Origin of the sequence: Methanoregula sp. UBA64 (assembly GCF_002502735.1) — an archaeon.
Taxonomy (GTDB): domain Archaea; phylum Halobacteriota; class Methanomicrobia; order Methanomicrobiales; family Methanospirillaceae; genus Methanoregula.
Window position 1 is genome coordinate 283,738 of record NZ_DAQC01000001.1, and the last position, 110,957, is coordinate 394,694.

The following is a 110,957-nucleotide window of genomic DNA, read 5'->3' on the forward strand; positions in this document are numbered from 1 at the left end:
GCTGCTTTCCAGTCCTTGATACAGGAACGCCACTTCACGTTGTTCTCGCAGAAGAATGTCCCGCCCCAGCGGTCGGCAACATCCTTAACACTCTCCGCAACGCCTTTGTCATCCGCAGCAAGGTACATTCCCGAAGCGCCGAGCGCCCGCCCGGTGAGCGCCACGTGCGTGGTCACCCGCTGGTCGCGCTCGGGCCGGTGACCGATCCGAAGTATTGCAATCTCTTTTTCTGTCATGGCTGTTTCCGTGCCCTGATAACGCCGTTTTCTATCGTGTAAGGAAGGGACGGGTCGTACTTTGTCTGGCAGGCGACAAGTGCTTCCCCAATCGAGAGGACCCGGACCGTTCCTTTCTGGCGTACGATAAGGAGGTAGCGTTCGAGCCGGGCAAGCGATGCATCGACAACTGCTGCGTCCAGCCCGCACTTTTTTTGGATCTCCTCAGGGGTGATCGGTTTGTCCTGCGGAAGAAGGTGGTAGATCAGCCAGTCGGCGTCCTCATCTTTCACCTGTACTCATTCCCGTTCGTCCCGATTATACTTTATTGCCGGTGACAAAAACAGCCAGTTAACCCATCTCCAAGCGGTTTTTGTAGTTGCCCGCCAAATACGTTCTATGGATAGCGAACCCTCCGGCCCTTCATTTTCCGAACTGGTCCGGATCGCCGACTGCCTGCTTGATGAGAGCGGCGAGGACGATGACGCGCTCATGCGCCGGCTCGAAGAACTTCCCGCCCCGGTGCGGGACGACCTCTTTACCTCCGATCTCCTGAACGCATGGCAGGTCTTCTATTACTTTTACCGGATCGAACCGGACGAACTCGTGCGGGAGCGCCTCGAACTCGAACCGGCCTCCTCGCTTCCCGCGGGAGTAATCATCGACGAGATCGATCTCCTGGAGCGCGTGTTCCGAATCGCAAAGAACCGTCCCGAGATCCTGGTGACCGACGGGAAAGAGACGCTGAAAACCTTTACCGGGGCAAGTGCTGTCACCGACAGCGAGGCGTATATCGAGTCTACCCTATAACCGGTCACCGGCAGTAATTTTTTGTTTGTCCACCCGTGCCGGGACAACCCGGGGGACTTCACCCCACGTAATGACATCGGGACCGAGGATTGCGTACACGCCCCGGACGGTTGCCGGGTCAAGGGAGGCAAGTACTTCCCGGTTATCGGTCCGCAGATCGTTGCAGATTCTCGTTGCCCATGCGTCTGCCCGGACCGGGTCGTTGGCAAAGATCGTGACCGCGTCGGCGACCCCGAACGAGACCGAGGGGCCGACCGTGGCAGACGAGGTGCAGACCCCGAAGATATGGTCTTTTTTCGGGACAACAAAGGCAATTTTGTCCGAGAGGGGCGCAGCCCCTGCGTGCACGCCCACCCGTACGGGCCGGTCGCTCACAAGCGCAATATCCCCCCCGTTGTCGATAACCCCGAACGCCGCACCGGCCCCGGCCATTGCTTCAATTCCGGCTGCGGCAACCGCGCCGGCAACCGCGGCCATGGGGCCCACCCCGGCTTCTGCCGAAGCCTCTGCCATGTGCAGGATCAGCGGCTCGTCGGTATCCGGTTCATAGGGGAAGAACGTGCTCGCAAAAAAAGGATCGCGGGCAATGTAGCCTTCGAGCACCTGCCGGGCCGCGATCATACCGGCCTTTGCTGCCTCGATGTGGGCAGGTTCGTCTGCGAGGATCGCCGCAAAGGTCTCGCGGAACCGGAACGGCTCGCGGATCATACGGGGAGCGTGAGCGCCTTGTGCGGGCAGGCAGGGATGCACTTGCCGCAGAGCACGCACTTGTCCTCGGCAACTACCAGCCGGTAGTCCGCATCGAACGAGAAGACCTCGCGGGGGCAGACCGAGATGCATGCCCCGCAGTCAACGCATTCGCTCTGGTCGACACTGATCCCGTGTTCGAGCTGGCGGACCGTTGCGCCGAGCCGGGTCATCGTGCTCCGGATCAGCTTGCACTGGTCGTCGGGGACTTCGATGAGCGCCTCGCCTTCGGAGGAGTCGATCACGGCCCGCTCGACATTGATCAGCACGCCCGTGTCTTTTACTGCCTGCGCGATGATGGGTGCGGTACCTTTCTTTTTCGAGAAGTTCACCAGGAGCCTCATTTCAGCCACCTCCCGCCAAAGAGTTTCCCGAGATTGATTGCGGTAAGCATCCCGATCACGTGCCGGTCTTTGTCAACCACCGGCAGCGCGCTGATGTTGTTCTGTTCGAGCTTGCGGACCGCGATATCGACTGCCTCTTCGGTCGTGGTAGTCACCACTTTCTTCTTCATGATGTCCTTTACGGTCACGGCCTTGCCCGGGTTTGCAACGGCTTTTGAGATATCGAACGTGGTCACGATCCCCGAGAGTTTCCCGTCATCCGCAATCACCGGCAGGTGGTTGGTCTCCCCTTTGAGGAGTTTCTGCGCCGCTGCCCGGATCTCCTCGGACTCGCCCACGGAAACGAACTGCCGGTCCATGATATCGAGGACTCTCGGCCCCTTCTTTCTCTCGTGCATGGGATGGACTTTTTTCGTGGGATCGATGGGCCGGGTGGGCAGGGCGAGCTGGAGTCTGCCCTTCTCGATCCAGCCCTTGAGTTCGGCTGCCACCTGACGAGCCTTGCGGAAGCTTGAGAGGGATGAAGTCCTGACCTGTTCGCCGTTTATCTCGATTGCGCCCGAGCGCAGCTCTGCGTAATTCACGCTCCGGATCACCGGCCTGCTGCGGCTCGGGACACCATAGTCCACCAGGTCCACCGAGATGTCCTCATCGCGGACTGCTGTTGCCCGTACCACGTCGAGGTCGACGACCGGCAGGGGCACGCCAAGGCCCACGTACATCGTGACACCGTAACCGGTCATGGTCGCAGCCCGGAGGTAGTCAGGCGACATCTCTTTTAGGTTACCTTTGACCATCAGCGTTGCAAAGCCGCCGCCCGGCGAGTGCTGTGTCCCTTCGCCGACTACCATACCTTCGGCACCGCACAAAAAGATCGGGACGCCGCTCCCGATGAACCGGAGTTTCGGGTCGTTGGTGACCGGGTTTAAGAGCCCTGCCCCCGAGTAGGTGACGTTTCCGGAGTCCGGCAGGAGCGTTCCCATATAGGTGTGCAGGAGCCGGTCCGTGGTGTTGATTGCCGCGTTGTAGCGCTGGTAGGCGTTGCGCGGATTGCACATGATCGCCTGGTTTAAGTCTTCAAGCAGGAGTTCGGTGGTGATCGTCCGCCGCGGGTAACAGTCCGTGCCGCGCGAAGTGGCGCGAAGTTCCACGGATTTTCCCGAGACAAGGTCTTCGAGCACGTGCGCCCCGCCGTACTGGTCTTCGAGCGTGTCGGACTGCTGCGTGGCCCCGATGTACGTGTCGACCGCGGCAAGTCCCCCGTAGGCCTCGACATCGTTGAGCCAGATCCGCTCCATCCGGATCGGCGGTTCTGAGTGCCCGAAGTTCAAAAATGCCCCCGAGGAACACATTGCGCCGAAGGTCCCGGTAGTAACGACATCGACCTCTTTGAGCGCCCCCTCCTCACCCAGTTCGCTCACGATCGCGGGCATCTCCTCTGCGGTGACGACGCGGGCACTGCCGTCACGGATCCGCTCGTTGATCGTTTCGATGGACTTGTGCATGACTGAAAATGTCGTTTTATGAATATTTATACCAATTGCTATTACCTCAGGTAATATGCCGGTATATATCCCGGCCCGGCCCAATCCCTTATTATATGCACGTGCGTGACTTTGCCGCAGAGATGGAGACACTCGCCCCCCCATCCCTTGCCGAGGAGTTCGATTGCGGGAGGATTGGCCTTATTGTCGAGGGAGCGCCGGAGATCCGTACGGTATGCTGTGCGCTCGATGCCACGCCCCGGGTGGTCCGGGCAGCACTTGCCGGAAAAGCCGAGATGCTCGTGGTCCATCACACCCCCATCTGGACGCCGCTTACCGCGCTTGTCGGCCCCACCGCCTCGCTCATGCGCGATATCCTTACCGGGCACCTCAACGTGTATGCAATGCACACGAACTTCGACCATGCCCCGTGCGGTGTCAACGATGCGCTCGCGGAACTGCTTGGTCTCTCCGGCTGCCGGCCCATGACCCTTGGCCTTGTCGGGGCATGCACCCTTTCCCGGGAAGAGATCGCGGCACGGCTGGGCGCCCCCCTCAGGATCTGGGGAGAGTGCGTCGCGCCTCAGGAACTCGCGGTAGTTGGCGGGAGCGGGTTTGACCCGGTACTGATGAAGGAGGCATGCGATCTCGGCGCCGATGCGTTTCTCTCGGCAGAGCTCAAGCATTCGGTTGCCCGTGCGGCACCGCTTCCCTGCCTCGAATCCACGCATTATGCGCTCGAAGCCCCGGCCATGAAACGCCTTGCTGCGCAGAAAGGCTGGCAGTATATCGACGACCCGCCAAAAGTCAGCATCATCCCATGAGCGATCCCTGGCAGCTGCTCTTACAGAGAAAGGCGCTGGACGAAGAGATCCGTGCCGCCCTGATCGCGGAGTACGGCACGCGGGGAAAAAAAGCCCTGGACGCAGTCGACCGCGGACAGGTGAGGAAGTACCTCGACTTTTTTGTGGTCACCGGAACAACCGGCGATCACGTGATTGACGAGGGCGTCTGCACCTGCCGGGACTTTGCGTTCCGGCAAAAACCCTGCTGGCACATTCTCGCGGTCAGGATTGCAGAAGCCACCGGGAAGTATGTTGCACATGACACCTGGTACCAGGAAAACTGGAAAGGATAAGTGCGAACAAAGACAATAACTATCCCGATATCTTAGAATAGTAACAGGCAAGTGTACGTGGTTTTCACAATGTTCGAAGAAGAATACCAGCTCGAATATTTCAAGGACCAGGGATTTACCCGGAAGATCTGTAAATCCTGCGGCTCCCCGTTCTGGACACGCGACCCATCCCGCGAGAGCTGCGGCGATGCGGCCTGCGAACCCTATACGTTTATCGGCAACCCTGTGTTTAAGGGGCATTCCGTTGACGAGATGCGCGAGGCTTACCTCTCCTTTTTTGAAAAGAACGGCCATACCCGCATCGAGCGCTACCCGGTGGCCGCACGCTGGCGGGACGATATCTATCTCACCATCGCCTCGATCGCCGACTTCCAGCCATTCGTCACGGCAGGGATCGTTCCCCCGCCGGCAAATCCCCTTACCATCTCCCAGCCCTGTATCCGGTTAAACGACCTCGATTCGGTCGGGAGATCGGGCCGGCACCTGACCACTTTTGAGATGCTCGCCCATCATGCGTTCAACACGCCGACCGAAGAGATCTACTGGAAAGACCACACCGTAGAACTCTGCGACCAGTTCCTTGCCTCAATCGGCGGCGATCTCACCAAGGTCACCTACAAGGAACACCCGTGGATCGGCGGCGGGAACGCGGGCCCGAGTGTAGAGGTCATGATTGGCGGCCTCGAAGTAGCAACCCTTGTATTCATGAGTCTCGGACGCCAGAAGACCAGCCACCCCGGCTACGACCTCGACGGAACCATGTATTACCCGATCAAGCTCCGGATCGTCGATACCGGGTACGGTCTCGAACGCCTGGTCTGGGCTTCGAAGGGCTCCCCTACCATCTACGATGCGGTCTTCCCCGAGATGGTAAGCCGTGTCATGAGCTCGGCCGGCATCTCCCACCTGCTCGACAACAAGGATTACACGAAGATCCTCGCCTTAAACGCGAAGTTTGCCGGGCTCATGGACATCTCCGGCCCCAACCTCTTCAACCTCCGAAAGAAGGTTGCGGCTGCTATCGATATCTCTCCTGAGAAACTCGACAAGATGATGACACCGATAGAAAAGGTGTACGCGATTGTGGACCACACCCGCTGCCTTGCGTATATGCTCGGAGACTGCATTGTCCCCTCGAATGTCCGCGAGGGCTACCTTGCACGACTTGTCATCCGCCGGACCCTGCGGATGATGAACGATTTCAAGATGGAGGACTCCCTTGCCGATCTCATCGAAGAACAGATGAAGATCATCGGGATGAAAAAATTCCAGCAGGATATCTCCATTGTCCGCGAGATCGTTGACCGCGAGGTCGTGAAATATGCCGATACCCTCGACCGGGGTACCCGGATCGTCCAGAAGGTTGCAAAGACCTACAAGGCAAAGAGCCAGCGCGTACCGCTCTCCGAGATCGTCACCCTGTACGATTCCCACGGCATCCCCCCCGAGATGATAAAGGACATTGCCCAGAAGGAAGGGGCAGTCATCGATCTCCCCGACAACTTCTACTCCCAGATTGCCGACATGCACTCCGAGTCAAAAAAAGAGGTTACCTCGGATACAACCACCCAGTACGCCGAGCGGGTACAGGGACTGCCGGCAACAAAAAAACTCTACTACGAGCAACCGGAGGATATTGAGTTCGAAGGCGTAGTTCTCGACTTCTTCGACGGCTATGCGGTACTTGATCAGACCCTCTTCTATCCCGAAGGCGGCGGCCAGCCGGCCGATACGGGAAGCCTTGTCGGCGCCGAGAGCATGGCCCGGGTCGACAATGTCATAAAACTCGGGGACGTGATCCTCCATCATATCAGCGGCGGACTTCTCCAGCGCGGCGAGCGGGTCAAAGGCATGGTCGATGAGGAGCGCCGGTTCTCGCTGATGCGCCACCATACGGCAACCCACATCCTCCTGCACGCTTCCCAGGAAGTGCTCGGCGTCCATATCCACCAGGCCGGGGCGCAGAAAGGAGCGGAGAGTTCGCGTATCGATATCCGGCATTTCAAGCATATCACGCCAGAAGAACTCCGTAAGATCGAACTTGCCGCCAACCGCATGGTCATGGCAAACCAGCCGGTCGAGATCTCGATCGAGAACCGGACAAAAGCCGAGCAGGAGTACGGTTTTACCCTGTACCAGGGAGGTGTCCCGCAGGGCAAGGACATCCGCATTGTCAAGGTCGCCGGCGATATCGAAGCCTGCGCCGGGACACACTGCCGGAGTACCGGGGAGATCGGCGTAATCAAGATCTTACGAGTCGAGCACATCCAGGACGGGATCGAGCGTATCGAGTTTGCGGCGGGTAATGCTGCGGTCTATTATATCCAGCATCTCGAACAGATCGCCTCTGCTTCCGCAGATACCCTTTCTGTCCAGCTCGAAAACCTTCCCCCGACCGTTACCCGGTTCTTTTCCGAATGGAAGGACCAGAAAAAAGATATCGAGCGCCTGAGCCAGAAACTCGTGGAACTGGAAGTGCAGACCATCCGGCCCGAGACAATCGGGGGCATTCCGGTCGTTGTTAAGCGTGTGGATCTTGCCCCCCGCGAGCTCTCAACGCTTGCAACCTCCCTTTCTGCAAACGGCGGCATTGCACTCCTCGCCGCATCCGGCGATACCGCCCGTGTGGTTCTCTCATCCGGTGACAAACGGGTAAATGCCGGCGAGATCATCGGGCAGGTGTGCAGTCTCCTTGGCGGGAAAGGCGGGGGAAAACAATCGATGGCACAGGGTGGCGGACCGGACCTGGAGAAACTCGATCTTGCCCTCAATGTCGGGCGCGAGCGCATCCTTGCGGCGCTCCAGTAGACTTTAAAAAATGACCGAGAATGTGGTAGTCCTGGAACCGGGCGACGAGCGGGCCCAGAAGATCGCAAAGGCAATGGGAAGCCAGACTGCAAGCGATATCCTTACCCTGCTTGCCACGGGAGCAAAGAGCCTCACCGATATCACCGAGCAGCTGAAGATCCCGCTGACTACTGCGAAATACCATGCCGAAAACCTGCTCGACGCCGGGCTCATCATCATTTCCGAGACAAAGTACAGCGTGAAGGGGCGGGAAGTGAAGATGTACGCGCTTACCGACCAGCTTTTGATCGTTGCGCCAAAACAGACCAATGTCCGCTCGCTCCTCCTGAAGTATACCTCGCTCTTTGGGATCGTGGTTGTGGGCACCCTTGCAGTTATCGGTCTTGAGCCGCTCCTTGCCGGACAGGGCATGTGGTCGGAAACAGCTCCTGCCGCGATGACGATCCGGGCACCCGCAACCGGGGGCGCGGAAAACCAGGTGTATGCTGCAAAAGCCATGGCCGACACAAACGTCCTGGCACCGGCCTTCTCGCCGGACCTTGCGCTGGCATTCTTCTGCGGCGGAGTACTTGTTATCTTTGTCCTGCTCTGCTACGAAGCATATCTCTGGAGAAAGCGCCGCTAAAAACGGTGCAGATTCCTCTTTTTTATACCCGGTGATGATGAAGCGGGGATACTACTCATCCCGCATCGTTTTTGAGCGTCAAGGGAGCGGATCTTGTTCCCCAACGAGTACGTCCACGATCCGGCAGCGTTCATGATTATGGTATGGGCAGGTCGGTGAAGCAGGAGCCTATCGGCTATTAGAAAAAAGCCGGTCCCGGAATATGTGCCGGAAAAAAGAGTATTGGTGGTTATGCCCGCCCGGATTTCATCCGGCAGATGAGCAGGGCTGCAAGCCCGAGCGCCCCAATCACAAGGAATGCGGGGAGCGGGGATTTTGTCGGTGTCGGGATCGGGGTCAGGGTCGCAGTCTTTGTTGCGGTGACCTTCTTTGTGGTTACCGTAACCATCGGTGCCGTAGTGGCTGTTGTCGGCGAAGTGACCTGGAAGGTGATAATGCCGATCTGGCCTTTGGCATCGGAGAAAGTGACCTTATAGTTATCCGGTTGTGTAACCGGTACCGTCTGCGAGAACGAGCCGTCGCCGCTCTGGATCAGGTTGTTGGTCTTGATGTACTGGGGGCCCCAGATGTGGCCGGCGGATTCGCCGTCAACCTGGAGCTGGATCCCGTCGTTCCCGCCTTTCTTTAACGTACCGGCAATCACGAGCGCACTGGAAAGGTCCTGCGTCATCGGGGACGTGATCGTAAGTTCGGGCGAACGGTCGACAACGGTGACCAGTTCGCTTGAGATGGAATCCGATCTCATGGAGGGGACCGGGCCATTGAACTGGGTCTCAATCTTGTACTGGCCACCTTTGAGGCCGGTGGTATCGAAGAGCTTGTACTGGGTCGCCTGGTTGGGCTGGATGGTTATTGATTCGCGATCGATCTCAGTGGATGTGTACTGGGACTGGTAGAAGACGAGATCGAAACTGGTCCCCGCGGGGAAATCCGAATCTACCGCACACTTGATCATCTGGCCAACGGGAACCGTGTCGGAACAGTTCAGGTACATGCCATATGCTGATGCCGATCCCACGAGCGCGAGGGAGAGCATGAGTAGGAGAGGGAGAAACTTTTTCATGACTACAAGGTCGATTGCAGGAAATTAAAAAGGTTCCCTATTTTAATGGCCGGTCACACACGGCCAAAAAAACCATCCGCGTCCGCAGGCCGGCCTAGACAAGACCTACAAAATTTTTAAGAATCCGCAGGCCCGCGGCCCCGCTCTTTTCCGGGTGGAACTGGGTGCCGTACACGTTCCCGGAAAAGACCGATGAAGCAAACGGAAGGATATAATCGGTTTCCGTAAGGGTATATGCCGGGGTTGTCGTTGCATAATAGGAATGGACGAAGTACATGTACTGCTCTCCGGAAAGTCCGTCAAAGAGGGGGTTTTTTGGCTGCGCGAGCCGTACGGTGTTCCAGCCCATGTGGGGGACCTTCATTCCCGGTTCCTGCGGGAACCGGCGCACGGACCCGGGGACGAGCCCGAGTCCCTGATACGTGCCGTGCTCTTCACTCGACTCCATGAGCATCTGCATGCCAAGGCAGATCCCAAGAAGGGGCACACTGTCCCTGACCGCTTCGCAGAGGGTATCCTTGACCGGGCCCAGCTGTTCCATCCCCTCGTGGAATGCGCCGACACCGGGCAGCACGATGCTGTCGGCCGCTGCGATCTCTTCCGGTACACCGGTTATGGTCGCATGGGCGCCGGCAGCTTCGAGCCCGCGCATCACGCTCCTGAGGTTCCCGAGGCCATAGTCAATGATGACGACGTTTTTGCTGTGCATGTACTCCCTCCCGTATCCTCCATGCCCCGGACTCGACCCAGTCCCCGGGAAGACCGTTCTCTTTCTGCCATGAATCGAGTTTTTCCTTCCAGGGTTCCCAGAGGTCGGGGAACTCAGCCTCGATCATATGGATCAATGCCATATCACTGGACGGGCACATGAAACATCCGATCCGATCCAGCCCGCGCCCGTAGAGGACATTGTAGGGGGCGTTCTCGCGGAAGATGTACAGCCAGACGTGGAGGGCCGTCCAGTCCTGGATCGGGGCAGCAGATACCTGGACTTTTACGGTGGGGTTCTTCCAGACCCGGTTGCTCTCTGCCCGTTTGAGGGACTCGTACCTGCGCTGGCCGATAAAAGAGAGACACTCGCCCCACGTGGAGCGGATGGTCTCTGCTACCGGCAGGAGCTTGCAGACACTGCAGCACCAGCGGGCATTGACCGCAGGCGGGCCTTCGCGTTCGAGCGTCCGGTAGAATGTTTCCGAGGTGTTTGTGCGAACGACTTCCGCATTGTATTTTTCCCGGACTGCCTCTATATTCGCACAGGTCTCGGGGAATTCAAAGCCGGTATCGGCAAAGAGCAGGGGCACGTTCCCGAGCGCCTTACGGACAACAAGCAGTGTGGCAAGGCTGTCCTTTCCCCCGGAGTACGAGATGGTTGGCTGGAGAGGATACGCGGCAGTAACGTCCTGTACAAACCGGATCGCCTCTGCTTCCGCCTGGTTGAGGATCTCCGCATTGGCCCTGACCGCGTCGTCCCAGGTTGCCGCACCCGGCACGATGGCCGAGGCAACATTCCTCCGGGTCCGCACAACCTGGCCCTTCTCCATGGCCCGCGCTTCTGCGGCATTCACCTTTACCCTGCCCACGCCAATACATTCGCCGCTTTCCGTGACAATGAAGACCTCGTCTCCTTCCCGGACCGCATCGTCAATGGAGATCATTCCCGGGCGCAAAAGGCTCATGCTCTTGTCGCGGATGAACGGGGCAACCCCGTCCTCAACGGTAACAACGCGCTTTGTGGGATGAAAGAGGGCATATGCCTCGGGACGGGGGATCGGTTCCCAGCAGCGTTCTTTTGGCAGGTACCGGATGGAGCCGGCATTTCCTCCGCCAATGATGATCTCTTCCATCCGGTCGTCGTCGGGAACTTTGTTTAAGAGGACCAGCTGGCCCGGGGCAATGAGCGGAGCGCCGAAGTGTTCCCCGTAGATCCGGTTGATGAGGGCAATATCGTGGGGGAACGCCGGCCGTGCATCGCCCGGGGGAGTGAGCGGGACTTCCCGGGTCGCAGTACCGCAGGCGCAGGTCTTTCCCAGGACCGGGACATGGCAGCGATCGCACCACCGCAGCAGGATCTTTCCCAGGTACGTCGGGTGCATTCCTTCATCTGTTCGCACCCGGAAAATAAAAGGATAAGCGCATTTTTTTATGCAGGGGTGCCTCAAGCCCGGGCCGGGCGTTTTGGATCCGGGTGACGAACCGCGCCTGCGGGAGGTATAATAAGATCCGGTTCTCTATTGTTATAACGAGAAGAATCACGGCATTGCACGAGGCTGCGTGGGGAGAATTCCCTGCAAACGGTCCCGGCGATCTGTTCTGTGGGAACTGTAATCCGATACGGATCTTCCCGGAACCTGTTCACGTGCCGTGAAGGTGAACCGAATGACTATCGATATCTGGTTTATTGCCGCGATCTGTCTTTTTGTCCTGGCGTGCTGCGCAGTGCTGCGGGCCCTCTTTGTCCATTCCCTGCCCGATCGCCTCCTTGCCGCAAATGTTGCAGCAACGCTCGGGTGTGCCGGGGCGCTCTCCCTGACGGTTTCTGTCGGGGACCTGATCGTTGCGGTGCTGGCCCTTATTGTTGCCTGTATTGTGTTTGCCACAACGATCCGGGTTGCGGAAGGAATGGCCGGTGATGCCCCATGATCGATCTCCTCATGGATATCCTCATTACCCTCCTGCTCCTTGCGGCCATAGGGTTTGCCGGGATCAGCCTGATCGGCCTGCTCATCTTCCCGGACATCCGGAGCCGGTCCTTTACCGGGATCCGTGCGGGGATTATTTCCCTTTCACTCGTGGCCGCTGCCGGGGTCTGTTACGGCCTGTACACCTGGGTTGTAACCGGGGGAATGCAGTATCTCCTCTTCGTGGTTGCCGCAGTCCTTGCGGTGCTCATTATCGTTGTTCTTACCAGGAAAGCGGCAGAAACGTCCGAAGGTAGTGCCGGTTGTCCGGGAAACGCCCCGCAAGAACAGAGTAAAAAAGAATAATATCCCTGTTTTTTTCTCCGGAACGGGTTGCCAGGGCTTCGTCGGGTATATGCCGGCAGTAGTTCAGGCAGTCTCTTCCGGCACTTCTTCACATACTTCCTCTTCCGGCTCCAGGAAGCAGAGGACAGCTGCGATAGCCAGGAAAAGGATTGCCGGCAGGTACCAGGACATGAGGTAAAGTGTGCCGGCAAGGGGAACGGACAGCGTTATCCAGACCGCTGAGGAGAGAAACATCCATCCGGCAAACCGGTTCTGGGAATTTACCAGTGCCGCGCCCATCAGGCCGAGACTCGAGAACAATGCAGCCTGTACCCCGGAGAGGGTGATCTCTGCCGATCCTGAAGTTGCTATCACAACGATCGCAGAGACAATCCCCAGCCCCCCTCCAATAACGCCAACAACAAACTGCCGCTTCATTACTATTCCTTTGGGACAATCCCTGCATAAAAAAGGTTCCCCGGTGTTTTCACACTCCCCGGAATCCCGGCCAATAATAACCAGGCCCGTTCAGGGTATCCGGGTGTTCCCGGATCTCCCCGGCGCACCAGAACCTGCATGATTAATCAGCCTTTTTCCCAATCCGGGCCTTCTACCACAAGATATATCCCATAGGCCGGGTACATTCACGAATAAGGACAGGAGGAGTCAGACCTTAAAAAGACCGTGAGTATTGTATAACGGCACAAATGTACCGCAGGAGAACATGGTAAGGAACAGGTGATAAAAGTTCATCCATCCGAACATGTACCTGCCCGCTGGATCGGTGTTGACCTCAACACGACCGGGCATGCGGCCGTGGCCGCCGACCCAGACAGCGGGAAAGTCCTGAAACTGGGGAAAAACGTACACTACGTCCGCAGCAACTCCATAAAAAACTGTACCAAACTCTATCGGGAAGGCAAACTCTGGAAACTTTCCCGGGACAAAAGCCGTGAACGCAAGGCGTTCAAGGCGGCAATCAACAAGATCTCCCGTCAGATCGTCACCTTTGCAGAGGCGCTCGGTTCGGGCATCAAGTTCGAGAAGCTCTTTTCCAGCCGGTACTCGCACTCCCGCGATCCTGCCGGGTTTGTGGAATTTTCCTTTGCAAACGGCTCTTTTCTCTCGCTCCAGCGTCTTGTCGAGAAACGTGCAGCAAAACAGGGCATCCCTGTCCTGTACGTCAACCCGGCGTATACCTCAAAAAGGTGCAGCCGGTGCGGCTGCATGGGACACCGGAGCAGGAAACATTTCGAGTGCCCGCACTGCGGCTTTGTTGCTCATGCAGATGTGAATGCTGCATTCAACATTGCGCTCGCATCCTGCCGCATACACCCGCTCCCGACCGGGGAGGAAGCGCTGGCCGGAGGGTTACGGCTCGCAAAAAAACAGGTGCGCCAGCGTGCACGGGAAGAACTTGCAGGTACCGGCCGGCATATCCATGAGATTGCAACACAGGTCCCGGCCGGCAACCTGCTTGCGATCCTCGAGCAGTAAGGGACGGGCGTCCCCTTTTTTTGGCATGGTTCGGGAATACCCGGGGCGTTGTATGGATGCGATCCTGTGCCGGGCGAGGTGGGCCAAAACGATCCCCGGCGGGAATTGTCACGGAGAGAAAGGATTTCTTTACGGCCTCTCAATGAGATCCCCATATGTCGGAAAAAAAAGATTGGATCTATACGCTGGCACTCTTCAAACAGAAGTACTCCCGGGGGGCTTCCTGGACGCAGATCCTCATCAATTTCGGGATTATCACGGCAAACGCCAAACTCTTCGAGGACTTTTTCTATTACCACCTGGGTCTGACCCTGCCGATGGTCATCGCTATTGCGATTCCCTGCTATATCGTCATCTGCTACCTGATCGGGCATTACGATGAGAAGGTCGGGTTCTGGCAGACGGAGAACAACCTCAGCTACCGGTTCACCCCGTACTCCGAAGAGATGCTCCAGAGTATCCGCGAGATCAAAAAGAAACTCGAATAATCCTTTTTTACCATCGGTCCCCCGCAAAAATGGATAAACCGGGGACGTCAAAAGTACCCGGCAGAAGCGTTCCGGAGAAGTGTGCATGCAGCTGAACGGGGAGTCCCTGCCAAAAGCCCTGGCGTTCCAGAAAAACGAGATCACCGAACACCATATCTATTCGCGTATCGCCAAACGGACATCCGATCCCCACAACCGCGAAGTCCTAGAGCGGATTGCAGAGGAAGAACTTCGGCACTATGCAATCTGGAAGCAGTACACCGGACAGGATATTGCCCCGGACAGGATCCGCATCTGGTTCTATTCGTTTATTGCCTGGCTTTTCGGGCTCACGTTTGCGGTCAAACTGATGGAGGGGGTGGAACAGGGGGCGCAGACAGCCGACCGGGCCAATATCCTGGGTATCCCCGAGATGCCGGCCATGCTTGAGAACGAGGCGCAGCACGAGCGGGAACTGATAGCGCTGATCGACGAGGAACGGCTGCGGTATATTGGCTCGGTGGTCCTCGGTCTCAACGATGCGCTGGTCGAGTTTACCGGCACGCTTGCCGGCCTTACCTTTGCTATCCAGAACTCCCGGATCATTGCGGTAGCCGGCCTGATCACCGGGGTTGCGGCATCGCTCTCGATGGCTGCATCGGAATACCTCTCCCAGCGCTCCGATACCACAGCCGGGACCAGCCCGAAAAAAGCTGCGATCTATACCGGTCTTACCTACATTGTTACGGTAACGCTGCTTATCCTGCCGTACCTCGTCCTCTCCAATCCCTATATCTCCCTTGTCTGCACGCTTGCCGGTGCGGTCATCGTGATCTTCTGTTTCACGTTCTATATCTCGGTTGCAAAGGACCTGCCGTTTTACAAGAGGTTTGCAGAGATGGCAGTGATCAGCCTCGGGATTGCAGCGGTCTCGTTCGTGATCGGCCTCCTTATCCGTGTCCTGCTCAACGTGAACGTATAACGTTCCCTTTTTTTCCTGCGACCCTGCCAAAACCACAAAATGCCGGGACTCTGCCGCAGGAGCGTGTCAGGATCCGGCCCGGCTTTTTCACGCGAAAAGAAAAAAACCGGATCGTTTTTTGCCGGAAAAAATGTTACCGGCCCGGGCGAACCGGATATTTTTCTTAAAAAATCCGGATCGCTCCAAAAGTTCACGCCGAAAGAAAATTTTGCCAGTCAGATGTACATCCGATTATCGGATAAGTATCCGATAATCGGCTTGCTATCTGACAACTTTTTTTCGCGCTGAAATATTTTTTTTAAATTTTTTCCGGCAGGATACGGTACCGGCAGGTTCGGGGCAGGGTTATCCCCCGCGGAAAGGTGGACTTTTATAGGGATCCCATCGTAAGAGAACATACGGGCTCTTTCGCCTTTCACGGAACGTGGACATGAATCCCCAGAAGCCTCACAAGATAGCACTCTCCATCCGGGCAAAGATCCTTATCTTGTTCCTGGCACTCTCCCTTGTCGCACTCGCAATCACCGGGTATTTCGCGCTTTCCGCTATCTCCGATGTGGGAACGTACGCGCAGGAGAGCAGTCGCGAGCTGGGGTCCGGCGTAGTAAACGACAGTTCCACGGCCCTGCTCTCTCTTGGCGAGGATTACCTGGTCAGCATGGTTGACAACCAGGCCGCAATCGCAGATGTTGTTTTTGTGGATACCAACAGCGAGATGGACATTCTTGCTGCGCAGGTGGCCCAGTTCCAGCAAAATCCTCCGGCAGCCTCGCTTGTCCCGACGTACCTGGCAAATACCCCACCGGCGGATCCCTCCCGCGGGGCGCTGCTCACCTTTGCCCCGACTGCAACGGCAACTCCCGATTCGCAGGAAGCAAAGACCCTTGCCGGCCTTTCCGGTGCACTTAAGGCAGTCTGCCAGTCCGATTCCGATATGACCAGCATCTATATCGCCACCGACTCCGGCATGATGCTGATGTACCCGGCAAACGCCACGCTCCCGAAAAATTACGATCCCCGGACCCGCTCGTGGTACGTGCAGGCTCTCGGACAGGAGACCCGGGTATGGTCCGACAAGCCGTACGTGGATGCCGGGCAGAACGGGCTTACCATGACCTGCTCGCAGGCAGTAGCAAGTCCTGCATACGGGCACTGGGTGATCGGCGCGGACATATCGACAGAGACCATCGACGAGGATATCATCGGCCAGTCGTTTGGCGGCAGCGGGTATGCCGTCCTCCTGAACCATAACGGGAGCGTTATCAGCCGTCCCGGGATGTCTGCCGGCAATGTGCGGTGGAACGAGCAGTTCTCGGGGGAGAACGCATTCGGCAGTACCGATCCCGGCCTTACCTCGGTTGCACAAAACATGACCGCCGGAAAGACCGGTATCGGTGAGGTGATATTCAACGGGACCCCGGTCTATGTTGCCTATGCCCCGGTCAGTTCTATGAACTGGAGCCTTGCCGTCTCGGTCCCGGTCAGCCAGATCACGCAGCCGGTGGAAAAGTTCACCGGTAAGATCGACACCGCCACGAAGGATACCGGGCAGCACATCACCACCCAGACCGACCGGCTCCTGATGGTGTTCTTACTCCTGTTTGTTGCCATTTTGCTGTTCGTCTTTATCGTTGCGCTCCTGCTCAGCCAGGTCATCACCAAACCGGTTGCCCGCCTCAAGGATGGGGCCGGTGCATTTGGCGAAGGCGATCTCTCGTACCGGATCCATATCGATTCCGGCGACGAGTTCGAGGATCTCGCCGGTTCGTTCAACACCATGGCAGAAGAACTCCGGCAGAATATCGAGAACCTCAAAAAGACCACTGCGGAAAAGGAGCGGTACGCCAAAGAGATGGAGATCGCCCGGGGGATCCAGACCAGCTTCCTGCCGGCCTCGATGCCCGATCTCCCGGGATACGATCTTGCCGCGGTCATGATCCCGGCCATGGAAGTGGGCGGGGACTTCTACGACATTATCCCGCTTGCGGGAGGGCGGTGGGCGTTTGTCATTGCCGATGTCTCCGGGAAAGGGATGAGTGCAGCGCTCTTTATGGCAATGTCGCGGACCCTGCTCCGTGCAAATCTTGAAGGGACAACAGACCCCCTTGCCGCACTGAAAACGACAAACCGGATGATCGAGGCAAACGCCCCGTCGTCCATGTTTGTCACGGTCTATCTGGCAGTTCTCGATCCGGTGCAGCGGACGTTTACGTGTATCAGTGCGGGCCACAACCCTCCGCTCCTGGTGAAAGGAAAGACCGGGGAAGCGGGGTACCTGCCTGCGCAGGGCGTTGCCATGGGAGTACTCCCCGAGATGGAGGGTGCCGCCGAACAGGTTGCAGCAGAGTCCGGCGACCTCCTGATCCTGTATACGGACGGCGTTACGGAAGCGTTCGATACCGGCTATGAAGCTTTCGGCGAGGAAAGGCTCGCTGCTGTTGCACAAAAAGCCCGGGACCTGCCGGCATCAGGGATCCGGGACCGGATCATCTCCGCGATCCGGGAATTCGCCGGCACTGCGCCGCAGTCCGACGATATCACCCTGGTCGTGATCCGGATTAAATAAACCACATCATTCTGCCGTACATCATTACCGGCAGTTTTCCTTACCCGGTGAGGGCCGGTAAACCGGGATGGGCCGGTGTGTCCCCTGAATGAATCCGGGTACCCGGTTCACCGGTAAAAAAAAAGGGATTACTCGTTGTGCGCGTCATCGTCGCCCGCGTCGTCCGTTGACGGGGTGACCCAGACTTTCCAGCAGAATCCGACAATGGATCCGACGACTAAGACGAAAAGGAGAACCGCACTGAGGATGTTCTCGGCAATATCCATCTTTACCGGGATGTTCATGCCCATCATGTTGTTGAACATGCCGATGAAAAGGGCCACAACCAGAAACAGGATAAAGCCGACAATGAACCCCAGGAATACTGCCGCTGCAAGGCGCAGGAGACTGGGGGTGGTCGTTTTTTCAGTCATACACCATGCATTCTCAATCTGCTGATATAAATCCTTGGAACCGGCATTTCAGGAGATTTCTGCATAAAAATTGCCTGTTTATCCGGCAAAGGCTTATGTTTATATCACGGTATAGGTAAAATTAGAGCAAAGGAATGCCATGAAGAAGAATATTTTTTACCTGCTTATCGGGTTTATTGCAGTACTGCTCCTGGCAGTATTCTGGTATTCTGTGGAGAATTTTACCCCGATCTTTTCCATGGTTGCATTTGTGCTCGGTGTGATTGTCATCTATATGGCATACCGGAAGGTCGATGATTATATCGAAGACGAGCGGAGTGCACGGATCACGGAAAAAGCAGCTCTTCGGACATTCCAGGTGTTCTGGGTCTCGTTCTGTGCGTTCTCGATCCTCGCTGTCATGAACCTCCTCTACATGCCCCGCTTTTCCCGGGAACATTTTTTTGAGCGGGCTCCCGGAACAATGCCTCCCGAGATTATGTCGCCGCGGATGATCGGGTACATCCAGCTGGGTCTTCTCTGCCTGATGATCTTTTTGTACGTGGGGTTCAGGTTCTATTACGCAAAGAAATACGGGGAATGGGAGACCGATGAAGAATAAGATCAAGGTGTACCGGGCAATGCACGATCTTACCCAGGAGGATCTCGCCCGTGCAATCGGTGTTACCCGCCAGACGATTCTTGCAATCGAGAAGGGGAAATATGTACCTTCGCTCGATCTTGCGTTCAGGATCTCCCGGTACTTCAGGGTAAATATCGAAGAAGTGTTCACGTACGACGAGGAGGCACAGGGCAGGGCAGGGGTATAACACCGGCGTTTGCCGGGTGCCCGGCCAGTGAATGCGGGATCACTCCCGTTGTATTCGGGATCGTCTGGGATCCGCTTTCATGAAACGAAACGGGCACCTGTTCCTGTATGCTGTTTTCGGGGCAGTTCTGCCGCACCGGGCACGTGACCGGGACCGGCTGAATGGAACAAATTCCCGTTTGACCGGGTACAAAATGCGGCCGGTACTGGCATCCCGTCCTGAAATCCAGAGCCCGTTCTCTTTTCCCGGTGAGGCAGATGGCGCAATTTCCTGAGAGTGCGGGTAAGGCGGATTGTCCCGAGACGCATGAGGATAGTTTTTCTGGGGATATGATCGTAACAACGGATCATCTCCGGTTCCGGTTGATGAACCTTCCCTGCCGCCAGATCACCGAGGTTCCCGAGTACCGGTTTTCGGACATCCGCCGGGACGATCGTGTCCTTGACACCGGTGCCAATGTCGGGGCATTCGCGTTACGGGCAGCACGCTTTTCCCCGTACGTAACTGCCGTGGAACCCCTCACAATAGATCCGCTGAAGGAAAATATCCGGCTGAATGCGGCAGATATCCGGGTAATCGAGGGTGCTCTTGGCGATGGTTCGGTATGCAGGATAACCTGGGACGATCTCGACCGATCCGTGCAGACCTATACGCTCGGCCAGCTCATTGATGCCGCAGGGGGATGCGATTTTTTAAAATGCGACTGCGAAGGTGCGGAATGGACGATCTGCCCGGAAGATCTTCTCGGGATCCGGAGGATCGAGATGGAGCTGCACATCCCCCCGATCTGCCCGAACATAAACCCGGCGCTGCTCGACTTCATCGGTCAGCACTTTACCTTTACCCTTGACCGCACCCCGGTTCATTCGGCCCTCGGGGTCATGGGTATCCTTCATGCGGTCAGAAAATAGCGGTCAGAATGCTCATCCGGTTCCCCCGTTACGAACCGTGGCCCGCCGGTAAGGCCGCTGGCTAAACAAAAACCCTTGAAAAATGGCGGAAGAAGAGCGTTACTCTTCAATCTGGATCGTGGTCAGCTTGACCGATTCGACACCTTTCTGGGACATCAGGCGCTCGGCAAGTTCCTTTAACTGGGAACCGTCCCCGTGGACGAGGATCACTTCGAGGCAGCGGTTATGGGTCACATGGGAGTGGAGCGAGGCCTTGATGATCTCGTGGTGGTCGTGCTGGATGTCGGTTATGGTCGTGAGAAGGCCGCGCTGGTCGTGATCGTATACCATCGTGATCACGCCTTCGCGTTCTCCCTTGACATCGGCCATCCACTTGTAGTACGTGATATAGGTACGGATGGCATCGCGGATACCCTCGGAACGTGAGGAATAGCCCCGGGCATTGATAATTTCATCGAACTTGTCGAGGAGGTTTTTGGGAAGCGAGATCCCAATGCGGGAGAGATCGTTGTCGAAGGTCATAACATCAGCTATGTGAATATCATTGCTGCTTGTTTTTTAAGGTTTTGAAAAACCGGGTGGTTACGTAATACTTGGTGTGAGGATTTCCTTTACGCTACCATGCGGCCGGAAGGCCGGGTTTTGGGCAGATTAACGGCTTGTTTGCAAAAACAGGGCTATTGCGGGAAGAGGGATCCCGTTGCAATAGTTTTACCGGTCCGGGAATCGATCACCATCCAGGTGAGCTCTTTGTTCTTCCAGAATATGACATTCCCAAACTGGATCCCGGTACCATCAGCGGTCTGTTTCCCGGCAATGAAAAACCGATCTCCGGCTCTTACGGTGGTTTCGTCACATGCCGGGCCCGTTTTACCAAGAAGGGTAAAATTATTATTCCCTATGCCCTGCCGGGTTAATTGTGTTTTATTCTCTGTTTCATCGGACCGGAGAACCACCTGGATAGAATTGAGCGAGAATGGATCTCCTCCCGTATGATCGAAATAGATGCGGTAATAATCTGTGCTACCGGTTACGTTTTTTTCAAAATGTGCAGGCACGCTGATGGAGCTCTGGGGAGATTTTTCCCCGGTATCGCTGAAACTTCCGGCAAATGCGCTCGCGATTGCCGCGATCATGATGGTGATTGCCAGCATGAGCATGACCCCGACAACCGGTGAAACTGCCCTGTCGTGGGTATGAAATACCATCAGCTGATCACCACATCCTTGTCGAAGATGATCTGGCCGCTCGGGGTGTGGATGATTTTTACGGAGACTACCCCGCCGGGGCTGAATTCGTCCTTTCCGAAATTAACATTCGGGAATAACTGATCCATCCCGGGGTTTTCTTTTAATTCGGGATTGCCGGTGTATGCATCCTCGCCATTGCAGGATTGTGCCGGTGTCACCAGAATATCGCCCGGCTTAAATGTTGCCGATGCATTCCCGAACCAGTTGGCCTGACTGTCCGGATCCGTGAACCGGCTGTCATCCTTAATGAAAAGTACCCCGGAGGGGACGGATGACCCTTTCATATCAACCGATCTTTCCCCCATCAGGGATCCCCGGCTGATGGTACTGGTTCCCGGAACCGTGTAATAGGTCACAATCTGGAGGTCTTTTGTCTGGAGGACGTTTCCCGAGACATGCCGGATGATCATGGCAGGGGTGGAAAAACCGTCATACTGCTTGTGCGCGTAAATGCTGACGTCGAGAATCGCGCTCGGGGCTTTTTTTTCCGTGTTGGAAAAGTTCCCGGCAGTTGCGCTCACGATCGCTGCGATCATGATGGTCACGGCCAGCATGAGCATGACCCCGACAACCGGTGAAACCCCTGACTCCCGCAACTCCATTTTCTGACTCCTTTTCCGGTAGGTAGGTTGGGGGAACTGTGTAATTAAGACTTTCTTAATTTATCGTAATATCCGGTATACGTTAAAAAAATCAGGGTAAATACAAAAAATCTATTATTTACTATTAACTTTTGTTAAAAATTCCAAGTAATGTATTAATTAAAGTCTTACAAAAAGAAAGTGATTTATTACGCAGCGCTTAAACTATAACCCGGTTTCAAAAATACTGCGTGATGTATCTCCCATGACTGCTCCCGGACCCAATTGTACAAGTAAGCCGCCGCTGAGAGGACCGCGGTGCAGCATATCCGCACATGCCCTGGCGCATGATGCCGGTGTATCGGAAGTAGTCGGCGAGATGCTGATGATCGGCCTTGTGATCATCCTTATCGGGGTATTTGCCGCAGCCCTGGGTAATTTTCTCCCGACTGCCCGGGATCCGAGCGTTACTATCCTGTTGACAAACGATACCCACAACATTTCCCTGTGGCACAAAGGAGGGGACTGGGTGAAAACGGAGGATTTGACGGTGGTTATCAGCAACGATACCACGTCGCGTAAATATTGCGCAAACAGTACTCAAAGAACGGAGTGCTCTTTGGATTTCGATATGGTTTCTGACAATTCACACACTGCCGTTTTTGACCTGGGGAGCCGCATCAATGTAACCGCAGGCCCCCTGGCCGGAGATGAAACCATCTCGCTTGTCACGCCCGGTTCACGGATTTTCATCGGGAGAGTGTCGGTATGACCCGGGACGATGCAGTTGCCCCGGTGATCGCAGCAATGCTCGTACTGGCAGTTATCGTCACCTTTTTTGCAGTCTGGAACGCCACGGCAATTCCCTCCATGAAAGCGCAGGCAGAGGTCTCGCACCTGCATGAAGTTGAAGAAGGGATGCTCCGGTTCTCATCGGATATTGAATCTGCCGCATCAATGCCCGCCAGTATGAAACTATCCGAACGAATTCCCCTTGGTGGCGGGGATATCCTGTACAGTTCCACCAAATCGGGGGGGATTCTTACGGTGCAGAGAGAAGACCCCTACCTGGGTATCCGCCTCTATAATGTGTCCGGCCGGATGGAAAGCAGCAGGTTTGTACTTTCCAATATTTCCTATCGTCCGGCAGGTAATTTCTGGCAGGACCAGGGATATGTCTGGTCCCGCGGTTATGTGAATGTCACAAAAGGATCGGTGTCGGTGCCACTGGAATATCCGACCATGCGGGAAGTAGCGTATAATATTACGGACGTACTTTTCAGTGCCCGGGTAATTTCCTATGGATCCGATCCGGGCACCTGTTCGGTTATTGAAATAAAATGCGTCAATATTACTCCGGGAGAAACGCAAAATTCCCTTAGTGGCAACGGGATTGGCACGCTTTCTCTGGGCAGCACGGTTGCGCCTCCTGAACGGTTTTCCAATGTCACGAGGATCAATGTCACGGTCTTTGCAGAGGCAGAGCCGCTGTCCGGATTTCCCCTGGTCATGCAGAATGCGGTAAATGCCAGTCTTGCAAATATTCAGAATCCGGTCTGTTCCAATATCCGGTACGATACCGTCCATTCGACCAGCCGCACAACGGCACTCATTGTCGATCCCCTGCCCAATGTCACCGTAATCCGGCAAACAACAGCGATAACGATCGGTACGAAGTAGGGGGGGTGAGGTCACTTCCCGGCTCTGGTCCCGACAATCCCTTTTTTCGTATGCCACTATTGCATCGATCTCTGCACAGCCCATAATAACCTACTTATACTAACCCTCCCCAGTTCCGTGTGGTGAGCACACATGAAGATCAGTGCACGCAACATCCTGAAAGGAAAAGTAAAGGCGATCACCCCGGGCAGCGTAAACTCCGAGGTCATCATTGAACTTCCCGGAGGACAGCAGATCACCTCCATTATCACGAAGAAATCTGTTGCATCCCTCGGCCTTGCGGTCGGTAAGGAAGCATATGCCGTGATCAAGTCAAGCGAAGTAATGATTGCGGTAGATTAACCGTATTTTTTGGCACGGGGCACCAGGCTCCGTGCATTTACGTATCTGCCGGCGCTATCCTGCGGAACCGTCAGTCCGGCTATCGTGGACACCGGATCGGGGAACTCCTTCGGTCCTGCCGGGCAAACAGGTACTCTTTCTGGAAATTACAGAGTCCCGGGACGGGGTCCGGATCGTTCATGAAGGTATCTATAAAGCGCCGGGTATCGATGGTCCTGCAGGACTGGATAAAATCGATTCCCCGCGAGAAAAAGGCGTCCGGGACCAGGGAGGCTCCGGTTCCGACCAGACCGGTTAACCGGGCATTTTTTGCATACCCGAGAAATCTTTCAAACGTACCGTTCACCAGCGTGGATGACGGGAGCAGGACAACATCGGCATTTCCGAGAACCTCCTGTTGATCTTCGAAGGAGTGACGATGGATCCTGGTCGGGCCGGCAGACACATTCGCACTCACCTCAAGGGCTTCCGGTTCGGTTGCCGGGTCAGGTGTGAGCATATGGAGCTCACGGCAGATCTCCCATAATCCCCGGCACCCGGTGTGCGGGCCTGCAACTGCGACAATGTCGTCGGGCCGGATCAGGCGGGAAAGGACCGGGTTGTCCTGGATAAAGGGATCGCCCGCTCTCCAGCACTCTGCCTGCCATCCCGTTTTCCGTATCGAGGGACATCCGAGAAACGGCTGGGACAATGCACAGAGCACGGCGAGTTTTACCGAAGAATCGAGAACAGCGTTCAGGGACAGTTTCAGATCGGGAAGGACAAGGAGCGGCATCCCGACAAGCGACTGCACCTGTTTTAAAACCTGTGCCGGAGTGTCAGGTCCGCGACCCGGGACATCCCCGTAATACGGGGCAATGCCGCATTCCATGGTTGTGCCGGTTACTGCAATCCATCCCGGGCGAATGCAGATCCGGTCAACCGCGCCGGGCCGGATCTGCCGTTCGCTGTACATCTGCCGCAGACGGGAGAGTGTGGCCTCAAGGACCGGAAGCAGGGAAACTACCGGCTCCTGTACGGCACCACACCTGTATCGAGCATCGTTCATGAAGGGTACGTAGTGTTATCCCGGCAAATGATAAATATTTTTATTTAATCAATCCAAAAAGTTAAAGGAGAAACATTATATTATTGCAGAACAAACGATGGTGTGTCCCTTTGGAGATGCACGCGACCAGAGCGGACACATGCACACAGACACAGGAATACGTGGAAGAAACATCAGAACCTCGCTTGAAACGGTAAAATGGTTTATCATACCTGATACGGCACGGCCGGGCCGCGACACGACATATATCGACCATGAGCACTGTCGCATCCTCCTTATGATCGCGGCCCCCGGTGCCGGATTCAGGGCAGAAGATACCGGTTCTTTTGGTACAAGGTTGCCGGTGCGTATCTGTTCTTAAAATCCCTTCAGGCTCCGTAAGGGGAATGGCGGACTATCCGCTGATGTTTATCCGGGTGTTGTCTAAAAAAAAAGCCGGGGCAGCCTCTTTGGCGGTGCCTCATGAAGAAAGCAGGAATGTCAGCGGCTCTCTTTTAACGGATGCAGAGGATCTTTCCGGTTGCGCAGGTATGCCATCTGCCGGACCTGGAGCGTGCAGGGATTGATCGCGTCTCTCCGGCTTCGGGACTCTTCAAGAAAGCGATCCGCTTCGGTAGTCTTTACCTCGAAAAATGTAAAATCCCCGGCAAAAAGATCTCCGGGAAATGTATTGTCCTGCTCCCAGGCATCCATGATGGGGATGTACCGCTCACAGGTACCCTCGGGGAGAATGCGAAACAGGCAGACCCCGGGCGGGTCGGATGTCATAAAATAGGAGGGATGAGGGGTAGCCTTGGTAAACCGGATACCGTGATCTCCCGGGAACGGTTCCGTGTGCAGAACGGACCCGGACAGGATCTCCTGCGGGATCTCCTGTCCGTATGCAGCGCAGGCAGATCCCGACGGGGCAAGGTGCCTGCAGACATGGCAGAATGGCGGCAGGCGTTTTGTCTCCAGGAAAATCCCCCCGTTTTTTGGATACTTGCATGTTGAATCTGATCGAAAATAATCCTGATGATCCGGGAGGGGGCGGGACAGGGCAGTCCGGGGCATCGTGGTCCGGAGCCGGCTCCTTCAAAAGCCGGTAAAAAGAGGGTTTACCATCCGCCGGTCATGTGTGGGTACAGGGGCACATAGTTCATATCGGGGTGTAATAGGATTCCCCGGCGCAGTTCCGGCATAACGCATCGCCGTTGACCGTCACATGCCGGTTGTCGGAGACCTGCTCCCCGCACCGGCTGCATATGGCTTTGCCCACCGGGAAACCCGGCAGGTCTTCTTTTTTGATCGCGATCCGGACGCGCTCGATTTTTAAGATCTCCGGCTCCGGGGCTACAGAAAGGATCCGGATCACTTCTGCCGGCGGCAGCTTGTCGTGTTCGGCCCGGTTTTTTTCATGGATGGATACCCGTACGGCATTCCCGTTCTGTGTATCCACAAATGTTGCTGCGAACTTCCCGTAATCCTTAAATTTGAGGCTGCGGTGGCCGAGCGAGCAGCCGGTGATTGCCTGCACTGCATCGGCGCCGCAGCGGTCGATCTCGACGTACACGATAAGGTTCCGGTTGTTCTCGCGCGGGTTCATGCCCAGTTCCCGCATTCCGGCAATGGTCAGCCGCGTCCCGAGAACAATGCCCGGGCAGACATGCCCGTGGAATTCTTTTGCTTTTGCGAACAGATCGTCAAAGTCGCTCATGTCAGTCATCCCTTTTGGTTCTCCTTACGATTCACTCTTTTTTTAAAGATACGGTATCACCCGGCTCTTCGTTGCCGGGACACGTGTTCCACCAGATATGCGCACCGAGCGTTTTGCTGCCCAGAACCAGACCGCGCTCCTCCTGGCGCAGGACCGACTGGAAATAGTTCCTGACGATCTCTTTTTGCGCATCAGTCGTGCAGTTCAGCCGTTGGGAAAATTCCCGTACAGCATCGTCCACGGTTGCATACACCGGTGCGGCAAATTTTGTCTCTATCTCGACATTTGCATAGATGCCCGTCTCGCAGAGGATCTGCCAGAGCCAGTCTGCGGTTGGTTCTCCCGGGAAATCTCCCCCGTGGAGCAGCGGCCAGAGATCCCGGTTCACCTGCACCCATGCTGGGGAGGTCATGAACCAGAAGAGATGAACGGTCCCGGTACAGCAGGCCTGCATTTTGAGAAGTGCCTCTCCCATGTCCATCATCGTGAGCGAGTACGATGCGATGACCACGTCAAACGGCCCGTCAAGCTCCTTTTGGGTTACATCCTCCCATCGTTTGGGGATGATGGTGATACCGCACATCCCGCGTTCCCGCATGTTCTCTTCAAGAACTTCCCGCATTACCGGTGAGGGTTCGACCGCGGTAACCCGGCAGCCCCGGGCAGCCAGCGGTACCGCATAGATCCCCGGGCCGGCACCGATATCGAGGACACGCGACCCATCGGGTATCCTCATCGCATCCAGGTGTGCGGTGTCGCTTTTTTTGCGCTTTGCATGATCCTTTATGTAAACCGACTGGATCCTTTTTTTGTCAGCCCAGAACTCCTTTGCATTCCCGTAACCGGGCACAGCGCAGTGGGCCAGTTTCAGCTGCCGCCACTGTTCGCGCCAGAAAAAGGGATCGGCAGGGGATCTCTGGGGTAGTGCTGCCGTGTGCGGGCTCTCGAAACCCGGGGACAATGTCATGTTTACCTAGTGTACTGAATTTTATTCGTTTATTAACTGGGGTATTTTTATTTTCAAGGGCTCCCTTTCCGGACTGTGAGTGTCCTTTATCTGAATAAGGGGATACCGGGTTGTCTCCAAAAAAGATACCCCTCCTGGTGCCTCCAACCGGTATTTCCCTGCCAATAATGATACACCCGGAGAAGATCTGTTTTACCAATCATCGTCATTACTGGAGGTAGTTGCTGATCCCGCGGTATTTTTTTCCATTGCATCAAGGGGATTGGGAGATGTGCCGGTAATGACCGCTACCGTTGTATCGAGATAGTTCCCTTCGATCGTGATCTGGAACTGTCCTTCTTTATAGACCGGGATGTATCGCGGCCCATTACCCTTGCTGTCTTCCGCACCGGATGGTGAAGTATACCCTTCAGAATTTTCATCCTGATCTGCACTGGAATACGTGGTGCTTGCTGAAGAATCGTCGCCATCTCCGCCATAGCCGGTGTTTTTCCCGGTATCCGAGCTGAATTCCCTGCCGTACCCATCCCGTGCCACGATCTGCCCGGTCTGGTTGTCCCGTACGGTAATTGTCATATACGGTCGGTTAACGGGAACAAGTACGGTTCCCCGGCAGGAATCCGGATCGCTGAGACAGTCGTATTTCGGGTTGATAGTATATTTTATGTACAACGGCCCCTGAACCACATTTACCAGAAGACCATAGGCATTTCCTGTCAGGGTATACGTCTTTGTGAACTCCGGCTGACGATACAGGAATGCATACTGGGGAGTTGCGTTGATCCGTGGTGCATGCTGGATCTCATAGGGATTCGGCGTAAGGATGGGAGCTACTTCCTGGACGATCTTGGAGTTTTCCGGAGTAATGCGGGGGACGGGGACCGGTGTGGGTGTAGTTGGCACCATGGTCTGCATATCGGTCCCGACACTCTCGGTAACTGGCTCTGATATATCCTCCCCCCCGGTGAGATGCTGGATATTTTTAATACATCCCGCGCAACCCGCCCATGCAGCCAGCACGAGAAGGACTGCGACAAGTACTATCCCGCGTGTTCTGTGTGATTTACCCGCTGGCATCTTATCCTTCATATAACATACACCTGCGCAGCCGCACTTGCATACTGACCTGGCATCGTGCCCAGAGAGAAGCCTGCTCCTGTGGTTTCAAGATAATAGTATTTCCTGCCATCGAGCGGGTAATAGTACCCGTTGCAGTTTTCACAGGCCACTGCAACTGCGGCATGATCCGGGAACATCACTACCGCAACATCGTAATCCATCTCCTTGAGGAGCGCGGCGGTAAGGATTGCGGTATCTTCGCAGTCGCCGTTTCCGTCAGCAAGTGTCTCGACCGGATATTTCCAGTAATCTGTTTTCTGTCCGGTCCCGGGATCGACATCGTCTGCATATGCAATCGACTGGACGAAAGCTATCACATTATGGTAGTCATTGCGCGCTGCAAGGTTTTTATTCCCGCTCGTATCCTTGAGTTGTCCTACCAGGTCGTGGAGATAGATCCTGTCCTCCTCGCTGAGTGCGTAACCCTTAAGGGAGGTAACCATAGTTGGGTGGGGCTGGTTCTTGTAATACGTATACAGGCTTTCCGGAATGTGCAGGGTGATCGACTGGGCGTGACCCAGCGTATACCACTGATAAGATCTGGTGATGACAGGACCGGTCTGATCGCCTGCTGTAAGGGGACTGTCGGTATTTTTCCCCTCATTGTAGACCTGCATGAACGGCTGGTTTGTTCCCGCAGGGTCACTGGTGAGCCATGCATACACCTCCCGGGTCTCCCCGCCGTTCAGGGTGAACGTGATATTCTGTGAGGTGGCGTTGATCTTCCGGAACTCCAGGGTATAATTTCCTGCCGGGACCTGCTCGAACGTAACCGGTGTTACCGTCTTGTATGTGCCGTTTAGGTATACCGCGGCCCCTGACGGGGCAGAATCCACAATCAGCGTCCCGTCATCGGGAATTTTCTCAAGATCCGTCTGGACAAGTCGCGAGCTTCCACCGGCTATCTCAAGGGTCTGCGTATAATTTCGGTATCCGGGTTTCTGGACGAGGAGCCGGTGTGTTCCTGCCGATACCCTCATGAGCAGCGTCGGCGTTGTCCCGAATACTGTACCGTCGATATATGCGGTTGCGTTATCCGGGACCGAAACGATCCCGAGAAATCCCGTCTGCGGGAGGGGGATGAGGGATTCATGGTATTCCGGGATCCGGCCGGGATCCGCAGTGACCGTGTCCGTGTAATCCACATAGTTGGTCTTCTTTATGAGGACCGCATGGGGGCCGGGAGTGAGAGCATCGACAAGAAGCGGCGTCTTTCCTTTCAGGCTGCCGTCAACGTACAGGTCGCCCCCGGGTGGCTCGGTGGTGATGTAGACCGTGCCCCGGTCGTCAAGTCGCTGGAGATTTGCGATGACCACATCGGGATTGCCGCGTTCGAGGGATCGTTCCGCAACAAAATCTGCATAGCCGTTTGCGCTGACAAGGACCGTATGGTTGCCGCATGACAGCTGGTAACCGGAGAGCGGCGTCAGGCCGATCAGTGTCCCGTCAATGCTGACCGCGACCTTGTCCGGGATGGACTGCACGGTCAGGGCGCATGAGGTCTCCGCTCCTGCAGCCGGAACCCCGCTGAAAATAATCGTGCAGAGCAGGCAGAGGAAGATAAATATTGTATTTTTTCTCATTTTCGTAATATCCTGTATGGTCAGAACTCTATTTTGTTCTTACGGAATTGCTGCGCAGTTTGTTTAATGACCGTATGTTTTGCCCGATATACCCGGGGTGCAGGCGCTTGACATCGACATGACAACGAAAAATTCCCGGTCCCTTTTTTTGAGTGTTTGGGTATCCTGCCAGAATTGAATTTGCCTTTCCCTTCTTTCCTGAACTACAGTGGTGTCAAGGAGTGAGAAAAACTGGTTTATGTTCACTATATTTTGTTGACATTCAGCAAATATTAAACCATTACTTTCTACCCCCCAAATCCGCGCAGCACATGTGTTTATGTCTTACATTTCCTGCATATCGGATCCGATTTCTGGGATTTCATAAATTTCGCCCGGTTCTGCAGGATCCTGACCATGGAGTCCGAGAGGATATTTCCAAGAGATACATCTGCCCGGTAACAGCAGGGAGCAACATCTCCGTTCCAGCGGACAAAGAGGGTATACCGGATCAGCAGACAGGGATTCGTATGAACCAGGGGGAGTTTGATTATCAGTGCATGCTCTGTAGCAGATTTTTGTATCTTTTTAAATAACGTCCCCTCGTTTTTCTGCATCGCCACCGTCCACGGGTACGATCGTTCGAATACAACGGTATCTGCCCCAAGGTTCTTGGCCGTCTCAAGCATAGCATCCACCTGACTGAGAGTGTCTTCCATCAGGGCGATATTAATACAAATTTCCGGTGTTTTCTGTCCGCATCCGTTCCGCTGTCCGGCGAACCGGGAAATATTTTCGGAAATTTGCGGAGTAAAACGGTCGAGATCCGGGAGGCTGAATGCAATGGCATCGAGCCCCGATGCGAGCAGGACATCCGCTTTTTTGTCAAGAAGCGTGGCGTTCGAAGTAAAATTAACCGATTTTTTGTGCCCTGCCGCATACCGGATCATATCGGGAAGGTCCGGGTGCATCAGCGGTTCGCCCCACCCGTGGAGGGTGACATACCGACAATGTGTACTGTCAATAATCCGGCAAAACGCATCAAAAGAAAGGTATTCATCCGATCTGCAGAGATCCTTCCGGAGACAGAACGGGCAATCAAGATTGCAGGCGGTTGTCGTCTCCAGCTGCAGGATCGGAGGAATCGCATAAGTAAGGAGGGACATTTTCCTCCTTACCTAAACATCCGGGTCGAGTCAGAGTCGCCCGTATGGACAATGGTTCCTGGCAATCCCAAGAGGTAACTCATGCTTTTCCTGACTCCATTCGAATTAAAGACCACAAGACCGGCGATCAGTCCGATGCCGAGAATGTGGGCTGCTGCGAGGCCGATTGCTGCTTCGGGGAGAACTATGGGTGCACACATGCATTTTCACCTCCATAATGTCGTTTATTAGTGTTTAATTTCGGCGGGAAGATAAACATTTCTCATTAGTCCCTCGTCATGGTAATATAGTTACATTACTGGCATTTTTCTGCCCTGCGTCAGGATGAAGCCGGTGTGCTCCTGTTCCCGGAAGCTTTTCGTTTACGCAGGTACTCCAGACCACAGGCTGCCCATGCAGCAGTGACTCCTCCTACTATCACGATGAGGGAAAGGACCGGTATCATCAGGGGATCCGGTGGGAACCGCGAACCAAAATCATTCCCCCAGAATATCCAGAAGTGAATCAGGTAGTAGATATTGGCGATTCCTGCTGCGATAAAATACCTGCACGGGTACCGGTAGCATACTATTGCCAGACTTATTCCGAGAATGGCGAAAATACCGTATACTATGGGAAACTGCATAAGTGGCAGGTTTTCCTCACCCTGTTTTGCATATCCCGTAATGGCAATACCCAGTGTGATGATGCTAAGTGCGGCAAGAATGAGTGGGAAAATCCTGTCTCCTGCTGAATGTTTTGGCAGGAAGTGGCAGACAACCTCGATAATGATCGCGACGATAACCAGGACATCCAGTGACTGGATGATAACCGCCTGGATCCCAAAGAGAAGGTCAATAGCAACAAGAACGGTTGCCATTGCCACTGCAGTACCGGGTTTTTTTACCAGAATCAGACCGGTAAAGAGCCAGAAACAGAGGATGCTTCCAAAGACAAACACTCCTGCCCCGGGTCCCGGGAGCATCAGGGTGCCATACACAATCGCAGAGATTGTTCCTTCTGGGAAAAGATATGAAGGGACCAATGCCCCCGTCAGTGCAGCAAGCACGGAAAGTCCGAGGATCAGTCCGATCTCCTTAAGGCTGAAATAAACGCCTTCTCCCGATCCGTTATCCGGTATAACTCCCATAGTATCTCCCCTAAAAACGGTGTTTCCCGGTTGACCCGGAAAACATTTCTGTTAGATTTTTATGCCTTCTCAACGCTGTGCCGGCTGTACGTGTTCCAGAGAAGATAGAATCCGTATGCCAGTACTGCCATAACTGCCCCGCAGACAAAGGCAAAGGTCAGCAATGCCGGAATTGCCGGAACAACGGGAGTCCAGCTGAATAACCCGGTCTTGCCGTTGAATGTCCAGCAGAATGTTATGTAAAATACCTGTGAGCATCCGGCACCGATGATGTATTTTGCCGTTGGATAGAGGAAACACACAGCTGCAAGACAGAGCGCAAGAATGCCGGATACTGCATACCCGAGCGGGAATACCGTAGCTGCCGCACCGTTTTCACCCATCTTCGCATTACCGGTCAGCATCAGGGCAAGGGTGATGCACCCCATAATGACGAGAAGTATGGGGAACAGGTAATTCCAGGGTTTTTTTTCGAGGGCAAGAATACCGAAGATCTCGATAATGATGGCAACAACGACAATAAGGTAGTCCAGCCTGATCCCGCGTCCCACGACAAGGGATACAAGGAGCATGAATGCGAATATCAGGACTGCCATGGTAATGGCGGTGCCGGGTTTTTTTATGATGAGAAGTCCCAGAACCAGCCAGAGACAGGTAAAAGCGGCGCTGATGAAGATACCTGCACCGGGGCCGGGCAGCTTTAAGAATCCGTGGACAAATGACGATCCGCCGCCCCCCGGGAGGATATGCTGGAGCCCGAAGCTGCTGGTCAGGAAAGCGAGCAGGGCAAGGATTATGATGATACCCATGTCCTGCGGTGTGAAATAATCCCTGATTTTATTCAGGATACTGGTTGTTGTAGTGTCTGTCATCGAAACATCCTGGTGCGAAACGACAGGAACCGGTCCGGGCTCCCTTGTATTCTATAAGACCGGTACCAGTTTCTCCATACCTCCAAATAAGCATTTTCTTTTAACAATTCCAAAATGTTTACATAAAATTTTATTTCCCGACAGAATACGGATCAATATGATAGGAATCCAGTACACGAATCTGACGGTGACGAGTTAATGACGGATCTCGATCTCCTGCTTGCAAAGGCAAAGGCGTTCCATGGCGACCTCTGCGCCGGTATCGTGCTTGGCACCCGCATGACCATGATCGGGATGCGCGAGCTGGGTATGAACCCGCTGGAACGGAACAAGAACCTGATAGTCTACGTGGAAATTGATCGCTGTATTGCCGATGCGATCCAGGCAATCACGGGTTGTTCTCTGGGGCATCGTACCCTGAAATACCGGCCGTACGGCAAGTTCGCCGCCACGTATATCAATCTTAAAAACGGCGAAGCGGTGCGGGTTGCGGTCGTTGAGAAGAAACGCACGGAAAAGACCGGGCAGGAAGCAATGAAAGATGCATCACGGATCCTTCTTGAGGCCCCCGAGGCAGACCTTTTCCGGTTAAAGAAGGTCCGTGTTGCAATCCCCGAAGGGGATATGCCGGGTATGCCTAAATACCATGCACGGTGCAGCCGGTGCAACGATATGATCGTCGATAATAAAGAAGTAGTGGTGGACGGTGCAGTACTTTGCGGTAACTGCGCTCACGGATCCTATTATACCGAGACGGAATAGGAATCTAGTCCTCTTTTTCCCACCAGATCTTTGCCTGATAGGATGGCCCTTTCAGGACATATCTTCCGTTCTCGTACAAGAGTTTTTTTTCAAGGTACGTGCGGAGTACAGCAACCTGTTCTTCGCTTTTGAGTTTCAGGCCGCCGGCCTGATCGGCCACCGCCTCGTCAAGGCTTGCAAAACCGGTCATCTGTTCTTCTTTTGTGACCTCGACACTGGCATAGATCCCCATCTGGTTGAGCAGGTTAACGATGATGTTCGGGCGACCTTTCTTTCGGGCACACTCCCCAAAGAGCGGTTCCCAGATCTCGTGATAGTTCCGGCGCCAGGGAGACTGCATGTCGGCAAACCAGAAGATATACACATATTTCGATGAGGCCGTATTCATCTTACGGAGCGCTTCACGGAGGTCCGGCACGCCCAGGGAATAGGAAGCGACTACCACATCGTATGGCGCATCAGGATCCGCCGAAATATCCATATCCTCCCATTTTTTTGGAACAATGCGGATATTTTCAATGGATTCTTCCCGACAGTTCTCCTCCAGGCACGCGACCATGCCCGGGGCTGGTTCGACAGCGGTGACGTGCCGGACTATCTTTGCGAGAGGTACAGCAAGTGTCCCCGGGCCCGCACCGATATCGAGCACCCGGGAATCGGGCGTGAGGTTCATTGCCCCGATCCGCGCCCGGGATCCTTTCCAGTTACCTTCCTTTGCGGTGCAGCTGAACTTCCTGCACCGGGCAGGATCGGACCAGCGGTCAATACAGGAGACAAAACTCCCCGTTTTCCCGGGTGCCGATGCCTCGTGTTTCCAGGCTTCGTTCCAGTCAATATCGCTGACGTCCAGCATCATATTTCCTCCATTCAGTAACCTGCCACCGGAGATCTTCACGTAATATTAGTATTCATAGTTAACAAATTTAAAATGTTCAAATAATGTTACGTCCAAAGAATAACCTGCAGGAGAAAAGTACCGGGTGACGGTACCGATCGGACACGTGATGACATGACAAATCAGGCCCCGGGCAGTATCCTTGAAAAAGCATATGAAAAACTGGTAAGCGAATACCGGCGGCTGGATCTCCCCGATATCCGGGTAAAATGTTTCGGGCTTAACCCGGGCTGGAATGCACTTATCGGGACCGGTGGATGCTGCGGGGTTGCGATGAGCTTTCAGGACAATAATCCCCATTACGGGACAGACCAGACCCTCCAGGATACCATGTACCTGCAATCCTTTGTGGGGCAGTCCCTCTTTGAGGTTGCACGCGCGAACATGTCCGATCCCCGAGTGAGCCGTCGATCCATAGCGCTTACGGCGCTCAATGCACTCTCCCAGCCCTTTGTCACGGATGAGATGCTGGAGTCGAAGGGGTATAAAGTTGGCATTGAGGTAAAAGATCTTGTCCAAAGCGACGATTCTATGGTGATCGTAGGGTATGGCGGCCTTGTGAAGAGTTACGCCGGGCGGTGCCGTGAGCTGCATGTTACCGATCAGCGGCCGCCGGATATATTTAAAACGACCATCGTGGGAACGACCGTCAGTTACGGACCGGCCGGGATCACGGTGCATTCTGCTGAAGAGAACCGGGAAGTTTTAAAAGACGCCGATATTGCGATCATCACCGGTTCGACGCTCGTGAACGGGACGTTTGAGGAGGTTGCCGGTTATGCAAAGAATGCCCGGATCCGGGCCCTTTACGGGTCGAGCGCGCAGCTGATCCCGGACGTGCTTTTTGAGAACGGGATCAATATTGCAATGTCGGTGGCAATCAGCGATCCGGCCAAATTCGAATACGACGTACTCAATGCTCCCGATATGGAGACGGCCCTCCGAAAGCACCAGCGGAAGTACAATGCAGGGTGTATCTGAAGGGATCTGTACTCCCGATCGTATCCGGATTGTCCGGGCCTGATTGTTTTTGGAAATCTGGAGTTCTTGTTATTTTCAAATATTCAGCAACAATTTATAATTACTCAATAAATCCTCATCATGGATCCGGGGGAACATGTCCTTATCTTCTGCCCTGACCGGAACGTGCAGGCGCTCTATGCGGCGGCCCTCCGGGAGCTTGGCGGTGTCACCCACTCGTTTGTCCTCACCGATATGGATGTTGTGACAAACGTTACCGGTGAGACCGTCCAGCGGCGCGAGGAGAAACAGGCGCTCCGGAACAGCCTTGCGCAGCTCAAGGTCATTGGCGCTCCGCTCGGGATTCTGCACCAGTCCGTACTTGTTGAACCTGTCACGTTAGGGAAGGTCACTGATGCGGTGCTTACTATCCACGATACGCACCCGACTGCCCGGTTTTCCTTTGTGCTTGCAGGATCCCCCGCTGCTCCCGTTGCTCTCGGCCTTTTTAAGATGGCACTCTGGTTTTCCGGGGATCTGTATCTTGCAACCCGTAAGATGGCGCTGGAAAAACTGACCGTACCTCATATGTCGTATGAGGAATTCCGGGCTAACCCGAACTACCTGCATATCCTCACACTCCTGCACGGGAAGACCGGGACAAAATACGGGATGCCGGCCGGTGTCCCGCGCCAGGAACTTTTCCAGTCGATGAGGGATATGTATGCCCCGTTGCGGGAGACTGAAGGAAAGGGCCGGTACCGTGAACTCACGCACGGGAACTTCTCTCAGTTTCTTTCCGTACTGGAAGAGCGGGGCCTTGTGGCCGGACAATTCCTGCCGGGCAGCAGCAAGATCCGGCTCTACAACATCACGCCCGATGGCGAGATTGCGTTCCGGCTCTTTTCCGAGCGGCCTCTCTGACGTGAAGATGTTAGTAATATTACAGATATTCTGTAAAATTACAGATGTTCTGTAATATTAAGGATAGTTGGTTTGGAGCAGGAATACGATTTCTGCAGGATCGGGATCAAGAATTTTCCGGTTTTTCTAAACCTAAAGAAAAACGGGGTTAGTTATTTTTGGGTCACATCCCAGACCATCATACCGGAGAATGCTTCCGAAACTGAGGTATACTTTCCGTCAACCGCAGAATTTTTGTAATATGTCCGGATCTTCTTTTTGGCCGCTGCCGTGCACTCCCCGGTCCGTTCAAGGCTCTTGATGGCCCGGTCCGCTGCATTTTCCCACTCGACATTGTTTTTCTTTTTGGAATGGTTGATCCGAACGGTGGGACGATACCCGTTCAGGTAGAGGTACACAAAATAGTAGATGAAACCCGACATCGAACCCCGCGATGGGTGAAATGTCTCCTTTTTTAAGACTTCACGCATAAGTTCGTCGTGAGACTGGTTCCTCCCCCCGGGCAGGAAGTGGCTGTAGTAACAGAATTTCCGGGAGCATCCCATCATCTGTTCGAATGTCGCAAGATCCCGAACCGCTGGTGTGGCGGAGACCACAACGAGATCGAACTTGTTCCGCAGACCCAGTTCATCGATATCCGCAGTCCACCAGTGGCATTCAACCGGTTCTATCGAAAGCCCCTCGCGATCCGCGTTCTCCTTGAGATAGCCCAGCGCTTTATACGAGATATCAAGGGAAGTCACCTTCGCACCGGCCCGGGCCAGGGGGATGGAGATAGCTCCCGGCCCGCACCCGATATCAAGGACACGGGATCCTTTTGCATGGAATCCCGCTTCGTCAAGCATCGCGAAGATCTCATCCATCCGCTTCTGTTTTTTCCGGGGATCCAGTATCTTTGCAAAACCGTCGGCCCGCTCATTCCACAATTCAACCGAGCCAAGATGGCTCATGGGATCCGGTGACTTCTTTGACGATCTTCCGCACTGGATCCAGTTTTTTACATTGATATCCTGCTGCATGTGTGTCCGTTGTTCTATTATCGCCCTGCACCAGTTATGGTCGGGCACCATCGTTGTTCATCGGGCGATTCTCTTCAAGCATGATGCCCCCAAGGCTCGTACTGCGATCCTATTTTGCATCCATCTGGATATCTCCCCAAATTGCACTATCCTTCTCGAATTAACCCGTTTTCCTTCACCCGTCTCCTAATTCCGCTCGTTGTGCAAGTACATCATTCAGATCTTCGTCACTGAGATCGATGATCCCGTTATGTCCATTATTTCCGTCGCTCATGTCAGGGTGTTTCATATGGGCAAAAAACAGAGATTCCGGATCTCATCTGCCGAAGATCATCCCTTCCACTCTTTGCCTTCCACTCTTTGTATGACTGCCGTTGCGGCAGGATTTCCCCCGGGCAGTGCCTCGCCCTTAAACCCGGCCTCGCGGATGGTTAGGTCTGCGGGAAACACTGCAAGGATCCGGGAAGGATCCGGGACGGCCTTTGTCAGGATCGGGAGGGTTTCTGCAGTTGTCTTATTTAAGACAAAATACAGGGGCACATGCAGTTCGTCTGCCATGAGGGAAACCGTGGGTACCAGCCCTATGGATTCAAACGTTGGATCGATCACCATAATGAGGACGTCGCAGGCTTCGCCCAGTTTGCGGGCCAGATGTTCGACACCCGCATCGGAATCAATGATCACCCGTTCATTATCGGCGAGAGTAAGCCCCCCGAGGAACTGCCGCGCAAGACCCACCCAGCGGCCTTTCCCATGCTGGTTGGCATTCTGGATCTTGCCGACCCTGACCAGTTTTATCCCGCCGCTGCTCTCACAGAAGCCTTCCGGGATCGTGTCGTACGTCCATGTGCCGAGGAGCGGGGTGCCCCGGGGAATCCCTTTCTGGCGTGCCTCTCTCATAGCATCCCTCATGGATCGCTGCCCGACAAAGTACCCGGTGAGATCCGGGGGAGCATTGGTGCCAAGGATATGATGAAGCCCGGTATTCGATACATCGGTATCCACAACAACGACCCGCTTTCCCTCCAGCACGTACTGCCGGGCAAGGAGTGCGGTGATTGTACTCTTTCCGGATCCGCCTTTTCCGCAAATCATCAGTTTCATGGTTTTGTTCCTGGTGTATGTTGCCGTAATTATGTGACCGTAGCTCGATTTTTTTAGAAATTGCTGGCAATTTTTTGGGGAATGGATCAGGTCGGGCCTCTCACCTTTTCCTCAAGTGTTTTTATAACCGCACCTGTTAAGGGATAGTTCTCAGGAAGTGCCCTGCCCCCAAGACCTGCCCCGAGAAGGACCGGATCCTGCGGGATCTCTCCGATTATACGGCTCTTGTCTGTGATGACATGCCGGATTGTCCGCGAGGTGTTTTCATTGGTTTTATTTAAGACAAAATACAGGGGAATTTTTACGTTTCCCGCCATTTCGGCTGCCCGTTCTGCAAGTTGGCTGGACTCATAGGTCGGGTCGACGACCATGAGGTTCGCATCACAGACCGAGTCAATCCCCCGGCCGAAATGTTCGATTCCCGCTTCTGTATCGACAATGAGCCGCTCGTTTTCTGTCAGCTGCATACCAAGAATGAACTGCCGGGCAAGCCCCATCCACGGTGATTTGCAGGACACCGTAGTGTCCCGGAGTTTGCCGATGGTGACCAGCTGGATACCATTTTTTACCGAACCATACCCCGCAGGGATGGTGTCGTATGTCCACGTACCAAGATTCGGAACGTTTTCCGGTCTACCAGCGTGGCGCAAGGCCTTTAATTTTTCCCGGACCACGTTTTCCCCATTGAAATAGCCTATCAGGTCATCAGGGATGTCCGTGCCCAGAAGGCGGTGGGGTCCAAGCACCGTGGACACGTCCGCATCCACAACAACAACCCGTTTTTTGTCTTTTGCATAGTTTTTTGCAAGGAGCGCAGCAACGGTGCTCTTTCCTGATCCGCCTTTGCCGCTGATCATCAGTTTCATTGATTACCTCCCCTTGGAAATACCGGTATCCGGGTTGTTTCTTCCCGTCTGTGATACGTAATTATTCCCCTGTTGGTCGGGCTGCAAGCCGGGCAGTTACGTTTCCAATCACTGCTGCTGCTGCCGGGTAGCCGGACGGGAATGTCCTGCCTTCAAGTCCTGCCTCGGTAAGGGTGGGATCCAGAGGAAATTCCCCGATAATCCGGCTCTTGTCGGGGATGGTATCGCGGAGGGCCGTGGAGGTTTCTGCGTCAGTCTTGTTCAGGATAAAAAACAAGGGAACCTCGACCGATGCTGCCATCCCTGAGATTTTTCCGACCATGCACATCGATTCATATGACGGGTCGACGACCATGAGGCTGGCATCACACAGCGTGTCGATTCCCCTGCCGAAATGTTCGATCCCGGCCTCGGTATCCACGATGACCTGATCGTTCTCTGCAAGCGTCAGTCCGAGAATGAACTGCCGTGCGAGTGCGCTTATGGGACAGGTGCAGCCCTCGGATGTGTCCCGGAGTTTACCTATGGTGACCAGCTGGATACTATCCTTTATCGAACTGTAGTCTTTTGGGAGGGTATCGTATGTCCATGTGCCAAGGATTGGTTTTTCCTGTGGGAGATTTTCATCACGGGCGGTCTTCATGGCATCCATCATGCATTTCTTCCCCCCGAAATACCCGGAGAGGTCCGGGGGAATTCCAGTTCCCAGGATCCGGTGAAGCCCGGTATTCGATACGTCGGTATCCACGACGATAACACGTTTTCCTGCCGCAGCATACTGCCGGGCGAGGAGTGCGGTGACCGTACTCTTTCCGGATCCGCCTTTCCCGCAGATGAGCAGTTTCATGAAGTAAATACACCTGTCTCTCTTCAATAGTCCAATTTAGTATTACATCTTTACTTTATTAAAAATATACGTATTTTATTTTACTTTCCCGAAAGCGGGTAACATTAGGTTACAAAATTATTTTTGCTCTTTTGAAAGGGGATACTATTCCTGGAAGACCGTGCCCCTTCACTCCTCTGATCCAGACAACTCGAACTAACGTCAGCACCGGGCCATTAGTGCCGGGAGGGTACTCCAGCGATTTCGGGGCTTCTCGCCCTTTAACGGATAGCAGGTACAACCGGGCTTTTCTGTCCCTCATATATTACTCCCGGAGGAAGGTGAGAGGAGGTCTGTAAGTTCTTCATCGCTCAAATTATAATGATGATACACGGAGAAGTACTCCTTAACCTTCTGCTTTAACCAGTCCTCCGGGAAAAGGTCCGGATACAGGACATGGGCCGTCCACGACATGCCGACAATCCGGTAGAAACTTGGTGAACGGTCGAACCAGTTGCCCGGCTTGCTTGGGGTTACATAGATTCGGTGGTTCTGCACTGCCGGGATACTCTGCCAGTTCGAATCGTTATAGGCCATTGTGGTAAAATCCCTGCTGGTTGTAATGATTACATCGGGTTTCCATATCAACACGGATTCCATGGTCACAGCCGTCATACCGGAGCCTGACTGGAGTCCCTCGCAGGTTGCAACGTTATTGCCCCCGCAGAGATCGATCAGTTGTGAATGGATGGATCCGCTGGCATCGGTCGCAAGACCGTTTGCACCCTCCGCATAATACACCCGTGTCCGTTTCTCTTTTGGGATACCGGAGGTCTTGTTCTGGATCTCATCAAGGGTTCCACGGTAATATCGAATGAGTTCATCTGCCCGCTCCGGTCTGTCAAGTACATCTCCCAGGAACCGGAATACCGCTTCTGCATTGGTAACATTCTGGGTATTGTTCAGGCAGACCGCCGGGAGCGTCCCGTATTTCTCCTGCGTCAGGTTCACCGAATCGTAGCGGATGGCATTCCCGTCCCCGCAGGAGATAAAAACCAGGTCGGGGTGCATGGCGATCTGTGCCTCATAATTCTTTGAGGCACTGCTGATAACAGGGATATTTTCCGGGAGCGCAGGATAGAATTTCCTGGTGTCGCTTGTCAGGTTGGAGTCCCAGCTCACGATTTTATCCGACGCAACGTAATAGATGATAAAAGACCCGAGAACCCTTTTTACGTTAGCAGGGATCGTGACGTTACGGCCGGCCATATCCGTAATCGTACGATAGGATGCATTCAGATCTCCGTATTCCAAAGAGACAGATGAACATTCTTTGGACACAGTACCTGTAGATGTCGGGACCGTTACATTGGGGGAGTTCTGACTGAATGATCCTTCTCCTCGGGTCATATCCGCTATTTCAATGATCGCAAAGCCTGCTACGGCAATGACAAGAACTGCAAGTATGATGATACCGTAATTTTTACCATTCATGGCTGTATCTCCTCACCGGTTGAAAATTATCAAGAGTATCACTTTTCTAAAATGGCCCGTTTCCTCTCGCGTTGTCCATTTTAGTCCACCTGCCAGACCATCATACCGGAATACCCTTCGGATCGTGTGCTGTACTTTCCGTCAACGGCAGCAGCCTCGTAATATCGAAGGATCTTCTTTTTGTCTGCTGACGTGAAGTTCCCGGCATGATCGAGAAACCGGATCGTCCGGTTCGCCGCCTCTTCCCAGTCCACGGCCTTTGTTCTCATATGATGGTTAATCTTCACGAGGGGCCGGTATCCCAGCAGGTACAGATACATGAAACCATTGATGAACGGGGATGATCCTCTGCCGTTCCCGCGGCGGGACGGATCTTTCTTGAGTACCTTTTGTAAGATCCCGGTATGATCCGTCTGCATAGGCCCACCATTGCCAAGGCTGAAACTGTAATAGCAGAATTTTTTCGAGCAGCCAATCATCCGGTCAAGGCAACCTGCATCCCGCACTGCCGGGGTACTTGTGACAAACACAAGATCGAACTTTTTCTTAAGGCCAAGCTTTCTGATATCCGCAGTCCACCAGGAGGTTTCAATGGTCTTGATCGAAACTCCTTCCTTTGTTGCATGTTCGTTCAAGCGCGAAAGTGCGATGGAGGAGATATCCAGAGCTGTTACATCAGCTCCCGCTTTTGCAAACGGGATCGATGTGGCTCCCGGGCCACAGCCTACATCCAAGATACGGGCTCCCTCTACCGTACAACCTGCTTCCTGAATGAGAGCAAATATTTCTTCCATCCGTTTGTTATTTCTCATTGGTGACGGGTGCCAGCCCATATTCCCTTCAGACGGGTCCCAGCGCCGGTTCCATGACTCTGCCTGTTCGCTATCAGATACACCAGAAAAGAACTCTTTTGTTGAATCCCAGCACTCTATCCAGTTTCTAACATTTTTCCTCTGCTGCAGATTTATCGCCCTGATTGTGTTCATGATGTAAGCCTCAATTTCACCGGGAAAGCCCGATGTCAGTCCTGCTTCCGTTACCGGAATAAGAGTGTTGCCAGGTCCCGGAGTTTCTGCCGGATCGGGAACCGGCCGGAACACTTTTACCAATCATCGTTTTCTGGGAGATCCTTGATAAGGGGATAATAAACGGGATCTCGTCTGCGATCTTCACGCTTGCCCGTATACTATAGACCGTTTCGAGATTTTCTGCGGTCATGACCGTATCAGGAGTACCGGTAGCAACGATTTTTCCCTTTTTCATCATCACGATGGTGTCCGAGTACCGGGCTGCCATGTTAAGATCATGAATGGCAACAATTGCCGTCAGGTCGCGCTGTTTTACCAGATTTCTCAGGAGATCCATTACATCGATCTGGTGCCAGATATCGAGATTGCTCGTAGGTTCATCCAGGAGAATGACACCCGTTTCCTGGGCAAGGGCCCGGGCAATGAGCACCTTCTGCTGCTGACCTCCCGAGAGTTCGGTAAACGAGGACATGGCAAGATCCTCCAGACCGAGGAGCTGGAGCATCTCCCAGACCACCTGTTCGTCTCGTGTCCCACCTCTCCACCCGAGATAAGGGCGTCGTCCCATCAGGACAACATCAAAAACCGAATTCGGGAAAACACGCAGCGAGTTCTGGGGGACGTAGGCAATGTTCTGGGCCAGTTCAATACGGCTCATCTTCATCACATCGCTCCGGTCCACAAGGATTTCCCCCGATGATGGGACAAGCAGCCGGTCGATGCATTTGATCAGCGTGGATTTTCCGGATCCGTTGGGGCCGACAATGCTGACGATCCTGCCATCACCGATATCAAGACAGAAGTCGCGTAAAACCTCGTGGCTGTCGTAACTGAACCACAGGTGGTTGATTGCGAGCTTGATGATCATGACCAGTACTCCTTGCGCCTTCCCCGGAGAATGAGATACATGAAGAACGGCACTCCTATTATCGACATAATGATGCCGGTCGGTATCACAATAGAACCAAACATATTCATGGAGATAGCGTTTGCAACGAGGAGCAGGGCAGCCCCGATGCCTCCCGATGCCAGGATAAGATAGCGGTGATCGCTTCCGAGTATCATGCGGCCGATATGAGGTGCGACAAGGCCGATGAACCCTATAACCCCAATGAATGCAACAATGGCGGCGATAAGGAGGCTGGATACCACCATGACAAAGATCCGAAGCGTGTTTGCATCTACACCCATACTCTTGGCGCTGTCATCACCTACTGTCATGAGATTGAGATCCCATGCCCGGCTGTACAGCAGGGGAATACAGATGGCTGCCATAATGAGAAGGAATGAGATGCTGAGCCAGTTGAGATCGGCCAGGCTACCCATACCCCACATAGTCATCACATCCCGCTGTTCATCGGTGGCGATATAGGAGAGCAGTGAGTTTGCAGCCGAGAAGAGATAGGTAATGGCAACCCCGGCAAGGATTAGAGTCTCTGATGAAGCCCCTCGTAACGATGAAAGGGCAAGGATTGCTCCGGAGCAGAGGAGAGCGCACAGGAACGCATTGCCCACGAGAAAATACGGGCCTCCAAGGATGGTGATGCCCAGCACGGCACCGATCGAGACGCCGAACTGGGCGCCGGCCGAGATCCCGAGGGTGAACGGGCTGGCAAGCGGGTTTTTCAGGACTGCCTGCATAACACAACCACAGACACCAAGTCCGAATCCGGCAATGATTGCACCGAGGATCAACGGCATTCGGATCTGCCAGATTACGTGGGTCATCTCTTCGCTGACCGAGAAGATACCGGGCACCAGTTTATCCGCCAGCGTACAATAAACATCGGTCACGGTTATAGGGACCTGCCCCAGGGTAATGATGACGGCGGATGCAAGGATCAGGAAGACTGTAAGCGCAATAAGGAAGAGCGCTTTTTTCCAGACTGCCCGGGCATGCTCCTGTTCGGCTTTGCTGATCTTTCCTGTCCGCGTCCGCTTGACCGTCCCTGCAAGCGAGCCGGGGACCGTTCCCCTCTTCATTGGTTTCACCGGTTCATACCCTTGATACAGCCAAGCGTGGTTCCAAAGTTCTCCGTACTGTTCGTGACGACAATGAGGTTACGCTCTTTTGCGATCTCGGAGAGATTCTGGAATTCGCGGAGTTTGAGGGCGATCGGCGTCTTCTCGTAAAGCCGGGCCGCTTCGCACATCCGTTCTGACGCCTGTTGCTCCCCGTCGGCAAGGATAATACGTGCCCGTTTCTCCCGTTCTGCCTCGGCCTGGCGGGCGATGGCACGGAGCATGTTCTCCGGGAGAGAGATGTCCCGGATCGTAACGATATCGACCTGGATGCCCCAGGATTTGGTTACCTCTTCGAGACTTGTCTGGATCTTCTGGTTGAGCGATTCCCGGGCGGACAGGATTGTGTCGAGTTCGTTCTGGCCAAGGACATCCCGGAGGGTGGTCTGTGCGATCAGTGCTGTTGCAGCCTCGTAATCCTCGACTTCCACGATGGCCCTGCCTGCATCTGTTACATGGTAATAGATGATGGCATCGACATCAACGCTGATGTTGTCCTGTGTTATGATAGTCTGTTTTGGGACATCGAGCTGACGGACCCGTAGATCCACTCTTGTGATCCTGTCAACAAACGGGACGATCGAGATGATGCCGGGCCCTTTTAGGCCAATCAGCCGTCCGAACCGGAAGACGACTCCACGTTCGTACTGGCGAAGTATTTTGATGGATAGTATACCTGTTACTGTTAAAAGCACCAGGACAATAAGCGAGATAATAATCTCTATAAGTGCCATTACAAGAATCTCCTCTTATTCGTGTACTTCATTGTTTGTAAAATGGATATTTTAAACAAATACATTAAGTTAATTATTACCCCCGGTAACTGTAAAATCTTCCGTTTTGGTGGCAGTCCCTGGTTGGTTCCCCTGTTATCCGGGACCTGCATAACACCGTTCTGCCCCGGAAACATTCAGAAAAAGAGACCTGAACTTTCTATTCAGCCAGGTACAAAACGCGGGCTGTAAATACCGTACCTGTTCCAGTACCTTTTGAAGTAGTCAACTGCTTTTTTTGATTACGATCCAGAACCCGGAATCGTCATTGATGATATGGTAATCCATAATCCCTGCCCGGTGTATTGAATCCTCGATCTCGCCGGGCCGATACTTTCGGAACCTGATCCGTGCCGGATGTGCCGCATCATCGACAATGCCCCGTTCCTTGCGGCTTGCAAGCACTTCATCGCGGATCCTGCTGCTCCCGTATCCTCCTCCAATATAGGCCATGCCATCCGGTTTGAGGACACGATTAATTTCTGAAAACGCCACAACCAGATCCTCCCAGAAGTGGTAAGATCCCCGGCTTACGATGAGGTTAAATGTTGCATCTTCTGTCGGGATCGCGTGAACATCTCCGGTCATGGGTACAACCTTTTCCTCCATGTTCCTCATCTGGACGTTCTTCTTTGCCAGTTCAAACATCTCCGGTGAACTGTCAAGAGCAGTTACCCGGAGATCCGAGAGCGTGGCAAGGGCAAGGGCGAGCGACGCCGGCCCGGAGCCGATGTCGAGACAGGTGCCTTCGGTAATACCGGTCCGCTCAAGGATCTGATGGGCTATCACCGGGTAGACCCGGGCGAAATCCGTGTTGGCAAACGTGTCGTACTGTCGGGCTTCGGCAGCCGATTTCCAGAAGGGTTTGGGGAACATGGGCATAGGGAATCGATACCACGTCTGGGATTCAATTGTCACCTATTAAGAATGGCTGCGGTGTTTTTTGTATACTGAAAGTGATGAGAGGGGAGTGTGGATCATCACCTCACACCGCTGTCGCTTCATGAAGTTGAGCCTTCAACAACCACATCCTTCTCCCATACTGCCGTCCCGGTGGGGATGTAAATAAATTTAACATGGACTACATCCCCCGATCGTAGTACTTCCCAGTTATTCCCGAGAACTCCCTGAGTCTGATCTACGCTGTATGTTCGGGGATCCCAGCCCACAGGCAGCGATTCCTCATAGGGAATCCAGACATTTGGTTCAAGATCGGTTCCGTTATAGGGGAACAGCCATCCAATACCGGTGCAACCGTCAAGTTTATCTGGTGTTCCCAGACCATGCTCCATCGATAATGGCACACAATAGACCGTAGTAGTTTTCCCCGTCTTCTTGTCCTTCTTCGATGAAGAAATATTACTAACATATTGGCTGGGATCTGCATAGGTATAATGGAATCTTTGTGTTACACCATATCCGGTAGAGTACTGCATCAAAGTCCCATCAGACTGGATACTACTCCCATCAGCCTGGCCGGAATTTTGTCCGCCGAACGGCCGGGCCAGGAACATTGTCCCTGCCTGGAGCTTATAATTGCCCCACCAGGAATCATTACGTACCAGTCCATTTGCAAGCTGAATTTCACTGCCCCCGCCATCGATAGTCCAGAAGACATTTCCCCTGAATGGCGTTGCGTTTTGTCCGACTCCCACCCCGTATCCGTATGGGACGGTCAGTCGCCACAGATCATAACCTCCGCCTCCATGGGTGTCGTAGATAATGTTCGTGTTGACGACACCCGGCGTTGTTATTGCCCCTCCCTTGATTACCGAACCATTGGGGAAAGTTTTGGTCCACGATGTAATGATCTTTAAATTTTTGGTATCAACAGGAGCACTCACGGAAGTCACTTCCCCCTTGAAAAAACTTGTTGACCAAACTCCGTTGTTTGCAATATGTAAATCCATGGCAAGCGAAGGAACTTTTTGAGCGCTCCCTTTCATAAGTCCTCCGGCAAAACCGCTTACCACAGCTGCGATGATGACCACGACAATTAACATCAACATCACACCAACTACCGGTGAAACGGCGTATTCTTTTCTCTCTCTTTTTTTTCTTGTCGATTGCATCTTTATGTACCTCCATGATATTCCAAGTGTGGGGGAGCCCGGGTAATCCCAAGAGTATGTGAATAACAGGACGTTATCTCAGCCATGAACCAAAGACGATGCCGAGTTACCGTTCAGGACACTTCACCCCGGGAAGAGACGTCCCCTTTGGAAAAAAGTATAGTCTTTCCCTCCTCTGTTATGGTCCTATCTTCACATCGCTTTTTGACAGCATTTTGCCATCGGTGGAATCAATTTCAAGGGTAAACGATTTCCCGATATCCGTCGTACTAAACGATGTACCATTGTAATACATGATCTCGCCGGGTCTCCAGACCGGCAACGTTACGATACCGGTGGGTAGCATCCAGCACTTTCCTGCAGTATTGCAGGTCAGGGATTTGTTGACACTGGTTCTCGACATGGTTCCTTGATATCCACCGTTCTCCTCGTCTTTGGCGCGGATAACTACGAAAATGTTTTGGGTTGACAGTTCATCGCCACCGGCATGATACATTGTCAGAAGGCCTGCCGACTGGCTGAAGGTTCCCGTGATCGTTGCCTGGGGCACTTTGCTGTTGGAGTTGACAAGTCCCCCGGCAAAACCGCTGACAATAGCAGCGATGATGATCACAACGACAAGCATGAGCATAACACCAACAACCGGTGAAACTGCCCGATCATTTCCATTGATTTTTGCTGAATACATCATATTACCGACCCCTCCACAGGAATATCCTCCTGCCAGATTGTTTTACCTGAGGGAATGTGGATCACTTTAACGTTGACAATATCCCCCGGCCGCAGAAGATTCCATTTCTTCCCGAGGACGGCCTGCATCTCATCTGTACTATCTGTGGTGAAAACGGCATCGCTCGACGTACCGTACGTGTATAGCCATTGCTGTCCTACACCATATCCCTCAGTAAAGGCTGTGCCGTCATATTTTGCACCGAATGGTTGGGCAAACATGACCGTGCCTGCCTGGAGGTAGTAGTTACCAAACCAGGAGTAATTGGTTATCCCGGGCTTTGTCCCGATATCAGACTGATTGGTTGCACCGGTTCCCTCATAGGGCAAACCGTTTGATGTTTCCGTTCCGTTATATCCAACGCCCGGACCATCTCCCTGAGGACAGACCATTTGCCAGGAGGGAATTGACAGGAGAGAAGTCTGCCCGGATTCCGTGATATAGGTGACATTGAAATTGGTGACTCCGGGCGTTACGACGCTGCCGTCTCTGATAGTTTCCCCGCTCATATTCCCTGTGTTACTCCACGAGGTTACAATTTTCAGGTCACTCGTTTTTATGGGTGCGCTAACGGATGTAACTTCGGCCTTAAAGTAACTTGTAGGATAATACCCGTTATTTGCAATCTTGACATCCATGACCAACTGGGGTGCAGATTGTGTTCCCTTCATGAGTCCTCCGGCAAACCCGCTGACAACTGCTGCGATAATGATCACTACAATCAGCATCAGCATCACGCCGACCACCGGTGAAACTGCCGACTCACGTGAATAGTTCATAGATCCCCACTCCCTTTTTTTAACACTACCATTGTTTCATTCATGATTCTCACAAGCCCTTATGCTGTGATCGTCACTTCTGTCTTTGAGATGAGGTTGCCCCCAGTGTCACTTACCTCAAGGAAGAAGGTCTTGCCGATATTGTTGGCGTTGTTCAGGCAAAGTGTTGAATCCCCATAGGTATTGACTACCGGCTGGAGCATGCTGCAGGTGGTGTTTGCACCAGATATCCACAGCGTATCTCCTGGGAGAAAGGCAGTCTCGTTGCTGGCGAAGTTCTCCGTCCGCGTGTTGAGCATTATGGATTTATTCAGAACCTCTGCCGTCTTCTGTTCAAGACCCGTACCAAATGTGGGGCCATCCCGGATTACGAATCTGGTATTCTGGAGAGCAAGGGGATCTCCTCCTGCGTGCGTGATCTCAAATCCGTTCCCCATACTGAACTTCCCGGTGAGGGTAGCCTGAGATGTTTTCTTTGCACCTCCGACAAGCCCGCCGGCAAATGCGCTGACAATTGCAGCGATGATGATTACGACAACCAGCATCAGCATTACACCGACAACTGGTGATACTGCATGTTCGGATCTTTTAATCATTTTAGTTGCTCCCTGTGACGACTACATTCTGCTGCCAGACCGTTTTTCCGGTGGGTGTATAGATCATCCGTAATGTCACGGTATCGCCGACATTCAGGTTGTGGCAATTGGATCCAAACAGAGTGGCAATATCACTGTCAGATACTACAAGTCCTGTTCCCTGAGTCAGGGTATAATTTCCAAAAGTCTGGTTTGCATTGGGAGAGTTCAGGCTGGGGGTTCCAGACACCCCGGGACCGTATCCATAGGGAATCTTAGTGGTTGAGCTCCCGCCCCCGTATGATGATTTCCCATTTACCCAGTTTGTTGTCAGCTGCAGATTCTTCGTGGGAATTGGTTCGCTGACACTCAAAACGGTGGCTGAAAAATTCATCCCCGCCGAACTGTTCACAAGATTTACTTCCATCGTGACAGTGGGTGTCTTCTGGTTATTCCCTCCAACAAGACCCCCGGCAAAAGCGCTTACTACTGCTGCAATGATGATAGTTACTATCAGCATCAGCATCACGCCAACTACTGGCGAAACCCCACTTTCGCCATTTTTTCTCGATACTCTCTTCAGATAATGCATGTCAGTTCCTCTGGTTACAACTAACCGGATTTATGCAGTGGTGGATCAATTTCACGGGATCAAACCACCATGCCATCTTACACATAGTAAAAAACGATATTTAACTATGATCATTTTATAATGTCAAGAAATCAATTTTTTTTTATTAACTCTCTATGTGGGAATAGGGCAACGTAAACAACGAACCCGAATCATTCTGGAAGTATGCAGTTCCCGTTGTATGTCGTGCGAAAAACGAACTGTTTAAAAAAATCCCGTGAAATCAAATCCCAAATTCAACAAAGACCGTCAGAAAAAGTGATATGGATTACAAGATGCCAGCACTTTACGCTGCGTGCGGTTCGCAGGCCGGGCCGGCGGCCACCGCTTTTGCCGGTGCTTCCGGCTGAGTGTAGTGTTTTGCGCCCTTCTTTTTTGTAAGCCATATAAGTTCGCCGTTGCTGAATCCGAATGCGCTCATGGAGAGTACACGTATATGCCCGGGAATGGATGCTGCATTTGCGTCTTTGGGGACAAGCAGGTACTGGGCTTTAAGCGCGTTCCTTCCGGTATACTTTGCCGATACCGCTGCAAGTGCGGTTACCGAAGGTTCTTCGTCATATGATACACCCAGGGCAACCGTCTCCTTCTTTCCCCGGACATTCCGGGTTAGCAGAAAAACGGTGTCGCGTGTTGCCGGTGACGGTGCCTTCTGGCATTCCCAGCCATCAAAATGACTGAAATGCATGCGTATTTCCCTGTCTGCAAAGGTCTGCATGATGTCCTGTGCTGATCCCATGGTTATCATTCCGGAATAGTACCTGCATCTTTATAAGTTTTGGTAATTTTTGTTGATATACTAAATAAATAAACAATTTTTAATTAACACTTCAGTGATTTTTTTGTCGTGATGGAAATAACGGCCGATTCTTACTGTATTATATGTCTGGTAATTAATGCACAGACCCGGTTGGAAAATCTCAAACTATCTGTTCTGTACTGACTTTCGCCATCCTGGTCATACGGTATTGGTAATGTCCCCCCCGGGGAGGTCTCCAAAAATATATTTCGTCATAGCCGCTCACACAGGTTTAAGAACATGATTCACAAACATGTATAGAAAAACGTACATGGAGTGAAAAATAATGGACTTTGGAAATCTGGGAGGACTCGGCGCTTCGGCTGCCGGTTTCATTTCAACGCCTGAAGGTCAGACCGCAGTCAAGAACTTCCTTGCAACGCCCGATGGTATGGCGCTCCTCAAGAACTTTGCATCAAGCTCGCAGGGCCAGCAGGTCATCATGAGCCTCCTTCCCTCGATCGTTGACGGCATGAACCTGCCCGAGCCGGTCAAGGCAATGATCAAGAGCGCCGCACCCGCTACGCAGTAAGCCGGATCCGGCACCAGACTTTTTTTTTAATTTTTTACTCCCGGCACCCGACCGGTTACCTTATATTGTTACGGGATAGAATCTGTATCCAGAGCAAAAGGGGGCATTACTATCGAAGATACGATCCCGATTCCTGACGGGCAGGTCGCAAAGAAACAACTGCACTTCTTCTGGCTTGCCGACTGTTCCGATTCGATGCGCGGAAAGAAGATAGCCACGCTCAACCAGGCAATCCGCGAAGCCCTCCCCGAGATCCAGAAGGCCGTTGCCGCATACCCTCAGGTCGATATCCGGATGCGGGCCATCAAATTCTCCGATGATGCAGCGTGGCACGTAGGCCCCGACCCGGTCCCGCTTGCCGATTTTGTCTGGCCCGAACTTGAAACGAGTGGTCTTACCGCTACCGCAAAGGCACTCCGTCTCCTGGCCGGGGAACTCTCCATCGAACGCATGCCCCGCCGTGGCCTCCCTCCTGTCTGCATTCTCATCTCGGACGGGTTCTGCACCGATCCCCGGGAAGACTACGATGCAGCTATCGCCGAACTCGGGAAGATCCCGTGGGGGATCAAGGCGGTCCGGCTCGCCATTGCCCTCGGGGACGAATCGGACTATAATGCAGCAGAACTCCTCAAGTTCTCCAACCAGGACGCGGTCGGCCTCTTAAAAGCGCATTCCCCCGAGGAACTGGTCACCTATATCAAGTGGGCCTCGGTCAGCGCATCGGTGGCATCGTCACGCGGCAGGAGCCGGGGAGCGCCCGCGGCAGAAGAGACCTCGAACGTTGCCCTCGAATCACCGCCCCCGATGATCACGTCCAATACCGACCTGTTCTGATCCGATCATGCCGTTGCCGGAAGAGTTCTCCTGTACCTGCGATACCGGTCTTGGGTGGGCGTTCGGATGCAGCCGGACCGGGGCAGCCCATATCCGGGCGGGCCGTCCCTGCGAGGATGCCTATGCGCTCTGGAGCGGGTCTTCCGGCGCCGTGCCATGCATTGCCTGTGCAGTTGCGGACGGCCACGGCGATCCCCGGCACGACCGGAGTCGGACCGGATCGGCGCTTGCGGTGGATGCGGCGATAAGCGAGATGGTTGCGTTCCACCGTTCGTATGCGGACGGGAACATTCCCCGCCAGCAGTTCCGGGCGGGATTCAAGGCAGATTTTCCCCGGCGGGTTACCCGCCGCTGGCGCGATCTCGTGGCCCGGGACGTTGAACGCTCCGATGCAACACCGTCTCCCGAGGGAACCGTCCTCCCCGACGCAGCCTATTCCCGGTACGGCACCACGCTTATTGCCGCCCTTGTCGTCTACGACACCCTCCTTGTCGGCCAGGTCGGAGACGGCGACCTTCTCCTACTTCGTCCCGACGGCACGATCACCTTCCCCCTTCCCCGCGACCCGGTTCTTGCCGGAAACGAGACCCATTCCCTGTCCGCCCCGGACGCGCACCTGCTCTGGAGAACGGCGACAATCGATCGGGGCGAAGGCGGCGTCCTGCTTGCGGCAACCGACGGGATCTCGGACTCGTTTGCCGGCTCGGAGAGCGAGGAGTTCTCGCTCTTTGTCCACAGCCTTGTCGACCGGGTCCGGACCTACGGAACCGACAGCGTTGCTGCGGCAATGGGGGGCTGGCTGGACCGTTACTCGGCTATTGCGAGCGGCGACGACATGACGCTCGTGTACGCGTCCATCAACCCCGAACGCCCGGAGACACCGGCTGCAGATCCCCCGGAACAGGACCGGCCGGTATCGCGGGAGGAGGACTGGTAGCCAAATGACCCTTGCCATCGGCACCCGGCTCCATGCCGAACTTGCCGGGACTACCGTTACCGTGGTAAAAAAGATCGGGGAAGGTACCCAGGGGGAGGTATATCTCGTTGACGGCCCGCAGGGGCAGCAGGCGCTCAAATGGTACAAGCCCGAACAGGCAACAAGCGGCCAGCGGACGGCAATCTCCTACCTTGTCCGCACCGGCCCGCCCTACGGGGCGGCGGGGAAACGGTTTATCTGGCCGCTCGACCTGGTCACCGCCGATAACACAAAACAGTTCGGGTACCTGATGGCACGGATCGATACGCAGAAGTACGCCGAGCTCGGCGAGGTCTGGGCGCACTTAAAACCGGTTCCCTCCCTGTCGGCACTCTGCGAGATCTCGTACGAACTTGCAAACAGCTACCGGGCGCTCCACCTCTCGGGCCACTGCTACCGGGACATCTCTGCGGGGAATTTGATGTTTGACCCAATAACCGGGGACGTTCTCATCTGCGACAACGATAATGTGGGCGTGAACCACGAGTCCCGGTGCCAGGTCTGGGGCACGATGGAATACATGGCCCCGGAGCTCATCCGCGGGGAATGCGATCCCTCGACCGAGACCGATCTCCATGCGCTTGCGGTTCTCCTTTTCTATGTCTGGGTCTGGCATCACCCCTTCCATGGCGAGATGGAATACCGGTACCACTGCTGGGACATCCCGGCCAAAAAGCAGGTCTATGGGATCACCCCGGTCTTTATCTTCGATCCCGACAACCCAACAAACCGCCTGCCCGGCGATCCAGACTATGCCCTTGCCGGCAGACGGTGGGACCTGTGCCCGCCCGCACTTCGTGCAATGTTTATCAGGGCATTTACCGAAGGGCTTACGCAGCCGGCCCGGCGGGTTACCGAAGGAGAATGGCAGAACCTCTTTTTATCCTTAAAGGACCGCCTTGTCTCCTGCCCGCACTGCCGGGCCGAGAATTTCTCCTCTGTGGACGACCTCCCGATGACCTGCTGGCACTGCCGACGGGAGATCCCCCCGGCACCGAGCCTTCGTATCCAGCGCCCCTGGGGAACCATCTCTGTTACCCTGTCGCTGGGCACCACGCTCCTCTCCCGCCATATCCTGCACCCCAACGGGAGTGACGATGGTTCACGGGCGATAGGAAAGGTCGTCCCCCACCCTGCCATTCCCGGTGCGGCAGGGATCCGGAACCTTTCAAAAACCTCCTGGCAGGTGATCTTCCCGGACGGGATAACATCCGATGTCCCGCCGGGCCGGGCAGTTCCCCTGAATCCAAAAACAACCATAACGATGGAGGGCACCAGTTGCACCATCCAGTCTGCCGGTTGTGGAGATGAACCATGAACGATACCGCCCGTACCACCCTTGCCCGGCTCGTTGCCCGCTACGGTGTTTCTGTTGCCCACGATGCGAACCGGTGTGAAGGGCTGCTCCGCGATACCTGCCCGGACTGCACAAAAGAGATCTTTATCCTCACAAGCGCCGTGCGTCAGCGGGTCCCTGCGGATCTCCTTGCACCCCGCCAGACGCTTCCCCTGCCGCTGGTGCAGGGGTTTATGGTCAAGCGCCTGATGGATGAACTCGGCCTCTCCGATGATGCAGCACACTGGGCGGTTGCCAGCTGGTCGGAAGCGCTCGGACTTTCCGATCCGGCCCGGACGGTCCCGCCCGAAAAGAATACGGTCCCTCCCGGACCCGCCACCCCGGTATCCGTTTCTACTGCCAGCCCCGCCCTCCGCGAACAGTGGGCTGAAGATCTTGCACATGCCCCGGTCGCGGTACGGCTCGGCATCATCCGAAACCTCGCAACAAACCCGGATCCCGGGAATACCCGGCTCCTGGTACGGACGCTGGATAACGAAAGCGGGGTAGTACGGGCAGCAGCCTTCGATACGCTCTCGGACCCGGCACTTGGGGCAGCGGACGCGCTTATCGGGGCTCTGGGGGATCAGTCCGAGGGCATTATCTGGCGGGCCGCGCTCGTACTTGCAGACTTAAGGGAGCGCCGGGCCGTCCCGGCGCTTGTCCACCTGCTTGGCCGGCAGGGCATTGTCCGGGAATCCACGGTCTGGGCGCTGGGCGAGATCCGGTGCAGCGATGCGGTAACCCCGCTCATGAGCCTGGTAAACGATCCCGATCCTGGTATCCGCAGTGCGGCAGAAGCTGCATTAAAAAAGATCGGATCGCCGTGAATCGTATAATTTTTAAAAAAGTGCTGCCGGTGACCTGTTATTTTGCATAAGTCCGGGGTACTTTTATGTTCCGTCCCTGCAATAAGGTTGTATAGCCCTCAAAGATTTCCGCTGGTACGGGAATACCTGCATGTGCCAACGGGAACAGGACCAGGGACATGAACGCAGACCTGCTCTCCAAGACCTCCCGGCAGATCGTCCGCCACCGGCTCACCAACTACCTGGCGAGCATTGCGGTCGTGCTTATTCTCGTCCTGCTCATCGAACTCGTCAGCCGGGGAAACCACCTGCTCAGCATTATCCTCATCGAGCTCATCAGTATCGCGGTCGCCATTGCGGTCTTTGTCATTGTCTGGAACAGCAGGCGGATCGCCTCCGACTCGTTCCTCCTCGCAATCGGTCTCTCGTGCCTGTTTACTGCGTTCCTTGACACGTTGTTTACCTTTTCTTTTGTCAACCTCCCGCTCCTCCCGGGCATTGCCGGGGGCATGACCCCCCAGTTCTGGATTGCCGCCCGGTATTTCCAGGCCGCGTCCCTCCTTATTGCGGTAGCGCTCATCGGGAGATCCCTTACCCCAAAAGGAAAATATGATACCCTCATTCTGACGATTACCTGTGCCGGGATATTTCTGGCCCTTGTGGCAGGAATCGTGATCTGCCATGAGTTCCCCGACTGTTCCAATGCATTTGCCGGCCCCTCGCTGTTTAAGTCCGCGAGCGAATATCTCATCTCTGCTCTCTTCCTGATAACGGCCGGTTATCTCCTGTTCCGGCGCCGGCACCTCGATCCCGAGGTCGGGACATTCCTGGTTATCGCCATGCTCTTTTTTGGCTGGGGCGAACTGGTCTTTGCAATCTCCGGGAATGGCATTGAGCCCATGAACGTGGTTGGGTTCTTCATCAGGTTCGTGGCGGTGTACTACCTCTATCGTGCAATCGTGACTGTGGGGGTCACCCGGCCGTTCGACCTGCTCTTCTGTCAGGTGACCGAACGGGAGCACGAGCTTTGCTTAAGCGAGGAACGGTACCGGAAAATTGTCGAGACCCAGACGGAACTGATCAGCCGGTTTTTGCCGGACGGGAGGCACGTCTTTGTCAACGATGCCTACTGTCGGTTCTTCGGCCTTACCCGCGATGAAATCCTCGGGAAAAAGATGCCGGCCCATTGTGTGGTCGAGAACCTCACCGACCTTCGGGCAATCTTCTCCGGTCTTACGCCCCAGAAACCGGTAATTGCAGATACCTGCCAGGTGACCCGTTCTGACGGCTCGATCCGCTGGGTGGTATGGAACGACCAGGCGATCTTTGCTCCCGACGGGACCGTGGTTGAATTCCAGTCTGTAGGAAGGGATATCACAAAACTGCACGAGGCAAATGAGGCGCTTGAAAAGGCGCACGAGAAGCTCGCCCTCCTCTCCGGCATCACCCGGCACGATATCCTCAACCAGCTGACCGGGTTAAAAAGCCTGATCTACCTTGTCCAGAACGAGCCGGGGGACCCTGAAATTCCTGCAATGCTCAAAAAAATGCAGAATATTGCTAATGTTATCGAAGACCAGATCTCGTTTACCAAGGATTACGAGGAGATGGGGGTAAAAGCCCCGGTATGGCAGGACGTGACGGCAGGAATTGAACGGGCGGTTGCGGCGCTTCCTTTGGGAACTACCCGGGTCCAGGTTGAGACCGGGGCTGTGGAAGTCTATGCCGACCCGCTCTTTGAGAAGGTATTCTATAACCTCATCGACAATTCGCTGAAGTATGGCGGAAAAAACCTGTCGGCCATCCGCATTGTTTCCCAAAAGACTTCCGAGGGCCTGGAACTGGTGTATAGCGATAACGGCGAGGGAATCCGGGATGAGGATAAGAAAAAATTGTTTTCCAAGGGTTTCGGGAAACATACCGGGCTTGGTCTCTTCCTTGTCCGGGAGATCCTCGCTATCACCGGGATCCGGATCGAAGAGACCGGCACCTTCGGGACCGGCGTGATATTTATCATTACCGTTCCCGTTGATGGATACCGTTTTATTAAGGAATAACCGGTTAACGGCAGTACCCGCGATCTGTTTTTTGATATTTTCCCGGCAGATCCGGGCAGAATGCATATGGCAAGATTTAAGGAGTTCGATTTATTAAAAAAGCCTGATACGTATGGAGAGAACTAGTTCCTGTTTTGGAGTGTGTGTCTTCCTTCTTCTTATCGGGTGCATCGTCTTCGCGGGATGTACGGACAGTACGCCCTCACGGGTTGTATCCGCCACGCCAACAACTGCGGCGACAGCGCCCCTAACAACAACCGCCATGGTGCAAACTTCCGCTGCAACGCCGGTTACTCCTGCTGCGGCCACCGGTTTGTCCACGTATAAGAATGCACAGTATGGCATATCCCTACGGTATCCAAGTACCTGGGATGTCCAGGAGCCGGACTCCCTTGCCATGCGGGACTACGGGAAGTCCACCATCAATATCGTCAATTTCTACAGCCCGGGGAAAGAAACCTACGCGGTTTTCAGCGTTGATATCGACCCGTACTCAGCGACCGATCTCGAATCCTATTACAACCACGCGGTTCTTGCCCTCCAGTCATATTACCCCCACTGGACCATGACCAAACACAACCCCCAGATGGTAGTCTCGGAGAACAAGGCATACCGGATCGATTACAAGGTCGAACACGAGGACAGTATAAAATACGACTATGCCTACCAGGTCTATACGATCGCTGACAAGTCCCCGTATATCTTTACCTACCAGGTCCAGAACATTCCCCCTTCGGACGGTACCTATAACGAGTATCTCGATGAATCGCAGGACATGATAAAAAGTGCCACGATCACGCCCGTTTCCCTGACCGGCAAGACCCGGTAATTATTCTCTCTGGCGGGAATATCCCCCGGGCTTTTTTTTGTATCTGGGAGCAGGATCCTTAACCATCAGGCCGGGCTGACCGGCTCTTCGCGCGGGGCAATCACTTTTATTGTCAGGTGGCGCTGGAACACCTTTTCGAATGCCTTTTTCTCCGCTTCCACACCCCAGACCTCGAGCTGGGAGTCTGTTTCGGCAATGATGGCAAGCACGGCTTCGTTCTTGTCCGCTTTTACAAATTTCGTGTGCTGCACCAGGCCGGAGTGGCTGCGGTCGAGGCTCTCGCCGAGCCGGACAAACATGGCAAGGACGAGCACCATCTGCTGTTCGCTGGCATCGAGGTCCGGGATGTCCAGGTGTTTTTTCTTCGGTTTTTTCTTCCGGTGGAACCGGGCGGTATTTGCAATAATATCGATCTCTTTCTGGTCAAAACCGAGGAGCTCGGAGTTTTTTATGATATAATACGAATGCGCATGATGGTTGGTATAGGAGATGAACGAGCCGATATCGTGTAGGAATGCAGCATATTCGAGGAGTTCGCGTTCCCACTCCCCGTAATCGTGCAGTTTTGCCTCTTTTGCCGAGTCGAAGATCTCAAGCGCCAGCCGGGTGACCGTCCGGGCATGTGACTCGTTTATCCCGCAGGAACGGCCCAGCTGGAGGACGCTTGTCTCCCGGGGAGAGAGCGTCCCAAAGAGCGGGTAGTCCTCCATCCGCGAGAGGTAGTCGGCAAGGAGGCCGTCCTGGAGACCCCGGTTGGTGACGGTAAGCTGTTCGATACCGAGTTCTTTCATGAAGGTTTCGAGGATGATTGCACCGGCGATGATAATGTCCGCCCGCTCGGGGTTGATCCCCGGCACTTTCTTCCGCTCCTCGAGGGAAAGCGAACAGAGCATCTCGATGGTCTTTTTGAGATCCCGGTAGGTGAGCGTCCCGACAGGAGCGGCAGTCTCCTGCGGGGAGGTTTTTGCCGCGATCTCCGCGAGGTTCATGATGCTGCCGGAGCTGCCGATGGCAAGATCGATTCTCTGGTTTTTGATCTTCTGGACCGTATGGATGATCGCGTTTTTCACGTACTGCTGGAGGAGCCGGTACTGGTCGGGGCGGACCGGGCCGGTCTCGTCTCTGGTAAAGAACTGGTTGGTGAGGCGGATCGCGCCGAGCTTGAAACTGTCAAGAACCTGGTACTGGTGCTGGCCGCCCACCGAGATCTCCGTGCTCCCCCCGCCAATATCGATAAAAAAGGCCTGTTTTTCGCCAAGGTGGAGGCTTGCGGCAACGCCGAGATAGATGAGCCGCGCTTCCTCGCGGCCGGGGATCACCCTGACGTCCAGCTGCGCCTCTTCCCGGATCCGGCTGAGCAGTTCGGCCTGGTTCTGTGCCTCCCGTGCGGCCGAGGTTGCGACCGCCACGAACTCCTCGGCAGCAAACGTGCGGGCGAGATCGGCAAACTTCCGGCAGACCAGACAGGCCCGGTCGATTGCTTCCGGCGTGATCTCCTCGTCGTCAAACTCCCCTTCGCCAAGGCGCACCTGCTGTTTTTGCCGGGTCAGGATGCTGTAGGAGTGGTTCGGGTTGAACCGTACAACGAGCATGCGCACCGAGTTTGTACCGATATCGATGAAAGCTACGATCCGTCCGGTCGAGCCGATCTTTTTTGTCTTTATGATATCACCAGCGGTAGTGCGAAGACCTCAGCGAAGAGGTCGCCTTTTTTTATGGCCCGCTCCCTGCAGGGACCGGTATCTCCGGTTCCGGTTAGTTCGCAGAGGATTTCAGTCTCGCGTATGGTGCAGCGGAGATCCGTGACGCAGTTGTCGCGGGTATAGTCCAGGCCGTCGGCGATCCGGAGCAGCGCGGCAAGAGCAAGGACGCATTGTTTGTCTGCCTGCGGGAGGAGCCGGTAGAACCCCTTGTGCCGGATGGTAACCCCGCCGCCATGAAGCCCGACGATAAGCGCGATCATTCCCTGTTCTTTTACCGTTACCGGGAGATCGCCTGCCGCGAGGATCCTGCCCGCCCCCCGTCGCTGGTGGCCGGCCCCGCCTTCTGCCCAGCCGATATCATGGACAAGTGCGGCATACCGGAGGAGGGCGCGGTCCCGGTCCGGGAGATTATGGAGCGCAGAAAGACCATAAAACAGTTTGTCGGCGAGCCCGGCGACCTGTATGCTGTGGGCCTGCTGGTCCGGCACCTCTTCGAGCATTCGGAGGAATGCAGGCTCTTCCCCGTTTTTTTCTGGTTTTCTCTGGCGCCGGCAGGCTGAACGCTGGCCTTCGAGCGCACAGGCTTCGAGGTCTTCCCAGAAACCGGTACGGGCGAGTGCGTCCCAGCGGCGCACGAACTGCCGGTAGAGCCGGTTCCGCTCTTTCTCGCGGTTGTACTGCAGCTGGCGGAGCGGGGCGAGATCGAGAATCTTCTTTTGCAGGGAGATCGCCCGCAGAGCCTTTCGCGACCGGGCATCGAGGACTGCCTGCCCCATCTCGTTTATCCAGATGTCGCAGTCATGGATCTCGCCAAGCAGGTCCTGAAGCCGTTTGAGCTGCGCGATCTGTTTTGCCATCCCTCTCCGGTACAGCGGCGCGAAGGTTTCGAGCGTGTACCGGAGTTTTTTAAGCGCAATCCGGAGCGCATGATGTTCGGGGACCGCATCCGGGGAATGGACAATAGTGTCGTACTGCTGCGGCTGGATCAGCCGGGCGCCGATACGGTCCGCGGCAACCGGGAGGATGCCGGAAATACAGTTCTTTTTCCCCCGGATCTTCTGCATTGCGAGCGCCTGGCAGGTTCCCTTCAGTACCTGGAGTTTCCCGCCCTCTTCGATTCCATCGAGGACTGCGATCAGGTTTTCCTGCTGCTCTTTGCGTTCGTTCCGCAGTTTTTTCTGGAGGTGCACGAGCGGATTCGCATCGTTTTTTCCGTCTGCGGTTTTCTCATCATCTCTCTCTGCGGGATCAGGACGCCCGGCCTTCAGGTATTTTTTTAAAAACGCGATCCTGACATCGGTATCCCGGGCCGCCCCGAGGGCCCGTGTACATTCCTTTATCCCGCGGATTCCCTGATGCAGATCTTTTTCCGGGAAACAGGAGGAAAAGAGCGGCAGTGCAGCCCGGAGCCGGCGGGAGGCTACCCTGAGCCGGTGGACTGCTTCGGGATCGTCCGCGGACCGGGCCGGTCCGAGCTCTGAAAGGAACGCATCGAGCAGGGGCAGGAGACGCGATGCCGCAAAGGAGCATGCGCCGGGGACCGGTACTGCCGGATCATTTGGCTGCATGGTACCAGGATCCCGGGTGCGCGAGGAACCATGCCTGGGAATCGACCGGGGGTTCCCCCTGTTTTGGGAGTCTGCGGGCATACGACCCGTCCCCGGACATCAGCCGCAGCTGCTGGTTGTCCGCGAGCTCGGTGGCAAGAATGGTAGTAAGGAGCGCTTTTTTGATCGCCGGATCGGTCACCGGGAAGAGCACCTCGACCCTGCGATCAATATTTCGCGGCATGAGATCGGCGCTCCCGAGCAATACCTCGTCTTTCCCGCCATTCCGGAAATAGTAGAGCCGGGCGTGTTCGAGAAAACGGCCCACGATCGCGCTCACCGTAATGTTCTCGCTCATGCCCTTAATCCCGGGGCGCAGGCAGCAGATTCCCCGGATCTGGAGGTCGATCTTTACGCCCGCCCGTGAGGCCCGGTACAGGGCCGTGATGCACTCCAGGTCAACGAGCGCGTTCATCTTGAAGATGAGGTGGCCGCCGCCCTCTTTTTTGTGGATTGCAATCTCCCGGTCGATCCGCGAGATCATGCTGCTTCGCAGGGTGACCGGGGCGACCACGAGCTTCCGGTACTGGTCGAAACGGGCATAGCCGGTCAGGAAGTTGAAGAGGTTTGCCGCATCGTAGCCGATGTCCCGGTCGCAGGTGAACATGCCGAAATCGGTATAGATCCGGCTCGTTGTTGCATTGTAGTTGCCGGTCCCGAGGTGCATGTAGCGCCGGATCCCGTCCTTTTCCCGGCGCACGACCATGCAGAGTTTCGCGTGGACCTTGAGGCCGACGACACCGTAGACCACGTGGACGCCGGCCCGTTCGAGCGCCCGGGCCCATCCGATATTGTTCTCCTCGTCAAACCGGGCCTTGAGCTCGATCAACGCCGCTACCGCCTTCCCGTTCTCCCGGGCTTCCATGAGTGCTTTTACGATCGGCGAGTTGGAGCCCACCCGGTACAGGGTGATCTTGATGGCAAGCACGTCCGGGTCGTGGGCAGCCTGCCGGATGAAATTTATCACCGGGGTGAAGCTGTCGTACGGGTGGAAGAGGAGGATATCTTTTTTCCGGATCGCCGAGAACATATCTTTTTCCTCGGCAAGCTCGGGCGGGACGGACTGCTGGAACGGGGGATCCTTGAGCTCGGGCCGGTCGAGCGAAAGAAGCTCCATGAGGTCGGCCATCCCCACCGGGTAGCCGATCCGGTAGAGCATCTGGGGGCCGATCCCCAGTTTCTTCTCAAGCATCTGCACGGTGTTCTCGTGCATGGTCGAGTCGACCTCGATCCGTACCGGCGTCCCGCGTGCCCGCTGTTCCATGATCTCTTCGACCGTTGTCAGGAGATCGGATGCTTCGTCTACCTCGATATCGAGATCTGCATCGCGGGTGATGCGGAAGGGGTACGCCCCGACCACTTCGAGGCCCGGGAAGAGGAGATCGAGATGGGCGGCAATAAGATCTTCAAGGTAGACAAGGTGAACGTTCTTGTCGTCACGGACGCCATCAGGTGCCGGCACCCGGATGAGCCGGGGGAAAAGGCCGGTGGGCACCTTGATCCGTGCGAAGAGTTCTTTTTTGTTCTGGTCGCGGACAATGATGGCAAGGTTGAGCGAGAGGTTGGAGATGAACGGGAACGGGTGGGCGGAATCAAATGCGAGCGGGATCAGGACCGGGAAGATCTCTTCGACAAAATAGGTCTTAAGTGCCTCCTTTTGCCGGGGATCGAGGTCGCGGCAGGGCGAAATAAAGATCCCGGCGCTGGCAAGCCGGGGAAGGATCTCGCGGTTCCAGCAGTCGTACTGGAGGGAGAGTTCGGGAACGAGCGCTTTTTCTATGGCAACGAGCTGTTCTGAAGGGGTCATCCCGTCGGGAGGTGCCTTGAGGAAGCCCTGGGCTGCCTGGCGCTGGAGGCCCGAGACCCGGATCATGAAAAATTCGTCCAGGTTGTTTGCAAAGATGGAGAGGAACTTTACCCGTTCGAGCAGCGGGTGGCGTTCGTCCATGGCTTCTTCGAGCACATGGTGATTGAACCGGATCCAGCTCAGTTCGCGGTTGATATACGGGACGGGGGAATCGGGCAGAGGGAGGGCATCGGTCATGCGTTCTTCCCGGGAGATGCAGGTTCTTGGTACGGACAGGAAGCATCTCCCGCGTTATATACTGACATTGGGAGGCCGTCTTTATCAATTCCTCCCCCGGACAGAGACCTATTGGGATCACAGGAGATCCCCGTAAGAAATTTTGGGAATCTGTAAATATGATCCTCGTAAGATGATTCTGGTATGAAGTACTGGTATCTTCCTGTTGTGTTCATCGTGATCGCATTCCTGGTCTGCGCCGGCTGTACGCAGAGCACCCCTTCTGCGCAGAACAGCTCGGCAACTCCGTCATCAGATATAACCAAGAAAGTGTACGTGGTCGGTATCGACGGCGATTATTTCCCATATTCGTTCATCGATTCAAACGGTACGCCCACCGGCTTCGATGTCGAATCGATCCAGTGGATCGCTCAGGACCAGGGATTTACGGTAAAGATCCAGCCGATGGCCTGGGACGGTATCGTCCCTGCGCTCCAGACCGGTAAGATCGACATGGTCTATTCGGGTATGACCAAGACCCCCGAACGTATGGAACAGGTGAACTTCTCCAAGACCTACTGGGTGGTCAACCAGGAAGTGGCAGGCCGTAACGACACCACGCTTACCATGAATGATTTCTATGCCGGCAAAGTAAAGATCGGGACCGAGCGCGGTTCTTCGGCCAACACCTGGATCGAGAACAACCTCCTCAAGAACGGCACGCTTGCAAGTTCCAATCTGACCCTCTACGACAACTTCCCGCTTGCCGTGACCGATCTCCAGAACGGGCGCGTGGACGTGGTCATGTTCGATGAGCCGGTCATCGCCCATGCCATGAAGAACCAGCCCATGAAAAAGATCGGGATCGTTCAGACCGATGAAGAGTACGGGGTTGCCGTCCGGATGGGCGACACAGCGCTCCAGACTACCTTAAACACCGGTATCGACCACCTCATGGCCTCGGACAAGTGGCAGGAACTTATTAAGAAATACGATATGCAGTAACGAAAAAACCCTCATTTTTCCCTTTTTGTTTTTTCCGGCATTTCCCCGTACATTCCTGTGTCGACGGCACAAGGTAGCGGGATCATTTCATAACGATTAAATGGTGTAAACCGCAAAAACGAGAGTTGGATGATCAAAAAATCTGCGTATTGTGTACTCGTGCTCCTTGTGCTCGCGGGGGCATGCCTTTTTGTTGCCGGATGTACCCAGAGCGGGAATACCCCTGCTGCCACCTCCGGTAACGGCACCACGGAAAAGACCTATAAGATTGGAGTAGACGGGGCATACCCGCCCTACACGTACATTGACAAGGACGGTACCTTCCACGGCATTGACGTGGATTCCGCCCGCTGGATTGCAAAGGACAAGGGCTTTGCTGTCGAGTTCCAGGCAATCGAGTGGGACGGTATCATCCCGGCGCTCCAGGCAGGAAAGGTCGACATGGTCTACTCGGGGATGACCATCACGCCCGAACGCCAGGAACAGGTCAACTTCACCATCCCGTACCTCAAGATCAACCAGACGATCGCTGTACGGAACGACTCGGCCGTCAGCATTGACAATATCCTTGCAGGAAAAGCAATTATCGGCGCCCAGCGCGGCACTACCGGGGCAATCTGGGCGGAAAAGAACCTGGTCGAGACCGGCAAGATGTCTGCTGACCACTTAAAGGAATACGACAACTTCCCGCTTGTCATCACCGATCTCATGAACAAGAACATCGATGCATCCATCTATGACGGGCCGTCCCACCTGACCGCAATCGAGGGAAAACCCATCCGCATCATCTATAATATCGATACCGGTGAACAGTACGGCGTTGCGATACGAAAAGACAACCCGGAGCTCCTTGCCACCATGAACGCCGGCCTTGCAGACCTTCATGCGGACCCCTACTGGAAACAGCTCATCACCGCATATAACCTAACAGGTTAAACACTATCCCGTAGCAATTATTCCCGGGAACTCTTCCCGGGACCCCCTTTTCGGGGATACCACACCATGACCGAGGCTCTCCTTACCATACTCGTCGACTGGCTCCCCTACCTGCTCCAGGGTATCCTGCTCACCCTGGCGCTTGTGGTTGCAGCCCTGGGTCTTGGCCTTATTATCGGCCTGCCCATGGCGCTTGGCCAGATCTACGGGACAAAGCCGGTCCGGTATGCAATCGAGGTGTACGTCTGGTTCTTCCGGGGACTTCCGCTTCTCGTGCTCCTCTTCTTGTTCTACTTCGGTGTGTTTCCCTCGCTGGGCCTTGACATCCCCGCATTTTACATTGCCATTGTTGTCCTGGGCCTCCGGGGCTCTGCCTACCAGTCCCAGATCTTCCGGGGTGCCATCCTTTCCATATCCGAAGGCCAGATGACCGCGGCACGGTCGCTTGGCATGACCCGGTGGCAGGCAATAAAGACCATCATCCTCCCGCAGGCAATGCTCGTCGCCCTTCCCGGCTGGTCAAACGAGTACCCGACCGTGCTCACCGACACCTCGATCTGCTATGCGATCGGCGTGATGGAACTTTTAACCCGCACCTCCCAGATCGTGTCCGAGACCTACATCACCATGCCGATCTACCTGGCATGCGCCTGCGTCTATATCGCCATGAACTATGCGGGAATGAAGTGCCTCAACAAGCTTGAAGAAAAAGTGATGGTGCCCGGATTCGGCCACGCAAGTACGTGATATCATGACAGATTCAGGATGTGTTTTACAAGTCGAGAACCTCTCCAAGTCCTTTGGCGGGACAGAGGTGCTTCGCGGCATCTCGTTTACGGTGCGGCGGGGCGAGACCAAGGCGTTTATCGGCCCGTCGGGGACCGGCAAGAGCACGCTCCTGCGCTGCATCAACCAGATCACCGAGCCCGATGGCGGGCAGGTCTGGCTGGATGGCGAAGAGGTGACGAACTGCGGGACGAGGATCAACTACTTCCGGCAGAAGATGGGAATGGTCTTCCAGAACTTCAACCTCTTCGACCATTTGACCGTCCAGAAAAATGTCGAGATCGCGCTCTTGAAAGTCAGGGGGATGTCGCAGGAGGAAGCCACCAAAAAAGCCCTTTTTGAGCTCGAACGGGTCGGCCTTGCCGACAAGGCAGACTGCTACCCGGCCCAGATCTCGGGAGGGCAGGCACAGCGTGTCTCGATTGCCCGGGCGCTTGCCATGGACCCGGACGTGATGCTCTTTGACGAACCGACCTCGGCGCTCGACCCGGAGCTGACCCGCGAAGTGCTCGAAGTGATCCGGATGCTCGCAAAGCAGGGTATGACCATGCTTATCGTGACCCACGAGATGCGCTTTGCCCTCTCGGTTGCAAACGAAGTACTCTTCATGGAGAACGGGACGATCGCAGAACGGGGAACGCCGGACGATGTGCTCAACGGAGCCGGCTTTGAACGCATGAAGAAATTCATCGGAAAGATCGAGGAATACCGGTAGAGCAAGCGAGCCTGAATGCCCATGGACCAGATCACCTTCCTTACCCAGATCATTGCCCCGGCCTTTGCAAGCGGCCTTGTGATGACGGTTGCGCTCATTCTCGTAGCTGCGCCGTTTGGCTTCTTGCTGGGCTGTGCTGTTGCAGTGGGCCGGGCGTACGGGAGCCCCGGGGTAAAGCTGATCGCGAAAGGCTTTGTGATCTTCTGCAAGGGCTGTCCGCTCCTCCTCCTCCTCTTTATCCTGTACTTCGGCATGCCGTCCATCGGGATCGTGCTCACGCCGTTCGTGGCTTCGGTGATCGGTTTTATCTGTTGTAATGCGGCCTACAACTCCGAGTACATCCGGGGTGCAATCCACGCGATAAAAGACGGCCAGATGACCGCGGCGCAGGCGCTCGGGATGTCCAAGTGGCAGGCCGTCCGCTGGGTCGTCCTCCCGCAGGCACTCAGGAAGGCATTCCCGGGGATCACCAACGAGTTCATCTACCTGGTGAAATACTCGTCCCTGGCATACATGATCACGCTTATCGAGCTGACCGGTGCGGCAAAGATGATCGCAACCAAGTATTTCATGTACAACGAGACCTTCCTCTGTGTCGGTATCGTGTACCTCATGCTCGTTACCATCACGACGATCGCCGCACACTTCATCGAGAAGAAATATGCAATCCCGAGCGGGCAGGCAGCCTGCAGCCCGGTTGCTTAAACACAGGAATCTCTTTTTTTATGGTGAACCCATCACGGTCAGCAATCCGCCGTTGCGAGGGCCAGATCCAAGAAAACCATTTTCCTGATACAATCTTTTCCCGAATTGTCGCAGGAAATTTTCATTACACATTTTTTGTCTTTGTTTCCGGCACTCCCCCTAGCGAGACGGGTGAAGCGGTGCCACCCGTCGAGCGCGAGGGGGCAGGGGGGCGCGTGCTCGTTTTACCATGATATCGTCCGGTAAAGAGCTGCCATAAAAAATCGCATGGTTATTAGAAAGGATGTGTATTTTACGTCTCTAAAAAAATGAGATTATTCCCTTTGTCACGCCGACCCACAATCTCACGAATCACCCGGTGTCTTTCGCGGGTACTGGACAACCGCAAAGAGCAGGGCCGCAGCCAGTACCAGGACCGGGAAGAAGGCAAGGGTGGCAACGAGCCCGATATGATCGGCAATCACACTCGAAACCGAGACGCCGACTCCACCAGCTCCCATCGCGATACCCATGAAAAGGCCGGAGACAAAGCCGATCCGGGTTGGCATGAGTTCGTGGGCCATGGCGATCGTAACCGAGAACGATGCCCAGAGCATGAACCCGAAGCAGAGCATCGCAGCGATCTGGATCGCACCCTGCGTCAGGAGGATCGCAGCAAAGGCCGGAATGGCGCACAATGTCGTTGCAACGACAACGGGTTTACGGCCCACCCGGTCGGAGAGATATCCCCCGGTGAGCTGGCCGACAACGCCGGCAAGGAGCATGGCGCTCACCAGAAACGTGGCTGTCAGCAGCGGGTAGCCGGAGAGGACCAGGTACGTGGGAAGGAAGGTCATTGCCCCGAACGTGACCCAGGCGCGGAGCGTGGAACCGGTAAAGAGCAGGATCACCGGCTTCCAGTTCTCATCGCCACCGGATTTTTCCGGTCGTGCCGCTGCCGGGCAGGTATCGGGAATCGGGCGGACGATGAGGAGGAGTGCGCCGAGAACCGCGGGGATTATCAGCCAGGTAACTGCCGGAAGGCCGCCGGTCGTGATCACGATGCCGCCAAGGATCGGCCCGAGCGCCTGGCCCAGGTTGCCGCCCACCACAAAGAACGACGTGAGCCGGCCCCGGTTGCCCGACGCCGCGATTGCATCTACCTTGCAGAGCGCACCCGGGTGGAAGGTTGCATGGCCCACCGCGGAGATCGCAACGCAGCAGAGCATGATCGTGTAATGATCGGACAGGAAGCCCAGGAATGCGATCCCGCAGCCCGAGAGGAGGATGGAGATCGCAACGCTGACCCGGAATCCCTTCTTGTCCGCGAGGCTCCCAAAGACCGGCTGGAGCGCCGATGAGATCAGGCTGTGCATCACCGGGAGGAGCGCGGCCTGGAAGTAGCTGTACCCGAGCGTGGTGATAAGGAGCGGCTGGAGCGCCATCAGCACCGGGGCATAGATATCGTTAATCAGGTGCGCAAGCGTCAGCTGGGCGATCTCGCGTACCCGCGACGGTTCGTGTGCCGGTGCGGAATGTTCTGTGGAGGCCGGGGTCTCTTCGCTCATGCAGACCGCTTCCCGCAGTCGGACAGATCGGAGAGTTCCGCGATCCGCTCGTCGTACACCGCTTCGAACGCAGAGAAGACCCGGGCGAGAAATACCCGTTCGTCACCGGTCAACGTGCCAAGACGGTCAAAAATCCTCTCGTACATCTGTTCGTGGGTCTTCTCGTGATTGTCGTATGCGATCTTTCCTGCGGGGGTCAGGACCAGCGAGACCTCTTTTTCGTTTCTGATTCCCCGTACTTTCTTTACAAATCCTTTCTTCTTGAGCCGGGTAACGGTCTGCGATGCTGCGGACGGCGTCACGCCAAGGAGCCCGGCAATGGTCCGGATATTGTTCTCCTTTGTCCTGCCGATTGCCTGGAGCGTGTGGATCTCGGATAAGAAAAGTGGCGTCTCCACGCCAAAGGTACGGGGCATATTCTCCATAACATTCATCTTGTTCCGGATCCGCATCCAGCTGCGGTACAATTCCGGAAATTCAGGGGGGCGATTGTCTTGTTCTGGCATTTATGAATATAGTTAATGATTAAGATACTAATTAAAATTATCCGGATCCTGTTCATGGCAGCAGTTCCCCGGCTCAATACTTATCTGGGAGACCCGACAACAGAATCAGTATGACTGGCGAAGAGAGGACAGAGCGCTGCGAAAAACACCGCCACCGCCACGGCGGGGCATATATGTTTATCCCGGCCGGGATCCTGATAGGTCTTGGTGTCGGACTGCTGGTTAGCCATCCGGCTTCAGGAGTTCTGGTTGGCCTGGGTCTGGGCTTTATCGGTACGGCTCTTGCCCGGGTAAAGACTCCCCAGGCATCGGAAAACGGTGTCGGCAACCAGAATGATTATTACCGGAGATCGTCCCCGGTTCTTTTTGGCGTTCTCGGGATCTTTCTGATCTGCCTGGGCATCGGTATTGTCTGGGTACCGGCCGGCTTCTGGCCGGTCATGGCCGCGGCATTTTTGATCCTGCTCGGGGTCTGGATCCTGTACCGGGGTTTTGCTGCCGCACAGGGATAACCTCCCTTTTTCCTGTCGGCCGGTTCCTGTGCTCGGCCGGAACATCTCTTGGATAGACCGTTCCCGGGTGCCGGTGTGTTGCAGTCTGATCGTTAAAGCCCGGAAAAAATCCGGCAAAAAAAATTTCAGCGCGAAAAAAAGTTGTCAGATAGCAAGCCGATTATCGGATAATTATCCGATAATCGGATGTACATCTGACTGGCAAAATTTTTCTTTCGGCGTGAACTTTTGAAGCGATCCGGATTTTTAAAGAAAAAAACCGGATCGTCCGGGCCGGCATATTTTTTTATGGCAAAAGATCTTTGCGAAAAAAGTACGGTTTGTATTTTCTTTATTCCTTATGCTCTGCCGCTTACCGTTGTTTTCCTGCTATGGCACCGGCCAGAACGATCACAGACAGGCAGGCAATGACGGCGATTGCCGGTGACAGTGGCGCAGCTATGCCCGGAATTCCCGGAAGGGTTGGTTTTTTGAGTTCCAGTGTGGTCGTCACGGTCTGGTCTGCAACCACCCGTACCTGGTTCTCGGAGGGAAGATAGCCTTCAAGCGTTGCATTTACCGTGTGGTTGCCGGCAGCAAGCCCATTGAGGGTTACCGGTGCCGTCCCGGAGGGCGTGCCATCGATGCTGATCGCGGCCCCTGAAGGGGTTGTGTTGATGAAAAGCGATCCGGTCTTTGGCACGAGCGTTGCAGTCACTTCGGTGATCGATCCGGATTCCACCTTTGCCGGAGTGGAGAACGGCTCGTAATCGAACCGGGAAAACACAACCTGGTAGGTGCCGGGATTGAGGTTATCGACAACAACCGGCGTCTTTCCCTTGTAGTTCCCGTTCACGGTCACCGAGACATTATCCGGGACCGAACGCAGGTCGAGACTCCCCGGGACTGGCGCCGGTGTCGCGATACTGATGCTCGGGTTTCCCAACGTGACCGAGAGGGTTGTGAACTCTGCCTGGCTTAAATGTGCCTTGTCGGTCTGGCTGTTGACTGCCCAGACCGTGTAAGTGCCGGCATCGATGCTTCCGCCCGGGTTCCAGTTATATTCCCAGCGGCCATTGCTGTCCACGCTGACCGGGGTAAACCCGCCCTGGTCGGTCCCCCGGTTCAGGTTATCGAGGGCTACCCCGTTTGCCGGGAGATTCGGCCCGGTCACAAAAAGATAGACCGTTGAACTGTCCGAACAGTAGCCCGAGAGCTTCACGGTATTTCCCAGGTACGACTGCACCGAACCGCTGGCAGCGGCAAGTCCGGCAAGAACGATGAGAAGGCAGCATGCTGCAATGATATTTCTGGATTTCATCAGCATATCACTAGGAAAGGCTGGCTCTTTTGGTTATAAAAAAGGATCTGTTGGGATTTTTATCAGGATTTATGCTGTGCTGTTCGTAGCATTTGTGGCTGTGGCAGCAGTCTGGGTTGTGGTTTCGAGGGTTGCGATTGCCACCGGCGTTGCGGTGGTCGGGAGAGCAACCGCAAACTGGAGGTCGATACTTCCCTTCGGAGTTGTGGTAGACGCGGTCTTTACTACCTGTCCCGCGCTGTACACGATCACCTTGAGTTCGTCGCCGGATCCGTCCGTCTTTGCAAGCGAGACACTGACCATACCGTCCTTGGTGGGGATGATATAGTAATGGTCGCCGGTATCGGTCACGGTAACCTTCGAGCCCGGTGTCCCTACCTGGCCGGTGTAGGTCTTGTCATAGATCACTTCGGCCCATATGCCTGTCTGGGGAACAACCGGTGCTGCGGTTGTCGGGACGGTCGTTACCACGGGTGTTGCGATCGTGGTCGGAATGGTTGTATGAACCGTGGCGATTGTCGTGGGCACCGTTGTCGTGACCGGGGTGGATGCCGGGGCCTGCCCGTTCTTTAACAGCATGAATCCGCCGGCTGCAACCGCGATGATGACGATCACGATGATTGCAATCGGGAGGATGCCAAAGCGCTTCTTCTTTGGTGCGGCCGGGATGGGCGGCAGGGGTACTACGGGCGGGACTGCCGGTGCGGGTTCCCCGCCATCTGCGGGGGCTGCGGCAGTTGCCGGTGCCGGGGAGATGACCGTCTGGTCGTCCGGTGCAGCGAGCGGTGCTGCTGCAACCGGTTCAGCCGGGGCGGTCTCCGGGACAGCGGTATGCGGAGTCAGTGCGCCTTCCGGTTCCGGAACAGCATCCATCGGTGCTGCACGGGGAACGGAATCTTCAATCAGGGGCTCGATCGAGTGGATGATCTGTTCGATGGGCCGGCTCTTGCGGTCTCCGGAGACCGGTACCGCTGCCGGCGCGGTGGAGATCTGTTCCGGCGCAGCAGCTGCCGGTGCCGGGGTTTCCGGTTCGCCGGGTTCTGCCACTTTGGTCCCGCAGCGGTTGCAGAAAGTCGAGCCGGGGGGAATACGGTTGCCGCACCTGCCACAGAAGGATCCTTCCGGCAGGCTCGTGGTCTCTACGGGTTTTGGCGGGAGGTGATCGGTCTCGACCGCGATCTTTTTGATCGGGCGCGAGACTTCGATCTTCTTTTTTATGCCGGACGAACCCGCATAGTCCTGCCGCGGCGGCTGGGCCGCAGGCTGGGACGCGGGCATCATCTCTACCGGGTAGGACGAGGCCTCGGCAATGTATTTCTTTAACTCCTTGACCCATTCCCCGGCCTCGCGCCGGCGTTCCCCGCCGGTCTGCATGGCATACGTGAGCGCGAGCTCGCGGGTGTCTGCGGTATCGGTCAGGATAGTCAGCGTGATGACCGGGTCACGTATGGCGTTCTCCCCGATCATGACGTTGCGTATCGTAATTAACGGGATCTGCTGCGTAGGGACAACGTTTTTCTCGCTGTCGATGATGATGAGGCGCCGGCTGGTGAGCACCAGTTCGAACGGCACGGACTTTACCTTGACATGCTGTGCCGTCAGGATGATGGACTCGTCGCTTTTCAAATCGGGATAGCCCATAGAACCACATTCCCTGTTGTTATATCCGGTATACTGCCCGGGTGGGCAAATACCTGTTCATCTTATGTATCTTTTCCGATGTTTATAAAGAAGAGGTGGATGGCGGTCACATCAGTTCCCGGCCGCCCATATACGGGCGCAGGACTTCGGGGATCGTGACCGTGCCGTCCCGGTTCTGGTAATTCTCTAAGATGCACCGGAGCGCCCGCGAGGTGGCGATCGCGGTCGAGTTGAGCGTGTGGACGTACCGTTTCGACTCGAAGTTTTCCTTGTCCCGGACCCGGATGTTGAGGCTCGTTGCCTGGTACGCGGTGCAGTTGGAGCAGGAGACGACCTCCTTGTACGCGTTCTCGCGGGGCATCCAGGCCTCGATATCGTACTTTTTCGCAGCCACCGTGCCGATATCCCCGGTACAGATGTTGACTACATGGTAGGGGAGGCCGAGTTTTGTGAAGACTTCCTCGGCATTTGCCAGGAGTTCCTCGTGGATCGTCCAGGAGTCCTCGGGTTTGCAGTACACAAACTGCTCGATCTTCGTGAACTGGTGGACGCGGAAGAGCCCTTTGGTGTCAAGACCATGGGCACCGATCTCGCGCCGGAAGCAGGGCGAGAGGCCGCAGAGGCGTAAGGGAAGATCCTTTTCCTCGAAGATCTCGTCCTGGTACATTGCGGCGATGGGGTGCTCGCTTGTTGCAATCAGGTACGCGTCGTCGCCATCGATCTTGTACATGACCTTCTCGAAATCGTCGAGATCGGTAACGCCCTCGTACGAGCTCCGGTTGATCATGAACGGCGGGACGACCGGGGTAAACCCTTTTTTGATGAGGAGGTCGAGCGCAAAGTGCTGGAGCGCGAGGTCGAGCATGACAAGGGGACCTTTGAGGAAATAGAATCCGGCACCGGAGGTCTTTGTCGCCCGCTCGAAGTCCGCCCAGCCGTTGTCTGCGGCAAGCTGGCCGTGGTTTTTGAGCTCGAAGTCGAAGGTGCGCGGGGTGCCGACGCGCTTGATCTCGAAGTTTTCGGTATCGTCTTTTCCCTGCGGCACGCTCTCGTGCAGGATATTGGGGAGGCGCATGAGCCGGGTATGGATGATTTTTGTGATCTCTTCCTGCTCGGCATCGTTCTCCTTGATCTTTTTGGGGAGCTCTGCGGCCTCTTTCATCAAAGGCGCCGGGTCGCTGCCAGCCTTCCTGGCCTCGTTGATCTCCCGCGCGATTGTGTTTCGCCGGCGCCGGAGCTCATCGGTCTGCACCTTGAGTTCGCGTGACCGGGCGTCTTTAGAGAGTATCTCATCCACCCATGCGATCTTATCTGTGGCGTTCCGTTTCGTGAGATCGGCTTTGACAATCTCGGGGCTCGCCCGTACAAACCTGATATCCAGCATCTGGCACAACCTCGGGAGAATATCCCCGGGAACAACCTTCCCCTGAGACATCCCTCCCGTTCTCTATTACTATATTGGCGTGTTTTCCTTTATTATGTTTGAAGGCGCCGGTACACGTACACGGATATGATGCTCTACCCCGAACGCTGATTCGGCCAGAGCATCCTCCAAAAAAAAGATGTGTTGCCGATGCCTGCCCCTGCCACGAATCCCTGGGAGACCGAGTATGCCCGGAAAGGCCGGGTCTGGGGCGGAGCGGTGCATAACCTCCCGGCGCTTGGGCCGGGAGAGAAGGTTCTTGAACTCGGCTGCGGGAACGGCAAGACCTTTGGCGCGCTGCGGGAACGGGGCTGCATTGTTACCGGTATCGATATCTCGGCATCCGCAGCAGCATTGTGCCGGCACCAGGTTCCCGGTACGGGGGCCGGAGAAGTTGCCGTTGCCGATGCCTGCTGCCTGCCGTTTTTGGCCGGGGCGTTCGATGCCGTGGTGGCGTTTCACGTCATCGGGCATCTTCCGGGACAGGACCGTGCCCGGGCAATGGAAGAGATCGCCCGCGTGCTGCGGCCCGGCGGGAACCTGTACTTCTCGGCATTCTCCCGGGAAGACTTCCGTGCCGGGCAGGGCACGGAATGCGAGCCCGGGACATTTGCGCGCAAAAACGGGATCGCGACCCATTATTTTACCGAGGACGAAGTGCGCTCCCTTGCCGGCAGCCGGTTTGGCGGGGAGTGCAGGACGCATACCTGGTATCTTGCCGTGCGGGGAGAGCGGTTTTTACGGGCGGAGATTAGCGGACGGTTCAGCCGGTTATATCCATGATGAGGAGTCCCCACATGCCAGATCTATTAGGATTTTCGGTGTTTTAGAAAAATTGAGATTCTCGCACTTACCTGCCCAAACGATAGCCCCCGCCGCCCCCGAAGGGGCGCCCCCGCGGCGGATCAAATGAGATAGGTGGGCACTCATTTGCCCGAGCAGAGGGCCCGGCAAGAAGCCCGAGCGACTCCGAGCATCAGCGAGGAGGGGGAGAATCGCTCATCGTATGAAATCAGGCTTACCTTCAGAATCAGAACGCCATAAAAAATCCGATGCTTACCGCACGAAACTAAAAAATAGAAATATCATTTCCGGCGCAGGGCGATTACCCCGCAGACCGCCACCGCCCCGGCAAGCGCGGCAATCCCGGTCCCGGAGACTCCTGCCTTTTTGGTCGGTGTCGGCGCCAGGTCGAGCGATTCAAAGACCGTGACGGTGTTCCCTGCGGTGACCGTTACCGTCTTTGTCCGGGTCACATAGCCGTCCGCTTCCAGGCTTACCGTATGCGATCCCGGGGCGATCCCGGCAAACGTGTCCGGGCTCTCGCCGGCGTACACGGAATCGATATACACGTGGACCGCTGCCGGCGAGGTGCTGACCTTTATTGCGCCGAGTGCCGAGGCGTTCACGGTCGGGACCGCTGCGGCCTTAGCCGGATCGATCACGGTATGCTTCAGGCTCGGGAGCGCGGAAGAGTCGGCAAGCGTCCGCGCATAGCCGTCCGGGAAGGTTACCGTGATCGTTTTCGGGGAAAAGTCCGCGGAGATCACCGTGCTCACCGCAGAATTCTGGAGGGCAACCTGTGCTTTCTTGAAATCCATTGGAGCGGTCTGGTATTCTGTGCCGGTCGCGACGTCGTTTGTCACTGCAAAGTTCTTGAGAATCAGGGATGCCTGCGATTTGTCAAAGGAGACGACCTGCGGCGGATCGGAACTGGTGGCGAGCCCTTTTACCAGCTGTTCCTGGAGCACAGACTCGGGGATGGCATTCTCAATCACCCCTTCGAGCGTGTACCGGAACGTGGCTGAGGCATCGCCGTTTTTGTCCACCGTAATACTGAGGGAATCTGCGGTAAAGGCCTGCACCGGCAGGATCAGGAACAGGGCGGTCAAAAAAATGCACAGCAGGATAACCGGCCGGGCCGGCAGGAAGGAACGCGTCATGGGAATCACACGGGCACAAAGTGTAAGGAATATTTGTACTGGGAAATGTAGCTTCTTTCCTGCGATATAGGTTTCATACATCCCGTCCGGTATCCGTGACCCGGGGCCGGTACCACATCCATGTTGATATACGCCCCTGTCACAAATACTGTACCAGCAATGATAGAGTCGATCCTCGGTATCATCCTCCACCTTGACCAGAACCTTGCCGGCATTGTTCATACCTATGGCCTCTGGACGTATCTCATCCTCTTTATCATCATCTTCTGCGAGACAGGTTTTGTCATAACGCCGTTTTTGCCCGGGGATTCCCTGCTCTTTGTATCGGGAGCCCTGGCCGCGAGCGGGATCTTAAACCTCGAACTGCTGATCGCCGTGTACATCCTCGGGGCGGTCATCGGGGATACGGTCAACTACTGGCTGGGGAACTATCTCGGCCTCAAAGTCTTTGTCGAAAAGTTCCCGGGCCTTGTGAAAAAAGAGTACATCGATCGGACCCACTGCTTCTATGACCGGTGGGGCGGGGCAACGATCTTTGTTGCCCGGTTCGTCCCCTTTGTCCGGACCTTTGCGCCGTTTCTGGCCGGTGTCGGGTCGATGAAGTACCGCAGGTTCCTCTTCTACAATGTCCTTGGTGCAGTGGCCTGGACGCTGCTTCTCGTGCTCGGCGGGTATTACCTGGGCGCGCTTTCCGTAGTAAAAGAGAACATGAGCCTGATGCTCCTTGGCGTCTTTATCCTTACTGCGGGGGCGATCCTGCTCATCATCGCCGGCCTCATCTCCTCATGCCGGAGAAAAAAGCCGGACTGTGACTAACCAATTTTTGTTTAAAAAAGGCTCTGTAGAACACTTTAAGTGACACTTTGAAATTTATTGCGAGGGAACCACGGGTGTTCGCCGCCTCGTCGGGGCTCGCCCCGTGGAGCAAAACCGTACATGAGAAACACAATTGAAATATTTTCATTTGGCAGGGGGGGTCAAGGGGTTTGCCCCCCTTGGGCTGCCTCCCCCTCTGGGGGAGAGAGGGGGTCACACTCTCAAATGCGGTTTGGTGAAGGGAAATGATTTCTACAGAACCAAAAAAGGAGAAAACCCGGGGCGCATATCCGGCGCTTATGCCCGGTGGGTAACCTTCATGCCCGCGTTATCGACCTTTGTCTCGATGGCGATCTCGAGGCCGATGGGTTTGAGGATCTTCGCTAGAGCCTTTTTATCCCGTTCGGTGATGATCGCGATCGCGGGCCCCACCGAGCTCATGCCGACAAATTCGAGGCCGGCCTCCCGGAGCATGCTCATGTACTGGTAGATACGGTAGCTGTGGTGCTCGACCTCTGCACGCTTCGAGCCGCGGAACTCGATCTCCCAGATGATGTCGCCGATCTTTTTGAGATCTGCGCGTTCGAGTGCCGGGATAAGGTCCATCATGAAGAAATACGCCTTGAGTTCCCGGTCCCGGTAATCGAGCGTCCGCGCCCGGTTCATCAGGAGATCGAACTCTTTAGTTCCCGCAGACGAGATGTCCGAAGGCGGGAGGACGATAAAGACGTTTTTTCCTTCCGCGAACGGGTGGTGGTACACGAGCACGAGCTCGTCGCCCATCACGGCCATGCCGCCATGGGTGCTCGCGGCCGGCCCGACCCCGGTCTCGAAGCCGAACGCGATCTTCCCGTCCGAGGTCTCCTCGACATAGTTGTGGCCGATGAGCCGGCGCAGCTCGGCATTGGTGAGCGGCGCGCCGACCGCTTCGTTGATCGCAGTCGCGACCGCGATCATCACCGTGCTTGTCGACCCGAGGCCCACGTGTTTTTTCTGGTGATCTGCGGCCTTGATCTTAAATCCGCCGGTGTATCCCACGGTCTTGGAAAATACGGCAACAAAGTTCTCGATGATGGCCGACCGGTTGTAATCGATCACGAGCCCCTGCTTCGTGCACTCGGCTTCCGCCGTGCAGTAGCACTGGATGGCAAACCCGATCCCGCCGCCGCCCGCATGGTCCGGTGCAAACCGGTTCATATCGAGAACGGACAGATGGATCCGGGCCGGTGCTTTTACCAGCACCTTTCCCTTCCGGGGAGCCAGTTTGTATTTCTTCTTCTCAAGCCCGAGCGTCTTTTGGATCTCTCCCGGGAGAAACGACCTGAACTCGTATTCCACGAGATCCAGGTCACCGCCGCGTATCATCATGACCGGCATGGTCTGTCAGTGGTTATCCACTCTCCCGGAAAGAAAAGGTTTCGCTCTTGATTTTTTTAAAAAAAGAAAAAGGGAATGAGGAAAAAAATTATTTCCCGGTGCCGGCCTGGTTTGCAACCGAGGCCGTTGCCTGCTCGATCTCTTTTTGGTCGCCCAGGTAGTAGTGCCGGACCGGGCGCAGGTTATCGTCGAGTTCGTACACGAGCGGGAAGCCGGTGGGGATGTTGACTTCAGTTATCACATCGTCCGGCACATGGTCGAGGTACTTGACGAGCGCCCGGATACTGTTCCCGTGGGCTGCGATAATGACCTTCCTGCCGCTTTTTATGGAGGGGGCGATCGTTCCTTCCCAGTAGGGCACGACCCGCGCGAGCGTATCGGCAAGCGACTCGGTTGCCGGCTGTGCCTCTGCGCCCAGCCCCGCGTACCGGGGATCGAAACGCGGGTGCCGCGCGTCGTCCGCGGGAAGTGCCGGGGGGCGCACGGCATATCCCCGGCGCCAGAGCAGGACCTGATCTTTGCCGAACTTCTCGGTGGTCTCGCGCTTGTCAAGGCCCTGCAGGGCGCCGTAGTGGCGCTCGTTGAGCCTCCACGAGTGCTCGACCGGGAGATACATCAGGTCCATATGATCGAGCACGATCCAGAGCGTCCGGATCGCCCGGCGGAGCATGGAGGTATAACAGAGATCAAAGGACAGGCCGGCCTCCGTGATGAGCCGGGCGGCCCGTTCTGCCTCCGTTCTTCCTTTCTCCGAGAGGTCGACATCGGTCCAGCCGGTAAACCGGTTCTCCTTGTTCCAGGTACTCTCGCCATGACGGAGCAGGACAATCGTGTACATGAAAAATCCCGGTTAGTACTGGCGCTGCCGTACCATAAAAGGGCGGTTTTCCCCCGCGAAAAAAAAAGTTTGGACTCCCGGTTACTTTGGCCAGATCCGGTCAAAGAAGACATTTTTGCCGGTTGCCGAAAGCGGGATCGCGTAGGCAACCGTGCAGTCTTTGCCGAGCAGGCCGAGCGCAATCGCGATGGAGCCGGCGCTGAACATGATCCGGTTGTCCGCATTGTGGATCTGTGCGATCTTTGCCGCGGAACCGACCGCAATCCCGAGGTCGGCCATCTTGATCGCGCAGTTGGGCCCCGGGTAAGGCCGGCGTTCCTTTTTTGCCTTGTTCTTCTGAACGGCTTTTTGGAACTCCGCGCAGCCTGCATACCCGCACGCCCCGCAGTTGATGCCCGCAACGTCCCGTCCGGCGGCGCCGACAAGCACGCAGGCATCGCCCGCGGCAATGTTTGCGGCATCGCGCAGGAAGAACCTGTACGGCTCGTGGGCTTCGCCGTAAGTCTTCATTGCGGCCACGAGTTTTTTTATCTCCGCTTTCGTGAGCACTTTTATCACGATCGAGTCAACGCCCCTTCCTTTCGGGGCGGTCCGGGCCGCAAGCGCCATGAGCCCGGCAACCGTTTGCAGGGCATCCTTTTCCGCAGTCATACACAGGGTATGGGAAGCTGCGGTGCAATAAACCGGGCGGTTACCGAAACGAAAGAAAGGAACCGATCACGGCAAGACCCGGAACGCGGTACCGTAAAAGAGTGCTACCGTGCGCCCGGATCCATCAATGACCGTTACGGTAAAGATATCGCAGGTCTCGTTTTTGGCCGTGCGTTCTGCAACGGCGGCAATCCGGCCCCGGGCCGGCGCCAGGTACTGGATGTGCACGGAAATTGCGGTGTACTGCACCGGGCCGCAGTTCGAAGCGATCCCGAATGCATGGTCGGCAAGGGAGAAGACCGCGCCCCCGTGGGCTGCGCCGTGCGGATTGAGTTTTCCTGTACAGTCCATCTCCACCCGGGCATAACCGTCGCGGGCGTCCGTGATATGCATGCCCAGCAGCCGGGCAAAATCATTGGTTTCGAAAAGTTCGACCGGACCGGGTGCCGGAGATTTGTCTGCTGCAGGATTCATCGGCACCTTCCCGGCATCTGCGCCCCTTTTACTTGTACTGCTTTTTCGAGTACGCATACTTCTGGGTTTCCCCGCCGTGTGCAACGATATAGAACCATTCGTAGAGCGACTTTGCTGTCCCGAACTGCTGGTAGCGGCGCATGGAGAAGCCGACTTTGAGGCTGCCCAAAAACCGGACCCTGCCGACATCCTTCATCCGCATGGCAATTTCGAGATCGTCACCGGCATCGATGCAGCGGTACATGCCGGCTTTAACAAACAACTCTTTCCGGAACGCGGTGTTGCAGCCGAGCGTGTAATAGAACGTCCTGCTGTAGTACCCGATCCGGGAGAAGGTGTTTGCCAGGAAAAGCGAGAACCGGTTCCCGATGCTGTCTTCGATCGGGTATACCGGGCCGTACACCTGCGCGAGCTCCGGTTCTTTGAGGAACGCGTCCCGGATCTGTTCGAGCCAGTCCGAAGGAAGGATGCAGTCAGCATCGGTAGTTGCGACGATATCCCCTTTTGCGGCTTCGACCCCGTCGTTGCGGGCCCCGCCGACCTTCTTGCTCTTCTGGATAAAGACCATATCGGCATATTTCCGGGCTATCTCGCAGGTCTTGTCGGTCGAACCGCCGTCAACCACAATGACCTCGTACTCGTTTCTGGCGAGCGTCTGGTGCGAGAGCGAGACAAGACACTGGGCGATATTTGCCTCTTCGTTAAATGACGGGACAATGACCGATATCATGGGAAAAAACGGACTCCTGTACTTTTTTTGGATTCTCGGATAATAAGCGTGATGCAGGATTTTTATGCCGGGTACTGCCGGACAAAATCGAGCACGCTTCTTATGCAGCCGTCCATGTTGAGGTACTCGAACTCTGAGAACCGGCCCACGAGCGGGATGCCGGCCGAGGTACAATAATCCTTTACGACTTTGATATTTTCCTGGTACCGGATATCGTAGACCACATAGGCAAACGGCTGGCGCACGACCGAGGTATAGGAAATCTTATCCGGTGTGGCAAGACCCATTGCCGCGAGCGTACCGGTCACTTCATCGACAAGCTCCGCATCGCTCATGCGGGAGACGGCATCGCCCGGCTGGTGCGTGATCTCGGCAAGGATTGCGGAGTGGCCGGGCGGCGCAACGTGCCGGCTGTACTGCGAGGGGCACGAGACCCGGTTGGTCTTCCCGAGCGCCGGGTCGGGAATGTAGAGCCAGGAATAGTCCGGCAGGCTTCCCGTGATGCCGACATTGACGCAGACCAGGGAATTGTAGACCAGCGCATCGCAGGCAGCCCTGACATCGGCCGGCACACCGGGAAGCGCTGCAAGCAGGTGCTGGACCGGGATCGTGGAGATGATCCGGTCGGCTTCTATTGTTTCCGCACCATTGCCGATCTGCCAGCGGTCTCCTTTCCGGGAAACCGAGGTGATCCGGAAGTTTGTCCGGATGAACGGTTCTATAGGCCGGGCAATGGCCCGTACGAGCGCCTCGATCCCGCCATCGAGCGGATAGGAGAAGACCGACTGGTGGGTGTAGCCTTCGGTCGCGATCCCGACCGCGGACTTGATCACATCGTCCACCGGCGGCCGGGGGATGCGTCCGTCCACCCAGTGCAGGGACATCTTATCGGTCGGGTACTTCCAGATCTTCTCGTTGTAGGGCACCATGTAGCACTCGGCAATCCCTTTCCCGAAGGTGTAATAGATCCATTCGCGGAAATTTTCCGGCGCTTTTACCCCGCCCTTTTCCACGGCAATCAGGGTTTTGACAAACTCGCTGATGCAGAAAAACCGGTCTTCCGGAGAAAGATCGAAGAGGCCGTTCTCGAACGGGTACTTCACGTACCGGCCCTTGTAGAAGATCTTCGTGTTCCGGTTGTTCCTCTGCTCGTTTCCTTCGATCATCTTCTCCATGAAGGAGAGGACTTCCTTATCGCGCGAAAAAACAATATGCGAGCCGCCGATATCGAACGTATATCCCTTATCGGTCCGGGAACGGCACAGGCCGCCGTAGCGCTCTTCTGCCTCAAGGACCACAACCTCGTCGCCCCGCTCGTGCAGGAGCCGGGCAAGGGTAAGGCCGGAGAGTCCGCCGCCAAGGATTGCTGTTGTCACTTCCCATCTGTTGGCAGCCGGATGTAATAAAAATGCAGGAAAAAAGGGGATTTACTGTTTTGAGATGTACCAGCCGGTCTGGGTCTCGTCCAGGATCTTCTCGTGCGTCTTTGTGGTCACCATGCTCACGGCAATCATGACAACGACCGAGATAACGAGCGGGATAAACGAGAAGTGGACCGGGAGGTTGGCAAAGTTGTAGCCGAGGATGGTCACCTTGAAGTAGTTCAGGGCCCCGAAGATGACGGCCGATACGAGGCCAAGCGACATGCTGGCAAGTGCCCCCTCTTTTGTTGCGCCCCGCCAGTACAGGCCGGCAAGGAGCGGGACGGCAAAGGTTGCGAGCATGATGCCGATTCCCATCCAGATGAGGCTTGCAAGCGCCTCGGGCGGGTTGATGGCAAGGATCATCGTGCCGATTGCGGAGATTACGACAATCACTTTGGAGAGCAGCAGGACTTTCTTGTCGTCTGCATCCGGTTTTAAGACTTTTTTATAGAGATCCCACGAGCACATGGCGCCGATCGTGAGCATCAGCCGGTCGGTCGTGGACATGACGGCCGCAAGCACGATCACGGCAAAGACCGCCCAGAGCGCCATGACGGGCAGCGCGTACTGGATGCCGTAGAGGATCACAAAGTCCGAGGCATTCGAGACGGCCGGCAGGGTAAAGACGCCTTCTTTTACCATCACAAGGCCGGCAAGCCCGGTGAATTTTAAGAGGAACATGGCCGCGCCGTAGATCAGGAATGCAACGATCGGTGCCCACTTGAAATATTTCACATCCTTTACCGCGAGCACGTTGTTGATCACGTGCGGTGCGCAGGCAAGGCCGACCATGAGCATGATGGCAAACGAGACAACGTAGGCCGGGGCGAAAGCTCCTGCGGGCATCCAGGGCTGGACAAGGTTCGGGTTGATCGTACAGAGGTACTCGTTGACGTGCGCAAATCCGCCGGCATAGAAGATGATGATCGGGGCCATCACAAAGATCCCGACAATGAGGATGATGGACTGGATGAGCGAAGCCCATGCAACGGCGTACAGGCCGCCGATGGTGGTATAGACCATGGTGACGAGCGTTGCTATGACGAGTGCGAGCCAGAGCGGGATCCCAAAGAGCCACATGAGCACGATCGCGATCGCGGAATACTGCCCGACAAGGTAGATGAGCGAAACGATGATGCCGGCAACCGCGGAGAGCGAGCGCAGCGCGGTCGGGCTCTCGTACCGGTGGGCAAGGTAGTCCTGCACGGTGATGTAACCGGCACTTTTTGCAACATTGTGGAGCTTGACCCCAAAGAAGATGACACAGAACGCAATGGAGAGCGGGACAAAGATCTGCTCCCACATGGTGGGCCAGCCGGCCCGGTACCCGAGCCCGGAGACTCCGAGAAGCGACATGCCCGAGCAGACCGCCCCGATCATTAACAGGATAAAGACCCAGAAGCCGAGCGAGCGGCCGGCAACGAGATAATCCTCAGTGGTCTTGATCTTCTTTGATGCCCACACCCCGATACCGATCAGGAGAAGAAGATACACTGCAATGACAGAGACCGTGACAAGATCGGTCATTTAATCGTGCCCCCCAAACGTCAGGCCCCAGTACAGCAGCGCGACAATGGCCACCAGGGTCACGCCGGCGAAAACGATAATCGTTACATCAGGCAATCCGAACATGTTACCTTGTTAATTTGCAGCATGCTAACATATAACACAATCGAAAACAGTTCGGGAGAATGGTGGATGCAAACGGTGCGGGAATTTAACCATTCTTTTGGGAAATGTTGCACAGATCTGTGCTTTTAGCCGCGGTTTTCCCGGTGGTTAGGGCGACCCGATGATCCCGAGAAGATCGTCCATACGGTCGATCACAAAATCCGCTTCGATCTCCTGCCGGGTGCCAGAAAACCGGTCGCCGTACCGGGCATAGACCGTGCGGATCCCCAGTTTTTTGCAGGGCGCAATGTCCCTGCGCAGGCTGTCGCCGATAAAGAGCGTCTCGTAAGGAGCGGTCCCTGTTGCATCGAGCGCTGCAAGGAACGGGGCGGGTGCCGGTTTCTTCTCTTTAACCAGGTCAAACGAGATCGTCCGGTCGAAATAGGAGGAAAGACCGGATTTGTCAAGGCGCATACGGGCATCCGGCGCTTCTGCATCCGTGACAATAATCATGGGAAGGCCGAGTGCCCGCACCGCTTTCACGGTCTCCTCCACCCCCGGGTAGGGCACGATCTGCCGGAGTTTCTCGTCCGCATAGATCCGGCAGGCTTCATGGTACAGGCCGTAGGCCGGGATGCTGCGGTCCGCCATGTACTGCCGGATATTCTCCGTTGACTCAAAACCGTATCTGCCGGAGAGGAAATACCGGAAGAGCTCGTCCCCGTCATCGTATCCGAGGTGCCGGACTACCTGATGGCAGGCTGCTGCCTGCGCCCCGACCAGGTCAAAGAGCGTGTTGTCCATATCGAAAAGGAATGCCCGGACGGGTTCCCGGGTAAGTTTCTGCTGGACATGACGCCGCGGCTGCACGGATCAGTATCTGAATTTTTATGCTAAAGCCTCATCGATGGCGGCATTTTTTTTAAAACATCGCCATTTTTTTAAGCCGTTCTGCCAATATTCACCTGCGCGCGGGCGAGGCAGTCATGGCAGAGACGTACCTGGTCGAGATCCGGCTTGCCCGGACCCGGTGGAAGATCAAGGAACTGACCCGGGTAATCACGGAAAATGCCGGGATCGGCGGGTTCCGGGAACGCCATCCCCACCTCACCCTGTACGGGCCCTTTACGCTTCCCGGCCCGGCACACGAACAGCGGCTGCTCGATACCATTGCTGCGGCAGCAAAATCCGCCGGCCCCCTTCCCTTCATGATTGCCGGGTGGGAGTGCCGCGAAGGAATGCACGGCGGCGTTGTTGCTTTTTCCCTGCGGCCCTCCCAGGAACTTGCCGGTCTCGTGCGGGAGATTGCCCGGACGCTTGCACTTTTTACGGAAAGCCTGAATGCCTGGGACGGCCGGCCGGACGAGAAATGGTTCCATGCAACGATCGCAAACCGCCTGCCTCCCGGAAAAGCTCAGGAGACCCTTGCGATGATGGACCGGATGGCGGCCCGCGCGGCCGATCCTGCCTCCCGGCCCTCACCGGCAGAACGGATAGCATCCCTTGTGCGGCGCGTGCTCTTTTTGCACCGGCATTATACCATCCCGGTCCGGCCGGTGCTCCTTGACGATGCCGGCCTCCGGATCACGGTCATGCACAACGAGGATATCCTGGGCGAGTTCGATCTCCTGGCGCAGCGCTGGCTTACCCGGGCAGAGATCGAGAGCCCGGCCGCATGGCAGCAGTCGATGGCCTCGTACCGGAGATCTGCCGGTTTTGAGATTGCCGCGCCCGTTTCCCATGCCCCGGACGACATCCTCCTCATCTCCGATCTCCATTTCGGCCACGCAAATATCATCCGGTACTGTGCCCGCCCGTTCGTGGAGAGCGATCCGGGGGAGATGGACCGGGTGCTGGTACACAACTGGAACGCGTGCGTGGGGCGGGACGATCGGGTCTGTTTCCTTGGCGATCTCTCGTACTGGAAAGACCGGACCCCGGACTCCGTGTACCGGGGAATGCTCAACGGCAGGATCACGTATGTTGCGGGAAACCACGACCGGCAGCTGGCCGGAACCGTGCCATCCGTCCGGCTCGCGTATGGCGGGCGGGAGTTTTTGCTTGTCCACGATCCGGCCGATGCAGACCCGGCCTTTGGCGGCTGGGTGATCCACGGCCACTATCACAACAACGAGCTTGCCCGGTATCCCTTTATCGACTTTGGCGCCCGCCGCATCAACGTGAGCGCCGAAGTTGTCGGCTATGCCCCGGTGGGGCTCGCAGAGATCAGCCGGATCCTTGACGGGCCGGAGCACGAGAAGAGAATGCCGCTTTTGCTGCGCTATCCCTACGTGCGATAATCGTTTCCCCCCTTTCCTGCACGCCAAAGTATATACAACGTGGCGCGAGATTGTCAGCAAAAGGGCTGAACAGTATGTGGTTCGAACGGATTGTTTCCGAGGGCCTTGCACACAACTCGTGGATCTTCGGGACCGGCGGCGTGGCAGCGGTCGTCGATCCCCGGCGGGACTGCGAAGCATATCTCGATCTCGCGCGGCAGCACGATGCCGTCATCACGCACATCTTCGAGACGCACCGGAACGAGGACTATGTGACCGGAGGGCCCGAGCTTGCTGCACGGTCGGGAGCGCGGGTCTTCCATGGGGCACGGATGGCGTTTGCCTTCGGGGTCCCGGTACGGGACGGGGACCGGATCAAGCTCGGGCCGCTTGCGATCCGGATCCTCGAAACACCCGGCCATACGGAAGAGAGCATCACGGTTGTCGTGGCAGACACCGAAGTATCCGACGAACCCTATCTTGTCTTCTCCGGCGATTCGCTCTTTATTGGTGATATTGCGCGGACGGATTTTTTCGGGCAGGAAAGAAAGGCGGAGATGGCCGCAACGATTCACGACAGCATCACCAAAAAGATCCTTTTTCTCGGGAAAGGCACGATACTCTGTCCCGCCCACGGGGCCGGCTCGGTCTGCGGCGGCGATATCGCCGACCTGCCGCTTTCAACGCTTGGCTTTGAAGAGAAGACCAATCCGCTGCTTGCGATCCCAAAAGAGGAGTTCGTAAAAAAGAGGGTTCATGAATCCCCCTACCTGCCCCCGTACTTCCGGCAGATGGAACGGCTCAACCAGGACGGCCCGGCGCTCCTGACTTCCCTTCCCGCGCCCCGTCCGCTCCAGCCTGAAAACGTACAGGAGTCAATCCGGTCCGGGTGCCAGCTTGTCGATATCCGATCGCCGACCGCGTTTGCTGCCGGCCACATCCCGGGCAGCATCTCGATCTGGCGCGAAGGGCTCCCCGCATTTGCCGGCTGGGTGCTCGATTATGCCCGGCCGATCGTCATCATCGATGACTTCAACTGCGAGATCCCGCGGGCCCTCCCGCACTTTGTCCGGCTCGGGTACGATAACGTGGCCGGCTGGCTTGCCGGGGGATTTCCCGCATGGTTCCGCGCCGCGCTGCCGGTGGAGACCACCGGGACCTGCACCGTGCAGGAGCTTTTCCGGGATCTGGAACAGGGCGGTTTTTTCCTGCTCGATGTCCGGGATATCAAGAAGCGCTTGGTACAGGGATATATCCGGGGATCGCAGCACATCTATGCCGGGGAGATCCCGGTGCGTAGTGAAGAGATCCAAAAAGACCTCCCGATCTGCGTCTATTGCGATGCCGGGTATAAGGGAAGTCTTGCTGCAAGCCTGCTTGCCATGCGCGGGTACCGGCCGGTGACCAATGTCCTTGGCGGGATGCAGGCATGGCTCCGTGCCGGTTTCCCGGTAACGCACGATTAGCTGTACGCGGGTATACCCCATCGCAGGAATTTAAGAAGCTTTATCATCTCTCTGTTTAGAAAGCAGAATGTTGTGAGTTTATGGAGATTGTCAAGATCCCCAGGATGGAAAAGGCAGAGTACGACCAGCTCATAGAAAAGGGCTATATCTGCCGGATCGCCTTCCAGGGCGAAAAATATCCCTATATCGCCCCGTTCCTCTACGTTTTCGACGGCTCGTTCCTGTACTTCCTCTCGACCAAGTACGGGAAAAAACTGGAATATTTCCGGAAAAGCCCGCATGTTTCCGTGGAGATCGAGAAGTACACAAAAGATCTCTCGTCGTACACTTTTGTCACGCTCCAGGGATACCTCGAAGAAGTCGAGGACTCTATCGAGAAAAAGATCATCCGCGACAAGTTTGTAGACCTGATAGTTGAGCGCAAACTCTCCTGCAATATCCTTGCGGCCCTCGGCCATTCACCTGCCGATCCCCCGGCAAAGATCGCAGAAGAGGAGCGATCGCTTGTCTGGAAACTGGTGGGCGTCCGCGATCTTGTGGCGCTCAAAAATCTCTAGAACTTTTTTTCCTGCGGTTTCATTGGCGGGCAGGCTTGTTTGAGTGATTTGAAACCTTTTACATTGGAATCTGGAACCGATCAGCAGAGCGAACACTCGCCCCCCGCCCCCTCGCGCTCAACGGGCGGCACCGCATCGCCTGTCTCGCTAGGGGGTGTTCCCGGACGAGAACCGGCGAGACGAGCCGGCTTTGCGATATACGCCAGCGGATAGGAGCGCAAGCCCCCCTGATTCCCCCTACCCAATAAAAATTTTTCATGCCATTTTCCATGCGCGGCCTTGCCACGGGGCGAGCCCCGACGAGGCGGCGAGCACCCGTGGGTCCCTCGCACTCATATTCAGGAGATCTAGTAAGAATCTCACCAGAGCCAGTTTTTTAAAAATGCATCACCGTTTGTCGGGCTATCGCCCGATCTTCTCCAGCATCCACCGGAGTTCTTCGGGATCCTGGACCGGGGGCCGGCAGGTATGGCCTCCGCAGACATACGCGGTGGCCCGGCCGGCCTGCATAACCCGGCCGCGTGCGGCCGGGACGAGCGCATCGATCGCCTCCCCTGCATTTCCCGGGGGCTTCAGGATCGTGATGAGCCCGGGCAGGTACCGGCTCCTTGCCGCAGTAATCAGGGCGCGGGTGTCCGCTGATGCGGGATCGCCGGCGATTACGAGATCGATCTGCTCTGCTGCATCTTCAGAAAAACGGGCAAGTTCCGCAAGGTAGGCAGCGGTTGCCGCAGGGGCCCGCCCTGCGGCCCCGGCAAGAAACATTGCAGAGGCTTGTGCCGATGCCCGGATATCCGGATCCCGCGTTGTCCGGGCAAGCCAGGAAAGGGCGCCGTAAGCCGTGGCATTTGCTGAAGGATACGCACCGTCGTACCACTCTTTTTTGCGGGCAAAAAGCTCGCCTGTTCCCTCTGCGACCGTGAAAAAACCCCCTTCGCGAGGATCTCCGTACCTGTTCCGGAGGATGCCGGTATACTGCCGGGCTTTCGTGAGATATACAGGGTCGAACGTCGCCTCGTAGAGCGCAATAAGCGCAGCTATCACCTGCGCGTAATCGTCGGCAAAGGCCGGCACCGCCCGCTCCCCGTCACGGTACCGGTGGAAGAGCGTTCCATCCTCGCCGGCAAGGTGCGCCAGGAGGAAACCCATCGCTGCCTCCGCGGCCCGGGTATATTCCGGCTCGTCAAATGCCCGCCCGGCCCGGGCGAGCGCCTGGCAGAAGAGCGCGTTTGTGTCCGTGAGGATCTTGTCGTCCCGGGCAGGGCGCGCGCGTTTTTCACGGATTGCACGGAGTTGTTCCCGGACCGGATCCGGGATGGCCGGGTTGTTCGGACTGCTCCGGGAGAGGATGAACCGGGGCTCTTTACGGTCGCGGCCATCCGCCGGCAGGGGCGTCAGGGTAAAAAGGGACCCGGCTCCGGTAGCATCGAGCTCGTCCCTTGTCCACGTGTAATACGCCCCTTCGCCACCGGGGCTGTCCGCATCTTCTGCTGTGTAAAACGCGCCGCCCGGATCCCGCAGGTTGCAAAACACGTACGCAATGCACTCCCCGGCCATCCTGCGGAAGCGCTCGTTCTTTGTCGCTTCGTATGCTTCGGTGCAGGCAAGCACAAAGAGCGCCTGATCGTAGAGCATCTTCTCGAAATGCGGGATGCGCCAGCCGGCATCGGTTGCATACCGGTGGAGCCCGCCGCCCACATGGTCCCACGTCCCGCCGGCATAGATTGCATCGAGCGTCCGTTCCGCCATCAAACGGGCGTCAGGTTTTTTTGCAAGGTGTCCGTACCGGAGTAAAAAGATCAGGATGTGGGGTGCCGGGAACTTCGGGGCGTTCCCGAACCCGGCGTTTTTCTTATCGAACTGCGCTGCAAGGGCCCGGTACCCGTTTTCGAGCAGCGCCCGGCCCGGGGTATCCGCTGCCACAACGAACGGGAGCGTCCCGGCAAAAGTACTGATCTCCTTTGCGGACCGGGCGAGCTCGTCGCGGTTACTGTGCCAGACCTCCGCGACCCGTTCGAGGATGGCGGTGAGCCCGGGCATGGCGGGCGTTGAATCCCTAGGAAAGTACGTCCCGGCAAAGAACGGCAGTTTGTCCGGGGTCATGATAATGGTGAGCGGCCAGCCGCCCTGTCCGGTCATCTGCTGGCAGATCTCCATGTACACGCTGTCGATATCGGGCCGCTCCTCGCGGTCTACCTTGATGCTGACAAAATCCCGGTTGAGGATCGCGGCGACCCCTTCGTCTTCGAAACACTCGTGCGCCATCACGTGGCACCAGTGGCAGGTGGAGTAGCCGATCGAAAGAAAGACCGGCTTGTCTTCGCTTTTTGCGCGGAGAAACGCCTCGTCCCCCCACGGGTACCAGTCGACCGGGTTATGCGCATGCTGGAGCAGGTACGGGCTCTTCTCGCGGGCGAGCCGGTTTGCCGGCCGGCCTGTTTTCGGCGTCGCTGTGCCGGGCATATAAGGGAAAAATAGCGTGCCCGGAGGATAAGCCTGCCGGAGGGGGCACTCCGCACGTTTTTTGCCTGCGGTGCCAGACATACTTCCCGATGAATGGTGATTTGCCCCCCGGGAGCATGGCATTTCTTGTTGTCATTGCGCTCGGCATCGTGGTCATGGCCCTTTCAAAAGTCCTCGACCATGTCTGGGCGCGCGTTCTCAAACGACCCTGGCTCTATCTTGCCGTTGCCGGCCCGGGGATCGTTGTCCACGAGTGCGCGCACATCCTCGGCTGTCTTGTTACCGGTGCGCAGATCACAAAAGTTGTCCTGCTCTCCCGGGACGGGGGCAGTGTCTCGTATACAAAGCCCAGACTCCCGGTGATAGGAAACGTGATCATCAGCACGGCGCCGCTCTTCTGCCTCCCGCTCGTGCTCGCCGGCCTTTCGTGGCTCTTTGCCGCATTTGCCGGCTGCCGGTTCTCCACCGTGTTTCCAAATTTCGGTTTTGCCGCCCCGGTGCCCATGCTCTTTGCCGGTATCGGGCAGACGCTGTACGACAACCTGATCGGGTCGTTCAATCCCTGGTTTGTCCTGTACCTTTACCTGGTCGTAAGTCTCGTCCTCTCGGTTGCACCGAGCCGGCAGGATCTTAAAAATGCCCTGGCCGGTCTTGTCGTGCTCGTCCTTGCCGGGCTGCTCATCCTCGTTCTTAATATCCCGGCTGTCACGTCCCTCTTCCTCGAACTCGTGGCCCTGCTCGGCACCGGGCTCTCCACCGGCCTCGGGTTTGCGTGCATTGCGCTCATGGTCACGATCCCGTTCCTTCTTTTTTATAAGGCATCGGGCTAACGGGCCCGCACGATCAGCACGGTTAATTTCCCGCCAGCGACAACAGTATGCTGATGAAAGGGACGCCCGGTTGCGATACCGGTACGGCAGCCGATGATACCAGGAACCTCACCCCGGGGATGCGGCAGTACCGGGAGATCAAGGCACAGTACCCGGATGCTATCCTCTTTTTCCATATCGGGGACTTCTTCGAGACGCTCGAAGACGATGCGATCGTTGTCTCGCGCGAACTCGATCTCGTGCTCACCTCCCGGTCCAAAAACGGCGACCAGAAGATCCCGCTCGCGGGTGTCCCGCACCATGCCGGCGAGGGCTACATTGCCCGGCTCGTGGCAAAGGGTTACAAGGTTGCGATCTGCGAGCAGATGGAGGACCCGAAGACCGCAAAGGGCCTGGTGAAGCGCGGGGTTGTCCGGGTGATAACCCCCGGGACCGTGATCGACCCGGGGATGCTCCCGTCCGCAGCGGCAGCGTATCTCATGGCGCTCTTTCCCGGTGAAAAGGGAAAGGACGGGGGGATCGCCCTTCTCGATATCTCGACCGGCGAGTTCTTCGTGCTCGGGCTTCCGGCAGAGGGGATGCTTGACAATATCCGTTCGGAGATTGCCCGCTACCGCCCGGCCGAGTGCGTGATCCCGGCATCCGCCGACGCGGCCCTCCGCGAATTGCTCACAAGAAATGGCGTGGTGGTGACGCCCCGTCCGGACGACCGGTTCGTGACGGGCCGGGCGGCCCGCACGCTCATGGACCATTTCGGCGTCTCGTCCCTGGACGGCTTTGGCTGCGGGGAGATGCCGGCCGCAGTTGCCGCAGCAGGAGCGGCCTTATCGTACGCAGAGGAGACCCAGCAGTCCGCGCTCCCGCAGGTGAGTTCGCTTTCCACCCGCACGTCTTCGCAGGGCATGATGCTCGATGCCGTGACCCTGCGCAACCTTGAAGTCCACGAATGTATCCGGGCGGGGAGCAAAGGAGCCACGCTCTTTTCGGTGCTCGACCGGACAAAAACGCCGATGGGGAGCCGGCTGCTGCGCCGCATGATCACCCGTCCCCTCACGGACGTTTCGCAGATCGATGCCCGGCTCGATGCCGTGGAGTACCTGGTAAAGGATACGACCCTGCGCCTCTCGCTTTCTGGCCGCTTCTCGAAACATGCCGACATCGAACGGATCACGGCCCGGATCGCGTACGGGAATGCCGGGCCCCGGGACCTGGTGGCGCTTGCCGAGTCGCTTGGAACCTTCCCGGAGGTAAAAAAACTCCTTGCCTCCCCGGCTGCCGGGACGCTTCCGGCAACTATTGCTGCTGCCCGCGACCAGGTCCGGGAACTGCCCGATGTCATCGATCTTATTTTGCGGGCAATCATCGACGACCCGCCGGCGCTTGCAAAGAACGGCGGCGTGATCCGGCCGGGATTCTCAAAAGAGCTTGACGAGATCAACGGCGTCCTGCACTCCGGGAAGAACTGGATAGCAGAACTCCAGACCGCCGAGCGGGAGAAGACCGGGATAAAATCGCTCAAGATCGGGTACAACCGGATCTTCGGGTACTACATCGATGTGAGCAAACCAAACCTCGCCCTTGTCCCGGAGCGGTACGAGCGCCGGCAGACCACGGCAAACGGCGAGCGCTACACCATCCCCGCGCTCCGGGAAAAGGAGGCGCTCATCACGAACGCAGACGAGCGGGTGCTTGCGCTCGAACGTTCGCTCTACACGGGCCTGATAGAAACGCTGCGCGAAAAGATCCCGGACCTCCAGCAGGCAGCCGCCGGGATCGCGGCGCTCGATGTCACGGTGGCGCTTGCAGACGTTGCGCAGGCAAACGATTACTGCCGCCCGCAGCTGGACGGCGGCGATGCCATTGCCTGCCGGGACGTGCGCCACCCGGTTGTCGAGCAGTCCCTTCCCGCGGGCTTTGTCCCCAATGACTGCGATCTTTCTGGCCACGGCACGCAGATCATGGTAATCACCGGCGCAAACATGGCCGGAAAGTCCACGTACATGCGCTCGGTCGCGCTCTGCTGCATCATGGCGCAGGCCGGCAGCTTTGTCCCGGCCCGTGCGGCCCGGATCGGGATCATCGACCGGATCTTTACCCGGGTCGGGGCGTTCGACGATCTTGCGAGCGGCCAGAGCACATTCTTTGTCGAGATGCTCGAACTCGCCAATATCTTAAACAACATGACCGACCGGAGCCTGGTCATCCTCGACGAGATCGGGCGCGGGACGAGCACGGCGGACGGCTGCTCGATCGCAAAGGCCGTGCTCGAATACCTGCACGGGAAATCATCGGCCGGCCCAAAGACGCTCTTTGCCACCCACTTCCACGAGATCATCGGGACCGAGGGCGAATTAAAACGGGTGAAGAATTACCATTTCGCGGTACAGGAGACAAAAAAGGAGGTCGTTTTCTTAAGAAAGCTCATCCCCGGCGCAACCGACAAAAGCTACGGTATCCACGTGGCCCGGCTCGCGGGGATCCCAAGGAAGGTGACCGAACGGGCCGATGTCCTGCTTGAAGAATTTTTGAACCGGGCAACCGGCCCGGGCACAAAAGCGCAGCGCTATACCCAGCTCCTGCTCGTAGACGAGAGCGCCCCGGCCCGCGAAACCTCTACGGTGCCCGACCCGGTGCACACGGAACTTGCCCGGCTCTCGCCCGATGAGATGACGCCGATACAGGCCCTTGCAAAACTTGCCGAGCTCAAAAAGATGGCGGGAGATGCCGGTACGGGGGCGGACCGCCCGTGAGCGACAAGACCGCTGTCCCGCGGATCCGGGTGCTCGATACTGCGACCGTGAACCAGATCGCGGCCGGCGAGGTTGTGGAGCGCCCGGCATCGGTGGTAAAGGAGCTCGTGGAGAATGCGATCGATGCCGGTGCCCGCACGGTCCGGATCGATATCACGTCCGTACAGGGCGGGATATCGGCAATCCGCGTGACCGATGACGGCTGCGGGATGTCGCCGGCCGACGCGGAACTTGCATTTATTCCGCATGCAACGAGCAAGATTGCAACCATCGACGATATTTTCTCGGTGCGGACGCTCGGGTTCCGGGGCGAGGCGCTCGCAAGCATTGCTGCGGTAGCAAAAGTGACGCTCGTTACCCGGGAGCGTGCGGGTGCGGCACTTGCCGGGACAAAGATCGTGGTGCTCGGGGGAAAAATCCTTGAGAGAGGGAGCACCGGGGCGCCGGAGGGGACGGGCGTGCTGGTCGAGGAACTCTTCTATAATACCCCGGCGCGGAAGAAGTTCCAGAAGAATCTCAACACGGAGCTTGCCCGGATCCATGCGATCCTCGAAGGGATCGTGCTCGCGTACCCGCAGGTTGCGTTCCGTTTCTCGCACAACAACCGCGAGCAGCTGGCCACGGCCCGGGCAGAAAGCCCGCTCGATACGATCGCCCGGCTCTTTGGGAGCGACTGCGCCCGCGAGCTGCTCCCTGCCGCGTACGAACACCCGCTTGTCGCGGTCAGCGGATACGTCTCCCGGCCCGGCCTCTCGCGCAAGGGCCACGACCGGATCCTTGTTGCGATCAACAACCGGTTTGTCTCAACGCCCGCGATCACCGGGGCGATAAAAGAGGGGTACGGCACGCTCCTCCCCCGGGACCGGTACCCGGTTGCGTTTCTCAGTCTGGCGATCGATACCCGGCTCGTGGACGTGAACGTCCACCCGACCAAAAAGGAGGTGCGCCTGACTAAAGAGCGCGAGATTGCAGAGGCCGTGCGGGAAGCGGTGCGCCGGGCCTTAAAGGAGCAGGACCTGATCCCGGAGGTCCGGGCCGACATCCCCCGCGACCGGGTTCTCGAAAACGCGGTGGCACCCGCTGCTGAGAAACCCTCCGCGGTTGCCGAACCGGTGGCTGCGTACTGCACGGGAACGCTTTCGCCCGGCCCTGAAACGGTAACCGCTCCCCTGACCGAGCCGACCCATACCGGGACGGCATCGACCGATCACCGGCTCCGGCAGACCGAGCTTGTAAGCGGCGTTCTCCCGGTCACCGCTGCCGTGCCGCCCCTTGAGGTGATCGGGCAGGTGGGCGGGTGTTACATCCTTGCCGCTGCACCCGATGGCGAACTCATCATCATCGACCAGCACGCAGCCCACGAGCGGGTCTTCTACGAGCAGGTGCAGAAGAGTACGGCAGCCCGCCATGCGCAGGAGCTCATCGTCCCTGCGGTGATCCACCGCTCGCCCAAGGATTCCGCGATCCTCCGCAACCTTATCCCGGTGCTTGCGCGGGAAGGGGTTGTCATCGAGGAGTTCGGGACCGGGTCGTTTCTGGTCCGGGCCGTGCCTGCGATCATGGGAAAGATCGAGGGGACCGAGCAGATCGACGACCTGGTGACCGATCTGGTGGAAAGCGATCCCACCCGGCCGGTGACCGACCGCGAGCGGATAACAAGGATCGTTGCCTGCCGGAGCGCGATAAAGGCCGGCACGGTCTGCACGCTCGAACAGTGCCGGCGCCTTGTCGCCCAGCTCCGGGCAGCGGAGTGTCCTTTCACCTGCCCGCACGGCCGGCCCACGATGATCCGGTTCTCCCGGGCAAAGCTGGACGAGATGTTTTTGAGGACGTGAAAAACAGTTCTCTTACCTGTCGGGAAATTAGGGGCGGTTCCTGAACTATCCCCCGCTGCATCAGGGGCTTTTGTATTTTCGGCTCTGTAGAAAACCATAACAGAAATCCGGAAATTTTGTTGCGATGGAACCACGGGTGCTCGCCGCCTCATCGGGGCTCGCCCCGTGGAGTAGGCCCGTGAAATGTACATGGCACGATTTTTTTTATTCGGTTGGGGGGGTCAAGGGAGCCACCGCACCATCCGGATCCTGATGCTGCCGGAAAAACCGTATCACAAACAAGCCCGATACGGCCCCGGATTGCTCTTTTCGGGTCTTGCCCCTTCCCGGGAAACCCCGTAAACCGCCCCGTTTTGTTTCGTGTGGAAAACACCCTCAAATCAGGCTCGGTTTGCCGAAATACGCCCGCTTTCGATGCCCGAGAACGGGTCACCATGCCCCTGCAACAAAGGGAAATTTTGCCACATCCAGTCACCCTTGCGACCCCGGGATCGGCCAAAAGAACGCGGCTAAATACGTCCGCTTAAAAACCGGTATTTCTCTGACGTGAAGCCGGGTGCTGACCACAAAAAAACGGGCAAAACCGGCCGGTATGAGCGGGTCCGGGAGATACCCGGGAACCATGCTTTCAATGGATTTTTGGCAGTATGTGATCTTTTCCCGGCCCGGAGATCGAACCGGCAAAGGCCCCGCACATATCATCGCGCGCGAGCCGATCCACCCCGCATTCCCTCCGGATCAGATGGTTGCTGTGCCTCACGCAATCACGCGCGCAACCTCCATCCTGTGTTCGCCCGAACCCTTTCCTCCGGGTCATCGCCGGTATTCCTGTAACAATCCGCACCATTATACCTCTGCCAGAAAAGATCCGGTACAGATTTCCCCCATGAAAAAATCCGTCCAGCAGCCCCTTGTCCCGCCCGGCCCGGCGCGATCGGACCCGCCCTCCGATGCAGAGATCGCCGGGTTCAAAAAACAGGTGCTCGCGTTCTACAAAAAGCACGGCCGGCACGACATGCCCTGGCGCCACACAAAGGACCCGTACCGGATCCTTGTCTCCGAGATCATGCTCCAGCAGACGCAGGTCGGCCGGGTTACCGAAAAATACCCGGAGTTCCTTGCTGCATTCCCGGATTTTCCGGCGCTTGCCCGGGCCCCGCAGAGCGCGGTTGTTGCCGCGTGGCAGGGAATGGGATACAACAGGCGGGCCCTTGCGCTCAAAAAGTGTGCGGAAAACGTGGTCGGCGGGTATGGCGGAACGCTCCCCCCCGATCCCGCCATCCTTGCAACGTTACCCGGCATCGGCCCGGCCACCGCCGCGTCCATCTGCGCATTTGCGTTCAATCTCCCGGTCGTCTTTATCGAGACAAACATCCGCCGGGTCTTCATCCACGCATTCTTTCCCGGCAGGGATCGCGTGGACGACCGCGAGCTCCTCCCGCTCGTAACGCGTGCCCTTGACAAAGACCATCCCCGGGAATGGTACTGGGCCTTAATGGATTACGGCACGGCGCTCAAAAATACCGTCCCGAACCCGAACCGGAGGAGCGCCGCGTACGTGAAACAGGCGCCCTTTACCGGATCCGACCGGGAGATCCGGGGAAGGATCCTCAAAATGCTGGTCGGCCGCAACCGGATTGCACGAACGGAGATCCTCGCAGGTCTTGGCGGCGACCCGGACCGGGCAGGCCGGATCCTCTCTGCCCTTGAAAGCGAAGGCTTCCTGGCAAAGGACCGGCGGGGCTACCGGCTTAAGGAGTAGTCCGACGGCACCGGCGTTGTCACGCTCAGAAAGCATTTAAAACAAAATGTAAAACATAATTTACGTGGTGCCCATAAAAAAAAGGGCATCTGCAGGAACAACAAGAACAATCCGGAGAACCAGGAATGAAAACCCCGATAGTATACTATGCCGCACTCTTCGTCTTTAGTTTCGCGGTACTTTCTGTCGGGATGGCTGCGGGCCTCCACTAAAATTCCCGCAGTCCCTGCCGGCTCCGGCAGCAGGAAAAGAAACGACAAAAAAGGAGATGATAAAAAAATCGGGACAACGATTACCATCATGTTTCCTCTGGCCTGCGTTCCATCATGGCAGGCAGCAGACATTTCAAAGGACATTGCAGCCCCAAATGTCTCCGTTCCCGGTTAACCTGTAAAAAAACAGGCAGGACCCGGCCGGCATACCACCCCGCCGGCCAGGGCAAAAACCGGGCAGTGAACGGATCCGGCAGGAGGACCTTGTCCGGACAATGCGGGAAGAAACAGGACCCTTCCCGGCATTGTCTATTATTCTATAGACCCCACAAGTGAATCCATCAGGAATCCACCACCTCTAAAACGGGGAGTACGTCTGCTCCCCGTATTTTTTTTATTTTGCCGTTACCTACGCACCACCCTGTGTCACGGTCGCCAGATTGATAAGATCCCGGTTCAAATTCCCGTAGTATCATGGCAGATATCCGGGAGATCCCCGACCGGGTAAAATGGCGGTCTGCCGCACAATGTCTGGCAACCCTTCCGGCCCTGTACGATATTGCATTCCGCGAAGCGCTCCGGGACAGATACGGCCCGCTCGAACAGGAGATCTGGATGGAGCTTGCACGCTCGCTTGCCAGTATCGCGCACGACTGTTCGCTTCCGGTGCGGAATGCAGAAGAGATCGCAGATGCGGTGCAGGCCGGCCTGTACGTGCTCTTTGGCCCGGACCTCGGTGCCGAAACGATTGCGTTCTCGGACGACCGGGCCGTGATCGTAATCAAACGCTGCCCGTTTCTCATTCACAGTTCCGCGCTTGCAACCGACTGCGGGAATTCCTTTGGCCGGTGCATGGCCCTTGTCCTGACTGCCGTCCCGCTGCTCAACAAAGAGTTCGAAGGCCGGTTTGTGCGGGCAGCCTGCACCGGCGACCGGCAGTGCGAGATCATGATCGGGAAAACTCCTCCGGCAAAAAAACCCGGTGGTTCGTGATACTATGAGTACCGGAAGGGCGGGGAAAAGGATCCCGGGGAATCACCCCGCATTTTTTTAATAAAATGAAAAAGGGAGCCGGTACCGAACCGGTAATAGGTCAGATTGATAAGATTCTTGGGAAATATAGGTACCACGAGCAAACAACCGATGACTGCACATATCCTTTTTCTCTCTGCTGCGCTCTCAACGGAACGGTTGTCCGTTATTGAAGAGATGTTTAAGGCGCGCCAGGGAACCCGGCCGGACCCGGCCGCAGCACCGGATCCGGGTGCGTCCGATACCTGCAGGATCTTCCTTACCGGGGATGCCGTGTACAGCCTGGGCGAGGGTGAATTGCAGCAGACCTGGCGGAGCATCCTCTCGTTTTCCGGTGTACGGGTAATCTGCGATCCCGAGGCTCTCGGAATCCGCGGGTACTCTGCCGAATCTCTCCGCGGGCTGTATCCGCCGCAGACCGGGGCAAAAATAGATTGTTGCGAAAACAGCGCTGCCCGGTTCTGGGAGAGCCTGGCGGCATCCGGCGTACCGCCCGTTACGGAGGTGCCGCCGCGGGTGGGCTGGCTGGAGATCTCGTCGCCGTACATGCACGCATCCCCGGGGTACGGGATCCGCACCCTGTCCGCAGCCCTCGATGCCGGCTGTGCCACAAGCCTGTATGCATTCCTTGACGGCTGCCATATCAGCCATACCGGCCAGAGACCGGAGGAGTGCGCAAACATCGGGGAAGCGCTGGCAGATCTTGCCCGGCGTGCCGGGAAAAAGAACCTCCCGTTCACGATCATGGTCAACCGGAACTGTGCAGCTGCGCGGGGATATGCTACCTGGGACGACGGGCAGGGAACGGTTGTCTCGCTCTTTGCGGTAAAAAATGCGCACATCCGCGATCTCGAAAGTATGGTGCAGCATATCGGCAGGTGTTCCGTACTTCTCGGGGAAAATGCCGGGAGTGTCAGGTTCTCTTCCGCACCGTCTCGCGGGGCAGGAAGCGGGGAACCAGGGGAACTTCCCGTTGTCCCGCTTCTCCTGTTTGTCACGCATCCGCCGTACGGGACAGAGCATATGTACGGGGCGCTCACCCTGGCCGCTGCGTGTGCCCACCAGGGAATACCGGTACGTGTGGTCTTTTGCGAAGACGGCGTGTATGCCCTTGCCGGGGAACAGCGTCCGCTGCCGGGTTCCGATGCCTATCTTGCAACCGACCTGATCGGACTCCTCTCGGGAGACAAAAACATCCGGTTCTATGCGCTTGCCCCCTCCATCCAGAAGAGAGGATTTACCAAGAATGCAAAGGCCGGATCGGTCACGGAGATCGGGTATGCCGAACTGGCCGGTCTCGCCTTTACTCCCCCGGTCCCTGAAAAGTGCGGCGACCGGCAACGGATCCTCATGTTTTAAAAAATTCCCGGTACCGGCAGTAAACCCGGGAATTTTTTTTCCTTCGTACGGAACAGTACCCACGGTTTTCGAGTTTCCTGACCGGAATATCTCCTGAACTCCATCAACAATAATTAAAAGAAATTGACTTTTTTATCGTATCTACGAAATCTGTTTAATTGCGGCGCTTTTGGCGTATCGCCCCCCAAATAAGGGCAGGTTTCGCGCGTTTCAGGGATTTTACCGGATCCCGGGAGTTGCCGGGCCGGACATTTATTTTACGGGGAAAATATTTTCCCGATCGTTTACCGTGATTGTGCAAAAAATGGCCCTGGGGGGATCACCGAAGGTCAACATCATAGAAAACCGGAGACCCTCAGTTAACTACATGAAAAATCAAAATCTGTGCATTAAGAAGTTCCATTTTACCGTCTGTGACTATAACAATGTTTAATTACTGTATCGCAGCAACGAGTGAATTAGGAATCGGATTTCCGAAAAAAAGTTTGTGTGTGATTAGATATGGCGTTTGCAGTACATGTGAACATGAACCGGTGCACCGGGTGCGGAAACTGTGTTACCGCATGCCCGGTCAATGCGCTGGAACTGTACTCGCTCGATCCTGTAACCAAGGAAAAGATCTACCAGGTACAGGACGGCGTGTCGGTCAGTCTCGATGTGAAGACGGAATTATGTGCCGGATGCGGTGTCTGTGTTGAGGCATGTCCGTACGATGTCATCCAGCTCACCGGAACAGAGCTGAGATCGGCCTCCCCGATGAAGGCCTGACGTATACATGCGAGGAGATACCATGGCAGAGAAGAAAATTACCGTCAACATCATCACGTGCCGGACCATCCAGCAGGGTGTCGGCATGGAAGCAGGCAAGACTTCCCAGAAGTATTACGATGCCTGCACGATCATCCAGCTCCACCCGGAGGATTTCAAGAGACTCGGTGTCTGGAAGAATACTAACGTCAAGGTCACCAGTTCTGTCGGCAGCGTTATTTTAAAGGCTGTCGAGACCCGCGAAGACCTTGTCCCGGGCCTTGCCCACATCCCGATGGGACCATGGGCAAACCGGATCGTTCCCGCGTACACCTTCTCGACCGGCGAACCCTGCTTCAAGGGATTCCCGGCAGACATCGAGGTTGCTGCAAACGAACGGATCATGGGAGCAGTAGAAGTGCTGCAGGACGCCTGCGGACTTATCAGGAAGTGACGAGCAATGCCAAAAGAAGTAAAAGATGTAATCTGCCCGTTCTGCGGTACGCTGTGCGATGATCTCATCATCACCGTATCCGACGACAACAAGACGATTCTCGGGGTCAAGAACGCGTGCGCAATCGGCTCAGAGAAGTTCAACCACCAGCGCCTCCCGGGCCGTGTCAAGCGCCCGAGGATGAGGCAGGCTGACGGCAGCTTCAAGGAAGTTACCTACGATGAGGCAATCGACTGGACCGCAAAGATGCTGGTCAAGTCCCGTAAGACCCTGATGTACGGCTGGGCATCCACCAGCTGCCAGGCAATGGCCATCGGCCACGACATTGCAGAAAAGGTCGGCGGTATTGTCGACAACTGTGCAACGGTCTGCCACGGCTCCTCGCTTATTGCCATCGAAGATGTCGGTGTCCCGAGCTGCACGCTCGGTGAGGTCAAGAACCGTGCCGACCGCGTGGTCTTCTGGGGCTGCAACCCGGCACACGCCCACCCCCGGCATATGTCCCGGTACTCTATCTTCCCCCGCGGTTTCTTCACCGTAAAAGGTCACAAGGGCCGGAAGATCTACTGCGTTGACTGCCGGTACACCGATACCGCAAAATGCGCCGACGAGTTCATCCAGGTAGCCCAGGGGTTCGACTACGAGCTCTTGAATGCCTTCAGGGCAGCAGCCCGGGGCCAGCCGATCCCGGATACGATTGGCGGCGTACCGAAAGAAAAGATCATTGAAGTCGTCGAGGACCTCAAGCAGGGCCGGTTCGTTATCATCTTCTTTGGCATGGGCCTTACCCACACCATGGGCAGGAACCACAACATCGATATCGCCATCAACCTGACCCGCGACATGAACGACTTTACGAAATGCGCGATCATGGCAATGCGCGGCCACTGGAACGTTACCGGCTCCGGCCAGGTGCTCGGCTGGCAGTACGGGTTCCCGTATGCAGTCGATCTCTCCAGGAGAGACCAGGCCCGCCACCAGACCGGCGAGACGACCTCGGTCGATCTCTTAAACCGGAGCGAAGTCGAGGCCTGCTTCTATATTGCAACCGACCCGGGCGCACACTTCCCGGTCAATGCAATGATCAGCAGCTCGAGAAAGCCCACGGTCTGTATCGACCCGCACATCAACTGCACGACCGAGATCTCGGATCTCCACATCCCGGTCGCCCTTGTCGGTGTTGAAGTCGAGGGCTGTGCCTATCGTATGGACAATGTCCCGATCGAGACCCGCAAGGTAGTAGACCCGCCCGAAGGCGTGCTCTCCGATGTCGAGCTCTTAACTAAGATCAACCAGCGCGTTGACGAGCTCATGGCTGCGGAAAGCGCGGCAGCCAAGGCCGGGCAGCCGGCAAAGGCAACCGCCAAGGGAGGCGCGTAAATGTCGGAATTTATCATCAAGAACGGACACGTCTTTGACCCGGTCCAGGGAATCAAGGGCGACAAGAAGGATATTGCCATCAAAGACGGCAAGATTGTAGACAAGGTCGGGTCCTCCGCGAAAGTCATCGATGCCAAGGGCAAGACGGTCATGGCCGGGGCGCTCGATATCCACTCCCATGTGGCAGGCCCCAAGGTCAACGCCGGCCGCTGGTACCGCCCCGAAGACAAACATTTCGACTCCCACAAGGTGCCCGGCATCACCCGTATCGAGGGCGGCAAGTCCATCCCGACCGTCTTTAAGACCGGGTACACCTATGCCCGCATGGGCTTTGGCTTTGTCATGGAAGCGGCAATGCCCCCGATGTACGCCCGCCACGTGCACGAAGAGATCCACGACACCCCCATCATCGATGAGGCAGCTCTCCCGGTCTTCGGGAACAACTGGTTCATCCTCGAATACCTGAAAAACCAGGAGATCGAGAACGCAGCGGCATACATTGCCTGGATCCTCAAACAGACCAAGGGGTACGGTATCAAGTGCGTCAACCCCGGCGGCACGGAAGCATGGGCATGGGGTCTGAACTGCCTGACCATCCACGACCCGGTGCCGTACTTCGACATCACCCCGGCAGAGATCGTCACCGGCCTGATGAAGGCAAACGAGTATCTCGGCCTTCCGCACTCGTTCCATGTCCACCAGAACGATCTCGGTAACCCCGGGAACTACACGGTGACCATGGACACCCTCAAGCTCGCCGAAGGCATCAAGCCCAGAAACAACTTCGGCCGCGAGCAGGTCCTGCACTCCACGCACCTCCAGTTCCACTCCTATGGCGGGGACAGCTTTGCCAACATCTGTTCGAAGGCAAAGGAGGTCATGGACGTCTTTAACAAGAACAAGAACCTGACCATGGATACCGGTAACGTCACGATGGACGAGACGACAACGATGACTGCCGACGGCCCGTTCGAGCACCACCTCCACGCATTAAACCACCTCAAGTGGTTCAACGTGGATGTCGAACTCGAGACCGGCGCAGGTGTCGTGCCCTACATCTACAGCCCGAACGTTACGGTCAACTGTATCCAGTGGGCCATCGGTCTTGAGCTTGCGCTCTATGCAAAGGACCCGATGCGCTGCTTTATCACCACCGACCACCCGAACGCCGGCCCGTTCACCCGCTACCCGCGTGTGTACTCCTGGCTGATGAGTAAGAAGATCCGTGACGCGTACCTGAACTCGTTCAAGCACGCAGACAAGGTCATCGATGCAACGACCCTTGCAGAACTCGACCGCGAGATCACGCTCTACGAGCTCGCCCAGATGACCCGCGCCGGCCCGGCAAAGGCACTCGGCCTTGGCACAGACTACGGCGGCTTAAAACCCGGCATGACTGCCGATGTCGCAATCTACAACATCGACCCGGACAACTTCCCCACGAGCGGTCCCGAGATCGAGAAGGCATTTGCAAACGTTGCCTGGTTCTTCAAGAACGGCACGATCTGTGTCGAGAACGGCAAGGTCGTCGATATGGGCCACAAGGAGACCTTCTGGGTCGATGTCAAGATGCCCGAGAACAAGCAGGTCATGCACGATGTCAGGGAAAAGTTCCTCAAGTATTACAGCTTAAACGAGGCCAACTACCCCGTACCCGAGAGCTATGCACCGCACCAGCACATCATCGCAATCGATGGGGTTCAGGGATAGGTGAAGAACATGAACACGGTTACACTCACAGTAAAAAAGCAGCCGGAACTCTACCTTGAACTCGAAAAGGTAAACCCTGACGAATTTGCCGGCAAGACTGCCGCAGAGATCGAGAAGCTCCCGGTCTACATGGGTAAGGAGACGGACACCATCGGCGACTTCTTCACGGTCGCCGGGAATGCCGGGGCAACCGCCGCAGAGACAAAGATTGTCATCAACGGCGACTGCACCAAGATGAAGTACATCGGCGCCAAGATGACCGACGGCGAAGTTGTCGTCAACTCGTCCTGCGACATGTACACGGGCTCCTGGATGAAAGGCGGCAAACTCACCGTCAACGGCGACGTGCATTCGTTCTGCGGCCTTGCCCTGAAAGGCGGGGAGTTCACCGTCAACGGCAATGCCGGAAACTATCTCGGCGCCGCATACCGTGGCGACTGGAGAGGCATGAGCGGCGGCGTCCTTCGCGTCAAGGGCAATGCCGGCTCGGATGTTGCCAGCTTCATGACCGGCGGCACGCTGATCGTGGAAGGCGATGTCGATATCCACCTCGGCACCCACATGGAAGGCGGCACGATCATCCTCAAGGGCAATGCAAACCGCCGTGTCGGCGGCCAGCTGGTCAAGGGCACCATCTATGTCTTTGGCACCATCAATGTCATGATGCCCGGCTACAAGCCGGTCGGCGACGTTGAGCTCGAAGTCGATGGCACCAAGGCAACGTTCACCGATTATATCGGCGACCTTGGCGAGAGACACCCGAAAAGCAAGGGAAATATTGTCTACGGCCACCTGTACATGAAAAAATAATTAAAAAAAGCCAGTCACGCACAAGGCGGGGGGATTCTTCCCGCCGCTCTTTTTTTTGGTTTTTTCCGGCAGCAGTTCAGAAAACGCCGGCGTTACGAATCCCTAAAAAAAAAAGATCGCTTTATTCGCGTTCCTGCGGCAGTTCCGGGCACCATGAGGGTAATTGCATGGCCCGGTTTTTCCCCCTGCGGCAGGGCCGCTGGTGGTCCGATATCGGGCATCGAAAACAAGCTTATTTTGGCAAACAGCGTCCGATTATTGGCCGGTTTCCACACGAAACAAAAAGAAGCGTTTTTAGGGAACGTTCAGGGCAGTCCCGGGATCCTGATTACGGGATCCGGGCCCGAATCAGGCCCGGATTGATCAGGGTACACGTTCCTTGTCTTCCGGGGGGAGCCGGACCTTCATCTTTTCCCGGATCGATCCGGCAATACCGAGCATCTTTGCTTTTCCCGGGTCTCCCTCCCGGAAATAGTAAAGCAGGAGATGGAAATAGTCCCCGGTCAGGCCGATCCCTTCTTTTTTGTACCGCACTTCAATGCTCGTATCGCCGGAAAAACCCTTGATGGAGAGAAAGTGTTCCTGCTCAAAGGAGAAGTAGGGCCGTTTCATGTGGGGGTATTCCTTTACGGTCCCGAACGCCTGCAAAAAGATAAGGAACCCGGGGGTGAGCGGCTCGTCAAGCACGAACTCTTTTAAGAGGGACCCGTCGACACAGGTCTTTGTCTCGTTCGATCTAACGATCCGCATTCTCCGCCACCTCCCGGATTGCCCCGGCCGCGGCACGGCATTCTTCTTCTGTATTGAGGTACGACATGCTCGCCCGGACACATCCCGATCCCCCGTCAATCCGTTCGTGGACAAGAGGGGCACAGTGAAGACCGGTCCGGGTGATAATGTTGTACGCTTTTGCGAGGATGTACCCGGTCTCGTCGTTGTCCAGGTTCCTGATATTGAACGGGACGACCGGGAGTTCGGGAGCCGGCGCATAGAGAACGATATTTTTGTCCCGTGATAATTCCCGGACAAAGGTGGCGGTAAGATCCCGGCATCTCCGGGCAACCTTCTCCTGGCCTTCCTCTCTGATGAACCTGATACCGGCAAGGAGCGAAGCGAGGCCGGGATAATTGTGGGTGCCGGCCTCGAACTTCTGCGGCATTCCCTCCGGCTGGAAGAGCGATCGCGAGTCCGTGCCGGTCCCGCCCTGCTGGACCGGATCGATTGCCTCCGGATCGTCCAGGTAAAACCCGCCCGTGCCGGGCAGTCCAAAGAGCGCCTTGTGCCCGGTAAAGACAAATGCCCCGGCCGGGATCTCTGAAATGTCGATGGGGATCTGCCCGGCGGTCTGTGCCCCGTCAACGATAAGGAAGAGATCGTTTGCCCGGCAGTATTCCGCAATGGGCCGTATATCCTGGAGGGAGCCAAGCACATTGCTCCCGTGGCTCATCACGACAAGCCGGGTCTCCGGGCAGACGGCAGCTTTTATTGCCGAAAGAGAGACGTGCCCCTCAGAAAACGGCACAACGGAGAGGGTAATCTTTCCTTTTGCTGCAAGGGTATGGAGCGGACGGAGTACCGAATTATGCTCCAGTTCGGTGGTAATCGCGTGGAAGGGCCGGTTCTCGTGGCTGACAAAACCGTGGATGAGGAGGTTTAAGGAATCCGTGGCACTCCGGGTGAAGATCATATGGTCCGGCCGTTCTGCACGAAAAAGGCCGGCCAGGGCTTCCCGTGCAGCAGCGAGATAGTCGATCGCGGACCCGGCAGTTGACCGGCCCTGCTCAAAGAAGGGAGTGCGCAGGCATTCTTCCACCGCTGACAGGACCCCGCGGGGTTTTGGCCAGGTGGTTGCGGCATTGTTGAGGTAAACGAGGGGAGTTGCGGAATCCCTGCCGGACGCGTTCCCCGGATCCTCCCTCTGCATAGGTAATGATAGCGTTTTTCCCGTACTTTAAGGAGATGGAAACGGGAACCTGTCTCCCGTAAGGGCAGGGGCCGGAAATAAAAAAGAGATCTCTGTTTTTTTATTATTCCTGGGACCGGTTGTTTACTGACGGAATTACCGGTTCGGGCAATTGCCCGGGCAGGGGAGCCGGTACATCCCGCTTTCCTGCCGGGTGCAGGGCATGTTTTTTCACGCACGGGAAAAATCAAAAAAAATTGGTGGAAAAATTACCATTTAATTCAATACGCTAATAAGGGGTAAACGATAATAGTGATATATACCTGACAAGCAGGGAATATACGAGGTTATCACGATGGCAAAGTATGTGTGCATGATGTGCGGTCATATCTATGACGAGGCAGTTGGAGAGACCAAGGCGTTTAACAACACCATTCTCGTCAACACCGACCGTATGGAAGAGTACGAGGGCAAGGTCATGGCAGCAGAGCCGATAAAAGCCGGCACGGCCTTTGCCGATCTCCCCGCAGACTGGAAATGCCCCTCCTGCGGCCACCCCAAGTCCTACTTCCGCGTCATGGAGCCCGACACCCTCCGTGCCATGCGGACGATCAGCTACTAAATCGGAATAATCAAAAATCTTTTTCTCTCTTCCGGGCGTTGCAGTAAAAGATCGACGCACCGTTGTTCCGGCATGAAAAATTTCTGCACGTGACTGCGTTAAAAAAAAGGAATACGTTCGCCAATCAGACCTGGTCGTACCCGGTTACGGTAATGCGGGGCACCTTTCCTTCAATCGTGTCCCGGTACATCCGCTCGGGAAACGATGCCCCGCTGATCGCGGCATACTGTTCGTAGGAAACCGGGGCATAGTATTTCCGTTCGCCCCCGGGAACGACCACGATCAGCCGTTTGGTCATGATATCGTATCCCAGTTCCGTGATCCTGTTTGAAAAATGCCTGTCCCAGACAATACTCATGCAAGAACATCCTCCTTTTTCACAACCGGCACGCACCGGTTATGACTGCGTGAACTTCCGCGTACGGGATAATATACTTACTGCCGGATGATTCCGGTAAAAAAAAGAGCCGGGGTTTATCCTTCGATCATCTTCACGATCGATTTCTTGAATTCGTCAAATTCAAGATCGTCGAGCTGTTCGGGAAGCATCTGGCCGCTCGATGCCTGGCGGTAGATCCAGTAGACTATCCGGTCCACGACTCGTAAGACATCCTCATGGGATTTTACCGTGATCAGGTGCCGGCCGAACTTCGGGTGCCGGCCTCTTCTCCCGCCGACCGTAATCTTGTACTCGGGAGGTTCTGCCGAGATGAGCTTGAACGGGCAGGGCATGATGCAGAACCCGCACTCCATGCAGAGATCCTTGTGGAGGAGGATCACGCCGTTATCGACCTCGATTGCCTTCTCCCGGCAGTAATGCGTACAGGTGCCGCATCCCGTGCAGAGACCGGGGTCCCGGACCGGGCGCTGTGTCCCGGTGATGCCGATCTCGTTTAGGCGTTCGCTCTCGCAGCTGTTCGGGCAGGAGGATATGGCAATCCTGACCTTGACCGGAAGTTCGCGGCCGAAAAATTTCCTGTCGATCTCCTGGGCGAGCCCGACACTGTCGATGATACCGTATTTGCAGTAGCGGGTTCCAAGGCAGGAGGTCACGTTGACGATCTCCTCGCGTTCGGCACCGAGGGGGGTACCGTTCTTCTCCAGATCCGCGACCAGTTCCCCTAACCGGTCCGGATCCATGTGGGGCAGCTCGATAGTCTGCCGGGTGGTAAGGTGCAGCTCTTTTGCACCGTAGCGTTTTGCAATCTCCCCGAGCCCCAGCATCTGTTCCGGGGTAATCATCCCGGCCGGCATGCGGAGCCGAACGATAACAAAGTCGGGATCGCGTTCCGTGATGATCCCGCCCCGGGTATAAAGTGCCTGATCAGCCGGCGATCGTAGATGGGACATAGCAACAGTATGATTCGCTGCCGCCGCAAAAAGAGGTTGCGAAGCAGGCACCTGCATTTCTCTTCGTATGTAAAGTACAAATGTTTTATAACACTCCATCGCGAAGTATGTACCATGCCAAAGCATTCTGAATACATGGAGGCTTTTTTTGGCGTAGAGCTCAACCAGAAATTTGAGGATACGATAGGGGACCTCAAAGACGTGGAGATAGACCTCAAGGACTTATCCCAGCAGATCGCAAAACTCGAAGAGATAAAAGGAGCCGAGGAGTTCAGCG

General features: G+C 56.2%; 114 protein-coding genes (2 of these 114 only partly in view). 52 read left to right on the top strand and 62 right to left on the bottom strand.

What is annotated here, in order from left to right; translation table 11 throughout:
• Both BP758_RS01350 and BP758_RS01355 read right to left on the bottom strand, forming a co-directional pair.
• Window positions 1-236, bottom strand: partial view of a tRNA (cytidine(56)-2'-O)-methyltransferase gene (locus BP758_RS01350; RefSeq protein ID WP_292367961.1) — the beginning only. Its footprint begins 295 nt before the window's first position; 236 of the gene's 531 nt are visible here — the first part of the coding sequence; it begins with the start codon at window positions 234-236; its stop codon lies beyond the left edge, outside the window.
• Entirely contained in the window at window positions 233-508 is a 276-nt protein-coding gene (locus tag BP758_RS01355) for a MarR family transcriptional regulator (protein WP_292367963.1), read from the bottom strand. The genes BP758_RS01350 and BP758_RS01355 overlap by 4 nt, the downstream gene beginning before the upstream one ends.
• Before the next feature lie 106 nt (window positions 509-614).
• Here BP758_RS01355 and BP758_RS01360 point away from each other — a divergent pair, with 106 nt between their 5' ends.
• The gene (locus tag BP758_RS01360) at window positions 615-1,025 is read left to right on the top strand and encodes a hypothetical protein (protein ID WP_292367965.1); all 411 of its coding nucleotides are present in this window, start codon (window positions 615-617) and stop codon (window positions 1,023-1,025) included.
• On the opposite strand, the gene BP758_RS01365 is transcribed toward BP758_RS01360, so the two are convergent.
• Genes BP758_RS01365 through BP758_RS01375 form a run of 3 tightly spaced genes read right to left on the bottom strand, consistent with a single transcriptional unit; the run spans window position 1,020 to window position 3,621 of the window.
• Entirely contained in the window at window positions 1,020-1,733 is a 714-nt protein-coding gene (locus tag BP758_RS01365) for a UPF0280 family protein (protein ID WP_349680491.1), read from the bottom strand. The two genes, BP758_RS01360 and BP758_RS01365, sit on opposite strands and share 6 nt — an antisense overlap.
• A complete protein-coding gene (locus BP758_RS01370; RefSeq protein WP_292367969.1) occupies window positions 1,730-2,116 on the bottom strand; it encodes a 4Fe-4S binding protein in 387 nt (128 codons plus the stop codon). Before BP758_RS01370 ends, BP758_RS01365 begins: the two co-directional genes overlap by 4 nt.
• Window positions 2,113-3,621 carry a homocysteine biosynthesis protein gene (locus BP758_RS01375; protein WP_292367971.1) on the bottom strand — a complete coding sequence of 503 codons (1,509 nt, stop codon included), beginning with the start codon at window positions 3,619-3,621 and terminating at the stop codon, window positions 2,113-2,115. The genes BP758_RS01370 and BP758_RS01375 overlap by 4 nt, the downstream gene beginning before the upstream one ends.
• 95 nt (window positions 3,622-3,716) lie before the next feature.
• On the opposite strand from BP758_RS01375, the gene BP758_RS01380 reads away from it, so the two are divergent.
• From BP758_RS01380 to BP758_RS01395, 4 genes are all read left to right on the top strand, one after another.
• Entirely contained in the window at window positions 3,717-4,424 is a 708-nt protein-coding gene (locus BP758_RS01380) for a Nif3-like dinuclear metal center hexameric protein (protein ID WP_292367973.1), read from the top strand.
• Window positions 4,421-4,738: an SWIM zinc finger family protein gene (locus BP758_RS01385; protein ID WP_292367975.1), complete on the top strand. Its 318-nt coding sequence runs from the start codon at window positions 4,421-4,423 to the stop codon at window positions 4,736-4,738. Before BP758_RS01380 ends, BP758_RS01385 begins: the two co-directional genes overlap by 4 nt.
• A gap of 69 nt (window positions 4,739-4,807) precedes the next feature.
• On the top strand, window positions 4,808-7,546 hold the full coding sequence (gene alaS, locus BP758_RS01390; RefSeq protein ID WP_292367977.1) for an alanine--tRNA ligase: 2,739 nt from the start codon (window positions 4,808-4,810) through the stop codon (window positions 7,544-7,546).
• Between the two features lie 10 nt (window positions 7,547-7,556).
• Window positions 7,557-8,171 carry an ArsR/SmtB family transcription factor gene (locus BP758_RS01395; RefSeq protein ID WP_292367979.1) on the top strand — a complete coding sequence of 205 codons (615 nt, stop codon included), beginning with the start codon at window positions 7,557-7,559 and terminating at the stop codon, window positions 8,169-8,171.
• Window positions 8,172-8,400: 229 nt separating this feature from the next.
• On the opposite strand, the gene BP758_RS01400 is transcribed toward BP758_RS01395, so the two are convergent.
• The 3 genes from BP758_RS01400 to BP758_RS01410 form a co-directional block, all read right to left on the bottom strand.
• Window positions 8,401-9,234 (bottom strand): hypothetical protein, encoded by an 834-nt coding sequence (locus BP758_RS01400; RefSeq protein WP_292367981.1) that lies wholly within the window; start codon window positions 9,232-9,234, stop codon window positions 8,401-8,403.
• Window positions 9,235-9,328: 94 nt separating this feature from the next.
• Window positions 9,329-9,943 (bottom strand): imidazole glycerol phosphate synthase subunit HisH, encoded by a 615-nt coding sequence (hisH, locus tag BP758_RS01405; protein ID WP_292367983.1) that lies wholly within the window; start codon window positions 9,941-9,943, stop codon window positions 9,329-9,331.
• A complete protein-coding gene (locus BP758_RS01410; RefSeq protein WP_292367985.1) occupies window positions 9,915-11,327 on the bottom strand; it encodes a phosphoadenosine phosphosulfate reductase family protein in 1,413 nt (470 codons plus the stop codon). The genes hisH and BP758_RS01410 overlap by 29 nt, the downstream gene beginning before the upstream one ends.
• Before the next feature lie 283 nt (window positions 11,328-11,610).
• Between BP758_RS01410 and BP758_RS01415 the strand changes: the two genes are divergently transcribed.
• Together BP758_RS01415 and BP758_RS01420 are read left to right on the top strand one after the other, a co-directional pair.
• On the top strand, window positions 11,611-11,874 hold the full coding sequence (locus BP758_RS01415) for a hypothetical protein (protein WP_292367987.1): 264 nt from the start codon (window positions 11,611-11,613) through the stop codon (window positions 11,872-11,874).
• Window positions 11,871-12,218, top strand: coding sequence for a hypothetical protein (locus tag BP758_RS01420; protein WP_292367989.1), 348 nt, complete (start codon window positions 11,871-11,873; stop codon window positions 12,216-12,218). Before BP758_RS01415 ends, BP758_RS01420 begins: the two co-directional genes overlap by 4 nt.
• Before the next feature lie 63 nt (window positions 12,219-12,281).
• On the opposite strand, the gene BP758_RS01425 is transcribed toward BP758_RS01420, so the two are convergent.
• Window positions 12,282-12,635: a hypothetical protein gene (locus BP758_RS01425; protein ID WP_292367992.1), complete on the bottom strand. Its 354-nt coding sequence runs from the start codon at window positions 12,633-12,635 to the stop codon at window positions 12,282-12,284.
• 300 nt (window positions 12,636-12,935) lie between these two features.
• Here BP758_RS01425 and BP758_RS01430 point away from each other — a divergent pair, with 300 nt between their 5' ends.
• The 5 genes from BP758_RS01430 (at window position 12,936) to BP758_RS01450 (ending at window position 17,709) form a co-directional block, all read left to right on the top strand.
• Window positions 12,936-13,694 carry an RNA-guided endonuclease TnpB family protein gene (locus BP758_RS01430; protein ID WP_292367994.1) on the top strand — a complete coding sequence of 253 codons (759 nt, stop codon included), beginning with the start codon at window positions 12,936-12,938 and terminating at the stop codon, window positions 13,692-13,694.
• A 155-nt stretch (window positions 13,695-13,849) separates the two neighbouring features.
• A complete protein-coding gene (locus BP758_RS01435) occupies window positions 13,850-14,182 on the top strand; it encodes a hypothetical protein (protein WP_292367996.1) in 333 nt (110 codons plus the stop codon).
• An 85-nt stretch (window positions 14,183-14,267) separates the two neighbouring features.
• Entirely contained in the window at window positions 14,268-15,143 is an 876-nt protein-coding gene (locus BP758_RS01440; protein WP_292367998.1) for a VIT1/CCC1 transporter family protein, read from the top strand.
• Window positions 15,144-15,182: 39 nt separating this feature from the next.
• Window positions 15,183-15,431, top strand: a complete 249-nt coding sequence (locus tag BP758_RS01445; RefSeq protein WP_292367999.1) for a hypothetical protein — start codon at window positions 15,183-15,185, stop codon at window positions 15,429-15,431.
• 142 nt (window positions 15,432-15,573) lie between these two features.
• The gene (locus BP758_RS01450) at window positions 15,574-17,709 is read left to right on the top strand and encodes a SpoIIE family protein phosphatase (protein ID WP_292368000.1); all 2,136 of its coding nucleotides are present in this window, start codon (window positions 15,574-15,576) and stop codon (window positions 17,707-17,709) included.
• Window positions 17,710-17,837: 128 nt separating this feature from the next.
• On the opposite strand, the gene BP758_RS01455 is transcribed toward BP758_RS01450, so the two are convergent.
• Window positions 17,838-18,122, bottom strand: coding sequence for a hypothetical protein (locus tag BP758_RS01455; RefSeq protein WP_292368001.1), 285 nt, complete (start codon window positions 18,120-18,122; stop codon window positions 17,838-17,840).
• 139 nt (window positions 18,123-18,261) lie between these two features.
• Between BP758_RS01455 and BP758_RS01460 the strand changes: the two genes are divergently transcribed.
• From BP758_RS01460 to BP758_RS01470, 3 genes are all read left to right on the top strand, one after another.
• Window positions 18,262-18,723, top strand: a complete 462-nt coding sequence (locus tag BP758_RS01460; RefSeq protein WP_292368003.1) for a DUF2178 domain-containing protein — start codon at window positions 18,262-18,264, stop codon at window positions 18,721-18,723.
• Window positions 18,713-18,931 (top strand): helix-turn-helix transcriptional regulator, encoded by a 219-nt coding sequence (locus BP758_RS01465; protein ID WP_292368005.1) that lies wholly within the window; start codon window positions 18,713-18,715, stop codon window positions 18,929-18,931. Before BP758_RS01460 ends, BP758_RS01465 begins: the two co-directional genes overlap by 11 nt.
• 257 nt (window positions 18,932-19,188) lie before the next feature.
• On the top strand, window positions 19,189-19,842 hold the full coding sequence (locus BP758_RS01470) for an FkbM family methyltransferase (RefSeq protein ID WP_292368007.1): 654 nt from the start codon (window positions 19,189-19,191) through the stop codon (window positions 19,840-19,842).
• Between the two features lie 99 nt (window positions 19,843-19,941).
• Here the strand turns inward: BP758_RS01470 and nikR are convergent, their stop codons facing one another.
• The 3 genes from nikR to BP758_RS01485 all read right to left on the bottom strand — a co-directional run bounded on the left by nikR (window position 19,942) and on the right by BP758_RS01485 (window position 21,694).
• Window positions 19,942-20,364 carry a nickel-responsive transcriptional regulator NikR gene (gene nikR, locus BP758_RS01475; protein WP_292368009.1) on the bottom strand — a complete coding sequence of 141 codons (423 nt, stop codon included), beginning with the start codon at window positions 20,362-20,364 and terminating at the stop codon, window positions 19,942-19,944.
• Between the two features lie 155 nt (window positions 20,365-20,519).
• Window positions 20,520-21,050: a type IV pilin N-terminal domain-containing protein gene (locus BP758_RS01480; protein WP_292368011.1), complete on the bottom strand. Its 531-nt coding sequence runs from the start codon at window positions 21,048-21,050 to the stop codon at window positions 20,520-20,522.
• Window positions 21,050-21,694 carry a type IV pilin N-terminal domain-containing protein gene (locus BP758_RS01485; protein WP_292368013.1) on the bottom strand — a complete coding sequence of 215 codons (645 nt, stop codon included), beginning with the start codon at window positions 21,692-21,694 and terminating at the stop codon, window positions 21,050-21,052. The genes BP758_RS01480 and BP758_RS01485 overlap by 1 nt, the downstream gene beginning before the upstream one ends.
• A 244-nt stretch (window positions 21,695-21,938) precedes the next feature.
• Between BP758_RS01485 and BP758_RS01490 the strand changes: the two genes are divergently transcribed.
• The 3 genes from BP758_RS01490 to BP758_RS01500 all read left to right on the top strand — a co-directional run bounded on the left by BP758_RS01490 (window position 21,939) and on the right by BP758_RS01500 (window position 23,695).
• On the top strand, window positions 21,939-22,445 hold the full coding sequence (locus BP758_RS01490; RefSeq protein WP_292368015.1) for a type IV pilin N-terminal domain-containing protein: 507 nt from the start codon (window positions 21,939-21,941) through the stop codon (window positions 22,443-22,445).
• The gene (locus BP758_RS01495; protein ID WP_292368017.1) at window positions 22,442-23,353 is read left to right on the top strand and encodes a hypothetical protein; all 912 of its coding nucleotides are present in this window, start codon (window positions 22,442-22,444) and stop codon (window positions 23,351-23,353) included. The genes BP758_RS01490 and BP758_RS01495 overlap by 4 nt, the downstream gene beginning before the upstream one ends.
• Window positions 23,354-23,485: 132 nt before the next feature.
• Window positions 23,486-23,695 (top strand): TOBE domain-containing protein, encoded by a 210-nt coding sequence (locus BP758_RS01500; protein ID WP_292368019.1) that lies wholly within the window; start codon window positions 23,486-23,488, stop codon window positions 23,693-23,695.
• 79 nt (window positions 23,696-23,774) lie between these two features.
• Here the strand turns inward: BP758_RS01500 and BP758_RS01505 are convergent, their stop codons facing one another.
• The 10 genes from BP758_RS01505 to BP758_RS01550 form a co-directional block, all read right to left on the bottom strand.
• Entirely contained in the window at window positions 23,775-24,743 is a 969-nt protein-coding gene (locus BP758_RS01505; RefSeq protein ID WP_292368021.1) for a Rossmann-like domain-containing protein, read from the bottom strand.
• Window positions 24,744-25,223: 480 nt separating this feature from the next.
• Window positions 25,224-25,511, bottom strand: coding sequence for a hypothetical protein (locus BP758_RS01510; RefSeq protein WP_292368023.1), 288 nt, complete (start codon window positions 25,509-25,511; stop codon window positions 25,224-25,226).
• Between the two features lie 370 nt (window positions 25,512-25,881).
• A complete protein-coding gene (locus BP758_RS01515; protein WP_292368025.1) occupies window positions 25,882-26,439 on the bottom strand; it encodes an FmdE family protein in 558 nt (185 codons plus the stop codon).
• A gap of 31 nt (window positions 26,440-26,470) precedes the next feature.
• Window positions 26,471-27,406, bottom strand: coding sequence for a class I SAM-dependent methyltransferase (locus BP758_RS01520; RefSeq protein ID WP_292368027.1), 936 nt, complete (start codon window positions 27,404-27,406; stop codon window positions 26,471-26,473).
• A gap of 192 nt (window positions 27,407-27,598) precedes the next feature.
• On the bottom strand, window positions 27,599-28,495 hold the full coding sequence (locus BP758_RS01525; protein ID WP_292368029.1) for a hypothetical protein: 897 nt from the start codon (window positions 28,493-28,495) through the stop codon (window positions 27,599-27,601).
• On the bottom strand, window positions 28,492-30,108 hold the full coding sequence (locus tag BP758_RS01530) for a PEGA domain-containing protein (protein WP_292368031.1): 1,617 nt from the start codon (window positions 30,106-30,108) through the stop codon (window positions 28,492-28,494). Before BP758_RS01530 ends, BP758_RS01525 begins: the two co-directional genes overlap by 4 nt.
• Window positions 30,109-30,425: 317 nt before the next feature.
• Complete coding sequence (locus tag BP758_RS01535; RefSeq protein ID WP_292368032.1) at window positions 30,426-31,253, bottom strand: radical SAM protein; 828 nt, start codon at window positions 31,251-31,253, stop codon at window positions 30,426-30,428.
• Window positions 31,254-31,261: 8 nt separating this feature from the next.
• A complete protein-coding gene (locus BP758_RS01540) occupies window positions 31,262-31,453 on the bottom strand; it encodes a hypothetical protein (RefSeq protein WP_292368034.1) in 192 nt (63 codons plus the stop codon).
• 119 nt (window positions 31,454-31,572) lie between these two features.
• A complete protein-coding gene (locus BP758_RS01545) occupies window positions 31,573-32,382 on the bottom strand; it encodes a hypothetical protein (protein ID WP_292368036.1) in 810 nt (269 codons plus the stop codon).
• A 59-nt stretch (window positions 32,383-32,441) separates the two neighbouring features.
• A complete protein-coding gene (locus tag BP758_RS01550; protein ID WP_292368038.1) occupies window positions 32,442-33,254 on the bottom strand; it encodes a hypothetical protein in 813 nt (270 codons plus the stop codon).
• A 198-nt stretch (window positions 33,255-33,452) separates the two neighbouring features.
• On the opposite strand from BP758_RS01550, the gene BP758_RS01555 reads away from it, so the two are divergent.
• Window positions 33,453-34,016 (top strand): FmdE family protein, encoded by a 564-nt coding sequence (locus BP758_RS01555; protein WP_292368041.1) that lies wholly within the window; start codon window positions 33,453-33,455, stop codon window positions 34,014-34,016.
• Window positions 34,017-34,020: 4 nt separating this feature from the next.
• On the opposite strand, the gene BP758_RS01560 is transcribed toward BP758_RS01555, so the two are convergent.
• Window positions 34,021-34,872, bottom strand: coding sequence for a class I SAM-dependent methyltransferase (locus tag BP758_RS01560; RefSeq protein WP_292368043.1), 852 nt, complete (start codon window positions 34,870-34,872; stop codon window positions 34,021-34,023).
• Window positions 34,873-35,025: 153 nt separating this feature from the next.
• On the opposite strand from BP758_RS01560, the gene BP758_RS01565 reads away from it, so the two are divergent.
• Complete coding sequence (locus BP758_RS01565; RefSeq protein ID WP_292368045.1) at window positions 35,026-35,892, top strand: Rossmann-like domain-containing protein; 867 nt, start codon at window positions 35,026-35,028, stop codon at window positions 35,890-35,892.
• Between the two features lie 120 nt (window positions 35,893-36,012).
• Entirely contained in the window at window positions 36,013-36,795 is a 783-nt protein-coding gene (locus BP758_RS01570; protein ID WP_292368047.1) for a hypothetical protein, read from the top strand.
• Between the two features lie 152 nt (window positions 36,796-36,947).
• On the opposite strand, the gene BP758_RS01575 is transcribed toward BP758_RS01570, so the two are convergent.
• The 16 genes from BP758_RS01575 to BP758_RS01650 all read right to left on the bottom strand — a co-directional run bounded on the left by BP758_RS01575 (window position 36,948) and on the right by BP758_RS01650 (window position 51,453).
• Window positions 36,948-37,865 (bottom strand): class I SAM-dependent methyltransferase, encoded by a 918-nt coding sequence (locus BP758_RS01575; RefSeq protein WP_292368049.1) that lies wholly within the window; start codon window positions 37,863-37,865, stop codon window positions 36,948-36,950.
• 279 nt (window positions 37,866-38,144) lie between these two features.
• The gene (locus tag BP758_RS01580) at window positions 38,145-38,918 is read right to left on the bottom strand and encodes a P-loop NTPase (protein ID WP_292368051.1); all 774 of its coding nucleotides are present in this window, start codon (window positions 38,916-38,918) and stop codon (window positions 38,145-38,147) included.
• Between the two features lie 86 nt (window positions 38,919-39,004).
• Window positions 39,005-39,784 carry a P-loop NTPase gene (locus tag BP758_RS01585; RefSeq protein ID WP_292368053.1) on the bottom strand — a complete coding sequence of 260 codons (780 nt, stop codon included), beginning with the start codon at window positions 39,782-39,784 and terminating at the stop codon, window positions 39,005-39,007.
• 61 nt (window positions 39,785-39,845) lie between these two features.
• Entirely contained in the window at window positions 39,846-40,631 is a 786-nt protein-coding gene (locus tag BP758_RS01590; protein WP_292368055.1) for a P-loop NTPase, read from the bottom strand.
• A 297-nt stretch (window positions 40,632-40,928) separates the two neighbouring features.
• Window positions 40,929-42,104: an ABC transporter substrate-binding protein gene (locus tag BP758_RS01595; protein WP_292368057.1), complete on the bottom strand. Its 1,176-nt coding sequence runs from the start codon at window positions 42,102-42,104 to the stop codon at window positions 40,929-40,931.
• An 80-nt stretch (window positions 42,105-42,184) separates the two neighbouring features.
• A complete protein-coding gene (locus tag BP758_RS01600; RefSeq protein WP_292368059.1) occupies window positions 42,185-43,090 on the bottom strand; it encodes a class I SAM-dependent methyltransferase in 906 nt (301 codons plus the stop codon).
• Between the two features lie 16 nt (window positions 43,091-43,106).
• On the bottom strand, window positions 43,107-44,000 hold the full coding sequence (locus BP758_RS01605) for an ABC transporter ATP-binding protein (RefSeq protein ID WP_292368061.1): 894 nt from the start codon (window positions 43,998-44,000) through the stop codon (window positions 43,107-43,109).
• Window positions 43,997-45,115: a FecCD family ABC transporter permease gene (locus BP758_RS01610; RefSeq protein WP_292368063.1), complete on the bottom strand. Its 1,119-nt coding sequence runs from the start codon at window positions 45,113-45,115 to the stop codon at window positions 43,997-43,999. The genes BP758_RS01605 and BP758_RS01610 overlap by 4 nt, the downstream gene beginning before the upstream one ends.
• Before the next feature lie 5 nt (window positions 45,116-45,120).
• Window positions 45,121-45,888 carry a slipin family protein gene (locus BP758_RS01615; protein WP_292368065.1) on the bottom strand — a complete coding sequence of 256 codons (768 nt, stop codon included), beginning with the start codon at window positions 45,886-45,888 and terminating at the stop codon, window positions 45,121-45,123.
• A gap of 264 nt (window positions 45,889-46,152) precedes the next feature.
• Entirely contained in the window at window positions 46,153-46,803 is a 651-nt protein-coding gene (locus BP758_RS01620; protein ID WP_292368067.1) for a class I SAM-dependent methyltransferase, read from the bottom strand.
• Window positions 46,804-46,928: 125 nt separating this feature from the next.
• Entirely contained in the window at window positions 46,929-47,999 is a 1,071-nt protein-coding gene (locus tag BP758_RS01625) for a type IV pilin N-terminal domain-containing protein (RefSeq protein ID WP_292368069.1), read from the bottom strand.
• A gap of 178 nt (window positions 48,000-48,177) precedes the next feature.
• The gene (locus BP758_RS01630; protein ID WP_394339190.1) at window positions 48,178-48,630 is read right to left on the bottom strand and encodes a type IV pilin N-terminal domain-containing protein; all 453 of its coding nucleotides are present in this window, start codon (window positions 48,628-48,630) and stop codon (window positions 48,178-48,180) included.
• Window positions 48,631-48,686: 56 nt separating this feature from the next.
• Window positions 48,687-49,508, bottom strand: a complete 822-nt coding sequence (locus BP758_RS01635) for a type IV pilin N-terminal domain-containing protein (protein WP_292368071.1) — start codon at window positions 49,506-49,508, stop codon at window positions 48,687-48,689.
• A 59-nt stretch (window positions 49,509-49,567) separates the two neighbouring features.
• Window positions 49,568-50,104 carry a type IV pilin gene (locus BP758_RS01640; protein WP_292368072.1) on the bottom strand — a complete coding sequence of 179 codons (537 nt, stop codon included), beginning with the start codon at window positions 50,102-50,104 and terminating at the stop codon, window positions 49,568-49,570.
• A gap of 1 nt (window position 50,105) precedes the next feature.
• Complete coding sequence (locus BP758_RS01645; protein WP_292368074.1) at window positions 50,106-50,675, bottom strand: type IV pilin N-terminal domain-containing protein; 570 nt, start codon at window positions 50,673-50,675, stop codon at window positions 50,106-50,108.
• A 325-nt stretch (window positions 50,676-51,000) separates the two neighbouring features.
• The gene (locus BP758_RS01650) at window positions 51,001-51,453 is read right to left on the bottom strand and encodes a hypothetical protein (protein WP_292368077.1); all 453 of its coding nucleotides are present in this window, start codon (window positions 51,451-51,453) and stop codon (window positions 51,001-51,003) included.
• 346 nt (window positions 51,454-51,799) lie between these two features.
• Between BP758_RS01650 and BP758_RS01655 the strand changes: the two genes are divergently transcribed.
• From BP758_RS01655 to BP758_RS01685, 7 genes are all read left to right on the top strand, one after another.
• A complete protein-coding gene (locus BP758_RS01655; protein ID WP_292368079.1) occupies window positions 51,800-52,045 on the top strand; it encodes a hypothetical protein in 246 nt (81 codons plus the stop codon).
• Window positions 52,046-52,240: 195 nt separating this feature from the next.
• Complete coding sequence (locus BP758_RS01660; RefSeq protein WP_292368081.1) at window positions 52,241-52,879, top strand: vWA domain-containing protein; 639 nt, start codon at window positions 52,241-52,243, stop codon at window positions 52,877-52,879.
• A 7-nt stretch (window positions 52,880-52,886) separates the two neighbouring features.
• Window positions 52,887-53,816 carry a PP2C family serine/threonine-protein phosphatase gene (locus BP758_RS01665; RefSeq protein ID WP_292368083.1) on the top strand — a complete coding sequence of 310 codons (930 nt, stop codon included), beginning with the start codon at window positions 52,887-52,889 and terminating at the stop codon, window positions 53,814-53,816.
• 4 nt (window positions 53,817-53,820) lie between these two features.
• The gene (locus tag BP758_RS01670; protein ID WP_292368084.1) at window positions 53,821-55,173 is read left to right on the top strand and encodes a protein kinase domain-containing protein; all 1,353 of its coding nucleotides are present in this window, start codon (window positions 53,821-53,823) and stop codon (window positions 55,171-55,173) included.
• Window positions 55,170-56,021 carry a HEAT repeat domain-containing protein gene (locus BP758_RS01675; protein ID WP_292368086.1) on the top strand — a complete coding sequence of 284 codons (852 nt, stop codon included), beginning with the start codon at window positions 55,170-55,172 and terminating at the stop codon, window positions 56,019-56,021. Before BP758_RS01670 ends, BP758_RS01675 begins: the two co-directional genes overlap by 4 nt.
• Window positions 56,022-56,179: 158 nt before the next feature.
• Window positions 56,180-58,057 (top strand): MASE3 domain-containing protein, encoded by a 1,878-nt coding sequence (locus BP758_RS01680; RefSeq protein ID WP_292368088.1) that lies wholly within the window; start codon window positions 56,180-56,182, stop codon window positions 58,055-58,057.
• 139 nt (window positions 58,058-58,196) lie between these two features.
• Window positions 58,197-58,886, top strand: a complete 690-nt coding sequence (locus tag BP758_RS01685) for a hypothetical protein (RefSeq protein WP_292368090.1) — start codon at window positions 58,197-58,199, stop codon at window positions 58,884-58,886.
• Between the two features lie 65 nt (window positions 58,887-58,951).
• On the opposite strand, the gene BP758_RS01690 is transcribed toward BP758_RS01685, so the two are convergent.
• The 3 genes from BP758_RS01690 to ppk1 form a co-directional block, all read right to left on the bottom strand.
• Window positions 58,952-60,478, bottom strand: coding sequence for an HD domain-containing protein (locus tag BP758_RS01690; RefSeq protein WP_292368092.1), 1,527 nt, complete (start codon window positions 60,476-60,478; stop codon window positions 58,952-58,954).
• A 68-nt stretch (window positions 60,479-60,546) separates the two neighbouring features.
• On the bottom strand, window positions 60,547-62,157 hold the full coding sequence (locus tag BP758_RS01695; RefSeq protein WP_292368094.1) for a CHAD domain-containing protein: 1,611 nt from the start codon (window positions 62,155-62,157) through the stop codon (window positions 60,547-60,549).
• Window positions 62,144-64,240, bottom strand: a complete 2,097-nt coding sequence (ppk1, locus tag BP758_RS01700; RefSeq protein WP_292368096.1) for a polyphosphate kinase 1 — start codon at window positions 64,238-64,240, stop codon at window positions 62,144-62,146. The genes BP758_RS01695 and ppk1 overlap by 14 nt, the downstream gene beginning before the upstream one ends.
• Before the next feature lie 183 nt (window positions 64,241-64,423).
• Here ppk1 and BP758_RS01705 point away from each other — a divergent pair, with 183 nt between their 5' ends.
• From BP758_RS01705 to BP758_RS01725, 5 genes are all read left to right on the top strand, one after another.
• Window positions 64,424-65,224, top strand: coding sequence for a transporter substrate-binding domain-containing protein (locus BP758_RS01705; protein ID WP_292368098.1), 801 nt, complete (start codon window positions 64,424-64,426; stop codon window positions 65,222-65,224).
• Between the two features lie 129 nt (window positions 65,225-65,353).
• Window positions 65,354-66,160, top strand: a complete 807-nt coding sequence (locus BP758_RS01710; protein WP_292368100.1) for an ABC transporter substrate-binding protein — start codon at window positions 65,354-65,356, stop codon at window positions 66,158-66,160.
• A gap of 66 nt (window positions 66,161-66,226) precedes the next feature.
• On the top strand, window positions 66,227-66,907 hold the full coding sequence (locus BP758_RS01715) for an amino acid ABC transporter permease (protein WP_292368102.1): 681 nt from the start codon (window positions 66,227-66,229) through the stop codon (window positions 66,905-66,907).
• Window positions 66,908-66,911: 4 nt separating this feature from the next.
• Window positions 66,912-67,661 carry an amino acid ABC transporter ATP-binding protein gene (locus BP758_RS01720; RefSeq protein ID WP_292368104.1) on the top strand — a complete coding sequence of 250 codons (750 nt, stop codon included), beginning with the start codon at window positions 66,912-66,914 and terminating at the stop codon, window positions 67,659-67,661.
• Between the two features lie 21 nt (window positions 67,662-67,682).
• Complete coding sequence (locus tag BP758_RS01725; RefSeq protein WP_292368106.1) at window positions 67,683-68,366, top strand: amino acid ABC transporter permease; 684 nt, start codon at window positions 67,683-67,685, stop codon at window positions 68,364-68,366.
• Window positions 68,367-68,710: 344 nt separating this feature from the next.
• Here BP758_RS01725 and BP758_RS01730 read toward each other — a convergent pair whose 3' ends face one another.
• Together BP758_RS01730 and BP758_RS01735 are read right to left on the bottom strand one after the other, a co-directional pair.
• On the bottom strand, window positions 68,711-69,913 hold the full coding sequence (locus BP758_RS01730; protein WP_292368108.1) for an MFS transporter: 1,203 nt from the start codon (window positions 69,911-69,913) through the stop codon (window positions 68,711-68,713).
• On the bottom strand, window positions 69,910-70,347 hold the full coding sequence (locus tag BP758_RS01735) for a MarR family winged helix-turn-helix transcriptional regulator (protein WP_292368110.1): 438 nt from the start codon (window positions 70,345-70,347) through the stop codon (window positions 69,910-69,912). The genes BP758_RS01730 and BP758_RS01735 overlap by 4 nt, the downstream gene beginning before the upstream one ends.
• 182 nt (window positions 70,348-70,529) lie before the next feature.
• Here BP758_RS01735 and BP758_RS01740 point away from each other — a divergent pair, with 182 nt between their 5' ends.
• Window positions 70,530-70,931: a hypothetical protein gene (locus BP758_RS01740; RefSeq protein ID WP_292368111.1), complete on the top strand. Its 402-nt coding sequence runs from the start codon at window positions 70,530-70,532 to the stop codon at window positions 70,929-70,931.
• Between the two features lie 352 nt (window positions 70,932-71,283).
• Here BP758_RS01740 and BP758_RS01745 read toward each other — a convergent pair whose 3' ends face one another.
• The 3 genes from BP758_RS01745 to serS all read right to left on the bottom strand — a co-directional run bounded on the left by BP758_RS01745 (window position 71,284) and on the right by serS (window position 75,256).
• Window positions 71,284-72,237, bottom strand: coding sequence for a PEGA domain-containing protein (locus BP758_RS01745; protein ID WP_292368113.1), 954 nt, complete (start codon window positions 72,235-72,237; stop codon window positions 71,284-71,286).
• Between the two features lie 63 nt (window positions 72,238-72,300).
• A complete protein-coding gene (locus tag BP758_RS01750) occupies window positions 72,301-73,872 on the bottom strand; it encodes a zinc-ribbon domain-containing protein (RefSeq protein ID WP_292368115.1) in 1,572 nt (523 codons plus the stop codon).
• A 106-nt stretch (window positions 73,873-73,978) separates the two neighbouring features.
• A complete protein-coding gene (gene serS, locus BP758_RS01755) occupies window positions 73,979-75,256 on the bottom strand; it encodes a serine--tRNA ligase (RefSeq protein WP_292368118.1) in 1,278 nt (425 codons plus the stop codon).
• 189 nt (window positions 75,257-75,445) lie between these two features.
• Here serS and BP758_RS01760 point away from each other — a divergent pair, with 189 nt between their 5' ends.
• Complete coding sequence (locus tag BP758_RS01760; protein WP_292368120.1) at window positions 75,446-76,078, top strand: class I SAM-dependent methyltransferase; 633 nt, start codon at window positions 75,446-75,448, stop codon at window positions 76,076-76,078.
• Window positions 76,079-76,380: 302 nt separating this feature from the next.
• Here BP758_RS01760 and BP758_RS01765 read toward each other — a convergent pair whose 3' ends face one another.
• Window positions 76,381-77,238, bottom strand: a complete 858-nt coding sequence (locus tag BP758_RS01765; protein WP_292368122.1) for a PEGA domain-containing protein — start codon at window positions 77,236-77,238, stop codon at window positions 76,381-76,383.
• Between the two features lie 159 nt (window positions 77,239-77,397).
• Between BP758_RS01765 and BP758_RS01770 the strand changes: the two genes are divergently transcribed.
• The gene (locus BP758_RS01770; RefSeq protein WP_292368123.1) at window positions 77,398-78,054 is read left to right on the top strand and encodes a VTT domain-containing protein; all 657 of its coding nucleotides are present in this window, start codon (window positions 77,398-77,400) and stop codon (window positions 78,052-78,054) included.
• Window positions 78,055-78,351: 297 nt separating this feature from the next.
• Here the strand turns inward: BP758_RS01770 and BP758_RS01775 are convergent, their stop codons facing one another.
• From BP758_RS01775 to BP758_RS01810, 8 genes are all read right to left on the bottom strand, one after another.
• The gene (locus tag BP758_RS01775; protein WP_292368126.1) at window positions 78,352-79,431 is read right to left on the bottom strand and encodes a GHMP kinase; all 1,080 of its coding nucleotides are present in this window, start codon (window positions 79,429-79,431) and stop codon (window positions 78,352-78,354) included.
• 88 nt (window positions 79,432-79,519) lie between these two features.
• Window positions 79,520-80,269 carry a 2,3-diphosphoglycerate-dependent phosphoglycerate mutase gene (gpmA, locus tag BP758_RS01780; RefSeq protein ID WP_292368128.1) on the bottom strand — a complete coding sequence of 250 codons (750 nt, stop codon included), beginning with the start codon at window positions 80,267-80,269 and terminating at the stop codon, window positions 79,520-79,522.
• A gap of 81 nt (window positions 80,270-80,350) precedes the next feature.
• The gene (locus BP758_RS01785) at window positions 80,351-80,920 is read right to left on the bottom strand and encodes a ferredoxin domain-containing protein (RefSeq protein WP_292368129.1); all 570 of its coding nucleotides are present in this window, start codon (window positions 80,918-80,920) and stop codon (window positions 80,351-80,353) included.
• Between the two features lie 66 nt (window positions 80,921-80,986).
• Window positions 80,987-81,394, bottom strand: a complete 408-nt coding sequence (locus BP758_RS01790) for a PaaI family thioesterase (protein WP_292368131.1) — start codon at window positions 81,392-81,394, stop codon at window positions 80,987-80,989.
• Between the two features lie 28 nt (window positions 81,395-81,422).
• A complete protein-coding gene (locus BP758_RS01795) occupies window positions 81,423-82,124 on the bottom strand; it encodes a glycosyltransferase (RefSeq protein WP_292368133.1) in 702 nt (233 codons plus the stop codon).
• A gap of 62 nt (window positions 82,125-82,186) precedes the next feature.
• Window positions 82,187-83,500, bottom strand: a complete 1,314-nt coding sequence (locus tag BP758_RS01800; protein ID WP_292368135.1) for a protoporphyrinogen/coproporphyrinogen oxidase — start codon at window positions 83,498-83,500, stop codon at window positions 82,187-82,189.
• A gap of 51 nt (window positions 83,501-83,551) precedes the next feature.
• On the bottom strand, window positions 83,552-85,075 hold the full coding sequence (locus BP758_RS01805; RefSeq protein WP_292368137.1) for a sodium:solute symporter family protein: 1,524 nt from the start codon (window positions 85,073-85,075) through the stop codon (window positions 83,552-83,554).
• A 252-nt stretch (window positions 85,076-85,327) separates the two neighbouring features.
• The gene (locus tag BP758_RS01810; protein ID WP_292368139.1) at window positions 85,328-86,029 is read right to left on the bottom strand and encodes an HAD family hydrolase; all 702 of its coding nucleotides are present in this window, start codon (window positions 86,027-86,029) and stop codon (window positions 85,328-85,330) included.
• A gap of 116 nt (window positions 86,030-86,145) precedes the next feature.
• Between BP758_RS01810 and BP758_RS01815 the strand changes: the two genes are divergently transcribed.
• The 3 genes from BP758_RS01815 (at window position 86,146) to BP758_RS01825 (ending at window position 89,461) form a co-directional block, all read left to right on the top strand.
• Window positions 86,146-87,459, top strand: coding sequence for a 2'-5' RNA ligase family protein (locus BP758_RS01815; RefSeq protein ID WP_292368141.1), 1,314 nt, complete (start codon window positions 86,146-86,148; stop codon window positions 87,457-87,459).
• A gap of 74 nt (window positions 87,460-87,533) precedes the next feature.
• Window positions 87,534-88,904 (top strand): MBL fold metallo-hydrolase, encoded by a 1,371-nt coding sequence (locus tag BP758_RS01820; RefSeq protein WP_292368143.1) that lies wholly within the window; start codon window positions 87,534-87,536, stop codon window positions 88,902-88,904.
• Window positions 88,905-88,984: 80 nt separating this feature from the next.
• Entirely contained in the window at window positions 88,985-89,461 is a 477-nt protein-coding gene (locus BP758_RS01825; protein ID WP_292368145.1) for a pyridoxamine 5'-phosphate oxidase family protein, read from the top strand.
• 402 nt (window positions 89,462-89,863) lie between these two features.
• On the opposite strand, the gene BP758_RS01830 is transcribed toward BP758_RS01825, so the two are convergent.
• Complete coding sequence (locus BP758_RS01830; RefSeq protein ID WP_292368147.1) at window positions 89,864-91,924, bottom strand: thioredoxin domain-containing protein; 2,061 nt, start codon at window positions 91,922-91,924, stop codon at window positions 89,864-89,866.
• A gap of 116 nt (window positions 91,925-92,040) precedes the next feature.
• On the opposite strand from BP758_RS01830, the gene BP758_RS01835 reads away from it, so the two are divergent.
• The 11 genes from BP758_RS01835 to BP758_RS01885 all read left to right on the top strand — a co-directional run bounded on the left by BP758_RS01835 (window position 92,041) and on the right by BP758_RS01885 (window position 106,805).
• A complete protein-coding gene (locus BP758_RS01835) occupies window positions 92,041-92,754 on the top strand; it encodes a hypothetical protein (protein WP_292368149.1) in 714 nt (237 codons plus the stop codon).
• Window positions 92,755-92,807: 53 nt separating this feature from the next.
• On the top strand, window positions 92,808-95,504 hold the full coding sequence (gene mutS / locus BP758_RS01840; RefSeq protein WP_292368151.1) for a DNA mismatch repair protein MutS: 2,697 nt from the start codon (window positions 92,808-92,810) through the stop codon (window positions 95,502-95,504).
• Window positions 95,501-97,339 (top strand): DNA mismatch repair endonuclease MutL, encoded by a 1,839-nt coding sequence (gene mutL, locus BP758_RS01845; protein ID WP_292368153.1) that lies wholly within the window; start codon window positions 95,501-95,503, stop codon window positions 97,337-97,339. The genes mutS and mutL overlap by 4 nt, the downstream gene beginning before the upstream one ends.
• Window positions 97,340-98,225: 886 nt before the next feature.
• Window positions 98,226-99,101, top strand: a complete 876-nt coding sequence (locus tag BP758_RS01850; protein ID WP_292368155.1) for an A/G-specific adenine glycosylase — start codon at window positions 98,226-98,228, stop codon at window positions 99,099-99,101.
• A gap of 686 nt (window positions 99,102-99,787) precedes the next feature.
• Window positions 99,788-100,306: a hypothetical protein gene (locus tag BP758_RS01855; RefSeq protein WP_292368157.1), complete on the top strand. Its 519-nt coding sequence runs from the start codon at window positions 99,788-99,790 to the stop codon at window positions 100,304-100,306.
• A 150-nt stretch (window positions 100,307-100,456) separates the two neighbouring features.
• A complete protein-coding gene (locus BP758_RS01860) occupies window positions 100,457-101,704 on the top strand; it encodes a DsrE family protein (protein ID WP_292368159.1) in 1,248 nt (415 codons plus the stop codon).
• A 501-nt stretch (window positions 101,705-102,205) separates the two neighbouring features.
• Window positions 102,206-102,472, top strand: a complete 267-nt coding sequence (locus BP758_RS01865; protein WP_292368161.1) for a 4Fe-4S binding protein — start codon at window positions 102,206-102,208, stop codon at window positions 102,470-102,472.
• Between the two features lie 22 nt (window positions 102,473-102,494).
• Entirely contained in the window at window positions 102,495-102,905 is a 411-nt protein-coding gene (locus BP758_RS01870) for a molybdopterin dinucleotide binding domain-containing protein (protein ID WP_292368162.1), read from the top strand.
• 6 nt (window positions 102,906-102,911) lie between these two features.
• A complete protein-coding gene (locus BP758_RS01875; RefSeq protein WP_292368164.1) occupies window positions 102,912-104,285 on the top strand; it encodes a formylmethanofuran dehydrogenase subunit B in 1,374 nt (457 codons plus the stop codon).
• Entirely contained in the window at window positions 104,286-105,995 is a 1,710-nt protein-coding gene (locus tag BP758_RS01880) for a formylmethanofuran dehydrogenase subunit A (protein WP_292368166.1), read from the top strand.
• A gap of 9 nt (window positions 105,996-106,004) precedes the next feature.
• Window positions 106,005-106,805 carry a formylmethanofuran dehydrogenase subunit C gene (locus BP758_RS01885; RefSeq protein ID WP_292368168.1) on the top strand — a complete coding sequence of 267 codons (801 nt, stop codon included), beginning with the start codon at window positions 106,005-106,007 and terminating at the stop codon, window positions 106,803-106,805.
• Window positions 106,806-107,168: 363 nt separating this feature from the next.
• On the opposite strand, the gene BP758_RS01890 is transcribed toward BP758_RS01885, so the two are convergent.
• Complete coding sequence (locus BP758_RS01890) at window positions 107,169-107,555, bottom strand: hypothetical protein (protein WP_292368170.1); 387 nt, start codon at window positions 107,553-107,555, stop codon at window positions 107,169-107,171.
• Window positions 107,542-108,729 carry an aminotransferase class V-fold PLP-dependent enzyme gene (locus BP758_RS01895; RefSeq protein ID WP_292368172.1) on the bottom strand — a complete coding sequence of 396 codons (1,188 nt, stop codon included), beginning with the start codon at window positions 108,727-108,729 and terminating at the stop codon, window positions 107,542-107,544. Before BP758_RS01895 ends, BP758_RS01890 begins: the two co-directional genes overlap by 14 nt.
• A 334-nt stretch (window positions 108,730-109,063) precedes the next feature.
• Here BP758_RS01895 and BP758_RS01900 point away from each other — a divergent pair, with 334 nt between their 5' ends.
• Window positions 109,064-109,330: a rubredoxin gene (locus BP758_RS01900; protein ID WP_292368174.1), complete on the top strand. Its 267-nt coding sequence runs from the start codon at window positions 109,064-109,066 to the stop codon at window positions 109,328-109,330.
• Between the two features lie 124 nt (window positions 109,331-109,454).
• Here BP758_RS01900 and BP758_RS01905 read toward each other — a convergent pair whose 3' ends face one another.
• Together BP758_RS01905 and BP758_RS01910 are read right to left on the bottom strand one after the other, a co-directional pair.
• On the bottom strand, window positions 109,455-109,688 hold the full coding sequence (locus BP758_RS01905; protein WP_292368176.1) for a hypothetical protein: 234 nt from the start codon (window positions 109,686-109,688) through the stop codon (window positions 109,455-109,457).
• 116 nt (window positions 109,689-109,804) lie between these two features.
• Window positions 109,805-110,680 (bottom strand): 4Fe-4S binding protein, encoded by an 876-nt coding sequence (locus BP758_RS01910; protein ID WP_292368178.1) that lies wholly within the window; start codon window positions 110,678-110,680, stop codon window positions 109,805-109,807.
• Window positions 110,681-110,794: 114 nt separating this feature from the next.
• Here BP758_RS01910 and BP758_RS01915 point away from each other — a divergent pair, with 114 nt between their 5' ends.
• On the top strand, window positions 110,795-110,957 hold the 5' end (the start) of the coding sequence (locus BP758_RS01915; RefSeq protein WP_292368180.1) for a hypothetical protein. 407 nt of this gene lie beyond the right edge of the window; 163 of the gene's 570 nt are visible here — the first part of the coding sequence; the start codon lies at window positions 110,795-110,797; the stop codon falls past the right edge of the window.

What these genes read in the sequence shown, in the direction of transcription:
- BP758_RS01500 (WP_292368019.1), top strand. Translation starts at nt 23,486, where the DNA reads ATGAAGATCAGTGCACGCAACATCCTGAAAGGAAAAGTAAAGGCGATC.
- BP758_RS01630 (WP_394339190.1), bottom strand. Translation starts at nt 48,630, where the DNA reads ATGCTCATGCTTGTCGTTGTGATCATCATCGCTGCTATTGTCAGCGGT.
- BP758_RS01725 (WP_292368106.1), top strand. Translation starts at nt 67,683, where the DNA reads ATGGACCAGATCACCTTCCTTACCCAGATCATTGCCCCGGCCTTTGCA.
- BP758_RS01480 (WP_292368011.1), bottom strand. Translation starts at nt 21,050, where the DNA reads ATGGTATTTCATACCCACGACAGGGCAGTTTCACCGGTTGTCGGGGTC.
- BP758_RS01900 (WP_292368174.1), top strand. Translation starts at nt 109,064, where the DNA reads ATGGCAAAGTATGTGTGCATGATGTGCGGTCATATCTATGACGAGGCA.
- BP758_RS01875 (WP_292368164.1), top strand. Translation starts at nt 102,912, where the DNA reads ATGCCAAAAGAAGTAAAAGATGTAATCTGCCCGTTCTGCGGTACGCTG.
- BP758_RS01485 (WP_292368013.1), bottom strand. Translation starts at nt 21,694, where the DNA reads ATGGAGTTGCGGGAGTCAGGGGTTTCACCGGTTGTCGGGGTCATGCTC.
- BP758_RS01805 (WP_292368137.1), bottom strand. Translation starts at nt 85,075, where the DNA reads ATGACCGATCTTGTCACGGTCTCTGTCATTGCAGTGTATCTTCTTCTC.
- serS (WP_292368118.1), bottom strand. Translation starts at nt 75,256, where the DNA reads ATGCTGGATATCAGGTTTGTACGGGCGAGCCCCGAGATTGTCAAAGCC.
- BP758_RS01850 (WP_292368155.1), top strand. Translation starts at nt 98,226, where the DNA reads ATGAAAAAATCCGTCCAGCAGCCCCTTGTCCCGCCCGGCCCGGCGCGA.
- BP758_RS01910 (WP_292368178.1), bottom strand. Translation starts at nt 110,680, where the DNA reads ATGTCCCATCTACGATCGCCGGCTGATCAGGCACTTTATACCCGGGGC.
- BP758_RS01835 (WP_292368149.1), top strand. Translation starts at nt 92,041, where the DNA reads ATGGCATTTCTTGTTGTCATTGCGCTCGGCATCGTGGTCATGGCCCTT.
- BP758_RS01445 (WP_292367999.1), top strand. Translation starts at nt 15,183, where the DNA reads ATGCCGGGACTCTGCCGCAGGAGCGTGTCAGGATCCGGCCCGGCTTTT.
- BP758_RS01565 (WP_292368045.1), top strand. Translation starts at nt 35,026, where the DNA reads ATGACAAATCAGGCCCCGGGCAGTATCCTTGAAAAAGCATATGAAAAA.
- alaS (WP_292367977.1), top strand. Translation starts at nt 4,808, where the DNA reads ATGTTCGAAGAAGAATACCAGCTCGAATATTTCAAGGACCAGGGATTT.
- BP758_RS01490 (WP_292368015.1), top strand. Translation starts at nt 21,939, where the DNA reads ATGACTGCTCCCGGACCCAATTGTACAAGTAAGCCGCCGCTGAGAGGA.
- BP758_RS01505 (WP_292368021.1), bottom strand. Translation starts at nt 24,743, where the DNA reads ATGAACGATGCTCGATACAGGTGTGGTGCCGTACAGGAGCCGGTAGTT.
- BP758_RS01750 (WP_292368115.1), bottom strand. Translation starts at nt 73,872, where the DNA reads ATGGGCTATCCCGATTTGAAAAGCGACGAGTCCATCATCCTGACGGCA.
- BP758_RS01425 (WP_292367992.1), bottom strand. Translation starts at nt 12,635, where the DNA reads ATGAAGCGGCAGTTTGTTGTTGGCGTTATTGGAGGGGGGCTGGGGATT.
- BP758_RS01370 (WP_292367969.1), bottom strand. Translation starts at nt 2,116, where the DNA reads ATGAGGCTCCTGGTGAACTTCTCGAAAAAGAAAGGTACCGCACCCATC.
- BP758_RS01495 (WP_292368017.1), top strand. Translation starts at nt 22,442, where the DNA reads ATGACCCGGGACGATGCAGTTGCCCCGGTGATCGCAGCAATGCTCGTA.
- BP758_RS01400 (WP_292367981.1), bottom strand. Translation starts at nt 9,234, where the DNA reads ATGAAAAAGTTTCTCCCTCTCCTACTCATGCTCTCCCTCGCGCTCGTG.
- BP758_RS01720 (WP_292368104.1), top strand. Translation starts at nt 66,912, where the DNA reads ATGACAGATTCAGGATGTGTTTTACAAGTCGAGAACCTCTCCAAGTCC.
- BP758_RS01435 (WP_292367996.1), top strand. Translation starts at nt 13,850, where the DNA reads ATGTCGGAAAAAAAAGATTGGATCTATACGCTGGCACTCTTCAAACAG.
- BP758_RS01690 (WP_292368092.1), bottom strand. Translation starts at nt 60,478, where the DNA reads ATGCTCGTTGTACGGTTCAACCCGAACCACTCCTACAGCATCCTGACC.
- BP758_RS01380 (WP_292367973.1), top strand. Translation starts at nt 3,717, where the DNA reads ATGCACGTGCGTGACTTTGCCGCAGAGATGGAGACACTCGCCCCCCCA.
- BP758_RS01455 (WP_292368001.1), bottom strand. Translation starts at nt 18,122, where the DNA reads ATGACTGAAAAAACGACCACCCCCAGTCTCCTGCGCCTTGCAGCGGCA.
- BP758_RS01590 (WP_292368055.1), bottom strand. Translation starts at nt 40,631, where the DNA reads ATGAAACTGCTCATCTGCGGGAAAGGCGGATCCGGAAAGAGTACGGTC.
- BP758_RS01640 (WP_292368072.1), bottom strand. Translation starts at nt 50,104, where the DNA reads ATGATTAAAAGATCCGAACATGCAGTATCACCAGTTGTCGGTGTAATG.
- BP758_RS01545 (WP_292368036.1), bottom strand. Translation starts at nt 32,382, where the DNA reads ATGGGAGTTATACCGGATAACGGATCGGGAGAAGGCGTTTATTTCAGC.
- BP758_RS01560 (WP_292368043.1), bottom strand. Translation starts at nt 34,872, where the DNA reads ATGATGCTGGACGTCAGCGATATTGACTGGAACGAAGCCTGGAAACAC.
- BP758_RS01705 (WP_292368098.1), top strand. Translation starts at nt 64,424, where the DNA reads ATGAAGTACTGGTATCTTCCTGTTGTGTTCATCGTGATCGCATTCCTG.
- BP758_RS01675 (WP_292368086.1), top strand. Translation starts at nt 55,170, where the DNA reads ATGAACGATACCGCCCGTACCACCCTTGCCCGGCTCGTTGCCCGCTAC.
- BP758_RS01585 (WP_292368053.1), bottom strand. Translation starts at nt 39,784, where the DNA reads ATGAAACTGATGATCAGCGGCAAAGGCGGATCAGGAAAGAGCACCGTT.
- BP758_RS01440 (WP_292367998.1), top strand. Translation starts at nt 14,268, where the DNA reads ATGCAGCTGAACGGGGAGTCCCTGCCAAAAGCCCTGGCGTTCCAGAAA.
- BP758_RS01775 (WP_292368126.1), bottom strand. Translation starts at nt 79,431, where the DNA reads ATGCCGGTCATGATGATACGCGGCGGTGACCTGGATCTCGTGGAATAC.
- BP758_RS01650 (WP_292368077.1), bottom strand. Translation starts at nt 51,453, where the DNA reads ATGGGATCAGCACAGGACATCATGCAGACCTTTGCAGACAGGGAAATA.
- BP758_RS01865 (WP_292368161.1), top strand. Translation starts at nt 102,206, where the DNA reads ATGGCGTTTGCAGTACATGTGAACATGAACCGGTGCACCGGGTGCGGA.
- nikR (WP_292368009.1), bottom strand. Translation starts at nt 20,364, where the DNA reads ATGACCTTCGACAACGATCTCTCCCGCATTGGGATCTCGCTTCCCAAA.
- BP758_RS01740 (WP_292368111.1), top strand. Translation starts at nt 70,530, where the DNA reads ATGACTGGCGAAGAGAGGACAGAGCGCTGCGAAAAACACCGCCACCGC.
- BP758_RS01785 (WP_292368129.1), bottom strand. Translation starts at nt 80,920, where the DNA reads ATGACTGCGGAAAAGGATGCCCTGCAAACGGTTGCCGGGCTCATGGCG.
- BP758_RS01360 (WP_292367965.1), top strand. Translation starts at nt 615, where the DNA reads ATGGATAGCGAACCCTCCGGCCCTTCATTTTCCGAACTGGTCCGGATC.
- BP758_RS01610 (WP_292368063.1), bottom strand. Translation starts at nt 45,115, where the DNA reads ATGAAGAGGGGAACGGTCCCCGGCTCGCTTGCAGGGACGGTCAAGCGG.
- BP758_RS01575 (WP_292368049.1), bottom strand. Translation starts at nt 37,865, where the DNA reads ATGGTGCCCGACCATAACTGGTGCAGGGCGATAATAGAACAACGGACA.
- BP758_RS01730 (WP_292368108.1), bottom strand. Translation starts at nt 69,913, where the DNA reads ATGAGCGAAGAGACCCCGGCCTCCACAGAACATTCCGCACCGGCACAC.
- BP758_RS01735 (WP_292368110.1), bottom strand. Translation starts at nt 70,347, where the DNA reads ATGAATGTTATGGAGAATATGCCCCGTACCTTTGGCGTGGAGACGCCA.
- BP758_RS01645 (WP_292368074.1), bottom strand. Translation starts at nt 50,675, where the DNA reads ATGCATTATCTGAAGAGAGTATCGAGAAAAAATGGCGAAAGTGGGGTT.
- BP758_RS01790 (WP_292368131.1), bottom strand. Translation starts at nt 81,394, where the DNA reads ATGAATCCTGCAGCAGACAAATCTCCGGCACCCGGTCCGGTCGAACTT.
- BP758_RS01860 (WP_292368159.1), top strand. Translation starts at nt 100,457, where the DNA reads ATGACTGCACATATCCTTTTTCTCTCTGCTGCGCTCTCAACGGAACGG.
- BP758_RS01620 (WP_292368067.1), bottom strand. Translation starts at nt 46,803, where the DNA reads ATGTTCCCCAAACCCTTCTGGAAATCGGCTGCCGAAGCCCGACAGTAC.
- BP758_RS01695 (WP_292368094.1), bottom strand. Translation starts at nt 62,157, where the DNA reads ATGCAGCCAAATGATCCGGCAGTACCGGTCCCCGGCGCATGCTCCTTT.
- BP758_RS01605 (WP_292368061.1), bottom strand. Translation starts at nt 44,000, where the DNA reads ATGATCATCAAGCTCGCAATCAACCACCTGTGGTTCAGTTACGACAGC.
- BP758_RS01825 (WP_292368145.1), top strand. Translation starts at nt 88,985, where the DNA reads ATGGAGATTGTCAAGATCCCCAGGATGGAAAAGGCAGAGTACGACCAG.
- BP758_RS01625 (WP_292368069.1), bottom strand. Translation starts at nt 47,999, where the DNA reads ATGCAATCGACAAGAAAAAAAAGAGAGAGAAAAGAATACGCCGTTTCA.
- BP758_RS01795 (WP_292368133.1), bottom strand. Translation starts at nt 82,124, where the DNA reads ATGATATCGGTCATTGTCCCGTCATTTAACGAAGAGGCAAATATCGCC.
- BP758_RS01635 (WP_292368071.1), bottom strand. Translation starts at nt 49,508, where the DNA reads ATGAACTATTCACGTGAGTCGGCAGTTTCACCGGTGGTCGGCGTGATG.
- BP758_RS01410 (WP_292367985.1), bottom strand. Translation starts at nt 11,327, where the DNA reads ATGCACCCGACGTACCTGGGAAAGATCCTGCTGCGGTGGTGCGATCGC.
- BP758_RS01745 (WP_292368113.1), bottom strand. Translation starts at nt 72,237, where the DNA reads ATGCTGATGAAATCCAGAAATATCATTGCAGCATGCTGCCTTCTCATC.
- BP758_RS01710 (WP_292368100.1), top strand. Translation starts at nt 65,354, where the DNA reads ATGATCAAAAAATCTGCGTATTGTGTACTCGTGCTCCTTGTGCTCGCG.
- BP758_RS01420 (WP_292367989.1), top strand. Translation starts at nt 11,871, where the DNA reads ATGATCGATCTCCTCATGGATATCCTCATTACCCTCCTGCTCCTTGCG.
- BP758_RS01855 (WP_292368157.1), top strand. Translation starts at nt 99,788, where the DNA reads ATGGCAGATATCCGGGAGATCCCCGACCGGGTAAAATGGCGGTCTGCC.
- BP758_RS01540 (WP_292368034.1), bottom strand. Translation starts at nt 31,453, where the DNA reads ATGTGTGCACCCATAGTTCTCCCCGAAGCAGCAATCGGCCTCGCAGCA.
- BP758_RS01905 (WP_292368176.1), bottom strand. Translation starts at nt 109,688, where the DNA reads ATGAGTATTGTCTGGGACAGGCATTTTTCAAACAGGATCACGGAACTG.
- BP758_RS01550 (WP_292368038.1), bottom strand. Translation starts at nt 33,254, where the DNA reads ATGACAGACACTACAACAACCAGTATCCTGAATAAAATCAGGGATTAT.
- BP758_RS01580 (WP_292368051.1), bottom strand. Translation starts at nt 38,918, where the DNA reads ATGAAACTGATGATTTGCGGAAAAGGCGGATCCGGAAAGAGTACAATC.
- BP758_RS01895 (WP_292368172.1), bottom strand. Translation starts at nt 108,729, where the DNA reads ATGCAGAGGGAGGATCCGGGGAACGCGTCCGGCAGGGATTCCGCAACT.
- BP758_RS01460 (WP_292368003.1), top strand. Translation starts at nt 18,262, where the DNA reads ATGAAGAAGAATATTTTTTACCTGCTTATCGGGTTTATTGCAGTACTG.
- ppk1 (WP_292368096.1), bottom strand. Translation starts at nt 64,240, where the DNA reads ATGACCGATGCCCTCCCTCTGCCCGATTCCCCCGTCCCGTATATCAAC.
- BP758_RS01885 (WP_292368168.1), top strand. Translation starts at nt 106,005, where the DNA reads ATGAACACGGTTACACTCACAGTAAAAAAGCAGCCGGAACTCTACCTT.
- hisH (WP_292367983.1), bottom strand. Translation starts at nt 9,943, where the DNA reads ATGCACAGCAAAAACGTCGTCATCATTGACTATGGCCTCGGGAACCTC.
- BP758_RS01510 (WP_292368023.1), bottom strand. Translation starts at nt 25,511, where the DNA reads ATGACATCCGACCCGCCCGGGGTCTGCCTGTTTCGCATTCTCCCCGAG.
- BP758_RS01870 (WP_292368162.1), top strand. Translation starts at nt 102,495, where the DNA reads ATGGCAGAGAAGAAAATTACCGTCAACATCATCACGTGCCGGACCATC.
- BP758_RS01715 (WP_292368102.1), top strand. Translation starts at nt 66,227, where the DNA reads ATGACCGAGGCTCTCCTTACCATACTCGTCGACTGGCTCCCCTACCTG.
- BP758_RS01375 (WP_292367971.1), bottom strand. Translation starts at nt 3,621, where the DNA reads ATGCACAAGTCCATCGAAACGATCAACGAGCGGATCCGTGACGGCAGT.
- BP758_RS01365 (WP_349680491.1), bottom strand. Translation starts at nt 1,733, where the DNA reads ATGATCCGCGAGCCGTTCCGGTTCCGCGAGACCTTTGCGGCGATCCTC.
- BP758_RS01595 (WP_292368057.1), bottom strand. Translation starts at nt 42,104, where the DNA reads ATGAATGGTAAAAATTACGGTATCATCATACTTGCAGTTCTTGTCATT.
- BP758_RS01520 (WP_292368027.1), bottom strand. Translation starts at nt 27,406, where the DNA reads ATGACATTGTCCCCGGGTTTCGAGAGCCCGCACACGGCAGCACTACCC.
- BP758_RS01525 (WP_292368029.1), bottom strand. Translation starts at nt 28,495, where the DNA reads ATGAAGGATAAGATGCCAGCGGGTAAATCACACAGAACACGCGGGATA.
- BP758_RS01770 (WP_292368123.1), top strand. Translation starts at nt 77,398, where the DNA reads ATGATAGAGTCGATCCTCGGTATCATCCTCCACCTTGACCAGAACCTT.
- BP758_RS01395 (WP_292367979.1), top strand. Translation starts at nt 7,557, where the DNA reads ATGACCGAGAATGTGGTAGTCCTGGAACCGGGCGACGAGCGGGCCCAG.
- BP758_RS01615 (WP_292368065.1), bottom strand. Translation starts at nt 45,888, where the DNA reads ATGGCACTTATAGAGATTATTATCTCGCTTATTGTCCTGGTGCTTTTA.
- BP758_RS01515 (WP_292368025.1), bottom strand. Translation starts at nt 26,439, where the DNA reads ATGAGCGACTTTGACGATCTGTTCGCAAAAGCAAAAGAATTCCACGGG.
- BP758_RS01760 (WP_292368120.1), top strand. Translation starts at nt 75,446, where the DNA reads ATGCCTGCCCCTGCCACGAATCCCTGGGAGACCGAGTATGCCCGGAAA.
- BP758_RS01570 (WP_292368047.1), top strand. Translation starts at nt 36,013, where the DNA reads ATGGATCCGGGGGAACATGTCCTTATCTTCTGCCCTGACCGGAACGTG.
- BP758_RS01820 (WP_292368143.1), top strand. Translation starts at nt 87,534, where the DNA reads ATGTGGTTCGAACGGATTGTTTCCGAGGGCCTTGCACACAACTCGTGG.
- BP758_RS01535 (WP_292368032.1), bottom strand. Translation starts at nt 31,253, where the DNA reads ATGTCCCTCCTTACTTATGCGATTCCTCCGATCCTGCAGCTGGAGACG.
- BP758_RS01660 (WP_292368081.1), top strand. Translation starts at nt 52,241, where the DNA reads ATGCGCGGAAAGAAGATAGCCACGCTCAACCAGGCAATCCGCGAAGCC.
- BP758_RS01385 (WP_292367975.1), top strand. Translation starts at nt 4,421, where the DNA reads ATGAGCGATCCCTGGCAGCTGCTCTTACAGAGAAAGGCGCTGGACGAA.
- BP758_RS01880 (WP_292368166.1), top strand. Translation starts at nt 104,286, where the DNA reads ATGTCGGAATTTATCATCAAGAACGGACACGTCTTTGACCCGGTCCAG.
- mutS (WP_292368151.1), top strand. Translation starts at nt 92,808, where the DNA reads ATGAAAGGGACGCCCGGTTGCGATACCGGTACGGCAGCCGATGATACC.
- BP758_RS01670 (WP_292368084.1), top strand. Translation starts at nt 53,821, where the DNA reads ATGACCCTTGCCATCGGCACCCGGCTCCATGCCGAACTTGCCGGGACT.
- BP758_RS01450 (WP_292368000.1), top strand. Translation starts at nt 15,574, where the DNA reads ATGAATCCCCAGAAGCCTCACAAGATAGCACTCTCCATCCGGGCAAAG.
- BP758_RS01655 (WP_292368079.1), top strand. Translation starts at nt 51,800, where the DNA reads ATGGACTTTGGAAATCTGGGAGGACTCGGCGCTTCGGCTGCCGGTTTC.
- BP758_RS01415 (WP_292367987.1), top strand. Translation starts at nt 11,611, where the DNA reads ATGACTATCGATATCTGGTTTATTGCCGCGATCTGTCTTTTTGTCCTG.
- BP758_RS01465 (WP_292368005.1), top strand. Translation starts at nt 18,713, where the DNA reads ATGAAGAATAAGATCAAGGTGTACCGGGCAATGCACGATCTTACCCAG.
- BP758_RS01815 (WP_292368141.1), top strand. Translation starts at nt 86,146, where the DNA reads ATGGCAGAGACGTACCTGGTCGAGATCCGGCTTGCCCGGACCCGGTGG.
- BP758_RS01665 (WP_292368083.1), top strand. Translation starts at nt 52,887, where the DNA reads ATGCCGTTGCCGGAAGAGTTCTCCTGTACCTGCGATACCGGTCTTGGG.
- BP758_RS01555 (WP_292368041.1), top strand. Translation starts at nt 33,453, where the DNA reads ATGACGGATCTCGATCTCCTGCTTGCAAAGGCAAAGGCGTTCCATGGC.
- BP758_RS01470 (WP_292368007.1), top strand. Translation starts at nt 19,189, where the DNA reads ATGGCGCAATTTCCTGAGAGTGCGGGTAAGGCGGATTGTCCCGAGACG.
- BP758_RS01890 (WP_292368170.1), bottom strand. Translation starts at nt 107,555, where the DNA reads ATGCGGATCGTTAGATCGAACGAGACAAAGACCTGTGTCGACGGGTCC.
- BP758_RS01600 (WP_292368059.1), bottom strand. Translation starts at nt 43,090, where the DNA reads ATGAACACAATCAGGGCGATAAATCTGCAGCAGAGGAAAAATGTTAGA.
- gpmA (WP_292368128.1), bottom strand. Translation starts at nt 80,269, where the DNA reads ATGTACACGATTGTCCTGCTCCGTCATGGCGAGAGTACCTGGAACAAG.
- BP758_RS01680 (WP_292368088.1), top strand. Translation starts at nt 56,180, where the DNA reads ATGAACGCAGACCTGCTCTCCAAGACCTCCCGGCAGATCGTCCGCCAC.
- BP758_RS01765 (WP_292368122.1), bottom strand. Translation starts at nt 77,238, where the DNA reads ATGACGCGTTCCTTCCTGCCGGCCCGGCCGGTTATCCTGCTGTGCATT.
- BP758_RS01530 (WP_292368031.1), bottom strand. Translation starts at nt 30,108, where the DNA reads ATGAGAAAAAATACAATATTTATCTTCCTCTGCCTGCTCTGCACGATT.
- BP758_RS01830 (WP_292368147.1), bottom strand. Translation starts at nt 91,924, where the DNA reads ATGCCCGGCACAGCGACGCCGAAAACAGGCCGGCCGGCAAACCGGCTC.